This is a genomic window from Nitrospirillum karajorum (genome assembly GCF_036348415.1).
GTDB lineage: Bacteria > Pseudomonadota > Alphaproteobacteria > Azospirillales > Azospirillaceae > Nitrospirillum > Nitrospirillum amazonense_B.
This window is the reverse complement of the sequence record NZ_JAZBQB010000002.1, coordinates 646,777-762,119: the sequence shown is the minus strand read 5'-3', so window position 1 is coordinate 762,119 and position 115,343 is coordinate 646,777. Positions and strand designations below refer to the sequence as shown.

The window sequence follows — 115,343 nt, the reverse complement described above, 5'->3', positions numbered from 1 at the left end:
CCAAGGGGGTAAGGGTACGTCACGCTGCGTCGCTGCTACCGGGTTCGCTTACCCTGTCATTATCCGTCTGCCAAGACCGTGGATTATTTACTTTATGGGAACACCGCGCCGAAATATGAAAAAGTTTCGGCGACGGCATCAGAATTTATCACAATCTCACGGTCGCGTGCATGAGTAATTTCGGGGGCCGGCCCGCTAAGTCCCTGGCCGGCTGTTGTTTCCAGCGTTTGGTATTGGCCGGGCGCCGGGCGGTTGTCTTGGCCGGCAAAGGCCGCGCGGCCTATTAATTCGCGCTGTTCATCATTGGTTAATGGTATACTCGCGTAGGGAAGGGAAATGCTGTATTCGCATCTCGCTTAATACGCGCAAGTCCGCCAAATATTTACCATGCATTTCTCTATCGCGCGCGCCGCCCTGGACGATCGCGAGTTATACAGGCCGCGAACAGGCGGCGCCTGACTATTGCGACGGGGGACGGTGACGCGCGGTGTCCCGGCGGCCTTCCCTGTCAAGGGCGCGCGGCGGTGTTGGTGGGGTGTTGGCGCCGGGTAGGGCCGCCTAGAGCAAGATGCGATCAGTCGTGATCGCATCTTGCTCTTAACCTGTTCATGATAGAGCGGATTCACACGATCAGGTGACTCCACCTGATCGCGTTCCGCTCTAGGGGGAAGGCTCAGGGCCGGGCCAGGTGCGCCAGCCGTTCCTTCACCGCCGGCCACTCGGCGGCGATGACGGAGAAATAGACGCTGTCGCGCAGCCGGGCGGGGATGGCCTCGCCCTCCGGCCCCACGCGGGCCGGCACCACGACGTGGGACCGGAAGATGCCTTCCTGCGTGGCGCCGATGCGGGCGATGGCAGCGCGGGACTGCTGGTTCAGCGCGTCGGTCTTCAACTCCACCCGGTGGGCGCCCAAGACCTCGAAGGCGTGGGTCAGCAGCAGGCGCTTGGCATCGGTGTTGGCGCCGGTGCGCTGGTGCGACCGCGCCACCCACGTCCACCCGATCTCCACCCGCCGGTTGGCGCGGTCGATGTTGCCATAGCGCGTGCTGCCGATGACTTGGGCTGAGGCCCTGTGCACGATGGCGAAGGGCAGGCTGACATGCCGGTCCCGCTCCTCCAGCGCCGTGTGGACATAGGCCCGCATCTCATCGGGCGTCGTCACCTGCGTCGGCACCCAGCGCCACAGCACCGGGTCCAGCCCCACGGCTATCAGCCCCGGCAGATGATCCTGGCTCAACGGCTCCAACCGCACCACGGCCCCCGTCAGGGTGATGGGGCTGACGGTCATGGGGCGGGTGTCGATCTCGGCCATGGGCGCTCTCCGCAGGCAAGGGGCTCCTGGTTCGATACGAGCGGCGGGCGGGCAGGGCAAGGGCGGGATTGTCTGGGGGACAAGGTTTGGGGGTGGAAATGTAGTGCCGTAATCCTAAATTTCTGGTGCCGGGTCAGAAGGAGAGGCGAAGTTTGTATTTCCTCATAGCGCAGTAGATTTACTTGATGACATGCGGATTTTTTTTGAAATTCAATCCTAAAGCGTCATTCAAGGCCATCAGGATTGGAAACGAACCTTTTAAGTTCGCTTTTTTGTGTGGATGAAAGCGTTTTTCCGATTGCTGATCTATAAAGTTGCCAAGCGACGATTTCAGGGCTGACATCGAATTCCAGGGTCATTTCTCCAATGAACTGCGAAATAGATGCGTACTTAGGAAATCTTTCACAAATCTGGCGCGGGAAAAGGAATTCGGCGGCAAATGCTCTTGCTCGTTTTTCTGTCCATTCATCGCTGTCGCCAGAAATAACTTCAGCGAATGGTAGGGATTTTTCCAGGTCCAGAAGTAGATGGCATAGCTCATGAGCGAGGGCTGCTCTGTAACCGCTTGACCTCTGATTACGAATGCTCAGCGAATTCATGATAATAACAGGGCCATGTCTATCTCCCCAGCAGAGCATTGCATCTACCTCGCCGTGGGATAACCCAACTTTCTCAATCGGTACCTTCCATTGAGCGAACAGATTCTCCAGTTCAGGAAGTTTTGTTTCTTTGTGATGCCGCAGAATTTGCTCACGTGCCCATTCGCCCAACAAACGGCCTTCATCAGCGGGGGATAAGTTTCTGGATAGAATAGTTAGTCTATTTTGAGCTTCTTGCGATAGGGAGCGAAGTTCTAATGATCCACATTTTGAGGTTTTTGCGACAATTGACAGGATTGTGGTTGCGCTACGAGATGACAATGAGGCGCCATATGCCATTCGCGCAGCAGCCATAAACACCGTATCCTGAATCTCCGAGTAATTATCGTTTAGGCTAATGTATTCTCCTATGTTGCTCGAGATTTCATTAAGAAAAGTTACCGGTACTCCAGTTACTAAGCTAGCCAGTTCCAGCGAGAAAGGGCGCTTTTCTCTTTGCTCCCATTCCATCAACCGAAGGCGTGCGATATCATCGTCAATCTTTCGTAGGCGCTCAGCAATTTCTTGGCCAATACGGTTTAACAGCGACATTGCCAATGAATATTTCTCTCGCTTCAGAAATTGATCACAGGAAATTAGCATATGGTTTCCCTCACGGAGCATGAAAACCGATGGGACCCATTTGCCTTCCAGTGCGCAGGCGAGATCATGTCGATACTCAAAGCCGAAGACATCTTCTTCCTCAGCTTCTATTCGTTTGTCACTAATGATTTTGCTTCGTTTCTCCAAATTCCAGCGTTCCTCCGCTTCATGCCTCAATAGATGGGGCATCTTCGGTTTTAGGCCAATTGGATAGGTTTGTTCCATTTTCAGGAACAGCCAGTTCTCGGCGAAAAACGCCAGTAGATCAACCCAATGCCAGTGAACGTTGGTCCATATGTCTTTATCGCCAATCCTTAGGCTGGCAAGCCCTTCCGTTGCTTCGAAGGCGTTTCCCTCGGGGGTAGGGTTGCACCACTCGATGCGCAGGTCGAAGGTTATCGTATCCATTATGGATATTTCCCGAACCAAGCTTCGATATCAGCTAAACAGTCACGTTCCCGAGCCCGCTCAAAAAGCTTGTCTTTTATGAGCTTGGGCATATCGGGCTTCCGGGGATGTGTTCTGGGCCCTGGACAGGGGAAGCCATGGTACGATGCCCCAGGGACAGTTTCGACGGCTTTGTATACCGCGCCTTCATAAATGTTAAACACCCATTTGGGATGTGACTTTGACCAGCCTTGTGGTGAATAGGGAATTCCATCGCGTAGAATTTCTGCCGCCGTGTCCAGTTTAATCGTGCTGGGACACATCCCTTCAGGATGGTTGTCATTGCCGTAAAAGAATTCTGGTTTAGAATTGGCTCCTTTATGTTTTATGGGCTGGCCGCTACTGTTGGTTTTCGGCTGATAGGAATATTGTTTAAGGTCGCAAGTCATTTTGGTATGTACCCACATATCATAAATGTCATTCTGCAAGTAGCTCTCGCCTAAGAGCCTGGCCCATAAATCATCCCCCAGCTCCAGCAGGGTGCTTTCGAGGCCAAAATCGATACTAAAAAGCACCTCAAGAGTGGTGCCTAGATACCGTTCTGGATGGCGCTTCTGATTTATGGGCCGGGCTCTAACAGGGTGCGGAAGAATGGAGCGTTAAGGCCCCTTTCCCCATGAGCCAAGCCGATTGAAGGCTTGATCGAGGGGCTACGGGCCGCTTTTGCGGCCATCTTCCCCGGCTTCCGCCGTTTGCAGGCGGAATCCGGGCATGGTCAGGCCGCCACCATCAGCTTGGGCAGTCTGACGAGGTTGTAGGCGGCGGCGGTCAACATGAAGGCCCAGCCGACGCGATCGGTTCCCTTGTGGCGCGTCTTGCGCAAGGTGCCGGTGGTCTTGATCCAGCCGAAGACCTCCTCAATACGCTTGCGGATACGCAAGGACACGCCATAGCCGGGGTGGCGGGTGGTGCGTCCATCAATGGCGGACGTGCGCCGCGCCCCGGTCTTGGTCAGGTGATCATTCCGGGCGATATGCGGCGTCACCTTGCGGGCACGGAGTTCCCGGACGAACTCACGCGCATCAAAGGCCTTGTCGGCGCCCAAGGTGATCCGCCGCGTCGGCTTCAGCCCGTCGACCAATGCCAACGCCGCCTCGCGTTCGGCGGTGCCGGTCGCTTGGGTCAGCGTCGCACCAACCACCAGGCCGTTGCGGTTCTCCATCAGCACATGCCCCATGTAGGCTAGGCGCGATGGCTGGCCATTGCTCTTGCGGTACAGTTTGGCTTCAGGGTCGGTGGTGGACGCGTGGGTCTGGTTGGAGCGCTTCTCCCCGTGGAAGTCGCGCTCCCCGTTGCGACCGGGGCCCGGCGGGTCGCCACCGCCATCCTTGGGCCGGAAGCTCTTGATCGACGCCCAGGCCTCGATCAGCGTGCCATCCACCGAGAAGTGGTCGTCCGACAGCAAGTTCCGGCCTCGCGCCTGGGCCACCACCGCCCCCAGGAACTTCGCCGCGACGTCGCCTCCAAGAAGCCGCTCACGGTTCTTGGTGAACACCGTCACGTCCCACACCGGGGCGTCCATCGCCAACCCGACAAACCAGCGGAACAGCAGATTGTAGTCCATCTGCTCCATCAGTTGTCGCTCCGACCGGACCGAATAGAAGGCCTGGAGCAGCAGCGCCCGCAGCAGTTTCTCCGGCGGGATCGAAGGACGACCCACCTTCGCGTACATCGCCTCAAAGTCCGGCGACAAAACCTCCAGCGCCTCGTCACAGATCGCCCGGATCGCCCGAAGCGGATGCCTTGGCGGAACACGCGCTTCGCAACTCACGTACGAAAACAAGCCTTCCGTCCGAATGTCTCCGCCACGCATCCCATCCTCCTCAGCGTCATGAGGAAGCGAATCACGACAGGAACTCAGACGGAAGGGTTTTTCCGCATCCTGTTACGTCGACATGGGCCGTTACCCCACCAGCGACGAAGGGTTGGAGGCGCTGGTGACGGCCCCTGCCGGCGACGCCAACTGGCGTGGACCGTACTTGCGCAAGCGCCAGGCCCTGATCGACCCTTGGGGCAATCCCTACCGCTACAAGGTACCGGGACAGCATGGGACCTACGATTTGTATTCCTGGGGTAGCGACAACAAGGAAGGCGGCGAGGGCGATGCCCGCGACGTCACGAACTGGTAGGCATGCGCGACGCCGGCTTCACATTGGTGGAGATGTTGGTGGTCCTGGCGGTCATCGGCCTGATCGGAAGCGCGCTTTCGCTTGGCGTGCAACGACGGTTGCCCGCCCTGCGCCTGGACGCGGCGGCCTCCGCCTTGGAAGAGGAGTTGCGCAATCGCCAATCCGACGCTCTCGTCTCCCGCCGCGAAGTCACCTTCTCAATAAGGGATCTGGCCGAGGCCGGCGCTTTCTCCCCCGGGAGCATCCGCTTGCGTCGTATCGCGACCGTGGAGGTACGCATCGCGGGGGCGGACCCCGCTTTTCCGGACGCCATTCACTTCTTGCCGGGAGGATGGTCCAAGGGCGGGCGGCTGTCGCTGCGGTATGCTGAACGGGAGAAGGTCGTTCTCGTCGATTGGCCCTTGGGCACCGTGCATACGGAGGGTCAGCCATGAATGGAAGCCGGGGCTTCACCCTGCTGGAAATGCTGGTGGCCTTGACCGTCTTTGGCTTGGTCACGGCCATGCTGGCTCATAACACGTGGTCGGGTGTCTGGGCGGCCCGCCAGGCCTGGACGGAAGCCTCGGCGCTGAGCCTGGCCCAGTCCATGGCGGTGGTCGGCAGCGCCATGCCCTATACCCAAGCGGATCTCATGGCCACATCCGATCCCGTGATCAGCGGCTTGCCTTTCCGCCTGAAGGGCCGCCGTACCTACGGCACCAGTCCAACCTACGCGGCGGAGGTGTCCAGCCCCACCGGCCAAACGCTGGCCACGTCGGTGGCGCGCGTTCCGCCGGAGCGCGCGCCTTGAGTGGCGTCATCCCGGGGGTGGCCGGCCAGCGAGGCGTGACGTTGGTGGAGGCCTTGGTCGTGCTTGCCTTGCTTGGCCTGCTTGCCCTGGCCGGCGTGGAACTTCTTCCGCTGTTGAACCGCATGTCGGCGCGCAGCGGATCGTTACAGAAAGGGGCTGCGGCAATGGAACGTGTGCATGATTTCACGCGCGTCGCCGTGCGCAACGCCCTGCCCACCGTCACCTTGGGCAAGGTGGGGGAAGAAATCGCCCCCCTCGTGGTCAACGCCGATTGCCTGGATCTGCTGACCACATTGCCGCCCGGGCTGGGCGGGGGGGGCCTATACCGGACCACCATCACAGTCGATGGAACACCTGGCCATCGCCGTCTGCGTCTACGGGTGGCTGGCTTGCGGCCGGATGCGCCCCCCGCCATGGAAGGCACGTTGGTCGAGGACGCTGTCCAGATCGCATGGTCCTATTTCGACCGGCCGCGGAACCGCTGGTCGGATCATTGGACCCGGGTCGACAAATTGCCTGACCTCGTTCGGCTGGACGTGCAAATGCCTGGAACGGGCTGGTGGCCACCCATGATCCAGGGGCCCATGCTGGGCGGCGGCATCTTCTGCGAATTCGACACGGTCGCCAACGCTTGTCGGCGCGGTGGGGCATGAAATACCGCCGTCCGCTGGCCATGGTCGCCGCTATCGTGGACGGCGTGGCTGAAGCCCTTGCCGCGACCTTGCCCCCGCCGCTGGCGCGGCGCATGGGAGTGTCGATGTCGCGCCTGCATCTGGGACCGGGCGCCTCGGGGCCGGCTGGCCCTGGTCCGGCTTCGGCCCCGCCCGGCCCGGTGGTCCTGGTGCTGGACCCGCGGGATGTCTATACGGTTGACCTGCCCTTGCCGCCCGGTTTCGGCGTGGATCCTTGGCGTCAGGCGGCGATGCTGGCCCATCGCTACATGCCCCTGAAGCCGGAACTGCTGGCGTGGGATTTGGTCACGCTTCGCCAGGGGGGGCAGTCCATCGCCCGGGTTTCCATGGTGCGGCGAAGCGTGCTGGCGGCCGCGTTGCAAGTCAATGAGCGGGCTGTGGCGGTGACCGCCGAGGGGAGCGGCCCACAACCCCAGTTCCTGCGTCTGGACGGCCGGCGCCTGCGTCGGCGGCTCAGTCGTATGGCCGGGGTGCTCGCCGTGATGGCGTTGGTTTTGCCCGTACCGCCGCTGCTGGTGGCCTGGACCCTGGATCAGCAGACCGCGCATATGGAGCGAAAGCTCAAAGCCTTGTCGGACGATGTCAAAGCCGCGCGTTCGGCGCGGGATCGTCTTGTCGTTCTAACCGATGTGCTGCGGCGCAGCGGTGCCGCGCTGACGCAACCGTCACGGCGTCAGCTGTTGGATGAGGTGGCGTATGCGCTTCCAGATGACGCCTTGCTCAAGGACCTCATTCTGGGGCCGAATGGCCTGGATCTGCAGATCCAGGCCGCCGATCCGGACGCGATCCTGAAACGTTTCCAAGCCGCCCCTTTCTTCACCGATGTGCGCTACGTCGCCGCCCCCGAACCCGGGCGCGGGACTTTCAGGCTGGCATTGTCCATCGCGGCGGGCGGCGGCCCCGCATCGACATCCCCCGGAAAGGGGGACGGGGAAGGCCCATGATGGCGCCGACCCACCTGCGTCCCGGCTTCGTGTTGGCGCTGCTGTTCGGCATGGCGGCGGGCGCCCTGTACGTTTTGGCGCCCCCTTTGGCGGAGCGGGTTGGCGAGGCGATGGAGCGCCGGCAGGCCCGCTCCGCCCAGTTGGCTATGGCGCGCTCGATTGCGGCAGGGCGGGCCGAGCTGGCCGGCCGGGTCCCCGTGATGGAGCGGGTGGCGGATGAAGCGGCGCTTTTTCAGAAGGGGCTGGATGCCGATGCGTTGCGCCAGAGGATCGGCACGGCCATCCGGGAAGCCGGGGGCGCAATCCAAAGCATCGACGTCGTCACCGAGACGATCGCGAATGGCCGCCAGCGGTTGACCTGCCATGTCGCCCTGAATGGAACTGACGCGGCCATCCAGAACACCTTGACCGAGGTGGAGGCTGCCCGACCCCGGTGGCTGATTCAAACCCTGCGCCTGCACCCAGCCGCCGCACAACCGTCCGATGGTCCGGTGATGCTGACATTGGAGTTGGAAATCGACGCCTATGCCGACCCTACCCACCCTTGACCGCCTCGTCCTGGTGCCGGTGGTGGTCAGCGCGATGGCTGGTGCCGCCATTGCGCTGGCCGGTGCCCTTTCCATTGCCGAGGCGCCAGCGCTGGCCCTTCCACCGCCACTGCCGACGGTGACGCTTCCCATGCCGTCTGCGGCCCGGCCTGCGGCCGATGGGGGCGAGGCCCTTCGCCGGCCCCTGTTCTCGCAAAGCCGTCGACCGCCGCCGCCCAAGCCATCTCTTCCCCCGCCCACGCAGGTTCAGGCGCCGGACCTGCTGGTCGTTGGCATCATCGCCGGCGCCAGCAGCGGCATCGCCACGGGGACTGACAAACGCCTCCAGAAGCCGTTCCGTCTTCGGACCGGCGATACGCTGGGGGAATGGCAGGTCGACTCCATCACCAAGACCCGCTTGCGGCTGCGGCACGAGGACCAAGTGCAGGACTACCCTCTTGCCACCCCGCCCCCCATCCCCCCGTCGCCACCCCCCAGGTAAAGCATCGCCGTCATGACCCGTCCCTTCACCACCTTATCCATGCTTGCCACCTTGGCATTGGCCGCTTGCTCCGGGGCGCCTGACAGGACCGGCGGCGGCGTGCCCTTGCCGTCGGCGCCCGCCATGCCGAGCACTGGACCGGATGCGTCCTTGTTCACGCCCAAGGCGGCCGCGCCGCGGCAAGCGCCCCAGACCATCACCGGCAGCGGACAGTTCGTTCGGGCTGGCGGGACTGTGCGTGGTCCTGACGACGACGCAGGCGAACCCATCGATGTAAATTTCGTCAATGCGGACGTTCGTGCGGTTCTGGATGCGGTTCTGGGAGGCATGCTGAACCTCAACTATACGATAGACCCCAAGGTTCAGGGCCAGGTCACCATCCGCACCACGCGGCCCTTGCCGCGGGCGCAGGCGCTGGCGGCGATCGATGCGGCCCTGCGCGCCCAGGGGTTCGCCATCGTCTCCGGCAATGGATTTTACCAAGTCGTGCCGGTTTCCGAGGCGGCCGCCGAGGCGCCATTCCAGCGGCTGTCCAACGCTGAGCGGGCTGCGGGGTTCAGCACCGCCATCGTGCCGGTGCGTTTCATCTCCACGGCGGATATCGACAAGATCGTCCGCCCCCTGACCCGACCTGGCCTGATCCAAATGGTCGATGCCAACCGCAACATCTTCATCGTCAATGGCACCGGGCGGGAAATCAATTCCTTCACTCAGCTGGTTGCCAGTTTCGACGTTGACTGGTTGGCGGGTTTGTCTTTCTCGCTGTTCACCTTGCAGTCGGTCGAGCCCGCCAAGCTGGAGGAGGAATTGCGGCAGGTACTGCAGCTGAACACGGCGCCGCTTGAGGGCATGGTGGAGTTTGTGCCCCTGCCGCGCCTGAACGCCCTGTTGGTCGCCGCCAAACGACCGGAATTTCTGAAAACCATCGGCGGTTGGGTCGAGCGCTTGGATCGCGCCCCCTCGGAAGGGGGGCGAATGGTTCATTACTATGAGGTGCAGAACGGTGCCGCTTCCGAATTGTCGATGTCACTGAACCGCTTCATGGGGCGGGGAGGGGCGTCAAGCGATGGTCGTGGCGACAGCGCCCGCCTGGTTTCACGGGGTTCGATGATAAACGCGTCAATCGGTGCGGCCGGCGGGACGGGCTTGGGCGGGACTTCCGCCCTGACGCAAAACGGGTCCTTCCAGCGGGGCCTCTCCGGGGGCGTCGGCGCCAACGGCGCGTTGAGTAACGCGCCGGCCAGCCCCTTGGCGTCGCCGTCGCCGAGTGACGCCATTGAGGATGGGGAGGAGATTCCGGAATTGAAGGGGGTCAGGGTGGTTGCGGATGAGCGGCGCAACGCCCTGCTGATCTATGCCAACGCGGCGCAATATACGATGCTGGAACAGGCCCTGACCCGCCTGGACGTGGCGCGCGAACAGGTGCTGATCGAGGCGACCATCGCCGAAGTCACCCTGAACAACGATCTCAATTTCGGTGTCCAGTGGTTTCTGGACCGGGGCAGCAGCACCGCCGGCTATGGCACGGCCGCCAAGCTCAGCCCCAGCTATCCCAGCTTCAACTACACGTTCCTGACGCCCAGCACCCAGGTGGTGCTGAACGCCCTGTCCAGCGTCACGGATGTGCAGGTGCTGTCGGCGCCCCGGTTGCTGGTGCTGAACAATGAAACGGCGCGCCTGCAGGTGGGTGACGAGGTGCCGGTGGTGGTGCAGCAGGCGACCAGCACGCTGACCAGCAACAGCGCCGTGGTGAATTCCATCCAGTATCAAAGCACGGGCGTGATCCTGGAGGTGACGCCGCGCATCAACCACAGCGGCGCCGTCGTGCTGGACGTCAACCAGGAGGTCAGCAGCGTGGCCACCACCACGACCTCCGGCATTGACAGTCCCACCATCCAGCAGCGCAAGATCAGCAGCATCGTCAATGTCCAGGACGGGGAGACCGTGGCCCTCGGCGGCCTGATCAGTGACACGTCCAGCAAGTCGGGCAGCGGCATCCCCTATCTCAGCGATATCCCGGTGGTGGGGAAACTGTTCGGCAGCGATAAGAACAGCCATGGCCGGACGGAGCTGCTGGTTTTCCTGCGGCCGGTGATCGTGCGCAATGTGATCCAAGCGCGCGAAGTGACCGACGCGCTGAAAGCCCGCATGAACCAATTGGAAGCGTTGGCGGGATCGCATGCGCCAACCCCCTGACCTGGACGGGGCGCGGGCTGGGCAGCGTGGGTATGCCCTGCTGTTGACCCTGTTTCTCCTGGCCATCGCCACGGCGGTCGCGGTGACCGTCGTGGGGAATGGCTTGGCCGCGCGTAAGCTGGCCCGTTCCGCCTCGGTCGCGCTGGCCGTCGAGGAGCGCGCGGCCTTGGCGACGTGGCAGGTGCTGGATGGATTGGCTGAGTCGGGCAAGGTGCCCAGCGAGCCTCAATCTCCCCCGGTTTCCGTTGATGACCGAAAGGTCGATATGGCGATCCTGCCGGAAACGGGACGCATCGATCTGAACGGACTGTCCCGGAAGGCCCTGGCGGAGGCGATACACGACCTGGGGTTTTCGGAACGCCAAGCGATCGCGTCGGCCGACCTCATCGCGACATGGCGGGGGATGGACCCCCCGGGCTCCAACGGCAAGAACTTGAGAATGAATGGCCGGACGGCGCTTTGGTCGCTGGAGGACCTGGACTCCATTGCCGGGCTGGATGATGGGGTGCGGGCCTGTTTGCAGGTTTGGGGCACCGTCTATGTCCACGCTCAGGGATCGTTCCTGGGGCGTGGCGCCCTGCAACAGCGGGGTATCTTCAGCTTCGGTTCCGACGGTGGATTAACCGTCGGTTCCATGTTCCGTATCATCGCCGATGACCCGGCGACCGGGCACCGCTTCCGGACGGTCGCCTTGTTCCGCGGTAAAGTGCCACGTGCGGCACCGGAGGATGACCCCGTGTCGCCTTGGCTGGTCCTGGAGTGGCTGAGGCCCATACCCGATCACGACAGGTGCCCGGCATTCCAAGGGGAATAGATCGCATCGGGGCTCACGAAATCCACCCCCCGCCGTTCCGCACGCGAAGGCGAGCGGCCTTGTGGCGGCCAGCGCGGGGAGACAGGCAGAGATCATTAGGGCGATAGCCTGCAGGCGGCGAATATCGAGGCCAGCAGGCCGATTTTGCTCAGCATGACGGCAAGTCCGAATGCACGCGGGTGGTTGGTCGCGCGGCCCAGCCATGCCCAGGTCAGGATATTGATCCAGCCACTCGTCCAGCCGAAGCCAAACGCGGTGATCGGTCCCGGTAACGAGATCAACGCGATGACCGAAGCGATCAGGAACAGGGCGGCCCCGCACAGCTTTGTCCCAACGTTCCGCTCCCGCCAGGGGGTGGGCAGCGGGATCGACGCGACGATCCGCCCCGCCGAAAGCGCAGCCAACGCCATTCCCGGCGTGATGGCGGCCAGCGCGATCTTGCTGGTGGTGGCAACCAGCAGCGTGGCGCACAGATGGAGCGCCAGAACGGCGGTAAGCCCCCCGCCTGACCGGCCGTTGGTGGTGTCCAGGCCGGATGCCGCAGCCGCCTCCGGCATGTCCCATAGGCGGCGGACGAGGATGAAAATCGGCAGTGACGACATCCCCGCCACCAAGGCGATCACCACCAGGACAATCAACAATCCAGGTCTTGTCATCGCCGGTCCCAGCGCCGGAACCAGGCAGAGGCCAAGCGCCAGCGATGCCAACTGCCCCCATAAGTTGCGAAGGCCGACAATGCGCACCGCCGGCCATCCGCGCCGCGCCATCCGGCCGACCAGCGCGTGGTGCGGCACGTCGAACAGCGCATAGGCGCTGCGGCTCACCATCATGGCGCCCAGGGCTGCCCAGGGCTTGGCCGCCGCCACCATCAGGGCGGTGACGAACGCTGCGCAGGCGATTGGCACCGCGAGGCCGGCGATGGCGGCGACATCGCGGGCAATCGTCCTTGGGCGCTGCAGCCACAGGCCGACGGCCAGGTCGCTCAGCGCGTGCCAGCCCAGGCCACCCATCAGCACCAGCGCGATATCCTGTGGCGGCAGGTGCTGAACAGTCGCGAGCACGTAGAAAGCGATGAGATCCGCCGCGACCCACAGCATCGTCTTCCCGAACTGGACCGCATAGTAAAGGAACAGGACCCAGCCTGGCGACACCGGGGCGGAGACGAGCGTTTTGGCGAGGGCGTCATCGTCTGGAACAGGAGCGACGGCCCCCATGGAGATCAAGGGAGCCTTGCCATGTGTCTGGCGGCGCAAGGCCGGGATGGAGCGCGCGTCGTGCATCATGGCGTCGCTTGGTTTCCGGGTCGGGCGCCTTGTGCGGGCGCGAGGAACCTTACGCGATAGGTGTGCCGGAAGCCATTCACGTGCCCCATCCCAGAGGGCCTATTTTTTTCGATCCCGCAGATACTGGATCAATTCGCGCGGGGCGTTGGTCATGATCATGTTGGCGCCGGCATCGATCTGCTTACCCCACACCGACGCCGGGTCCATCACGGCTTTCCCGTCGTCAAGTTGGTCGGTATCGCTGCTGAACATCGTCGCGACCCAGAGCCGCACGCTGCCATCCTTCAGCACGGGCGCGGCCTGTTCGAGATAGCCGGATGTCTGCCATTTCACGTGCGCCATGTGGCCAGTGGGGGAGGGGCAGTGGGCGAGCGCGTCGGTCAGCGACCCATCTTCCTGGAAGATGATGGGGAAGATGATCGCTTTCGACCAGAACGGCGTCACGGAGGCGCGCAGCGCGCCTGAGGCGCATTCATAGAAGAAGATGCCCTGACCCGCCATTCCCTGCCGTTCCATCGCGGCGAAGGTCTGCGGGATGGTACCGTCCTTCACGTCCATGACCAGCCACAACCGGTCCTTGGCGGCCGTCATATAGTCGTCCAGGGTCGGTACATGTTCCGCGGTCAGCGGCGCGGCCGGGCCACCCGCCCCGGCACGCAGGCGCAGCCGCGAAACCTCGGCATAGGTCAAGTCCGCTATGGCGCCGTGGCCATCGGTCGTGCGGTCGACGGTATGGTCATGGAGTATGACCGCCACGCCATCATTGGTGTGACGCACGTCGAGTTCGACGCCGTCGGCGCCCAAGGCGATGCAGCGACGAACGGCGGCGACGGAATTTTCCGGCGCCTCATCATGACAGGCCCGATGCGCTATGACGATCACGTCGCCCTTGGGCGGATGGATCATCCTTTCCCGCTGGGCCGCCCAGTCGCCCGGGGCGGCCGCCCAGGCCGCGCCGATGGTCAACATCAGCGCGGCCCCCATCAACGTCCAGCGTGCCATGGGTCTCACCACCGCTTGGTCAGGGACAAGGTGAAGTTCCGACCGAAGATGGACCGCCCCACCGTCGCATCGGCCACGGGACCTGCGGCCAGCGCCGCCGCGCGCGCATTGCCTTCCGTCAACCCGATGACGTTGAAGATGTTGTTGATGACGCCGCGCACCTCGACGCCGTTCGCGGTCGTGACCGACGCGCCCAAATCGACGCTGGTGTAGCCGGGCAGGCGGCTGAGGTTGGAGAAATCCTGGTATCGGCGCCCGATCGTGAAGATGTCGGCGAAGACGCGCGTTTCAAGGCCGGCGGCCTGGAAATGGTAGGATGGCTGAACGGTGAACTGGAAGCGGGGGGTCCGCGGGATATCACCGCCGCGTGAGCTTTGCGCGTTGAGGCCGGTCAAGGTGTCGACCGTGATGATGGTCGGGTTCTGCACCATGCCGGTCACCAGGATTTCCACCCCCGTGATGGGCGCCACCATGGTTTCCAGTTCGATGCCATAGGTGCGCGTGTCGAAGATGATGTTCGAGTTGGTGATCAGGCCATTCGCATCGGCCACCTGCGTGCCCCCGTTCAGACGGTTGAACTTGGACCAGAAGCCGGTGGCGGTGACATGGAAGGAGGGCGTCGCGTATTTGAACCCGGCTTCGGCCTGATGCACGGTTGCGACCGGCAATGGCTGGCCGTTGCCCGGCAGCACCGCCCCGCCCAGGATGGTGTCGAAACGCGGATAGCTGAACGTCCGTGTGTACCGTGCGAAGATGTTCTCTGCCGGTGAAAACACGTAGCCGCTTCCCACGGTCCAGCTTGTGCCGTTCAGATCCTCCGATCGCGCGACGTTGCGAACCACGCCCAACACGGACCGCGCCGGGATGGGGCCGCTGGCGTTCGCCACGGCGGTGCCAAGGATGCCCTGCTCGCCATCCTGATCGCGTGAGACGGCGCGAACGCCGGCGTCGATCGACCAGTCGGACGTCACTTGCCAAGTATCGGCGAAGTAGTAGGCGGTTGCGCGGCCGTCGAGCGCCCCGCTTTGGCTGCCGCTGCCGTAGTTGATGAAGCCGTTTTCAGTGACGTTGCCGAGGACTTGCCCGCTGGCGTTCAAGGCCTGGATGTCGAGCGCTATGGGTTGCGTCTTCACGTTGGTGAGGATGGCGTTGAGCAACTGCTGCTGCTCGTAGCGATAGTCGCTGAAATAGAACCCCGCAGTCAGCGTGTGAAGACCGATGGGCGTGTCCAGCGCCTTGGTGACGTGCAGGTCGTTGGCGTCGTAGCGGAGTTTTGTCGTGGCGCTGCCCCAGGTGTTGGCCATCACGAGGTTGGCGGTGGTCGCCGGATCATAGACGGTATTCGTCCCCGCGACGACGTAGCGCAAGGATGTGGCGCCGGTGCCGAAGGCGCTTTGTGCCGCGCCCAGGCGGCTGGCGAGGTAAGCGGACGCTCCCGCCGGGGCGCCGTTGAAGAGGCCGTTGAAGACCGTCGTCCCCTCCATGTGGCGGTAAGTGTCATACACCGTAAACCCGCCCCCCAGGTCGTACTCGCCGCCGGCCGTCGTGGTGGTGATTTTGGGGTGGATGCCGTCCCGCAGATCGCGCTGGACGCTGATGGGCGCGCCATTGGCGTCCAGCGTCCGCAGGGTCACGGTGCGGAAGCTGTTCGAGGACAGGGTGCCGTCCCGGGGGTCGATCAGTGATTCCAGCGACCCGCCGGTTAGCGGGTTGGTCAGCGGGACCGCGGTGTAGAAGACCGAGCGGTCGTTCAGATACGTCACGTCCGCCCAGACCTTCCCCTGGTCGAGCTTATATGTCCCGCCGATCTTGATTTGTCCGCCCAGGTCGGCGTTGTGGTAGCCGGTGGCGCGCAAGCCGTCATCACGGCGGTAAAAGCCACTGACGGTCGCCATCAACCGATCGGTGATGGGCCCGGAAACACTGGCATCGCCACGAACACGGTTTCCGGTACCGGTTTCGATCCGCATGGCACCTTCCGGCGAGGGGGTGCCATGGCCGGTGATGAAGTTGACGACGCCCCCCGACGCATTGTTCGAATAGATCGGCGCCGTGCCGCCACGTACGATCTCCGCACGCTGGGTGTCCAGGTCGACGCGGTAAAGTTCATCGATGTTGAGATAGCGTTCGGTGTTGCTCTCGAACAGGGGCATGCCGTCCTTGTTGAGGTCGATCAAGCGCCATCCGCTCCATGGCAATCCGCGGATGACGATGTTTTCCCCGCCGCCTTCACCGCCGGACGCCTCCACCGTTATGCCGGGGGTCGCCTGCAGCAAGGCCGCGACGCTGTGGGGCGCTTGTTCATCAATCTGGGCCCGATCAACGGTCGACACAGAATAGGGCGCGTCGAATTTACGCTGCCGACCTGGCGTGCCGGTGACGATGATCTCGTCCAGGGTGTCGGCGACCGCCGCCGCGTCGGCCGGCATTTTAATGGCGGATGGCGTCTCCGCTTGAGCGTACGCCGCGTGTGCGGACATCGCGGTGCCGGCCAGCAACACCGCGAAGGCGCGAGACCCTTTGATCATTGGAAGCCCCATGAAATCGATTGGAATTGAATGATGGGTGCCTACATACCCCATGATTGTTACTAATTTAAGTCAACTTAACTTAATCTTAGTGTTGTCGCGTGAACTGAGACTGCTATTCTAAGGCGTGAATGAGAGGCGCTTTGAGAAAAAGATATGAAATTCAATCTTCTAACTCCGTCTGATCGACGCATCCTCTCGATATTGGTGGAGCGCGGGCCCCTATCCCGTGCGGAGTTGGCCGATTTGATTGGGGTCAGCCGTCCGGCCGTGACCCAAATGATCTCCAGCCTTGAGCGGTTCGGCCTGGTTGAGGAACTGGAAAGCCGAAAGGGCGCGAGAGGCCAGCCCGCCCGCCCAGTTGGCATTCGCACTGGCGCTGGCTACTCGGCGGGCGTCAGTTTCTCCCACAGCTATCTTGACCTGGCGATTATCGATCTTACCGGTGCCGTCCTGGACAGTTGCCGCCTGGCACTGGATGAACCGACCCCCAATGCTGTCGCCTGTACCGCGACAATGGCGCTGCTGGAAGTGCGGGGGCGGCTTGGTTCTTTCGACGGCACTTTTATCGGTGTGGGATTCGCTTTGCCGGGCGACTTTCAAGTTGGGACGTCAATGTTAATCGCGCACCGGTATTTCCCGGCGTTCGATCGGATCGATGCCCAGGCTTTCTTCCAACAGCATTTCGATCAACCTGTATTCACCGAGAATGACGGTCGGACCTGCGCGATGGGGGAGCGTCTGGCTGGTCTCGGTCGCGGGTGCCGGGATTTCATGCTGGTCCACCTGGGGCATGGCGTCGGTGGCGGATTGTTCCTGGACAACCGGCTTTACCGCGGCGCGCATCGGAATGCGGGACCGCTTGGCACCTTTTTTCCAATGGGGGCGCCGCGTCCGTCCGGGCAGGACCTGTTGGAGACGCTGCGCGGGCAGGGGATCGCCGCTGCGGATTTCGATATCCTTGAAACGCTGGATCCAAGTGCGATGCCCCCTCTCGCCGCATGGTGCGAACGGGCGGGGAAGCAATTGGCGCCAGCTTTGCAGCATGTGTCCGACATTATCGACCCCGAGATGATCATCATTGGGGGGCGCCTTCCCGCGTCGATCCTCAGCGCTGTGGTCGAGGCGACCGGATTGCCGGACCAGCCTTGTCCTGGGCGGGCAGCCGGTGCGCCGCCCGTTGTGCGAGCATCCTGGCTGGGAGCGCAGGCCGGTGCCGTTGGCGCGGCCTCGATACCCATCCTTGATCTCCTCCTGCCGTGACACCTGGACGAGGGGCGTCCCCAGGATGTCACATTAATTAAGTTAGATTGACTTAAATAATCTCCATTTTGATGGTATCGGTAATGCGTCCGCAGTCAGCGACTGGCGGGGTGCCGATGAACGACCGCGTGCGCCCTTCAAATTAATTAAACAAATTATTTAATTTTTCCCAGCGAGGTATCAGCTGCGAGGAGGCTTTCGCATGAAATTCTCAGTGGTGGCGCCCTTTGCGCTCGCGCTCTTTTTGGAATGTCCAGCTTTCGCCCAGACTGTTCTGCCCGTAACTCCCTCACCATATTTGGTCAGTTCAATAAATAAGGTGATGTTCCAACTTCCCGATGCGTCGTCCGATCTCGTTCTTCTTTCGGCGCATCGCGGTTCTTGGGAAGTGTACCCAGAGAACTCGGCCTATGCGCTGCAAGACGCCTGGAACTCAGGCTTTGAGACCGTCGAAATCGACGTGCGCTTCACGTCTGACAAGCAGGTAGTCCTTTCCCATGATTACAAGATCGATCGCGTCTCCACGGGAAGCGGCTTCCTGTACAGCCAATCGCTGGCCCAAGTGAAGGCTGTTGATTTGAGGGATCGGCATGGTCGCGTTTTCAAGGATGCGAACGGTAAAACCGCGAAATTCCTGACATTCTCCGAAGCATTGGATCTCCTGGCCCGTTATATCAGCACGGATGGGTATGGGTATTTGATGATCGTCGATGTGAAGGGCGCGGTGGATGATCAAGACCCCAGCGATCCGATCGAGCTGACCCAGAAATGCCTGGATATTCTCGCGGCCAAAAATAACGCGAATCTCAGTAAGGCGATCGTATTCAAATTAAAGTCCAAGGATGCGGTGGATCTCGGGACTTTCCTGAATAGGACAACCTACAATCCCGATGTCGTAGGCGGGCTTGTCGTTGTTGAAAATCCTGATGATGCCAACGTCAAGTCGTCAAATTATGATCCGCATCAAGATGTTGTTTACGACCAGTGGAATACCGCACCGTTTTCAGTCCAATTTGAAATGAACCAGTTTTACAAAGGAGATGGTCTGCAGAAATATTTCTTGTACAGCGATCAGAAGCAGGGGGCCGCAACGTACCACGAAAGTAATTATTATCCGGAAGGTGTGGCCAACAGTGCTGGTAAGTGCTGCTTCGGTCACAACACCGATCCGAAATCCACGGCCACGGGCGGAATCATCCCCGACTACCGGGGTGACCCCGAGATGGCGGTCATAAACCGCACCAATTTGATCACGACCGATTGGCCCGATGTGGTGGGTGACATGCTGCGCGCTCTTGGCCGTCGCAACATAGACCGACTGACCCACTGAAACTGAACCCCGATTTCCTGGAGGATTGTTCCTATGGGCGTCAAGTTGTCTTTGCTGTCGGGTGTCGCCGCAGTCTCATTATCGATCTCATTATCGATCGCCGTACCCGCTGCGGCGCAGAGTTGCACCGACCAGTCCGACTGCGCCAAGAAGGCCAGTGCGAAGATCGTTCAGACCCTCACCCCGAAGGTGGTGCCGATCTTCGGTGACTACCCCAAGCTCTACATCCACGACTCATACAGTAACCTGGATTATCCGGTGTCGTCCGATACCCGGCAGGCGTTTGACTTCTATACGAACAAGACGTCCTTCAATTTGCCTGCTGCTTCATCGATAACGTCGTCGGAGATCGCACCGGTAGATCCCGAAACCGGGTTCACGGTCCTGCTTGTCCAGAAGACACGCGATAATACCGCCTCTGCCGGAGGAAGTGCGCTTTCACTGCTGAGCACCACCGGTAATGATGCGTATCTTTCTATCAGCCTTGGTGCGAGGAATAATAATACCGGGCAAAAATGGTCTTTTGGAAAGGGACTTTTTCAGAGCGGAAGGACGCAAAATGCCTACTGGCAAAAGGCCTGGGACATGGATCTGCTCGGTCCTACCGGGTCCTTCTCAGGAACAGAGTGGGTGTATTACACTTTCACGCCCGACGGTAAGGTTCGTATAGATCGGTTCGCACCCTATACCTACTTCCTTGCCTTCACGGCTTATCAATGGGATCAGGCAGTGTTGGATGGCGGGTTTCCTCATGCGGCATACTCATTGGGAACCCCCACAGCCCGCCCGCAACCCGTCGTTTTCGGCTCCGTCGGATCATGGTTGATCGGCGCCGTCAATGTTCCGGGGCGCATATCACCCTTTGCAGACGCTGTCGGGGCTCTTCCCGGGATCGAGGGAATCACGATCTTCTCATCGCCCCTCTCTCAGCGGGAGGTGGTCGGCTATCAGGGGGCGCTGCGAGGCAGCTATTTCCTCGACGTGGACATGTTGCCGTGTAACAGCGGCCAATTTATCGAGGGCCAGATCAGAACCCCCTGCGGCACCGCTGGCCCCGGAAGCCCCCCATCCAATGTCGCCACGGTCGCCCAGGCCGGCTTGAACACCAATGTCGACATTAAAGGTGTGATCCTGAGCGCCAACGACGGTAGTGGTGGCAGCTTCACGACCATCAAAGCGGCGATCAGCGCGCTTCCGGCGAGTGGCGGGACCATCCGTATTCCGCCGGGAACCTACAATGAGACGTTGGATATCACCCAATCCAATGTCCGGTTGATTGGCACGGGCGAGGACGCGTCAGAGGTCGTTATCACCGGCAATCATGCCGCGGCCAAGACCAATCCCAATACGGGCCAGCCATATGGCACCTCGGGCAGCTACACTGTCGCCGTTGAGGGCGGCGACGTCTACATGAGTAACCTCACCATCCAAAACACCGCCGACTACGAAGGGCCAGACTACGGTGCCAACGGGCAGGCTGTCGCCCTCTATTCTAAAGGGGACAGGGCGGTATACCGGGCTATCCGCATTCTCGGCGGGCAGGACACGCTGTATGTCGGCAACTTGGGTCGGGCTTATTTCTCAAATTGCTATGTCGAAGGAAACATCGACTACATCTTCGGTAACGGCAAAGCTGTCTTCGACAACTGCACTATCAAAACGAAGATACACGATAGTTTAATAGGAGAAGCGACGGTTACCGCGCAGGAGCGGGAAAGCGCCAGCGAGAACAGTGGCTTTGTCTTCAGCAACGCGAAATTGATATTTGATAGTCCTTATATGTCGAATGTCTGGTTGGGGCGGCCTTGGGGGGCCTATTCAACCGTCTATTTTCTTAACTCGACGATGGGGCCGCAGGTCACGGATGGCGGTTGGATCGAGTTCATCCCGCCCTTAAATGGTCAATCCGGGACTAACAATCTGCCGACGTCGACATACAGGGAATACAATACGCGCTACGCCGACATGAATGGCCAGGGGGCAACGCCGTTCAATATCGCGCTGCGCGAGACCACATCCCCCCGGAGCAACATATCGCTGACGGCCGCCGAGGCTTCGGCGCTGGCGCCTGATATCTACCTGTCTGGTAACGACGGGTGGCAGCCAACGCATGTCACTGATAACGCAAAGACCACGACCCAGCAGGTTCCGGTTCCCGTGCCGGGGGCGGGCGTGCCGAAGGCGCCGATCATCACCGCTAAGGTTGGCGGCAACGGTGACGTCCAGGTGACTTGGGCTGGCCGGCCCGCCAATCCATCGGAACAGGGCTACACCATCACGGCGCGGCAACACGGCAGGAATTATGGACCGATCCAACTGCCCGCGTATGCCTATACAGGCTATATCGAGGTTGCGTTGAATGACGAGCCCGTGACGGTGCAGGTCAGCGAGGTCAATGCGACGGGCAGCAGTCCCGCGTCGGATCCGGTCAGCGTCACGCCGACCGCCCATGATCCCAGCATCCCGACGAATATCCAGATCACCCCGACAGCCACCGGCGCATCGTTGAGCTTCACCGTCAAAAGCCAGGGCGCGCAGCCCGTCTTCGGTGGCACGGTGCCACACGCTGGCGCCTATGCGGCCCTGTTTGCCAGCGAACTCGATGCCTATCAGGGCAAGGCCATCAATGGGACGAGCAGTGGTTTCACCACCAGCAACTGGTCTTTCTCCAACCTTGCCCCAAATACTACCTATTGGATGTCGCTCCGCGTTTTCAATGGTTCCTGGAGCCCGACCGTGATCACGTCCTTCCGGACTAAGATGAACTAACGCTGGACACATTGATAAAGAAATAGATGGCTTGTACTCGCTCTGTTTGCAAGCGGTTCGGTGCCAAATATTATTGAAAATTTGGGCGATATTGGAGTGGCCCCCTCGGGGTAGACAGCTTCAAGCCGCAGAATTGACCGATGATCGGGCGTGTTGTTCTTCGAATGCAATAGGGCTGAGATAGCCCAGCGCTGAATGACGGCGCCGGGCATTGTAAACCAGATCGATGAAACGCGGCAGATCGGCCACCACGTCGTCGAAGGTCTCGGCCATGGGATAAACGGCCTCGACCTTCAGGGTTTTCATGAAGCTTTCGGCCTTGGCGTTATCGTAGGGATTGTCGCGCCGGCTCATGGAGCCGACCAAGTCGTTGTCCGCCAAGATCTTTCGATAGGCGGCACTGGCGTATTGACTGCCACGGTCGGTGTGCTGAACACAGCCGGTGGATGGGCTTCGCGCGGCGATGGCGGCCTTCAAGGCCGCGATTGTCAGCCGGGTGTCGATGGAGCGGCTGATCGCATAGCCCACGACACGGCGAGACCAGGCGTCCAGGATCACGGCCACGTAGACGAAGCCGGCCGCCACGGCGACATATGTGATGTCGCCGACCCAGAGCTGGTCGGGCCCGGTAAGGGTCATGTCCGCCGCCCGGTTCGGGAAAATCGGCTCGTCATGGTCGCTGTCGGTCGTGGCGACGAACCGCCGCCGGCGCCGGGGTTGGAGGTCGTGCTCGCGCATGAGCCGGCGCACCTTCTTGCTGTTGACCACCAGCCCCTGCTGCCGCAGTTCCGCACCGACCCGCCGATAGCCGTAGCTTTCGAACTCGGCGCAGATGGCCTTCATCCGGTCCAGGATCATGGCGTCGCCATCGGTCTCGACGGGCACGTCATAGTAGGTGGAGCGCGCGATCCCCATCAGCCGGCAGCCTTCGGCGACGCTGAGACCGGCGGGCCGGCAATTACGGATGTAGTCCCGCTTTTGCTGGAGCGTCCGTGCTTCAGCGCCCCCTTTAGAAACTCGATCTCCAGCGCCTGCCGGCCGACCAGCCTTTCCAGGGCGGCGATCCGCCCTTCGTATTCCACGAGAAGGTTCGACGCCTCAACCTCCTCGTCGAATTCGCCGGCCTCCACCTTGGCGACCCAGATCCGGATCAGGTTGCGGCAGATGCCATGCCGTCTCGCCAAGCCGGACAAGGCTTCCCTGGCCGCGTACTCGGCAACTACCTGGCGTTTGAACGCGATGCTGTAAACTCGGTGCTTCGCCATGACCCCACTCCTGCAAGGCCCGACATCACCGTCAATCTTTTATACCCGCTGTGTCCACCCCAAGGGGCGCACTCCAGTTCTGGGACTATCTTGGCCACAGCTCGCCGTTCCGGAAGCAGCCGAGATCCCTGACCTCTCTGCGCTCGTCGCCAAACCAGTCTGACAATCAGCAGGCCGCCCGGGACTTTACCCCTGTTACAGGCCCGCCAGGGTCACGTCCCCCCGGATGGTGTAGCAGGCACCGGTGCCGGAACAGCCCTGTAGGACGGCGTAGCCGGCCGGAAGGGCTGCCCCGGCGGGCGGTCATCGTGGGTCTTCGGTAAAGTCTGGTCACCACAACTATCCCCAACCGAGGGTGACCACGATGACCGACGAGATGATGGCACTGCGCAGCATGCTGGAAAAGGGCGCAGACGCCGATGTGCTGAGGCAGATGATCGGCTTTGCCGCTGAGCGGCTGATGGAATTGGAAGTCCATGCCCTGACCGGGGCGGCGCCTGGGGAGCGGTCACCCGACCGCCTGGTCCAGCGCAACGGCTACCGCGACCGCGACTGGGAAACCAGGGCCGGCACGGTGGAACTGCGCATCCCCAAGCTGCGCAAGGGCAGCTACTTCCCGGGCTTCCTGGAGCCCCGGCGCATGGCGGAAAAGGCGCTGACCGCCGTCATCCAGGAAGCCTATATCCAGGGCATCTCCACCCGCTCGGTGGACGACCTGGTGCAAGCCATGGGCATGTCGGGAATATCCAAGAGCCAGGTCAGCCGGTTGTGCGCCGACATCGACGACCGGGTGAAGGCCTTCCTCGACCGGCAGATCGAGGGTGACTGGCCCTATCTCTGGATCGACGCCACCTATGTGAAGGTCCGCCAGGACAAGCGCACCGTCTCGGTCGCCGTCACCATCGCCATGGCGGTCAACAGCGACGGCCGCCGCGAGGTGCTGGGCATGGACATCGGCCCGTCGGAGGCGGAAACCTTCTGGACCGACTTCCTGCGCAAGCTCAAACGCCGGGGGCTGAAAGGCGTCAAGCTGGTCGTCTCTGACGCCCATGAGGGCATCAAGGCCGCCGTCGCCAAGGTGTTCTGCGCCACCTGGCAGCGCTGCCGGGTGCATTTTATGCGCAACGTCCTGGCCCACGCCGGCAAGAACGGCCGCCGCGTCGTCTCCGCCTTCATCGCCACCGCCTTTGCCCAGAACGATGCCGCCGCGGCCAGAGCCCAGTGGCGCCAGGTGGCCGATCAACTCCGCCCCAAGGTGCCCAAACTCGCCACCCTGCTGGACGAGGCCGAGAACGACGTGCTGGCCTACATGACCTTCCCGAAGGAACATCGGGCCAAGATCCACTCCACGAACCCCATCGAACGCCTCAATGGCGAGATCAAGCGCCGCACCGAGGTCGTCGGAATATTCCCAAACGAGGCCGCCATCACCCGCCTCGTCGGTGCCATCCTATTGGAACAGAACGATGAATGGGCCGTCCAACGCGCCCGTTACATGACCCTTGAGACCATCGCTCCGCTCAGCGATGATCCAACCATCATGCTGGCCACAATGGCCGCATGACACAGCCGGCCAGATATGCCGGAGAGCACGACGCCAAAGCGCGAGCTACACCACGTCAGGGGACACGATCCCCGCCAGCCCCGGCGAATTAGCCAGACTAGATGTGAGTTGCCAATAGGTTGTCCACTCGATCCTGCCGGAGGAAGCTGAGGTTGCGAAGCTTCAGCAATCCTCGGGAGGATCGAGTGAACGTGCACAAGAATGCCCGATTGACGCCAAGGGGTCGAGCCGAGTTGGTTCGGCGAGTGCTCGCCGGCGACGGCGTTCAGGCCGTGGCGACAGCCTTCGGCACGACGGCGAAGACCGTCAGGAAATGGGTTGAACGGTACCAGGCCATGGGCCTGCCCGGCCTGGAGGACCGGTCCTCCAGGCCGCACCGACTGCGCAAGCCCACACCGCCGGCCGTGGTGGAACAGATCATCGCTTCGCGCCGGCAGCGCTTGGTCGGGAAGCAAATCGCCCAGGAAGCTGGGGTCTCCTGCTCAACGGTCAGCCGTGTCCTCCGGGCTGCGAAACTCAGCCGCGCCAAAGACCTTCAACCGCAGGAACCGGTCATCCGCTATGAGCGCAAGGCACCAGGCGAACTGATCCATCTGGACATCAAGAAGCTGGGCCGCTTCGAGAAAGTCGGCCATCGCATCACCGGCGACCGTACTGGCCAGAGCAACAGCCGAGGCGTCGGCTGGGAGTTCGTCCACGTCTGCATCGATGACGCCTCACGCTTGGCGTTCAGCCAGATCATGAAAGACGAGACAACCCAAAGCTCCGTCCCGTTCCTCAAGGCCGCGGTCGCCTACTACGCCAGCCTGGGCATAAAGGTCACCCGCGTCATGACCGATAACGGTTCCTGCTACAGGGCCTTCGCCTTCCGCGACGCCTGTGCCGAGTTGGGCCTGAAACACATCAGGACAAAACCCTACACCCCGAAAACCAACGGCAAGGCCGAGCGCTTCATTCAAACCGCCCTGCGGGAGTGGGCCTACGCAAAGGCGTATCCCTCCTCAGACGGGCGCGCCGCCGAATTGCCCGCCTGGCTGCACCGATACAACTGGCATCGACCACACAGCAGCCTAAAATCATTGCCGCCCATCAGCCGCATCGGCCTCGATCGGGACAACCTGATGACACTCCACAACTAGAGCTCTGTATCGGAAGGCTTTCTGCTTATGGCGAGCTTCAAGAGGCTCAGATGCGTGGTCAGCATGCCGTTGGGGGCAGGTGCCTCTCCCTCATTCATGATCAGTCGCCAAATATTGGTCATCATGACGGGGGCAATCAGGATTTCCTCTATGAACGGCAGGTTGGTGACCTCTTGCCGGAACTCGCCGGACGCCACCCCGTTCTGAAGCACCCGCCGCAGGATGGCGGTGGCGGGAACCATAATTTCTTCGCGATAGAGTTGTGCCAGTTCTGGAAAGCGGTCCGCCTCCGTGATGATCATTTTCATTAGTTGATGGTGGGGGCCAGGCTTTCCGATCTGGTCATAACCCACTTCAAAGAGGGACCGCATAAGATCCAAAGCCGTTGCCGCGCCCTCTGTCATCGTGCGTTCGGCCACGGAATGGGCGGGCTGGATGTAAGAGCGCGCGGTTGCCCTGAAAAGATCTTCTTTAGAAGAAAAATAGTGATATATCAGGCTTTTAGTGACGCCTACCCGAGCTGCGACGGACGCCATGCTGGCGCCGCCATATCCTTGTTGGGCGAATTCCGCCAGCGCGGCCTCCAAAATCAGCGGCATCCGTTCTTGTGGTGGTAGACGGCGCTGCGGCGCTGCCCCGCGTGTCGCCCTTTTTACCCTGCCCGTGCCTGTGACTGGGTTCCCTCTGGCGGAATCTCGCATTCGTGTTCTCCGATTGGCTATTGACTGATCGGTCAGTTATAGCTTATCAAGCCCTTATTGACCAAACGGTCTATAAGGGTTGTTGGCGTAAAGCGCCAGTGGTTGGTTTCGCCTGGCAGCGTTTTGTGACGTTGGCGCGTTCGTTGGATGTGCCGGAACGCAGTGTATTCTCAACCTATAGCGCCCCAAAAAGATGAAAATGTAACCGAGTGTATTTTATGCCATTACCCATGGCGTGAATACTCATGCCAATTTTACAAATAACTTACGCCTATTATAAATAAAATGTGTATGCCTTCTGGCCAATTTATCTTCCTATCGGCCGACATTAAATGTCTCTTGTCTTGTGGCGCAGTAGCTTTTGGAAGCCTGATCGTGAATCTGATCATCTTCAAATCAAGGCGTCGAATAGAGCCCGTTTTTCAGTCCGAAGCCGCGGAGTGCGGGCTGGCGTGCCTGGCCATGGTGGCGCGGGACTGCGCGCATCCTAGTGGTGTGGACACGCCTGCTGCTGCCCAACATCGACTTGTCTCCCGGGCGAAGAAGGCTGCCGCGTTTTTTAACAGATCCCGTTCTTGGCGCAGAATCTTGTTCTCTTGCCGAAGCCGCGCCAGTTCTTTCTCAACATCCGGGTGTGGGCCCGAAAGTAATTCTGTCTCTGTCGCTTGCGTCTTCCAACGCTGCAACGTCGATTTCCCGATTCCAAGGTCCCCAGCCACTTCCGCGACCGTCCGCCCGCTTGTCGATAAAATCCGTAGCGCCTCCTGCTTGAACGCCGCCGTGACCTTCGCCTGCTTCACACGAACCATCATTAACCTCCATCAGACCCAAATTTTGGGGTGATGGCTCTCCACTTTTTCAGGGCAAGTCCACCGCCGGGGTAATGGAAAGTGTGCTGGCCGCGCGATCCGCCACGCGACCCAGCGCGAGGCTGAGTGCGGCCACGAGGGCTGCCGTGCTGCGACCGTCGGGTGCAATGACGACCTCCACCCGACATGATCGTAAAATCCTCATTCCAGCCAAGCGCAGGGTAAGCTGAGCAGACAGGACGGCGTGTCCAGCGGCATCCGCTTCGAACCGGTCAAGGACCACCCCCATGACGACGTCCGCCGCATCCATGATGGGCGCCATGTCCCGCCGTACGCTGCCGCCGGGTAACCGTTGCTCCAAATCCTGGGCCAGGATCTCCGCCACCATGTCACCCAAGGGGGCGGCCCAGCGCTGATTATTCGAGATCATCAGCCTTACATCGCTGGTGGCTTGCGCGATGCCGGGTTGGTCAAGGGCGCGCGCCACGACGACATCGCGCAGGTCAATGCGCAAGGTTACAGGTGTCCGCACCGGTCCCGGAACCACCGCCAAGCGGTACCAGTCTGGTTCGGGTGAGGCGCACCCCACCAGCGGCGATAAAGCCAGCAGCAGAAAGAGGCGGCGGTAGGGAGATATTCTGCGCCTTATCACGGTTTCCCCCGGACCAAGGCTTCGGGATGACGCTCCAGCGCGTCAGCCAATTGACGTATGGCGCGGGCGGCGTCTGACACGTCACGCAACGCGTGGCTGGCCTGGCGATTGAAAGGCGAATCCCCGCCGTATCCACGATCGGCCGCCGCCAGAAGGGCGTCAGCGCGTTGTAACGTTTGGTCAAGGGTGGCGGCGATGGCGGGCAATTGCCGTAGCGCGGGCGACAGGTTGCCGTCGGCCGTCCGCAACAAAGTCTGCGCTTGGGCCAAGGTGTCTGACAAGCGGACAAGGACGCCCTGCAACTCCGGACCGCCGATCACGCCATTCAGAGATACCAGGACGGCATTGAGGTTGCGGCCCATCTCGTCCAAGGGCAGGCGTTCCAGCCGGCCGGCCAGGGTGCCGATGGCTTGGGTCAGGTCGCCGTCCCCAATGACCGCCGGCAGGACCGGGACGCCCCGCTCCAGATACATGGTGGCCGGGGGCGTGTCAGGCATCGGATCGAGCGCCAGCGCCTTTTGGCCGGTCAGCAGGTTCGCGTTACGCAGACGCAGGCGGTAGCCCCGGGCAACGAGCCGGGCGAGCGCGGGGCCCAAATCTTCTGTTGAAAGCGAGGTGCCGGCCGTTATACGCCCAGGTTCCAAAGCCATTCGCACTGGCACGCTGAAGTGATCGGCGGCGGCGTCATAAGCCAGATCGACCGCGGTGACGCTTCCGATCCGAATGCCGTGGAGTTCCACCGGCGACCCGATGGACAATCCCGCCGCCGAGCCGCCGAGATACGTCAGGACTTCAAGCCGGCGCGTTTGCGCCGCCGAGGCCTCCTCTGGGCTGTCATAAAGACGAAAAGACGTTGCCGACGTTGCCGGGGGAGCGTTCAGCCGATCGGCCGGGGTTTCAAACGCGATGCCGCCGCCCAGCACGGCGCTGAGGCTTGCCAGCTCCAGCTTCAACCCACCAGGCCCGAAACTGGCACTGATGCCAGAACTGCTCCAGAAGCGGGAGCTTGTGCGGACGTAGGTGTCGAACGGCGCGCGGACGAAGATGTGCACGGTGATGTCGCCACTTGAACCCGGCGGATCGATGGACTGAACCTCACCCGCTGGCACATCCCGGAACAATAGAACCGACCCCGGTCGTAGGGCGCCCAACCGGGTGGCCAGCAAGGTGAAGGATCGCCCAGGTTCGCCTTCACGCACGGGCGGCGGCTCATCCAGGCCCGTGAAGGTCGGCACGGGCTTGCCGTCTCGCGGCCCAGGGTCAAACTCGACATAAGCACCGGCGACGATGGTCTCGATCCCCGATATCCCGCCTGGGCCCAGACGGGGGCGCACCACCCAGAAGTGGGCGCCCTCTTTCAACCGATCGGTCAGTTGGGGCGCGAGGCGCAGCGTCACCCGGACCTTGGAAAGATCGGGCGCCAGCCGCATGGCCACCACCGTACCGACTGGTATCGAGCGATGGCGCACCAGGCTCTGCCCAGGGACCAGACCCTCGGCATTGCTGAACTCCACGGTGGCCAAAGGGCCACGGTCCACCCAAGCGCGATAGCCGAGCACGGCCAGGATCACCACCGCGGCCAGGGGCGCCAGCCAGATCCAGCTTTTAGGCGGCAGGTGGCGGCGTGCCGCGGTGGCCGAAGGGATCGGCGCCGTCATCGCGCGCCTTCCAGCGGAGCGACGCCATCATCCAGGGCGTCCCACATAAGCCGGGGGTCGAAGGCCTCGGTTGCCAGCATGGTCAGGATAACGACCGCACCGAAAAAGGCGGCCCCCGCCCCCGCTGTGATCGATGCCAAAGCGCCGAAGCGCACCAAGGCCACCAGCACGGCGGCGACAAAGACGTCCACCATGGACCAGCGACCCGTGACCTTGATCAGGTGATAGAAGCGGGTGCGAAGAGGAAGGGCCCAGGTTGATCGACGATGGGTTAGCCAGGCCAGGATTGTCAGCCCAACCAGTTTCAGCAGGGGCACCACCACACTGGCCAGGAAGCCCAGCACCGCCAAGGGCCAGTATCCAGCTTGCACGAACTCCGCCAGGCCGCCCAAGATGGTGTGCGCGCCCCCCTGGCCCAGGCTCGTGACGATCATGACGGGCAGCAGATTGGCCGGAAGATAGAGTAGCGCCGCCGCGAGCAGAAGGGCGGTGGTGCAGGCCAGGCTCGCGGGCGTGCGGCGATGCAAGGGGGTGCCGCAGCGGGCACAGGGTGCGCCCTGCACGGTGGGGCTAAGCCGCCGACAGCAGGGGCAGGCAATGACGGCCGAGGGGCCAAGCGCCGATGGCGGGGTATGCCCAGGCATGGCGATCGCTCCGCATTCTTCCAAGGCGTCCCAGGCTGCTTGCGACTGGAAGGCGGCGTCGGCGACCAGCGTCGCCAGGACCGTGGCTCCTAGCGCATAGGCCGCCAGTCCGAAATGAACATCGGCGACAGCATCCAAGCGGATGCAGGAGACCAAGGCCCCCAGTAGGAAGATCTCCAGCATGCTCCATGCCGTCAGCGCCTCGTGCCAGCGTAATGGCAGGAATAGCCACCGGGGTGGCCGAGCCTGACGAAGGCCGCCCAGAACCACCACCCTCAGCCCCAGGCGGGCAAGTGGAACGAGCACCACCGTTACCAACAGCATGAGGGAGAGCATCCACAAGCCTTCGTCCAGGAAGGCCCAGGCGCCCGATCCCACATGGCTGGCCTGTGCGCCGCCCAAAAGCAGTACGCTGAGGAAAGGGGTGCTGACGGTGATGCCGCAAAGTAAAAGCCCCGCGGCAGCGAATGCCAAAGGAAAGTCGCCTAAACGTGATGAAGGCTGTGCCAATTCCATTCCGCACCGCGGGCAGCGGCAAGGCTGGTCCACCAAGGAGGGGGGCGTGTATGACAACTGCCCGCAATATCGGCACGCCCGCTTGCGGGGCGCGCCATATGGCGGGGGCGGAAGAGCCGATACCGCGCCAATGCTATCGGACTGATATCGATCTGCCATTGATGTCCAGGGCGCCATGTTGCTGTTCCCTTATTGGCCCATGCGCCGTCCTTCGGCTGTGAGGGGCCCCTGCTGAGGACGCTACCCTACGGCCTGATAAACAAAACATCTAGGCGGTTTGTTTGTCAGGCCTTGGCATACCATTCACGCTCAAAGGAATGTCAGGTTCAGTTGTCACCTTCGACAATCCGCCTTAAACCATCATCGACCCCAAGCAAGCTGAAAAGGCGGGCGCGCTCCCCTGGGGACAGCGGACAAAGCCCGAACAAGGCGGCGAGCGCCAAGCCCCGCGCGGTGTACCAGCGCAACAGGGCTAGGTCCGGGTGCACCGCTTCCCTTTTGATCGTTTCCAGCACACAGTGTGCCGCGTTCCGTACGTGTGTCACCAAGGCCGGGTCTTCCGCCATGGCTCCAACAACGGCATAGGCGATAGGGCTTGGGTTCGTCGCCACCTCATTCAAAATCTCGATCTCGGCGCGCAACGTTGGCTCAGGCTGGCAGGGAGGAAATTCGGCGAGACGCTTGTGGAGGCTGTTTGTGCCGTGTTCAATTTGACAATCCAACAGGGCCGCCAACACTGCGGCTTTGGTACGGAACTGGTGCATTATACCGCCTTTACTAATTCCACTTTCTTTGGCGATTGCATCCAAAGTCAGGCGCTTAGGCCCATCGCGCATTATTATCGCCAATGCGGTATCCATCACTGCGGTACGGGTGCGTTCGGAGCGGGTGGAATTTTCCACTTGATGCCTCCAAAATGGAAATATTCAACGCGTTGTATCAAATAGAACAAAAATAGCAATATAGAATATTATTTTTCAATTAAGGTGTTTATACTCTCATCCAGGCTCTTCTTTGAATCATTTTCATTGCTCCATGGTGTCCGCAGAGACTGTGGGCGCCATGGAGCGCTTCATTAAAGCAGATCGCCCAAAGGTGGAATCGCCTCTGGGCGTGAAGCTGCTCGCGGACAGGCTCAGCCATAGTTGGCTGTGGTTCCGATTAAACGCAGCCGGCTATAGCGCGTTGGTGTGACCTCTGCGCACGACCATCCACAGTAAATAGTAGGACGTGTTGAAATTGGTCTTGGCCGCCCGTCCGCGTTGGTGGGCCCTTGGATTGGGTCATGGAATATGAGCGTGCTGCCCTTCTAAAAGTGGTAATTCACACCAAACCGCACGGCGTGAAATCTGGCCTCCGTCTTGATTAGATTGTCATTTTTGAAGCTCTTGGAAAGATCAGTGTAGAGGTACCCCACCTTGGTGGAGAGGTGTGGCAAGACCATCCATTCTATGCCGCCTCCTGCAGTCCACCCGCCGCGCATGCGGGTGTTGATCCTATTGTCGACTTGTCCAAAAGCCAGGCCGGCCATTCCGTAGACCAGCATATCTAAGCCCGCCGGCGTGAAACCGGCCTTCAGCCGTCCGCTGCCGAACCAGGGCAGAGCAGTATCGGATGACGTGGTGCCGTTCTTTTTCGACTGCTTTCCCGCATAGTCGAAGTCGTTCTCGATGCCGAGGATGAACATAGGGGACAATTCGAAATTATAGCCGACCTGGGCTCCACCGAAGGCATTGTTGCTGTTGTACCTGCTGGTTCGTCCGCCGCTGCCCGCTGACGCAGCGCCGCCCGCACCGAACGTTCCGCCGGCATTGACGCCTGCATAAAGGCCAGGCCAGTCCGCGGCTGACGCGCCACTGGAAGCAGGCAGCGCCAACAGGGTGACGCCCAGCAAGGCGGCTGGCGCCAGTGTCTTGATGATCATGTGATTTCCCCTTGTGCAATTCGCTGCGCACCAATCGGTGCCGAGGTCCGGTGGGTTCGACACGTCGCACGACATATAAAACCGACCAGGCGGTTTGTAAAAGGGAATTTTCTAACTATGCGCCGCTCCAAGGGGGGCGAGGGTTACAAGGGCTGACGGTGATGCTCGCTGAGGTTCTGGCGCGCGGAAATTTCGATGTGAACCGGCATCGAAGTGGGCCCCCTGGGAAAAGCCAGGCAACGTACTAACCCGGATTATGCATCGGGGCCGTAATTTTGGTTGGCCGGTGTAGCACAAGTCATTGATTAGTTTTAGGATTCAGTCGCCAAAACACAAATCCGCCCGAACCAAGGACGCTGCACCCGCCATGCGGGAGAATACGCCGCTGCTGCCCGGCCTGTCACCCATTTCGGGCAAGTGCGTGGAGGCCTGTTTTGACGGGGGCAGCCTGTCGTCGGATGCCGGAGTGCTGGCGCTGCGGGAGATTGATATCCGGCTGAATGTGGCGGCGCGGCTGGCGGCCTGCATCGCCGATACCCGTCAGCCCGAGCGGGTCCGGCACAGTCTGGCCGACATCATCCGTTTCCGCCTGCTGATGATCGCCTGCGGCTATGAGGATGGCATCGACGCCGACAGTCTGCGCGGCGATCCAGCTTTCAAGATGGCGCTCGGCCGATTGCCCTCGGCGCCGGATCTCTGTTCGCAATCCACCATCTCGCGTCTGGAGAACCGACCGGACGCCCGCGCCCTGCTGCGCATGGGCCGGGCCATGGTCGAGCTTTACTGCACCAGTTTCCGCCAGGTGCCGCAGCGCATCGTGCTGGATATCGACGATACGTTCGACGCTACCCATGGCCACCAGAAGTTGCGGCTGTTCAACGCCCATTACGACGAATATGCGCGCCCCCGCAACCAAATCAAGCCGGTAACCTCGATAGGTTACGGGCTTTTTGCTGCTCAGCCCGCACAGGTTTGGCCGCACGAGAACGGAAGTTTCCGGCCGCCACGGCCTCTTGTGGCAGTATTGATGGGCGTGTCAGGCGGCCGCGGCGGAGCTGGCTGGTGCGCTCCCCGCCTTATTGGACAGCAACCCGCTGGCGTCAGTGTTTCCCCCGCCAACCTTGGCGGCGGTCAGCTCGATCTCCACCAGGGCGCCGGGCAGCACCAGGGCCGCAACCTTCACGGTGCTGCGCGCCGGCTTGTTGGGCTGGGCCGCCGTGCCGAAATACTGCGTCCAGGCCGCTTGCAGGCCGGCGAAGTCGATATCCCCGCCCTTGTTCGGGTCGCCGGCCAGGAAGACGTGGGCCTGGACCACATCGCCCAGGCCATAGCCCAGGCCCTCCAGCGTGGCCTTCAGTTTCGACAGGACGCTCAGCGTCTGCGCCTGCGTGTCGCCATAGGCCTGGACGCTGCCCTTGGGGGCGTTGGGATCGATCACGGCGGGCAGCGCGCCGCTGAGATAGACCGTCTCCGCCCCGGCGGGCACGGTGACGGCGGCGGCGATGGGGCTGTCGGCGTTGGGCCCCTGGGTGCGCACGATGCCGGTTTCGGCCCTGGCATCAGCGACGGCGGCCGGAAGGGCGGCCAACAGGGCCAGGGCGGACAGCAGGATGGATGGGCGCATCTTGTTTGGTCTCCTCATGAGGTGTCAGCCGTGTCGCGCGGTTTTGGGGGCCCGGCCGGCCAGGGCATCGGCGGCGACCCGGCGGGCCAGTTCCACCACCGTGCGCTGGGCCGCCAGGACACCACCCTCCTGCCAACTGGGCAACTGGCTGAGATGGGCGCCGCTGAAATAGACGCGGCCGGCAGGTTGATTTAACAGGGCGTAGGCGGCCGGATCGTTGCCGTCCTGGTCCCAGTGCAGCCAGGGACCCAGGTTGAAGGGCACCTTGCTCCAGTTCACCACCACCGGCTTGACGAGGTCGGCGCCATGGCCCGGATGCAGGCGGTCGACCGAGGCGCGGGCGAGGGCGACCTGCTCCACCAGCGGCCGCTTCTGGAAGGCGGCGGCCGTCGCGCCGGCATTGTAGGTGGCCACCAGCAGACCCCGGTCCTGGTCATAGCCGCCGCTGGGATACCACACCAGGGAGGTGTCCCCGCCGGTGTAGGAGATGCCGCCATAAATCTGCTCCCGCTCCCAAAAGCGCGGCGCCTCGAACGCCACCTTGTTGGCGGCGTCATAAACGGCGCTGGCGATGGCGGCTTTCACCGGGGCGGGGAAATCGCTGTCGATGCCGGCCAGGACGGGCAGGGGAATGGTGACCACGGCATAGTCGGCGGCCAGTTCATGCCCCTGTCCCGTCCGCCCGTCGCGGTAGCGGATGGTGACACCGGTGGGGGCGGAGCGGATGCGGTCCACCACCGCGTTCAGGCGGGGCGGGGCCTTCAGCGCCTTGGCCAGCGCCACCGGGATGCGGTCCATGCCGCCCACGGGCTGGAACATGGTCGCCTGCATCAGGATGTTTTCCTCGAACAGGATGGCGGGGGGCACCGTGTCCTCCCCCAGCAGGTCGCGCAGGGGCAGGGGCGCGCGCTTTGTGCCCACCTGGTCGGCCGCTCCTGGCGGCTGGACATAGCCCGCGCGGTCGGAGCCGTCATAGCGTCCCTCCGGCGACAGGTCGCCATAGGATTTCAGGAAGGCCAGCAGCCGTTCCTTGTCCTCCGCCGTCAGTTCCTGGTCCAGGGCGCCCCGCCGGGTGGCCTTGGCCAGCAGCTCCGACAGCTCGCCGCGCACGTCATTCACCGCCTGGCGCTGTTGGATGGGACGGCCGCCGTTGGCGGCCCTGGTCTGGATCAGGGCGCTACGGCTGCTGTTGACCTCCACCTCCAGCGGCACCTTGAGATCGCGGACATAGCCCAGCAGGCCCTGGTGATGGCTGGGGATGCGGGCCGGGCCGGCATTGAAGTAGAGCCCGGGCGACAGCCGCGCCGTCTGGTCGGCCTCCCCCGCCAGCGTGACGCGGTCGCCGTCGCGGATGGACCAGGTCCTGCCCCCCACGCGGCCGCGGGCCTCCAGCACCACGACATCGAAGCCGGCACGCTCCAGCTCATAGGCCGCCACCAGCCCGGCGATGCCGGCGCCCAGCACGACGACGCGCCGCCCCGTCCCGGTGGCGGCGGGCAAGGCCGGTGGGCCGGCGTAAGCCGTGGGCACGGGCGTCAGCCCCAGTGCCGTCATGGTGCCATAGGCGGCGGCATAGCCGCCCCATTGCGCCGCGCGCGCCAGCAGTCGCCGACGGGTTATGGCCATCTGTGAGTCCTCCACGCATCCTTTTGCTGGGGGAGACAGTGCCGATGAGGGGATAGGGGCGATATTGAATTAAAATTAACAGCCTTATCAGTTTATTCGATTGTTCAATATTTTAAAAATGCCACAGCCATTTCCGGAGTCGGCGCCCTCCATAAAGTGAAATCAAATGCAGGTGGCAGGTCCATGTGCACATCCCCGCTCATAATTTGACGGGCGCTTAACGAACACATTGAGCGATGCAATTTGTGCGGTGGGCACGGGGGCGGCAACCCTGGGGCATGGTCGCCGCGACCCGTCATGGCAGCGGCCAGCCATTCCAAAAATCCAATCAAGAAAATCCGAAGGGGTCCCCTCATGCCGTCATCCGTCTCGCGTCCATTACGCCCTCTGGTCCGTCTTCCGGCCCGTCTTCTGGCCGGCAGCGGCCTATTCGCGCTGGCGGCGGGCTTCCCCGTCGCTGGCTGGTCCGCCGCCAGCGACGCCAACCCGGCGCCCGCCGCCGCCGCTGATGACCTTAACGAAATCATCGTCACCGGCACCCGTGAGGCTGGAAAAAGGGTGCAGGACAGCCTGACCTCCATCGAGGTCCTGGGCGGCGAAACGCTGCAGGCCACCGGCCAGACCAACCTGCTGGACGCCTTGCGCGGCACCTTGCCGTCCTTCACCGCCGACCAGTTCGGCGGCGACGTCGGCAACCTGGTGCGCTCCGCGCGCCTGCGGGGCTTGAGCCCCGGGCAGACCCTGGTGCTGGTGAATGGCAAGCGGCGGCACAACTCCGCCAACATCTACGCCGACGGCGGGCCCAACGGCGGCTCCAACCCTGCCGACCTGGACTTCATCCCCCTGGATTCCATCGACCATATCGAGGTGCTGCGCGATGGCGCCGCCGCCCAGTACGGGTCCGACGCCATCGCCGGCGTCATCAACATCATCCTTAAGAAGGCGGACAGCGGCACCCATGTCTCCACCCTCGGCGGTATCACCGGGCGGGGCGATGGCGCCACGGCCCAGGGCTCCGTCTTCCACGGCTTCGACCTGGGTGACGGCGGCTTCATCAACGTGACGGCCGATTACCGCCACCACGACTTCACCAACCGCACGGGCGACGATCCCCGCGCCCCGTCGGGCACCGTGGTCAAGGGGCGCATCTATGGCGACCCGCTCAGCGACGTGGTCAACATCGGCTATAACGCCGAGGCGCCGCTGACCCCCAGCGTCACCTTTTACAGCTTCGGCACGGCCAGCCACCGGTCAGCCGAATCCTACGAGAACTGGCGGCCGGGTTCCCGCATCCCCGCCCTGTGGCCCAATGGCTTCTTCCCGGAGGAGACGGCCGACGAATACGACGTCGGTTTCACCTTGGGTGCCCGGGGCGACAACCTGGCCGGCTGGCGGTGGGACCTCAGCAGCACCTATGGCCATGACTGGCTGGCCATCGGCGTCATCAATTCCGGCAACCCCAACCTGGCCAATGCCGGCAGCGGATTCTACAACGCCGCCTATGCCAAGCAGACCAGCTTCAACGCCGGTAAGCTGGTGTCCACCCAGCAGACCACCAACCTGGACCTGGTGCGGGAGTTCGACGTCGGCCTGTTCGCCAAGCCGGTGAACGTCGCCTGGGGCCTGGAACACCGGCATGAGGTGTATGAGGTCGACGCCGGCGAATACGCCTCCTACGCCGCGGGCGGTTCCGCCTCCTACGCCGGCTTCACCCCCACGGACGCCCACACGGCGGATCGCAACAGCGCCGCGGGCTACATCGACCTGTCGACCCAGCTGGTGCGCAACTGGCAGTTCGAACTGGCCGGCCGCATCGAGCACTATGACGACTTCGGCGACAGCGAAAGCGGCCGGGTGATCAGCCGGTATGACATCACGCCCTGGCTGGCGGTGCGTGGCGCCGTCGGCAACGGCTTCCGGGCCCCGACCCTGGCGCAGCAATACTTCTCGGCCCTGAACGTCAGCCCCACCTCGGCCTCGCTGCAGTTGCCGGTGAACTCCCCAGGCGCCAAGCTGCTGGGGGTCCAGGCGCTGAAGCCGGAAACGTCCACCGAATACAGCGCCGGCTTGGTGCTGGAGCCGGTGCCGGGCCTGCACGCCACCCTGGATTTCTATCAGATCGAGATCCAGAACCGGATCATCAACTCCGGCGCCCTGTCGGGCTCCCTGGCCCAGGCGGCCATCCTGGCCAACGGCGCCAGCCTGCCGGCCGGCATATCGGCGGGCAACACCTCCGTCACCTTCTATCTCAACGGCGTCGACACCCGCACCCAGGGCGCCGACCTGAACCTGGATTACACCACCGACCTGGCGAGCCTGGGCGCCATCAAGTGGACGCTGGCCGGCAACTACAATGTCACCAGCATCCTGAAGCAGCAGCCGGCGCCCAAGGCCCTGGCCGGCGTGACCATCCTGGACGCCACCGCCATCACCTCGCTGACCTCCTACGATCCGCGCAGCAAGATTTCGCTGGCCGCCAACTGGACGCTGGGGTCTTGGGACGTGACACTGCGGGAAACGCGCTGGGGCCACAGCTATTACGTGGCGCATGATTACAGCAGCGTGGGCGACTATGTGGCGCGCGCCGTCAGCCCGGCCTTCCTGACGGACCTCAACATCGGGTATCGCGTCACGCAGGGTTTCCGGGTCGATCTGGGCGCGCAAAACCTGTTCGACCGCTATCCCGCCAAGACCAATCCGGCCACGCGCTGGTTCGGCATCAATGTCGACACCTACCCGCAGAACACGCCCTATGGCTTCAATGGCGGCTATTACTACGTGAAACTGTCGGCGGATTTCTGATCGCTGGGTTCGGCTGGCCCGCCTGTCGTATCGGCGGGCCATCCTCCCGCCCGGTTCATCCCGGGTTCCTAGGGCGGCGGTTTCCTTCGGGGCCCGCCGCCCTTTTTTCGTCAATCACCGACGCGCTGACGGGAAGGCTGTTGTCAGCGTGATCGCGCCCGGGCGAACAATTCGCCCATGCGCCAATGCAGGTTGGGGGATTGGCCCGCCCATTCGTGCCAACCGGAATCGCGGCGGAACTGGCCCAGCAGGCCGCTGGCGGCGATAGCCCCGGCATCAACCGCCACCGCTTCATCGCAATTGGGCGCGACATAAAGGGCGTCGGCCTCGCAATACAGTTCGCACAGGAAGCAGGTCTGGCAGTCCTCCTGCCGCGCGATGACGGGCGGGGCATTCTTCCCCGGTTCCAGCACATTGGTGGGGCAGATCCGGACGCAGGCGTTACAGCCGGTACAGCGATCGGCGAAGATGAGTTCGATCATGACAGCCTCACCGGGTCAGGCGACTTGAGTGGAAACGGCGGCGCTCTCCGGCGCCACCCATACGGCGTCCAGGCCGCCGCTCACCAGCCGGTGGGTCTGCGCCGGATCCAGTGCCGTCGCGTCCTCCCGCCGGTGCAGGCCCCGGCTTTCCGTGCGGGCCAGGGCGCTGGCGGTGACCCAGCGGGCGCAGGCCACCAGGGCCGCCGCCTCCCGTGCCCGCACACGGGCCGTGGCGTCCCGGCTGGGTGCCAGATGGTCGCGCGCGGCACGCCACAGATCCGCCAGCGTGTCCGACGATCGCCGCAGCACGGGTGCGCGGCGGAATAGGATCTTGTCGTAGGGCAGCATCTCCGACCGGACGCCGTCATACAGCTCCTGCGTCAGCTGGGCGGCTTGGGGCGCGTCGGTGCCCTTGCCCTGGGCGGGCCGCAGGCCCGCGCCCCCGGCGGCGTCCACCGCGTCCCCTGTCCGGCGCCCCCGGCCGTGCGCCAGCCGGGCGGCCGCCTGGCCGGCCCAGGTGCCGGAGGAGACGGCCCAGGCGGAGTTTTGCGCCCCGCCCCCGGAAATGGCGCCGGCGATCAGTTCCCGCGTGGCCGCGTCCCCGGCGGCATAGAGCCCCGGGACGTCGGTCTGGCAGTCCTCATCCGCCAGCCGCAGGCCGCCGGTGCCGCGCACCGTGCCCTCGCCCTGCAGGGTGATGGGGAAGCGCTGGGTGAACGGGTCGATGCCCTGGCGCTGGAAGGGCAGCAGGATGGCGGGTTGGATCTGGTGCAGGATGGCGCGCAGGTCCGCCGGCATGCGGGCCAGCGTCGCATAGACCGGGCCGGCCAGCAGGGCGCGGGCCAGCGGCAGCGTCACGTCCGGATCGGTGCCGGTGTCGATGGGCCGCCCCGCGGCGTCGAAATAATCGGCGAAGGCGTAAGAGGCGGACCGGGTCTGGGTGGAATGCCGCTCCGCCACCGTGTGGTAGGTTGAGAACTCCATGCCCGACAGCCGCGCGCCGGCCTCCGCCGCCATCAGGTGGCCGTCGCCCGTGTTGTTGCGGCTGCCCAGCAGCTTGGCCAGGAAGGCGCAGCCGCCGGTGGCCACCACCACCCCGGCCGCGCGCACGGTCCAGTCCCGGCCCGCCGGCGGCCCTTCCTGCCGTTGTAGGCCCCGCGCGCCGGCCACGGCGCCGTCGGCATGCAGCAGCAGTTCCAGGGCGGGGCTGTGGTCCAGGATGCGCACGCCGCGCACCTCGGCATAGCGGCGCAGGGCGCGGAGATACTCCGGCCCCCGCAGCGATTGGTAATGGGGCACGCCGCCGGCGGTGATGGAATGGTCGTAGTAATCCGCCAGGGTGGGCAGGGTGCGCCAGGTGGTGTCGATGATGCGCGCCATCCAGCGCGGATCGGCCAGGCCCAGGGCGCGGGCATTGCGCTCCCGCACCGCCTGGGCCCGGCGCTCCGGATCGGGCGGCACCCACCAATGATTGGGGCCGGCGGTGGCGGTGACGCCGCTGGTGCCGCAATAGCCCTTGTCGGCCAGGACGACCTCCGCCCCGGCCTCCGCCGCCGCGATGGCGGCCCAGCATCCGGCCAGACCGCCACCGATGATCAAGACGTCGGTTTCCAGTGTCAGGGACATCGTGCCGCCGCTCATAACAGGGGAAAGCCGAGGTCGATCAGGATCTGGCGCAGGCGGTGGCGGCCGGACAGGACGGCGGGGCCGCGCACCCGTGCCGACACCGTTTGGCTCCACGCCGGGGCGTCGATGCCCTGCTGGGCGTAGAAGTCGCGAACCTGGGCGTCATAAGCGGCGGTAGCGGTTTCCACACCGGTCGCCTGATAGCGTTCATGGTGCAGCACGACGCTTTGCGGCAGCCGGGGCTTCACCGCCGCCGGGCGTGCCGGATCGGCATAGCCGACGCACAGCCCGAACAGCGGCAGCACTTTGGGCGGCAGACGCAACTCCGCCGCCACCGCCTCCGTCTCATTGCGGATGGCGCCGATGTAGACGGTTCCCAGGCCTAGCGATTCCGCCGCGACCACGGCGTTCTGCGCCGCCATCGTCGCGTCGGTGATGGCCACGATCAGGGTTTCCAGATAGTCCAGCCCGGTCGCGTCGCCCACGGTGGCCTTGGCCAATCCGTCCAGGCGCGACAGGTCGGCCAGCCAAACCAGGAACAACGGAGCCTGCTCGATATGGGCCTGGTTCTGGGCCCAGGTGGCGAAGCGCGCCTTGCGGGCGGGATCGGTGACGGCCACCACGCTCCAGGCCTGCAGGTTGGAGGAGGTGGGCGCCGACTGCGCCGCCGCCACCAGCGTCTCCAGCGTGCCCTCCGGCAGGGGGGCGTCGCGGTACGCCCGCACCGACTTGTGCGACAGCAGGCCGGTCAACACCTCGTTCCACTGGTCGGGGCCCAGCGCTTCAGCGTCCAGCGGGCTGTCCGCGCCATAGCGGCGGGCCAGCAGGTCGGCCGCCGGATGCGGGCGACTGGTCACGCTTCGGTGGGCGAAGGCCGGGATGATGGCGGCGAGCGTCATGGACGGATCTCCTGGAACATGGAAGGGGTCAGGGATTCAGGGTGAAGCTGCGGTCATAGGTCGGGGCCACGTCCACCCGGGTGGGGATGACGCCGGCGTCGAAATAGAGGTCCGCGACGGCCTGATGCACGGCGATGGCGTCGTCGGTAACGGCCGGCAGCACCGTCACCTGTTGGCGGGAAAAGGTCAGCACAGCGACATCGAGGGGGGTGCCGGTGTCGCGGGCGTAGGCCTCCGCCTGCTCTTGCCGATGGGCCTCCGCCCACGCATAGGCGCGGCGGACGCGGGCGATGAAATCGATCAGTTGGGCGCGTTTGGTGGCGATGGCGCTGTCGCTGGCGACGCCGCATTCCACCTCGCGCACGGTTCCCTGGCTGCCCACCAGGATACGCATGTGGTCCTGGATCTGGGCGGCGGCGACATACGGGTCCCAAATGGCCCACGCATCAATGGAACCGCTGCCCAAGGCGGCCTTGGCATCGGCCGCCGACAGGTAGACCAGGGTGACGTCGGCCAGCGGCACGCCCGCTTGCTTCAAGGCCGCGACCACCAGCAGGTGGCCCGGGGAACCGCGCACCAGGCCCACGCGACGTCCGCGCAGGTCGGCCACGGCGTGGATGGGCGCCTTCTCGGGCACGACGATGGCCGCACCCCCCTGGCCGAAATCCCACACGTTGATGGTCTTCAGCCGGGCGCCGGCGGCCAGGGCGAAGGTGGTGGTGGCGTCGCCGACATAGCCGAAGTCGATGGCGTCGGCGTTCAGCGCCTCCACCAGCGGGGCGCCCACCGGGAACAGCGCCCATTCGATACGATAGGGCACATGCTCCAGCTCGCCCGCCGCCTTCAGCAGGACCTGGACGGCGCCGCGCTGATCGCCCACGCGCAAGGCGGCCAACTCGGCGGTGCTGCCGTGCCCGGCCAGAACCGCCAACACCAGCCCGAGCGCGACGGCCTTAAAGCGCCGCATAATCGGCCTGGTCCGCGATCAACACCCGCTCGACCACCCGGGGGAAGTCGCCATAGTTGCGCACGGCATAATGCACCGCGGCGCGGTTGTCCCAGAAGGCGAGGGAATGGGGCCGCCAGGAGAAGCGCACCTGATATTCCGGGCGCTTGTACTGGTTCAGGATCAGGGCCAGCAATTCCCGGCTCTCCGACAGTTCGAGGCCCAGGATCTGCGGCTTTTGGGAAAAGTTGACCCACAGGATGGTGGCGCCGGTCTCGGGATGGCGGCGGGCCACGGGGTGGGCGATGATGGGATAGTCCTTGCCCACGCGGTTCAGCGCCTCGCGGAAATCGTGGGTGACATGCAGGCCTTCCAGGCGGCGCTTCACGTCGTCCGACAAGCCGTTATAGGCGGCTTCCGCATCGACCCAAATGGTGTCGCCGCCCACATCGGGAATGGTGACGCCGCGCAGGACCGCGCCCCAAGCCGGCACCAGACGCCAGCTGGTGTCGGTATGGTACTTGTCCTCGTGCGCGGTGTCTGGCTTGCCCGCCTGGGCCGCCGCCTCTTTCCGTGCCTTCTCGTACTTGGCGAAGTCCGCCGCCGTGATGCCGTGGATTTGGGGGTGATTGTCCACGCCGGCGGTGGTGGGGTGGGCGTAGATCGGGCCGAACTGCTGGGCGAAGGCCACATGCTGGTCGCGGCTGATGTCCTGGTCGCGGAAGAACACGACTTTGTGGCGCAGCACAGCGGCCCTGATGGCATCCCGGGTGGCGTCATCCAGGGGCTGGCGCAAATCCACGCCGCTGATCTCCGCCCCGATGGTGGGTTGTAAGCGCCTGATGGTCAGGGGGCTAAGGTCATTGTTGTCAGCTTGCCTCAACGAAACCGCGCTCATGTCATGCCTCCGGCCTGCGGTGGCGAGGCGGTCGCCACACGGGTGTGTCCAAAATTGAAAATCACGCTTCTGGATCGGGAGTGTACGACCCGGGCGGCGGCAAGAAATTTTAGAAATGGTGTATGTAGACTTTTATTTTCCAAATATCAGTATTTCCACCGCGTCTGCTTGAGGTTCGGACGCCTCAAAGCGTTGCTCCCCGGCCTTATTCAGAACTATTTTGGCGGGGCTGAACCGCGGCTCATTTGTATCAGTGCCTAATTCTAGAGCAGATCGCGCAGAGGTGGAATCGCCTTTGGGCGTGAAGCTGCCGGTGGGGCAAACTCAGCGAGAGCTGGCTGCGTCTGGTTTTACGCAGCCAACTCTAGCGTCGGGCACTGGGCAGCATGATTGTTGCCACCGCGCCGCCGTTGGTCGCGTTGCCGAAGGTCACAAGACCGCTGTGCTTGTCGACGATGGTCTTCACGATGCTGAGGCCCAGACCGGTCCCTTGCACAGTTCTGGCGTTATCGGCGCGGAAGAAGCGCTGTCCGACCTGGGGGAGTTGATGGGACGGGAAACCGATCCCCCTGTCCTCGACGGTTATGGTGATGGAACTGCCCTGCTGAACGGTGATGTGGACCGGTTGACCAGCGGGGGAATATTTTAACGCGTTGTCGAGAAGATTGCCGATCGCGGTTGCCAGCATCTCGCGGTTGCCCCGGACTTGCGCTGGTGTTTCGGGGAGCACCGCGATGATCCGTCCATCTTCGTATTTTTGCGCCAGGAGGCGCATCAGATCGCGGACGACGCGGGCAAGGTCGACGAGATCCGCGTCGGACACCTCCAACTCGGCGCGCTCCGCCATCAGCAGGTTGTCCATCATGCCCCGCAGCCGGTCCACCGTGGCCCGGATGGTGTCCAGACGGCGCGTGACCAGCGGTTGCGTCGGGTCGAGCAATTCCAGGCTCATCTCCGCCGACCGATCGATAATGGCCAACGGTGTCCGCAATTCATGCCCCAGCATACCTAGGAACTGGCGCAGTTGGGCATGCATGCGGCGTTCCGCCGCCAGGCTCAGCGTTCGTTGTCTGAGCGTGGCGCTGAGTTGCGCACCCACCATGAACATGATGGAAAAAAAGGTCAGCATCATCACCACGGCCCCTTCCAACTGGAACCAGGGTAGGAAGCGGGTTGAAAAGACGAAGGAGGGGTCTGGATTGATCACCGCCACCATCACGCGTGCGAGCAGGACGGCCATATGGCCGATCAGGGTCAGGATCAGACATGTCCGCGCGCCACTGATTTGGTCACGGTTGCGGATGACCTCGACCAGGAGGCGACTGTAAAAGCCAACGTATATGACCGTCGCGACCACCACTCGAATGAGTGTGCTGTCCCCGTCGCCCCACTGCACCAGTTCCCAGAACAGTGCCGTGAAAACCGTCATGCCGAGGACCCAGCCGCGCCTGGATCGCCCCCCAAGCAGTTCCACCATGCCATCCGTCACCAGCGCGATGGCCAAGGTCATCGCGGTGTTGCCGGCGGTGATGAGGTGGGGGTCCCGGAACACCATCAAGGCGAAGGCGGCGGTGAGCGCCAGGCATCCCGCCGATACCGACGCCAGCCCATGGAGTTCCTTGTATGACCGCCACATCAGGAAGGCGGCGATGCAATTGCTTGCCGTCAGCACCCCGACAAAAACCATCGACGTCGCGATGTCCAGCATGGCGTTCCTTCCGTCAGCCGGCGGCGATCACGGTTGTCATCGCAGGCTGAGCGGCGCCGCGAACCCATAGCCCTTGCCATAGATGGCGCGAATGGGCGGCTCCTCTCCCGCCCGCTCGTCGACCTTCTGTCGCAGGCGACGGACCAGGGTGGTCAGGCTGCTGGAATTGAAGTCGCCACCGTCCCCCAGCCCCTTGGCCAACCGGTCATGGTCGCAAACGTCAACCCCCGCCAGCAGGGCCATGAAGGTGAGTTCCTTCGGTGTCAGCGCCACCTTCTGGCCGCAGGGGGTGATCAGCACCCGGCCGCGCTGATCCAGCGTCCACCCCGGTGTCGGCGGGGGGACGCGACGGGGAGCCTTTTGAGCACGTTCCGGATCGTGTACTCGATTTCCCGGAGGCTTGCATGCTTCACCAAATAGGCGTCGCTGCCCGCCTCCAGCGCGTGCAGCTTGTCCTCCACGTCTTGGTGGGAGGTCAGCACCACCACACCGCAGCGCAGGCCCCGCTGCGCGCGAATTTCGGTCAGCAGGCGCACGCCATGCCCATCGGGTAGGCCCAGATCGAGGACCACCAGGTCAAAGGCGGCTCTCGCCAAGTGCTGCCTGGCTTCGGCCAGGGTACCGGTGCCGGTGGCGGCATACCCTTTCGCCTCAAGGAAAGCGACCAAGTCGTCGCGCAGCGACGCTTCATCCTCAATGATCAACAGACGCGTCATGTCTCGTTTTTTCTTCCAGGCGATGACGAGCCGGGACTGGACGACCCCACAGACAGTGGCGACGGCAGGCGCCCCCCGGTCCTCACCGCGAGGGCGGGGGAACTACCGTTCCGTGGTCCATGACATCATCGCCTCCGACCCGAATCACTCCTACCACACCGGCCACCCGTGATCCAGTTCACGTGCCAATAGGAAAAGCCGTGGCCCATTTTAAGAGTTTTTTCCCCGAAGAGCGACCAGTATCTGCAGGAAAAGATCGCCAACATCACGAAAATAATCAATTAATCGCGTCATAATTTGTCACAATAGTCATTATTGACAGATTATACTGCGGTATATGGCGCCTCTATAGCTGGTGGATATTGACACTTAATTAAACCATGCCGCAAAACCGCTCCGCTATTATTGGTGTCCAAGGCGCGCCCGGGGCGGCGTCTTGGCCATTAGACGCAGGTCGGTTTGGACGAAGGGGGCGGACGGCATGCCCACCCACCCCGCATCCGAGCCGGCGCCGGTTCATATCTGGGGTGGGGAGTTCGGTGGCATGGCGTTGGAAAGGATGGGGCGCGACCAAGGGGTTGTGAAGACGCGGCGTGTTCTGCTGCTGGGCGCTTCCGCCCTGGCCATTGGCATGGGGCTGGCGGCACCGCGCCCGGCGGTGGCAGCCTCTTGCGGCTATATAAACACCCCCAACTCCACGTGGAGCCAGCATGCTGGTGCCCAATGTTCGGGCCTTAACTGGAGCACTTACGGCGGTACCGTCACCAATGCCGGCACAATTAATGGTGACCCTTTTTCGCATGGGGGGCTGAGCAACTACGGCGCCATCAATACTCTGTTCAACAGCGGCACCATTGACGGCCCTTGGTTCGGCGTCTCGAACGGAAACGGATCTAGCATCGGATCGCTCAACAATAGCGCTAGCGGCAGGATCAGTGGTGGCTTCGTTGGCATCAGTAACTATGGCACCATTGGCAGCATCGCCAACAGCGGCACCATCGCCAGTGACCAGAACGCCATCGGTAACTATGTCGTAGACGCCATCGGCACGATCGGCACGCTGGCCAACAGCGGCACGATTTCCGGCGGCAATGATGGCATCTTCAATGATGGCGCCGTCATCGGCAGCATCGCCAACAGCGGCACCATCGCCGGTGACCAGAACGCCATCTATAACAATGTCTCCAACGTCATCGGCACGATCGGCACGCTGGCCAACAGCGGCACGATTTCCGGCGGCAATGATGGCATCCTCAATAGTGGCGCCGTCATCGGCAGCATAACCAACAGCGGCGCGATCAGCGGCAGTATCGCCGCCATTTACAACTCTATATCCTCGGGCGGCACCTCCAGCAGCTTCCCCCGCAGAAGCACAATCGGCACGCTGGCCAATAGCGGCACGATTTCCGGCGGCAAGTATGGCGTCTACAATTATTTCGCCGACATTCGCACCATAACCAACAGCGGTCGGATCAGCGGCAGTATCACTGCGATCGTCAACGAGGGGCTGATAGGCACCTTGACGAACGACGGCACCATCGCCACTGGCAGCAGCGGTTATTACGCCATCAATAACGGCACTATTGGCGCCATCGCCGCCCTGGGCAACAGCGGCAACATTTCCGGCTGGTTTATTGGCGTCGTCAACGGCGGCAGGATAGGCAGCATCGGCAACAGCGGCGTGATCGTCGCTGTGAACGGTAATGGTTTTGTCAACCAAGCCGGCGGCAGTGTCGGCGTGTTGAACAACTCCGGCAGCCTTGGCGGTTGGCTGAACGCCCTCGTAAACAGCGGCACCCTGGGCACCCTGGCCAATAGTGGTACCATCAGCGGGAATGCCACTGGCGTCTATAACACCGGCACCATCGGCACGCTGGTCAACAGCGGGTCCATCGGTGGGGGGCAATACGCCCTCGGCAATTCAGGCGCCATCGGCACGCTGGTGAACAGCGGGGTGATCGCTGGTAACGTGACGATCGCCAGCGTCAACGCGCTGACCATCGTCGGCGGCGCCGGCGCCACGGTGGGCACGCTGACGGGGTTGAACGGCGGCATCGGCACGATCAACAGCTCCAACGCCAACATCGTCTTCGCCGGCGGCAACCTGCTGCTGAACGACCAGATCACGGTCGGCGGCAACACGGTGGTCAACAGCGGCGCCGCCCTGACGCTGGGCAGCCCCCTGACCATCACCGGCAACTACAGCCAATCGTCGGGCACGCTGGTGATCAACCCCGGCACCGGGCAACTGGTGGTTAGCGGGGTCGCCAGCATCGGCGGCGGCAAGATCAGCGCCAGCCTGTCCAGCACGGGCAACTATCTGGCGGGCGGCAATTACACCCTGGTGCAGGGCGGCGCCGGCTCCAACTACACCGGCGCGGCGCTCACCGTCACGGGCGGATTGGCGGGGCTCAGCGCCGGCACATCCATCGCCACCATCGGTGGCAATGTCGACCTGCTGCTGGCCGTCAACAACGACTACATCGGCGGCAGCGTTGCCAGCGTGGTCAACTCCCAAACCATCGCCGGGGTCAACACCGCCTTCTATGTCGCCGGCAGCGGCAGCGTGGGCACCCTGGTCAACAGCGGCGTGTTGAGCGGCCAGACTTTCGGTGTGAATAACAAGGGGGACATCGGCACCCTCGCCAATGGCCGCACCATAACCGGCGGTTCCTATGCGGTCAGGAACAGCGGCGGTATCGGGACGCTGACCAACACCGCTGTCTTGTCTGGTCTTTTTAACGGCGTCTTGAACGCCTCTGGTGGCTCCATCGGGACGTTCACCAACACCGGCACCGTTTTGGGCCAAACGGTGGGCCTTTATAACCGTGGTACCATCGGCGCCATCGCCAATGCGCTTTTGATATCGGCCAAAACCGCCCTCACCAATTGGGGGGCAGCATCGGCATCATCGACAACGGCGGCACGCTTAACGGCCGCGCCGGCACCGCGCTGTATAACTACGGCAGCATCGGCAGCTTTACGAATTCAGGTCTCATTTCCGGTGCCATCTACGATGTCCTTGGCATCGGGAGCATCGCGAACAGCGGGACGATCACCGGCGTCAGGGCGCTGTATGTCGCCGATACAGGCAGCGTCGGCACCATCGCCAACAGCGGTGTCATCGCCGGCAACGTGACCAACGACAGCGCCAACGCCCTGGTCTTCACCGGCGGCAGCGGCACGGTGGTGGGCACGCTGACCGGCCAGAGCGGCAGGGGCACGATCACCAGCACTGGCGCCAACGTCACGCTGGCCAGCGGCAATCTGTGGCTGAACGACCTGGTGAACGTCGGCAGCGGCACCCTGGTCAACAGCGGCGCCAGCGTGCGCCTGGGCACGCTGATCAGCGTCACCGGCGCCTATCAGCAGTCGGCGGGCACGCTGTCGCTGGCCTATGGCGCCGGGCAGTTGGCGGTCAGTGGCCCCGCCGTCCTGAGCGGCGGCACCATCGCCGCCACCGGCGTGCCGGGCACCCTCAACATGCTGGCGGGCGTGGGCGACACCGTGGCCCTGGTGGCGGGCGGCGCCGGCTCCAGCTACACCGGCCTGAGCTATACCAGCGACGTGACGGGTATGGAGGTCACGGGCAGCGTCGGGGGCAACAGCCTGTACCTGGCCGGGGTCAACGACTACATCGGCGGCAAGCTGGGGACGCTCGGCAACAGCGGCACCATCAACGCCGGCAACGCGGTCTACGTGGCGGCGACGGGCAGCCTGGGCAGCTTCACCAACAGCGGCGCGCTGCTGGGCGCCACCAGTGGCGTGAACAACGCCGGCGCTGTTGGCCTGTTCGTCAACAGCGGCCAGGTCTCCAGTGGCGGCATCGGTGTCCGCAACACCGGCACCATCACCCAGCTGGCCAACTCCGGCCTGCTGGCGGGGGCCACGGCCCTGTACAACGCCGCCGGCGCCACCCTGGGCAGCCTTGCCAACACCGGCACCATCAGCGGCAACATCGTCAACCTGTCGGCCACCGACCTGGTCATCGGCGGCGCGGGCGGTACCCTGACCGGCGGCACCATCACCAACACCGCCAGCAACGTCGTGTTCTCCGGCGGCGGTGCCCAGGTGCTGGCCGACGCCTTCAACGTGGGCAGCCACACGGTGGTCAACAACGGCGCCACGCTCAGCCTGGCCAACGCCCTGACCATCACCGGCAACTACAGCCAGGCCAGCGGCACGCTGGCCCTGGGCACCCTGTCGGCCTCGGTCAGCGGTGTGGCCAGCATCAGCGGCGGCCTGGTCAGCACCACACTGGACACCCAGACCAACTACGTCGTGGGCGCGTCCACTGGCGTCATCCTGGTCCAGGGCGGGGCGGGTTCCAGCTACACCGGCGTCACCGTGGCCTCCGGCATCACCGGCCTGACCATCGGCACCGGCGTCACCACCATCGGGTCCAACGTCGACCTGGTGCTGGCGGCGGTGAACGACTACATCGGCGGCACCCTGGGCACGCTGAACAACACCGGCACCATCAGCGGCGTCGTGACGGCGGCCTACATCGCCACCGGCGGCAGCCTGGGCACCCTGGCCAACAGCGGCCTGCTGGACGGCGCCCAGTACGGCATCCAGAACCTGGGCACGGTGGGCCTGGTCGGCAACAGCGGCACCGCCACCGGCCTCATCGGCCTGTACAACCAGGGCGTCATCGGCACGGTCGTCAACAGCGGCCTGCTGAAGGACGCGCCCTCGGCCCAGGCTGCCGGCCTGAACAACGCCGGTAGCATCGGCATGGTGGCCAACAGTGGCACCATCAGCGGTGCGGCCTATGGCCTGTTCAACAGCGGCACCATCGGGGCGATCAGCAACAGCGGCACCATTGCCGGTGTTGCCGCCCTGTACAACCAGGGCAGCATCGGCACCATCGCCAACAGCGGCGTCATCGCCGGCAACGTGGTCAACAGCGGCGCCAACGCCCTGGTCTTCACCGGCGGCACGGGCACGGTGGTGGGCACCCTGACCGGCCAGAGCGGCATCGGCACGATCACCAGCACGGGCGCCAACGTGGTGCTGGCCAGTGGCAACTTGGCTCTGAACGACCAGGTCAACGTCGGCACGGGCACGCTGGTGAACAGCGGCGCCAACGTGCTGGTGACCAACGCTATCAGCGTGACGGGCAACTACGCCCAAAGCGCCGGCACGCTGGCCATGGGCATCGGCAGCGGCACGGCGGGCGAACTGCTGGTCAGCGGCGATGCCGCCTTCACCGGCGGCACGGTGGCGGTCACGGCGCTGTCGGGCGGCAACCTGATCGCCGGCCAGAGCTACACCATCGCCGAGGTCGGCGGCGCCCTGACCACCAGCGGCCTGACCGCCGCCGCCAGCGGCTTCAGTGCCACCCTGGGCACGGGCGCCAACGGGGCCGCCACCGACCTGCTGCTGACCTTGCTCAGCGACTATGTCAGTGGCACGCTGGGAACGCTGACCAACACCGGCACCATCAACGCCGCCACGGCGGTGCTGATCACCAGCGCCGGCAGCCTGGGCACGCTGGCCAACAGCGGTGCGATCATCGGCAACGTGGTCAACGCCAGCGCCAACGACCTGGTCATCGTCGGGGGCTCTGGTGGTACCGTGGGTAGCTTCTCGGGCGGCACCATCCGCAACAGCCTGAGCAACCTGACCTTCGCGGCGGGTGCCGTCAGCCTGGCCGACGCCATCGACGTTACCGGCCACACGGTCAGCAACAGCGGCGCCAGCCTGACCCTGGCCAGCGATGTGGCGGTCACGGGCAACTACAGCCAGACGGCCGGCACCCTGGCCGTGGCCGGCCACGTGCTGAGCGTCAGCGACGCCGCCAACGTGACGGGCGGCGTGGTCAACGCCGGCCTGGCGGGGACCGCCAACTACCTGGTGGGCGACAGCGTGACGATGATCCAGGGTGGGGCGGGGTCGTCCTACACCGGCGCCACCGTCACCAGCGGCCTGACCGGCCTGGGCGCCACCGGGGCCACCAGCGGCGGCACCCTGCTGGCGGTCGCGGGCAACGACTACATCGGCGCCAGCCTGGCCACCCTGAACGTCACGGGCACCCTGGCCAACACGGCCGGCGGCGCCACGGCGCTGTACATCGCCTCGACCGGCACCCTGGGCAGCCTGGCCAACAGCGGGGCCATCGTCGGCAACGTGGTCAACACCAGCGCCCGCGACCTCACCATCAACGGCGGGGCCAACGGCACGGTGGGTCGCTTCAGCGGCGGCACCATCACCAACACCGCCAGCAACGTGGTGTTCGCCAGCGGCGCCATCAGCCTGGCCGACGCCCTCAACGTGGCGACGCACACGGTCAGCAACGCCGGCGCCAGCCTCACCCTGGCCAGCAATGTCGGCATCACGGGCAACTTCGCGCAGAGCGGCGGCACGCTGGCCACGGGCGGCCATGTGCTGGCCGTCAGCGGCGCGGCCAGCGTGACGGGCGGCGTGGTCAACGCCGGCCTGGCGGGCATCGCCAACTATCTGGTGGGCGACAGCGTCACCCTGATCCAGGGCGGCACCGGCTCCACCTACACCGGCGCCACCGTCACCAGCGGCGTCACCGGCCTGTCGGCCAATGCCGTAACCAGCGGCGGCACCCTGTTGGCGGCGGCGGGCAACGACTATATCGGCGCCAGCCTGGCCACGCTGAACGTCACGGGTACGCTTATTAACACGGCGGGGGCCAACACGGCGCTGTACATCGCCAGCACCGGCACGCTCGGCACCTTGGCCAACAGCGGCACCATCAGCGGCAATGTGGTCAACCTCAGCGCCAACGACCTGGTGGTCAGCGGTGGCGCCACGACCAGCGCGCCGGGCGTGTTCACCGGCGGCACCATCGACAACCGCCTGTCCAACCTGCGCTTCACCAGTGGTGCCGTGCGGCTGGCCGACGCGGTCAACGTGACCGGCCACAGCGTGGTCAACAGCGGGGCCACCCTGCTGGTGACCAGTGCCGTGAACATCACCGGCGGCTACAGCCAGACGGCGGGCGGCCTGGTGATCGGGGCCAGCAGCACCAGCAGCTACGGCAACCTGGTGATCAGCGGCGGCGCCAGCCTAACGGGCGGGTCGGTGACGCTGCAGGGGGCGGGCGGCAACGCCCTGCAGGCCGGCACCTACACCATCGCGGCGGCGGGCGGCGGGCTGAGCCTCAGCGGCGTCAGCTTCAGCGCCACGGGCTACACCGTGACCAGCGACGTGGTGACGGTGGGCGGCACCACCGACCTGGTGGTGAAGGTGGCGGGCACCGCCACCAACTACACGGCGGTGGGCAACGCCCAGGGTGGCGCGGCGGTGGGCACGGGCGCGGCCCTGGACCAGATCGCGGCGCTGGCCAGCAGTAGCATCACCACCAACGCCCAGGTGGCGGCGTTCACGCAGCAGGTGCTGGCGCCGCTGGCCACCCTGACGCCGGCGGCTCAGCGGGTGGCGGTGGCGCAGCTGTCGCCCAGCCAGCTGACGCCGCAGCTGACGGCGACCTCGGTCACGCCCACCACCACGGCCATCAGCCAGCACCAGGAGACGGTGGCCAGCCTGATGGACGGCGGGGAGAAGGGGCTGGCCGCGGGCTCGGCCGGGCGCCAAGGCGTGCTGTGGGGCGAGGTCGTGGGCGCCGGCGTGCTGCGCGGCACCACGACGGAGGCCGCGGGCTATCGCGCCAGCAGTACCGGCCTGGTGCTGGGCGCCGACTGGTTCGCCGATCCGGAAGTGATGGCCGGCATGGCCTTCAGCTGGATCAACAGCGCCTCGGTCGGCCAGGGCGTCATGGCTGGCAGCACCACCCGCGTGGGCAGCTACCAGCTCACCGCCTACAGCGTCTACCGCCCCGATTGGGCGGACCAGAAGCTGTCGGTCGAGGGCCAGTTGGGCTTCGGCTACAACCACTTCGACCAGCGCCGCGTCATCCAGTTCCTGGGCGCCCGCGCCAACGCCAACTACGGCGGCGAGCAGTACCTGGGCAAGGTCACCGTCGGCTATGAATTGCCCAAGCAGGGCGCCTTCACCCTGACGCCACAGTACAGCCTGCGGGCCGTGCGCCTGGTCAACCATGGCTATGAGGAGCGTGACGCCGGGGCGGCCAACCTGAAGGTGGACACGCTGGGCACCAGCGCCCTGACGCAGGAAGTGGGGGTGAAGGTGGACACGGCGTGGGAGACGGGCATCGGCACGCTGCTGCCCGACCTGCGGGTGGCCTGGGTGCACGACTTCAAGGACGCCCCCATCCCGACCACGGGCGTGCTGGCCGGCGTCGCCTTCGCCAGCACCACCGGCCGGGTCAACACCGACGGCCTGGCCGTCAACCTGGGCGCGACCCTGGAGAAGTCGGACGGCTTCAGCCTGCGCCTGGAATACAACGGCGAATACCGCCGCGACTACCAGAGCCACGGTGGCGTCTTGCGCGCCAGCTGGAACTTCTGAGCCCGGTCATCGTGATCGGAACCAAGCCCCGCCGGAGCGATCCGGCGGGGCTTTTTCTAGAGCAGATCGCCCAAAGGCGGAATCGCCTTTGGGCGTGAAGCTGCTCGTGGGACAGACTCAGCGAGAGCTGGCTGCGTCTGGTTTTACGCAGCCAGCTCTAGGTGGGCCAGGCATGGTGCGGGGTGCGTAAGCACCGAGAGCCAGGTTGGTAGCCGGCTCGTGACTTGGAGGTGGTGTGGGAGGTGGTGCGGGAGGGGAAGGGGCGAGCCTCCCTCCTACCCGATCCGCTTGCAGGTGGCCGGGCAGGGGGCCAGTCTGGCTCCCTGCTGGTCTTCGGCTGAAGGCGGTGTTGTAGTTCGATGCCGGCGACCGACAGCGGGTCATCGCCATAAGAATGATCAGCGACCGCTCAGGGAAGCGGCTCCCAAGGCTTATTCGACAAGAAGCAGTCCAGCAACTGGATCTGGCTGGGCGACAGGCTGCGCGTGATGGGCATGCACAGGGTCGTGTTGCGATAGGCCGGTGACAGGCGGGCCAGGAACTGCTCCGCCGTGGCGACCACCGTCCCCATGTCGTTGAGCGGCAAGCGCAGCGACATGGCCGGGAAGACGATGTAGTGGAAGCGCAGGGCGATGTCGTAGGCCTGCTGCCATGTGATCGTGGCCCCCTTGGAAATACCAAAATCCGACTTGGGATATTTGCGGAAATTGACGAAATAGGAACTGGTGCCGTTCTTGATGGTCAGGCATTCAAAGCCGAAATTCGCGCTGCCATAGTCGCCGACGGTGAAGCTGAGAAGGCTTTGCCCCTTCTGCACCACCACATTGGGCGGGAATGTCAGATAATACGGATCGGCGATGGTTCCGGGGGTTGAACTGATGATGGCGAACGTCATATCGACCGGCAGCGGCCCACCCAGATAGGCCACCGTGAAAGAGCACACAACCTCACGGTTGACCGTATCATCCAGATAGATATTGCGGGGGTCGCCGTAAATGCGCAACGGCTGTTCGGTGATCTTGACGCTGTTGCCGCCGTTGCTGCCCGAGAGGACCAAAGGCATCGACTGCGCCAGTTGAACCTGCTGCGGGCTCAGCGGCACATCGACGATGCCGCCGAACTTGTAATAGTCGGCTGGCCGCGCATCGAACGTGACACCGAGGGGAGTGTCATGGCTTCCCGCCCCCACGGCGATGGGGCCATAGTCGACATTGGGCGTGAGGGGGCTGGTGATGTCCGTGCGGTCGGCCCGGAAGGACGGCTTGGGGAACAGGTTCAGCGTGTCGATGCTCAGGCGCGCCGCCGCCGCATCCACCAAGGCGTAGCCCTCGGCGAACGTACCGGGGACCAGTGCCGGCAGCGCGGGGTTGGACAGCAGGCGGCCCGGCGGGCAGGTGTCCGGCTCGCCCTCATAATGGGGGCCCAGCGTGCCTACGACGCGCCCGGAACTGGGATTGGATGGATTGGTATTGGCGTTATATGCCGCCACCAGTTCATCCGTGGTCAGCGGTGGCGCCATCTCGAACATGGAAAAGCGCAATACGATGCCCGTGGCCTTCGCATCGTTCATGAGGGCCGCGATGATGGGGCTGCTGGCATCGTACTGAGTCACCGCCGACTTCGGGAAAGTCACCTGGAAGGTCCCGTTGAAGCCGGAGGAGCGGGGGGCGTCCGTCTCGAAGGTCAGAACGCGCCTGCTCAGGCTCTGGCTGGAACAGACCGTGTCATGGCGGATCAGCAGCTTGGGTGACGTGCTGTCACCGATCTGCAAGCCGCCCACGTAAATCTGGGTGGCCTGCGAACTGGTGGGGTCGAGATCGACCATGACGGGTCCGAAGAACGGCCCTTGACCGGTCACGGGGTCAATGGAGCCCAGCAGGTATACCGGCAGCCCGACCAGATCGCCGCTGTCGACCACGCCCCCCGCGGGACCCTGGCTGCTGACGGTAGCGCTGACGAAATTGACCTGGTGATCACCGTAGTAATTCCAGCCGCCATTGGTGTAATAGGGCACGCCGTTATTGGTGGTGGGGGTGCGCATCAGGTCGATCGCCTGCTCGTCGGTGTACCCCGGCCGGACCATGGAATTGGCCAGGTCCAACAGTTTGACGTCGCCCACCTGGTCGCTGTTATTGGCGGTGCACACGTTGGCGCGGATGCCGCCCCAGAAGTTGATCCGGGGGCCGTTCAAAATACCCATGTTGGTGCTCCCTTTACCCGCGTTGGTGCCGCCTCAGTGTCCGCTCTTGGGGGCCTGGGCATGGATGAACAGGAAGGAGAAGTCGGACTTGTAGCGACTGGGGCCGGATACGGCCGTGGAGTGGCACGCCATGCAGCTGCTGGTTGGCTGCAGGTAGCTTTCCATGGTCACGTTGGCCAACAGGTTGGGGGTCGGCGTGCCCAGCGGGTTACCGGGATCGCCAGGATCAGCGGGATGCTGGGTGCCAACCAGCTCATAATATTTCACGAACGTGGAGCCATACTGCGCCTGGATCTGCTGGTTGACGGCCGCCACGGCCGACGGGATGGCGGTCACGCGGGTCAGGGGGTCCGGCGTCTGAAAGGTCTTGCCCGGCTTGGGCGTGCAGGGCAGCACGCCGACCTGGCAGGGCGACTGGTTCACGTCACTGGGCTTCGCGTTGGGGTCGGAATAGGATGCCTTGCCGTTCGGGGCCGGCGTCACATTGTCCACCTGCTCAAAGGTGGACCAGATCCACTGCGGATACCCCTTGGCCTTGACGATGATGTGCAAGCCCACCAAGCCCAAGGTCGCCGCCTTGGTGCCATTGGGCTTGCCGTTGGCGTCGAAGGTCTCCACCGTCGTCGCCAGGGTCAGGTAGCGGGACATGTCGTCCTGGGCGGTCAGGATGCGCCAGCTGGCCTTTATCTCGGTCGCCCCCTCGGGAAAGGCGATATTGCGGGCCGCGTTCACGGTGTTGGCGTTATAGAAGCCGTTGGCGACGATGTAGTCGTAAGACACGCGGTTGGCCGCAATCTCGTAGTAGGTGGGGTTGCCCGCCTGATCGATCAGCCAGCCGCCCACCGGCTGCAGGACGGTGCCCATCGCGCTTTTCATAACGGCGGTGGAGGCCTTCGCCGTCTGCTTGAACAGCGTCGGCGTCAGGGAGGAGTTCCACGGCCCGGGGTTCTGGGCGTTGGGCAGGAAGATTTCGTCCACCGTCTTGTAGGTCTGCCAGACGGTGCCCGACGTGCTGCCTCCCAGGGGTTTGGTGCAGTCCGGCACGCCACGGTCGCCCACCTGCGGCGTCCAGTTCAGGGCGATGAACATCTGCCAGGCGTAGGTGGCGAATGTCCCGGCGTCGCCGCTGGGCGGCGGCGGCGTGGCGGGGAATTGGCAGGCGTTGCCGCCCGCCTGTTGCGCCTGGGCCGGAAGGGCGCCCAGACCCAATGCCAAGACCGCGGCTGCCGCGATTGCTGTCCGTTTCATGAAAGCCCCCTGTATACAGGATGTTGCGCCGCGATCGCCGGCGGGGTGGTCAGGACTGGGCCGCCACGGTCTCCGCCGTCACTATGGGCGCGGCCGCGAAATCGGCGGTTGCGCCGGCAGGCGCGAACTGGAAGGCTGGGGCCGCGTAGAGTGTGTCGCCGGTTGGCGCCGAACCATCCGCCGGTTGGTTGACCACCTTTTCCAGCACCACCAGGCGCAACTCGAACATCAAGCCCAGGGAGGCGCGCAGCTTGTTCGGCTCGCCATTGAAGGTGGTGTGCAGGGCGTTCAGCAGGCTTGTGTAGGTGTAATTGGCCTGGGCCACCCCGCTGTAGGCCAGCGTGTCCGGCGCGTAGTCGGACAGGTGGCTGTTTTCCACGAACTGGATAACGCCCTCAGGCTCGAAGGGCACTGGCGCGCCGGTGAAGGAATAACCCTGGGGCGCCATCGGATCCCGCACCAGGCGATGGCCGGCCACGATCTCCTCGAAGCGGTAGTAGTGGGCCGGCTGACCGTCGCCGTCGAAGGGATTGTGGGATGTTCCCTCGCCTTGGCGCTTGATCACTTCCAGCGCCCGCACCGCGGACGCCACGTCGGTCACGGGGAAAAGCTGATCAGGCGGGAACCAGGCGTTGTCCACCACCTGGCGCGCCGGATCGCCGGTGAAGATGCCTTGGCCCAGGGCCACGATGCGGGCGATGATGGCGTCGTAGAATTCGCCGATGGTGGCGTATCCGCGTTCGCCCGGCGCCTTCAGCAGGCGGGGGAAATGCTGCGGCGTTTCTGGCAACTCGATGCGCATGAAGACGTTCTGGACCAGATCCAGGCTCAGCGGCGCCAGCCCCACGATCAGGCCGTCATCCACGTTCATGGGCAGGGGCCCGGGATATGTGGGGATGAACTTGGGATGGTTGATCACCGGCCTGCCGCCGATGGCGTTCAGCACGTTGGCGGCGATGGTCATGTGCAGCATCTCCTCCACCACGATGGAGTGGATGATCTGCGCAGCCGCGACGTTGTGGCCCTTCTTGATGGAGTAGAGGGCCGAAAGGTAGGGCGGGATGGTGGAGTGCTCCAGCTCCACCGCCGACTGCAGGAAAGGCCAGAGGTCGGCGGCGCAGGCCGCCCCCTTCAGACGCTGGAGGATGTCGGGGCGGAGGCTGAGGTGGCGGGCGGCGTTGGTCGACATGGGCGGGCATCTCCGATCGGGGGGCGGGCGCGCCAAAGAGCGTGTTCTTGGCGCGCACCAGCGGGGTCTGGCCAGCGGGGAACAGGTGTCGGCGCCGGTCAGGCGCCGGCCTTCGAGCCCGCCTTGGATTTGGCATAGGCGCGGGCGAAGGTGGTCTTGCCACCGGCGGGCGCCACGCCCTCGACCGGGGCGGCTGCCGTTTTCAGGTCCGTCGCCGGAGCCGGGGCCGGGGTCGTCGGTGTCGTCGCGTGGGCCAGCGCGGCCTGGAAGTCCGCATCCTGGTCCAGGACGCCCAGCCACTTGACGATGGTTTGCCGCTTGCCCTCCGACAGGTCACGGGTGACCGGCATGTAGTTGGGGTCGGTGATATCCAGCGAGAACGCCAGCGACAGGATTTCCCGGTTGTGGAAAACCGACAGCGGGTTGTTCAGGTTGACCAGCCGCCGGCTCATGATGGGGTAAAGGTTGGCGTACTGCTGGAAGATGGGCTCGATGTTGGCGGCCCAGGTCGGGGTTTGCGGCACCGGATAGGCGTCGCGTAGATGGACGGCGATGACCTCGAAGGGGCCGAAATTCTGCCGGCTCTCACCAGCGATCTGATAGGTGATGTTGTAGAGCTGACCATCGATGTAGCCGCGCGGATTGTTCGGCGGCGACCCCTGGACGGTGATGGTCACCGTGCCGTCGGCGCCGGTCGCCACCGTGGTGGGAAAATTGAGGGCCGACATGGGAATGCCCGCCGCTGGGATGGGGGCGGCGGGCTGATCGATGCCGTAGCCACCGCCCAGGCCGTCCATCTCGCCGGTCTGGGCTAGCACCAGGCTGGTGAAGGGCGTGGGCTGGCCATAGCTGGCGGCGTAGAGGGTGGTGGTGACGCCGACCGGCCCATCCTCGCTGCTGTCGATGCGCAGCACGAAGGGTTCGGCGCCTACGAATTGGCCGCCGGCGGTTTCGCGGATGGCGACCAGGGGCACGGGCGCGTTCTGGGGCTGGGTGGCCAAGGCGAGGGGGGTATAGACGCCGGGTGACTGGTTGTTCAGCTGGGTCTTGTTCAGCGTGAACTCCGCGATGCCGCCCGCCCTCAGCAGCCAGTCGGGGTCCTGGTAGGGGACGGTGCCGATGGACTGGAAGTTGCCGACGCCGGCGGGCCCGCCTTCCGCCGTGTTGGGCCCCAGCAGCGACCCCACGGTCATGGTGCCGAGATCCAGCGGCTGATAGTTCTTGTCGATGGGCAGGGCGTTGCCCAGGTCGAGCAGCAGCCGGTGGTCGTTGCCCAGCGTGCCGGTGAAGAAGTTGATGTTGTTCCACGAGGTGGAACCGCTCTGCGGCGCGAAGCGGCGTCCCACCACGAAGGATTCTGGCTCCCCCACGAAATAGGGGCCGATGACGCCGGAAACGGTGCCGAAAGTGAAGCCGGGCTGGGTATGGTCATCACGGTAGGCGTAGGTGACCAGTCGGATCGATAGCTGATCCCCCTCGGTCTTGTCGCGCAGCTCCTTAAGGAAGGCGCTGTCGGGCAGATCGTCCGCCCATTCCACCCCCGTCAGCACCGACTGGAACAGAGCCGAGGCCGCGGCATCCCCCCCTAGGCCGGAAACCCGCGTGAACCATAGGTCGCGGAAGGGGTTGGGGGCGTATTTGCCGCCGACCAGCGTCGTGGCTCCTGTGGCGTCGACCTTGGCCAGGCGCACCACCAGGCCCCACAACTGCGAGGCGAGCTGCCATTGCGGGTCGATGTCGACGATCTTGCCACTAGTGCGGGTGTTGGAATCCAATACCGCCATGCCCACAATGGGGTCGACGCTGGGGTCGTCCGTGCTGCGCCCATCGGCGTAATGCACGCCGCGCACCACGCAGTCGATCAGCCGGAACGCCCCCGATCCCGAGGGATTCCACCAGCCATCCGCCTTGTCGCCGTGCCCGTATTCCTGATACTCGGGCAAGAAGCTGGCGCTGTCGTAGTGGCGGACGTCGTTGTTGACCGTCGACGGATCCGCCTGGAATCGGCCGGAAAACACCAATCGGGTCGCGTTCAAATAACTCATGGCGTTGGCCCCTGTCGTGAAGGTGCGCCAATGCGGATGAACCGCTACGGCAAGAAGATTGCGGCACGGAAGACGACCGGCGGCGGAGCCATCGGCGACCACCATCCCGGCGCTTCGGAAAATTCAATTAAAGCGTATGGGGTCGCGCTATGCGTCACATACGACTAGATCTGTGCGGAAACGGCATACGCCATTGATTGATTGTCTGTGTGGCTATACCATTTTATCGAGCACTATAAAAGGTATTTGCACGCATGAACCTTCAATCCAAAGGTGTGGCTGTGCCTGCGCACATCAGCGGCACCGGTGACATCGTTCGTCAGCGCTTTGCCGTGACCTACGATTACGCCGTCGCCTTCACCCGGGACTGCTTCCATCCGCGGAACGGGACCCTGGCCGCCGTGATGGCCGCCGGGGCGGGCTCGCGGGCGCGCTGTCTGGTCTTCCTGGACATGGGGGTGATGGAGGGACACCCCGGCCTGTCTGACGCCATCAGCGCCTATTTCCATACCCGCGCCGATGTGCCGGCCCTGACGCGGGCGCCCATCCCACTGCCGGGGGGAGGGGGTGAAGAATGAGGCGCACTATATCGGCCGCATGCACGACGCGATTTTCGACGCTGGCATCGATCGCCACTCCTATGTGTTGGCCGTGGGGGGCGGCGCCTTTCTGGACGCGGTCGGCCTGGCGGCGTCGACAGCCCATCGCGGTGTGCGTCTGATCCGGATACCCACCACCGTCCTGGCCCAAAACGACAGCGGCGTGGGCGTGAAGACAGCCATCAACCGCAATGGCGCCAAAAACCAGATCGGTACGTTCGCCCCACCCTGGGCGGTGGTGAACGACTCCGCGTTCCTCGACACCCTGCCGGCCCGCGACCGTGTTGCCGGCATGGCGGAGGCGGTGAAGGTCGCGCTGATCCGCGACGGCTCCTTCTTCCAGTGGTTGGAACGCAACGCCGACGCCCTGGCCCTGTTCGAACCGGCGGCCATGGACTGGATGATCCGGCGCTGTGCCGAGCTGCACATGGCCCAGATCGCCGGGGGCGGCGACCCGTTCGAGCAAGGCAGCGCCCGGCCCCTGGATTACGGACACTGGATCGCCCACAAGCTGGAAAGCCTGACCCGCCACCATCTGCGCCATGGCGAGGCGGTGGCCATCGGCCTGGCGCTGGACACCCGCTACTCCGTCCTGGCGGGCATGCTGCCCCCAGGAGCGGAGACCCGCGTCGCCGTTTTGCTGGAGCATCTGGGCTTTCGCCTGTGGCACCCCATCCTGGCGCGGCCGGCGGCGGAGGTACGGGCCCTTGCCCTGGCGGCGTTGGAGGAGTTCCGCGAACATCTGGGCGGGAAACTGACCATCACCTTGCTGGCCGGGATCGGCCACGGGGTGGAGGTGCACGAGATGGACACGGCGCTGATCACGCAGGCGCTGGACTGGCTGGCCGAACGGGAGACCCCTTGATGCGCCTGCCCGGAGGACAAGGCTGGCTGGGCTACTGCCTGAACGTCCACCCCACACAAACCATGGCCGACGTCAAAGCGGCGCTGCTGGGCCCGGTGCGCGAGATCAAGCGGCGGCTGTGTCCTGACGCGCCCTTCGCCGTGGGGCTGCGCCTGTCGGCGGAGGCGGCCGCCGATCCGGATGCGGCGGCGGCCGAACTGGCCGACCTGTTCGCTGCCGAGGGGTACGTCGCCTACACCATGAACGGTTTCCCCTACGGTCCCTTCCACGGCGTCAGCGTCAAGACCGACGTATATCAACCGGATTGGACCACGCCGGAGCGGCGGCACTACACGGCCAATCTGGCCCGCATCATGGCGGCCTTGATACCGGCCGGCGGCACCGCCACCATCAGCACCGTGCCCGGCGGCTTCGCCGGCAGCACCCGCGACCGGCAGGACCGCGTGGCCGATGGCCTGCTGCGCAGCGTCGCCGACCTCGTGGCCCTGTGGCGCCAGACCGGCCGCACGGTGGCGCTGGCCCTGGAGCCGGAGCCCTGGTGCCTGCTGGAAACCACGCAGGATGCCGTGAGATTCTTCAAGGACTGGTTGTTCACCCCGACGGCGGTGCTGCAATTGGCGGCGCTGGCGGGCCTCACGCCCGACGAAGCCGCCGCCGCCCTGCCCAGGCACCTGGGACTGTGCCTGGACGTGTGCCATATGGCGGTGGCGTTCGAGACACCGGAGGAAACCTTCGCGTCCCTGGCCCAGGCCGGCATTCCCATCCACAAGGTGCAATTGAGCGCCGCACTGCGGATTGACCGCATGGATGCGGAAGCGCGGCATCAGGTGGCCGCCTTCAGGGACGCCGTCTACCTGCACCAGGTGGTGACCCGGGCGCCGGACGGGGCCACCCGCCGTTTCCTGGACCTGCCTGAGGCGCTGGCCGCCGCTGGGGATGGCGAGGAATGGCGCATCCATTTCCATGTGCCCGTCTTCACGGAGCCGCGCCCGCCGCTGGGCTCCACCCGGCCGGTACTGGAGCGGGTGCTGGCGCTGCACCGGGCGCGACCGATCTCCGCTCATCTGGAGATAGAGACCTATACCTGGGACGTGCTGCCCGCCGGCACCGGCCTCATGGAGGATTTCGGCGGGGTTGCGGACGTCACCGGGGGCATTGAGAGGGAATTGGAATGGGTCCTGCGCCAGCTGTCCTGATCCGGCCGCGCGCCGTGTTGATCCTGGGCCGGGTCTCCAACCTGCCGACGGTGCTGTCCAACGCCCTGGCCGGCATCATCCTATCCGCGGGGGGCCCGGGAATTGGCGCCGCCGTCGCCGTCCTGCTGGCGCTGGTCCTGTTCTACACCGGCGGCATGTACCTGAACGACGCCATGGATGTGGAGATCGACGCGCGCGAACGGCCCGGCCGCCCCATTCCCAAGGGCGACGCCTCACGCGCGGCGGTGTTCACCGCCGGCTTCGCCCTGCTGGGCTTGGGCCTGGTCCTGGCGGCGGCGGCGGGCCCGCGCGCCGGTGTCGTGGCGGGCGCCCTGGTGGGCGCCATCCTGCTCTATGACTGGATACACAAGCGGACGGCGGCGGCCCCCCTGGTCATGGGGCTCTGCCGCCTGCTGTGCTATGGCACGGCGGCAGCCATGGCCGGTGGACGCCTGGACGCCCACGGTCTGTGGATCGGCGGCACGGGGCTGTTCTGCCTGGTCGTGGGCCTGACCTACGCCGCCCGGCAGGAGGCTTATGACCGCTTGGGCGCCGCCTGGCCGCTGGCCGTGCTGGCCATGCCGTTGATCATCGCCATCGGCGCCGCGCTGACGGGGCAGGGAGCCGTCCCGCTGGCCCTGGCCTTGAGCCTGGCGTTGGGGCTGGCCTGCGCCGCCGGCCTGCGCCGTTTTTTCCGCCGCGCGCCCGGCGATGTGCCCCGGGCGGTGGCGCTGCTGATCGCGGCCATCGCCCTGTATGACGCCGCGTTGATCGCCGCCGCCGGGGGCGACGTCGCGGCGGTGGCCGTGGCGGTCCTATGCTTCCCCCTAACCTTGATCCTGCAGCGTGTGATCCCAGGCACCTGACGGCGTGGCCGTCGGGCGGTCAGTCGAATACATGCGCCAGCACCAGCGCCTTGAAATCCGTGGCGGCCACGGCCCCCTCCGGCAGCAGATGGGGGGCCGAACTGATGACCAGCGGCCCCTGTGCCGGATCGTCGGTGAGGCGGCCATGGGACCCACGCACCAGCGCCTTGTCGCCGGCGGAGATGACATCCATGAGGCGGCGCTGGCCAAGCTTGCGCAAGGCCAGGCGCCAGGCCGAAGCCAGCTTCGGCCACCGCAGGGCAGGATCGAAGAACAACTCCATCGGATCGTAGCCCGGCTTGCGGTGAATATCGACGGTGCGGGCGTAATCGGGCGCGCGGGCGGGATCCGTCCAGTAATGGTAGGCGAACCAGCGATCAGCCCGGCTGATCGCCACCAGTTCGCCAGCGCGCGGATGATCCAGCCCCTGGGCGCGCTTTTCCGCCTGCCCCCACACCGCCTCGACCCCGTCGAGGCCGGAGACCAGATCCCTGACCCGGTCGATATCCTGGGGGGCGCGGACATAGATGTGCGCCACCTGGTGGTCGGCCAGGGCGAAAGCGGCGGACGCGCCGGCGTCGAAAACGTCACGGCCCAGTTCGGACCGGACGGCGATCAGCCCGGCCTCGCGCAGCGCGCGGTTGATGAAGATGGCCTCTGTGACGGGCGTGATGCCGTATTCCGACACGACGACCACCCGGGCGCCGGCGGCCTCGGCGTCGGCGATCAAATCACCGGCCAGGGCGTCGACATCGCGCAGGGCCTGGCGTACCGCCGGGTGGGAAGGGTCGGGCCCGAAGCGCTGCAGATCATAATCCAGGTGGGGCAAATAGGTCAGGGTCAGCGTCGGCTGGTGCGCCGTCATGACATGGCGGGTGGCCTCCGCGATCCAGCGGCTGGCGGTGATGTCGGCCATCGGCCCCCAAAAACGGAACAGGGGGAAGGTGCCCAGCCGTTCGGTCAGGGTGTCGCGCAATTCCGGTGGATGGCTGTAGCAGTCCGGTATCTTGCGGCCATCCGCCGGATACAGGGGCCGGGGTGTCACGCTCCAATCCGCCGACGCATACATGTTGTACCACCAGAACAGCTTGGCGCAGGTGAAGCCCGGATCGCGCGCCTTGCCGGCCTCCCACAGCTTTTCCCCCTGGACCAGACGGTTGGACTGACGCCACAGCATCACCTCCGCCTGGTCGCGGAAATACCAGCCGTTGGCCACGGCGCCATGCCCGGAAGGCGGCAGGCCGGTCACCAGCGTGGACTGGACCGTGCAGGTCACCGCCGGCGTCACCGTCGCCAGGGGCCGCAGCCCGCCACGCGACGCCAGAGCCGCGAGATGGGGGTGTCGGCCCCCACCAGATCGGGGGTGAGCCCCACCACAAGAAGAACAACGGTACGATGCATATTTTTGGGATACCCCGCCGCGTCGGATCGTTTTTCGCGTGCTATCATCCTGCAACATGTATCATTATGATATGCATAAGGAACAGATTAAAACCTTAAGTACGTGGTTGTGCGCATGAACGACGCTGCTCAGGAGTTGTTGCGGGACTGGACCGCCCGGCAGGCGCCGGCGGCGGGGCGGGAATGGCTGGACGCGCGGCTGGGCCAGATCGGCGCCATGCCCCCGGGCGATCCGGCCGCCGAAAGGGCCTTGGCCATCGCCTTTGGCCAGGTCCCGCGCCAACTGGGGCGCGGTCCCCTGGCCCTGACGGCCGACGACATCGCTGCGGCGGAAGCGGTGCGGCCCGGCTGGCGGCCCCAGTCATGGAGCCTGGAAGGGGCGGCCCGCATCCTGCTGCTGCTGCGCTGCCCGTCCGCCACGCCTGATACCTTCCACGCGCGCTTTCAACGGCTGCGGCGGGCGGCGGACCCGGCGGAACAGGTCGCCCTTTTCCAGGGGCTTCCGCTCTATCCCGATGCCCACGCGCTGGTGGATGAGGTGGGGGAGGGCCTGCGCACCAACATCCGCCCCGTCTTCGAGGCCATCGCCCATCACAGCCCCTATCCGCGCGAGCATATGGATGAGCATCGCTGGAACCACATGGTGCTGAAGGCGCTGTTCGTCGACAGCACGCTGGCCCCCATCCAGGGGCTGGACGCGCGGGCGAACCCTGATCTGGCCCGCATACTGCGCGATTACGCCCGGGAACGGCGGGCGGCGGGCCGACGCATATCGGTGGAGTTGTGGCGGTGTCTCGGCCCCTTCGCCGCCGAGATCGGGGCGGTTGACGACTTGGCCTTGGCGGCGCGTAGCGACGATCCGGAGGAGCGCGCCGCGGCCGGCGCGTGGATGGAAAGGGAACACTTCTGATGCAGTATATCGATCCGCATGCCCACATGATTTCGCGGACCACCGATGATTACCAGGCGATGGCGGCCGCCGGTGTGGTCGCGGTCATCGAACCCGCCTTCTGGCTGGGCCAGCCCCGCACCCATGTCGCCAGCTATGCCGACTATTTGTCCGCCATCCTGGGTTTCGAGCGGTTCCGCGCCAGCCAGTTCGGCGTCCACCATTACTGCACCATCGGCCTCAATTCCAAGGAGGCGAACGATGAGGCGTTGGCTGAGGCGGTGATGGAAATCCTGCCCCTGTTCGCGCAAAAGGACGGTGTCGTCGCCATTGGCGAGATCGGCTATGACGAACAGACGGCGCTGGAGGACCGTTATTTCCGCCTGCAACTGGATCTGGCGCGGGAGTTATCGCTGCCGGTCATGATCCACACCCCACACCGCGACAAGAAGCAGGGCACGCTGCGCTCCATGGCCGTTTGCCTGGAACACGGCCTGTCGCCGGCCCAGGTGGTGGTGGATCACAACAATGAAGAGACGGTGCGCGACGTCCTGGACCAGGGCTTCTGGGCCGCTTTCTCCATCTATCCCAGCACCAAGATGGGCGACGCCCGCATGGTGGAGATACTGAAGCGCTACGGTGCCGACCGGATCATTGTCAACTCAGCCTGCGACTGGGGCATTTCCGATCCCCTGGCGGTGCCCAAAACCGCGCGCCTGGCGCTGGAGCAGGGGGTTCCGGCCGAACAGGTGAGTCTGGCCTGCTATGCCAACGCCCTGACGGCCTTCGCCCCGAGTGGTCAAATTTCCGAAACCGACTGGGCAGGGCCGGCCGTCATTGATCAGCGGACCTCCTTCGCCGGCAACTCCATCCTGAGAGGGGGCCGTGATGCCGTGGTCACGGGACCTGACTCTGCCTTTTAAGCGATGGCCGGCGCCGCTCAGGAAGGGCCGAACCGGGCTGCGCTGATAGATCACCTGACGGTACCCGCCACACCGGCCGCCGCGAGTGCCGGTGTGGCCCTGCCGCCTCCGATGGGTTTTGAGGGAGTTGCCGGCAACATGTCGGCATCCCAATCTCGGCATTACCGTCCATCCCGCGTGCCCTCACCGTTTCATTTGCAAAACGCTTATGATGGGGGAACCACCCAAGCGTCCCGGGCGGAAAGGCAGATGGACGGAAAAATCTTTTGTAAACAATGAGATGCAGATTTCCGTGGGGTGACTTTATAAATGCCCCATAAAGATATTACGTTTCAATGATCCAAAAAAATAAATAATGCTGGGGAAATTTAAGATGCCTTGCAAAATAATAAATAATTAAATTCCGGCAAAATCACTAAAGTGTTCTTATAAACATAACGGGCCTATGCCATAGAAATTTTATCGTCCTTTGCGGTTATCTTCCCTCGCCGTCGCATTTGCGCGGCAGTTGCTGTCCTTTCACCTTCGTGCCGGGTGCTGTCATTCAGTATTCGGCATGGTGGAAGTGCTTAGCGGTCAGGCTCGCTCCTGATCGGGCAAGGCGGCAATTGACGAAGGGGGTAACTCAGCTATGGATTGGTGTGAAATGTTCAAAGGTGGTCCTGTCCGCCGCGCCCGGGGCGGGTCAGCGCGGACTCTGCTTCTTGCCACGGCCGTGCCCGCGTCGCTGCTGATGTCGTCGGCGGTCCTGGCCGATGAAGTCGCGGACCCGTCCACGCCCGGCGCTCCCGCGTCGGCGGGGGCGTCGTGCGATCCTTACACGACCTATTCATGCCTGGACGGATATTTAGGTACCGGTTTCTTTGAGCGGCTCGCTAATTACTACGCGCTGGAATGGGGACAGGCGGCCGCCCCGTCCGATCCCAATGCGCCAGCCAGCCGCCGTGATGACTGGCCCGCCACGCCGCAGTCCAATCCGCCCATGCCCTTCACCGAATGGCCTTATGGTGGCGCGACCGCGCTGGGCGTCACCCGCCCCAACTCGGTCGACTCCCCCCTTATGGTCGCCTTGGGCAACACCGCGCCCGGCGAATGGCTGCAGGATCACAATTTCCAGCTCTACGGCTGGGTCAACGCCGGCTTCAACGTCAGCAGCAACACCGTTCGTCCCGGTGGCAACGCGCCCATCGCCTATGCCTACACGCCCAACACCGTGCAGTTGGACCAGGTCGTCCTGTACCTCGACCGCTTCCCTGACACGGTGCAGACCGATCATATCGACTGGGGTATGCGCCTGTCGGCCATCTATGGCGAGAATTACCGCTACACGACGTCATACGGCATCGCCAGCTATCAGCTTCTGAAGAAAAACAACGTCAATGGCTATGATTTCCCCATGCTTTATGGGGAGCTGTACATTCCGCAAGTGGCGCAGGGACTGATGCTGCGCGCCGGGCGTTATATTTCGCTGCCCGATATCGAGGCGCAGCTCGCCCCGAACAACTACATGTATACGCATTCGATGACGTATACGTTTGATAACTACACGAATGAGGGCGTGCAGGCCACGCTGGCCGCGACGAAGAACCTGTTCCTGCAGTTGGGTGTCAGTATCGGCACCGAGGCGCCGTTCTGGCATTGGGGGGAAAGGGTCAAGAACCCGGCGCCCAATCCGCTCTACCCCGGCAACACTTTCCTGAAGGATCCGGGGGCCAAGCCGTCGCTGACGGGCTGCGTCCGCTATACCACGGACAGTGGTAATGACAACGTCTATGCCTGCGCCAACGGGATCAATAATGGCGTCTGGGGGTACAATAACCTCCAATGGTACGGCGTGACTTACTATCATAAGTTCAATGATAAGTGGCATCTGTCCTGGGAAATCTATGACCTGCACCAGAATGGCGTGCCCAATCTGAACAACCCCACGGCCATGGCCGCTTATAACGCCGGGGGCACACCCTTCTCGCCGCAATACATGCCTTACAACGCGCCTGGTTTGGCCAATTGCTCCAACCCCAACGCGCTGACCTGCCGTGCCACCGCCATCGGCACGGTGGCCTACCTGAATTACCAGATTACCCCGCGGGACAACATTTCGTTCCGGCCGGAGTTCTTTGATGACCAACAGGGGCAGCGCACTGGTACGAAGGCCCAATACTTCAACCTGGGTATTGGCTGGCAGCATTGGTGGTCTCCCCAGGTCGAAATTCGGCCCGAAATTGACTGGGATCGGTCGCTGGGCGTGAATGCCTTCAACGGCAACGCCAACGCCGGCATTGCTCCGGACCGCAAATACACGGTCATGGGGGCCATGGACGTGATCCTGCACTTCTAGAAATGGGAGGGGCGGGGGCGATCAAGATGTCGGCGCGAAAGAAACCGCGACGGATCGGCCCCCGCCATTTCCTGGCCGTGGTTGACCATGACACCCGACGATTCTCACTGGAAGGTCCCATGCGGGATAACACGGTGTGGATGGAGGAGTGCCTGCGGGCAAGCCGCGCCGGAAGAAGAATTTCAATATCCCGGGTGGAGAAGAGGCAGGACAAGGCCTTCGCCTTGTCGATCCAGGCCCGGGGATATGAGCAATGGCCGGCGCGAACCATCCTCGCTCCGTGCGCCGCCGACAAAAATGGAGACTGACATGAAAAAGGTGCTGCCCCTTGCTGGCGTAGCCATGGTGATCCTGTGCGCCGCTGGGACCCTGGCGTCGCCGGCCCAGCCCGACGCGGCTTGCGCCGCCCCCCTGGCCGCCGTGACACGGCAATGGGATGACGTGGGCTTCCAGGTACCCGCCAAGCCAGCCCAAATCTATGTCGTGGGTAAAGCGGGCCGCCAAGTTTCGGAAATCGATTACGCTTTTCTCAAGAACCAGTTGGTGCTTGCGTCCCACGAATGCGACGCAGGGGACACCAGCGATGCGCTGCGCCATATCGCGGCGATGCGGCACCGTCTGGCCCAGCTGGGTCTGTCCCCGGAGCAGTGACACGACACCTGGAATGATGCCGCGCCCGGTTTGGCCGTCGGTATCACCCAGTCGCTTTTCCGGGGCGGCGCCCCGGACATAAGTCCCGGCGCCCTTCAGGTGTCGGCCGTCAGCCGATAGCCGATACCCATCTCAGTGCGGATGAGCCGGCCGCGGCCCGGCTCATCCCCCAGCTTCAAGCGCAACTGTCGCACATAGACGCGCAGATACTGCGGGTCCACGGGCGCCTCCGCCTCGTCACGGATTTTCCGCAGGATGAAGTCGTGGGTCAGGATCTTGCCCCGGTGTTCCGTCAGCACCCTCAGGATCCTGAATTCCGTTGGTGACAGGCGGACCTCCGCCCCGTCGCGATAGACGCGCTGAGCCACCAGGTCGATCTCCAGCGGTCCCACCCGCAGGCGGGCCTCGGTTCCCTTCATCTGATAGCTGTGCTTCAGGGCGACACGCAGGCGCGCCGCCAGTTCACCCACGCTGAACGGCTTGGTCACATAGTCGTCGGCGCCCAGGTCCAGGGCCTTGATCTTGTCGGCCTCATGGTCGCGGACGGACAGCACCAGCACCGGCACGGGGGAGCTGCGGCGGATTTCCGCCAACACGTCAAAGCCGCTCATGTCCGGTAGGCCGAGGTCCAGGATGACTGCATCGAAGCCGCCCTTGCCCAACCTGTCCAGCGCGGCCCTGCCCAGGCGGGCCTCTGTGACCTTGAAGTTGTGGCCACTGAGGCCCAGTCGCAGCAGGCGCTGGATCTGGGGTTCATCATCAATGGCGAGGATGCTGGGGTTCAGGGACATCGTCAGGCTGGGAGTTTCCTGGGGCCGAGGGGAGGGGCTTCGCCCGTCCCCCGGCGCCGGGGGACGGGCCCAGGATCTTGTTGACAAGCGGGGCGGCGCGATCGCGTTCATGGGTGATGGCGAAGCGCGCCCATCATTGCAACGACAGGCGATTGTTTAGGGCGCGGCAAATTGTCTGGGGCCCGTTCAAGGCGGACGGCCCGCATGTGGGAATGACATGAACGATACCCAAGTAAAAGTGGAAACACTCATGGCGCCTGGTAACGGTCCGATATTTGCTGCGGCCCCTCGGAAATTGCTGACGCGGTTGCCGATTTTGCTCGGGCCCTATGTCATCAGTTTCGCTATGGTGCTGATGGCCACCGGTGTCGCGTACTTGGCGGACCGGCTGGTGGCGCCCGCCAGCCTTGCCACTATCTACTTGAGCGCCGTGGTTTTCAGCGCCCTGCGCTATGGCTGGGGGCCGTCCCTGGCGACCAGCATCCTCAGCATCACCGCCTGGGATTTCCTGTTCATCCCGCCGGTCTATCATTTTGAGGTCGGCAGCCCGGAAGACCTGTTGGCCATGGCGCTGTTCTGTATCGTGGCCGTGGTGGTCAGCGAGTTGGTGTCCCAGATCAGAAGCAAGACAGCGACCATCAAGTTGCAGGCGGACACCACGGCCGCCCTGTTCGCCTTTTATCGCGAGATCACCAGCGTCGACACGGAGGAGGCGTTGAGCCGAACCATCGCGCGGCAAGTGGCGGGCCTGCTCGGCGGCCAGGCCGCGCTACAATGGTCGGGGGCGGACGGCCTCATCACTGGCGGCGAACCGGTGTCCGGCGCGGCGTCGGACACCGAATTGCGGGACTTGATGGTGCAGTGGCGGGCGGAGCAGGCGGCCGGCCTGCGGTTGCGGCCGTTGTGCAGGCCGGGGGCGTGCCTGGTTCCGCTGTGGGCGTCGGGAGCGCTGTTGGGGGTATTGGCGGTCTTCCGGCCGGCCACGTCGCCCTTTCTGCCGGCGGAGTTCGACCTGTTGCACGCCCTGGCCGATCAGGCCGCCCACGCGGCGGAGCGGATGCGGCTGACGGCGCAGGTGCAGCAGGTGCAGGCCCAGGCGGAAACGGAGCGTTTGCGCAACGCCCTGCTGACCTCTATTTCCCATGACCTGCGCACGCCCCTGTCCACCATCATGGGGGTGCATTCCGTGTTGCTGGACCCTGAGGCGGGCAACAGCCCCGCGGAACGGCAGGAACTGTTGGCCGGCGCCCAGGAAGAGGCGGATCGGCTCGACCGCTTCATCGGCAACCTGTTGGACATGACACGGCTGGAGGCCGGCGGGCTGCGCTGCAGGCGTGAGGCGGTGGATGTGGCGGATGTGGTGGACGCCGCCCTGGAACGGGTCGCCGCCGCGCGCACGGGGCGGCCGCTGACCATCGCCGTGGCCCCGGACCTGCCCATGGTCATGGCCGATTACTTGCTGATGGAGCAGATCCTGTTCAACCTCCTCGACAATGCCCTGAAGCATACCCCGCCGGGCACCGCCATGACCGTTTCGGCGACATCCCAGGGTGGGCAAGTGCAAATCAGCATCGAGGATGAGGGGCCGGGCATTCCCCCGGATGCCCTGGAGGCGATTTTCGACAAATTCAGCCGCTTGCGGGCGGGCGACGCCAAGCGGACGGGCACCGGCCTGGGGTTGGCCATCTGCCGGGGGTTCGCCCAAGCCATGGGCGGGGACATTTCCGCCGGTAACAGACCCGGCGGCGGTGCGGTGTTCCGCCTGTGGTTGCCGGGCGCCCCTTCTTGATAACCCGTGGACGCCCTGGGCATCGCCCGGGCCGGCCGGCTCATCCGATCGATACCCGATTCGTCCGGGCGTCCCACCGGCGTCGACAGCGCGCAGGGCGGTTGCTTGGCCTCTGCCGCCTTAGATTTCCGGCTGCCATAAGGGCTTCAACCGCAGGGGAATGAGCGAATGGCATAGGGGGCGGCACCCGGAATATCAAAAGTTATACATTATGCAATGTTCACGGCCCCGCATCGAAACTGCAACGGAGACAACGGACAAGCCCCTTCGAACAACAGCTGGCGCACGTCGAACGCAGCCAGCGCCGATGATGAAGGAGCGAGGGGATGATCGGCTTTGGTGGGGTGGGCGCGGGGCGCCGCCAGGCGCTTCATTGGACGGTGAGCGGTACGGTGCTGTTGGCCCTGTTGGCGCCAGTGGGGTTGGCGGCGATGGCGCGGGCTGCGGATGGGGCCGCCCCGGCGGATCAGCCCATGAGCGATGTGCTGGTCACAGGCGAACGCGTAGACGGAACCCAGCGGGCGCTGGACGAAAAGCGGGAAAGCACCGCCGTCACCAGCGTCATGTCGGCCGAGGAGATCGCCCAGCATCCCGGTGGCAACATCGTCGACATCATCACCCATCTGCCTGGCCTGTCGGCGTTCAGCGACATGGGACTGGGCCAGGCGGCCACGGGTGAACAGGAATACGTCTCCATCCGGGGCATCGACTCATCCTACAACGCCTACACGCTGAACGGCGTGCGGGTGCCGGCGGCGGATGCCAACAGCCGCGCCCTGTCGCTGAAAATGGTCGCACCCTATGGCATCCAGGCGGTGACGGTGAACAAGACCCCCACCGTCGACATGGATGGCGACAGCATCGGCGGCACCATCGACATCCGTACCCCGTCCGCCTTCGATTTCGCCGGTCCCATGACCAAGGTGACGATGCAGGGCGACTATTCTGACCTGGCCAGCAAGACTGGCGCCGACTTCATGGGCGGCGGCGGCCAGATCGAAACGGCGCAACGCTTCGCCAACAACATCGGCCTGTACGCCACCGGCTATTTCACCCGCAAGAACACGGCGGGCGAAACGGTGGAGGCCACGGGCTATGGGCCGACGCTGGCGTCGGAGGCGACACAGACCGATTTCACCAAGGTCCACGGCCTGTCGGCGGCCGGCGTGCGCTACGACTATTACGAGGATGAGATCACCCGCTACGGCGGCAATTTCACCCTGGATAAGCAGGACCAGGACCAGCGCTATTACATCCTGGGCTCTTATTCGAAATACCAGGTCAAGGGGACCGACACCCAGCACAGCATCAACGGCGGCCAAGTCTGCTATTACTGTAACGGCACGACCTTCAGCGAGCAGGGCATCCTGCCCGGCACCTATTTCCAGCTGCGCGACCAGAATGAGGAACTGCTGACCACCAAGGTCGGTGGGCGGAACGTCTGGGACCGGCTGGCGGCCGACTATGATTTCTCCTACGGCTACAGCCGGATCGAGCGGCCCAACTATGTCGAGGGCAGCGCCTACGGCCCCGTCGACACGACGGGGACCACCTCCTTCGACCTCAGCGATCCAGCCGCGACCAAGGTCACCTACGGTACGCCGGCGGACAAGGCTTATGCCCTGAGCCAGACCTCGGACCGGCTGTGGAAATTCCAGGGATCGGACAGCTCCCAGGAAAACACCATGTACAGCGGCAAGGTGAACCTGAACTACAGCGTGCAGCAAGGGATTCTGGACACTATCCGGGGCGGGCTGAGCCTCAGCCGGTCCGACCGTTACCAGTATCAGCACCAGTTCTTCGGCAACAACGGTGACAACTTCGTCATCCTGGACTCCAGCGGCGCCGTGCGCCCCTACTACAATCCGGCGGGTCCGACGGTGCAGGCGCTGGCGGGACGCAACCTGTCGTCCTTCCTGGACGGCACCTACGCCGGCCGGTTCCGCGTCCTGGACCGCTCCACCTATGAGAACGGCGCCCTGCCGTACAAATACACCAGCCAGTACGGCCTGGACCCCAGCACTGGCCAGGTGACCGGCAATCCGGGCGCCTACACCTACAACGACTACATCCGCAACACGGTCTACGGCACCGAGGACATCTACGCCGCCTATGTCGAGGCGAATTTCCAATACCGCGATCTGCGCGCGACGGTGGGGATGCGCTATGAGGATACCGATTTCGCCAGCCGGCAGTGGCAGGTGGATGGTGACGGTGGCGCCTGGAAAACCAGCTCCAACCATTATGGCGAGGTCCTGCCCAGCCTGATCCTGACCTACCGCCCGGATGAGGCCTTCGTTTACCGCGCCGCCGTACGCCAGTCCTTCTCCCGCCCGGCGTTCGGCCTGATCGCCAGCCCGGTGACCATTTCCCGCAACGACGTCACCGGCCAGATCAACGGGATCAGCCAGGGCAACCCCAACCTGAAGCCGTCGGAGGCGACCAACTACGACCTGTCGGCCGAATACTACGGGCCGGACCAAATGGTGGTGGAGGTCAACGCCTATTATAAGTCCATCCGCGACTTCATTTACGCCGCCAGTTCCTCCGGTGCGGCGCCCAGCGCCAATGTCGCCACCGCCAACAATGGCGGCATCGTCGTCAGCGAGTATGAGAACGGCGGCAACGCCGACCTGATGGGCCTGACCTTGGATGCCCGGCGCAAGCTGACGGAACTGCCGGGCGTGTGGGGCGGCTTCGGCCTCGGCGGCTCGGTGACGGTGCAGCACAGCTCCGCCGACAGCCGGCGGCCCGACCATTTCGGCCGCGACTCCTGGCTGCCGCGCGCGCCGGAGCTAATGTACAACGTCGACCTGTTCTACGAGAAGGATGGCCTGAAGGCCGACCTGTCCTTCCAGTACACCGGGCTGCAACTGGTGGGCCTGACCAGCAACAACCTGGACACCTACCTGCAGCCGGTGAAAAGCCTGGACTTCAGCGTCAGCTATCCCTTTGCCGGCGTAACGGTGACCTTGGCCGCCAAGAACCTGACGGACAATGTCCAGTTCTACAAAACCCTGGGCAAGACCACGCAGTACCTGGGCACCCAAGATGGCGGCGGTAACGGTTCCTATGTGGAAACCGGGCGCTTCATCACGCTGACCGCCGCCTATCAGTTCTGAGGGGGCTTTTTCCAAGGCAAATGGGCTGGCCGTCCGCTGTCAGCGGGCGGCCAGCCAGGCCCGCACGCCGCCGATGGTGCGGAAATCGTCCACCGCCCGCACATCGGCGTTGGGTAGGACGGCCGCCGCCATGTCGGCCAGGGCGCGGCCGGGGCCCAATTCCACCACGGTGGTCACGCCCCGTTCGCCCAGGGCGTCCAGCACATCCGCCCACACGATGGTTTCCGCCACCTGGGCAGCCAGCCCCGCTAGGGCTTGGCCGGGGGTGATGACCCGCCGGGCTCCGCTGGCCGTCATCAGGCCCAGGGCGGGACGTGCCGCCGGCGTCGCTTCCAGGGCAGCGGCGAACGGTGCCACCGCCCCGGCCAGGCGGGGGGTGTGAGAGGCGACGCGCACGGCCATGGGTGCCGCCCGCGCCGCCCCTTGGGCCAGGGCAGCGGCGCAGAACGCCTCCGTCGCCGGCCGTGTCCCGCCGACAACGAACAACTGGTCGGGGTTCACGATGGCGATGGCGCAATCGAAGCGCCGGGCCAAGTCTTCGACGACGGCGCGGGGCAGCCCGCGCACATAGGCCAGTTGGTCGTCCGGTCCGCCCGCGGCGTCCATGGCGCGCGCCCGCTGATCGACCAGGGCCAAGGTGTCGGCGGCACTCCATACTCCGGCGACGCCCCAGGCCGCCATTTCGCCGACGCTGTAGCCTGCCACGATGGTTTCCGCCGGCGCTCTCTCGGGGAACAGGGCCGCGGCGGTGGCCAGGGCGCGGGTCACGCACAGGATCTGCCCCTCCCGATTGGCATGCAGGGCGGCGTCGGGCGCCGTTCGGCAGAACTCAACGGGATGGACGCCCAGCACGACGGTGGCGGCCGTCAGGACCGCCCCGGCCGCCGGCACCTCCGCCAGCACATCGAAGGTGGTGCGATCCTGCCGGCCCTGGCCGGAGCAGAGCAGCGCCAGGGTCACGCTTCCACCATTTCCGTGAACAGCGCCATGGCCAGCAGGTCGGCGCATCCGCCGGGGCTGAGATTGCGGGCGACGAAATCCTGATGCACCGCCTTGGCCTGCCAACGCCAGCGCGGGTGACCCACACCGCCCTCGCGCAAGAAGCCGCGCGCGGCGTCCCGGGCGAACGCCAGCCCCTCCGCCCCACCGCGATACAGCAGGTTGCTGTCGTCCACAGCGGCGATCAGGGCCATGCAGGCGTGGACGCGCGCCGCCTCCTCATCCAGCGGCGCCAGCCGGCGCCCCTCGGCCAAGGCGGGGCGGGCGATGTCATAGACGCAGGGCATGCCGGCGGCGGCCTCTTCCCGGGCGCCACCGACGCGATACCGTCGCGCCACCACGCCGCCATGGCTGTCCGTTTCCTGCGGCGTGGCGGTGATCTCGGTGCCCCAGCGTTGGGCGATCAGCGCGCCCAGCGACCCCTGCCAGGGGCGGGCCGTGGCCAGGCCCGCCGCCGCCGACAGCAGGCCCAGCCCGAAGATGGCGCCGCGGTGGGTGTTCACTCCACCCGTGGCCTGGCGCATGGCCCGTTCCGCCGCCAGCCCGATCTGGCGCAGCCGGTCCATGCCGGCATCAGCGGCGCCAGCCTCCGCCAAGGCCACGAAAAAGGGCTCAAGCGTCCAAGCACTGAGGCGCAGCAGGTCGGCGTTCATGTCGCGGTGGGCGCCGGTGTCGATGTGGCTGACCAGGCCGGGCTTGGGCCAGGTTTCCACTTCCAGGACCAGCGCCCGCGTCGCCTGACACCCGATCCAGCGGGGATCCGTTCCCCGAATGTAGGGCGTCCGTGTCTGGGGAAGGGATGTCATGGAAACACGCCCTCTCGCGGGACCAGGGTGGTGGCGTCCGCCGTCTTGACCAGCAGGTCCGGCGCGTCCGACAGCCACTCGCGCCACTGCACGCCGGCACCGGCGGGGGACAGCAGTTCGGCGTCCAGGCGCATCGGCGCATCCACCGCGATCTCCGCCAGCGCGGTCGTCAGCCGGGCGGCCTCCGCCCGTGTCGGACAGGGGATCAGTAGGTCCAGGTCCGACGTGGCCGTCAGGTAGGGCAGCCCGGTCAAATGCTGCCACGCCAGGCTGCCGAAACAGCGCCAGGCGGGTTCCCAGGAAAGCAAGGCGTCGATGACCGCCTGCCAGGCGTCCGGCGCCGCCGCGCGGGCGTCCCGCAAAAGCGGCGGCGGTGCCACCCACCGGATCGCGTCCGGGGGGCAGGACAGGGCCAGGCGCTTGCGGCCCATGCCCGGCGGCAGTGGCAGACCCAGGGGAACGGCCCCGGCCGGGTCGCCGCACAGCCGTCGGCGGAAGATGGCCGGCCGGCCGAAGTCCGCCCAATCCAGCACCGCGTCCTCCAGGCCGGCCACCTGGTTGCGCCAGGCGGCGGGGGTCAGGTAGGCCAGGTCGTGGCGTCGGGCGGCAGCGGGGTCAGCCATGGGCCAGCGCCAGCCGTTCCACTTCGCGCGCGATGGCAGCGGCCTTCTGCCGGCCGCCCCGGTCCAGTCCCCACTGCGCCCGGTCGTCCCCGGCAGCGGGCCGGGCGAGCACGGCCTTCAACTGGTCGCTCAGCGGCTGGGCCGGGTCCCAGATTTCCGCGATGGCGCCGGTGGCGAACAAATTGTCCAGGCCGGGGGCGAAGACCGGCGTGGTGGCCGCCTTCTCCTTCAGCATGTCGACCGACAGCTTGGTCACCCGCGCCATGGAGGGCAGGTCCATCACCTCGGGCCAGGCGCCGGGCAGGGCCGCCAGTTCCCCACAGGCCAGGGCGGTGGCGATGAAGGCGCCGGCGGCACTGCCGCCGTACAGCAGGCCGATGGTCCGGTGGCCGGCCCGCTCGGCCTGCCACAACGCCTTCGCCAGATGGGCCAGTGTCTCGCTGAGCCCCATCAATTCATCGCGGCGGCTCATCCTCTGGCTGCCGGAATCCACCAGGAACAGCAGCGGCGCCGGGTCCGGCCGCGCGGCGATGTCCAGGATGCGGCCGGCCAGGGTCAGGGCCTCGTCCACGCCGGGATAGGTCTTGCCGGTGATGCCGATGACATCCACCGTCGTCTGCCCGTCAAGCCGGCCAGTGCCCGCCAGAAGGCCGCCCTCCTCGGTCACCTGGTGGCCGGCAGGGAACAGCGAGGTGAGGATTTCAGCGGGCAGCATCGGCGCCCTCCCGTTGGCGGTTGGCGATGGTCAGGAAGGTGTCCAGGTCCATGTCGGGCACGTCGGTGGGCTGGTTGACACCCAGCCGCGCCCACACCTCGGTCCCATCGGCGGCATCGCCGAAGCGGGCCAGGCGGCGTTCCAGCCGCGCCTGTTCCGCCGCCAGAACGGTCTGGTCCAGCGTGGCGGGACGGTCCAGCGCCGCCAGGGCGCCGGCACGGAAGGCGGCGACGGTGTCGGCCACGAACAGGTCGACGCCGCCGATGAGGTAGCGGTGCTTGCCCCCCATGGTGCGCCATACCAGCGCCCGGTCCTTGGAGTCGAACTCCTCCACGCCCTTGTTGGTCTCGATGACCTCCGGCCCCGAGACGGACAGCCGCCCCTGTTCGGAAATGACCAGCGCGGAGCAGCAGCCGGCGATCAGGCTGCCGCCGCCGTAGCAACCGGCGCGCCCGCCCAGCAGCCCGACCACGCGCACGCCCGCCGCCCGCGCCTGCAACGTGGCGCGGATGATTTCGGAAATGGCCAGTTCGCCGGCGTTGGCTTCTTGCAGGCGTACCCCGCCGGTATCGAACAGGATGACCACGTCCCGCTTCATCTGCCGGGCGGCATGCAGCAGGCCGGTCAGCTTGGCGCCATGCACCTCGCCAATGGCGCCGCCCATGAAGCGCCCCTCCTGGGCCGCCACCAGGACGGGTTTGCCCGCCAGGGCGCCAGCGCCGACGACGATGCCGTCATCGAACTGGCGCGGCAGGTTGAACAGGGCCAAGTGTGGGCTCAGTTCCCGGCGCTGGGGCCCAAGAAATTCGGTGAAGCTGCCGGTGTCCAGCAGATGGGACAACCGGCCCCGGGCCGACTCCTCATACCAGCTGCGATGCGGATCGGCGTGCGGTGGGACGGGGGTGGGGCTGGTCATTCCGGTTTCTCCATCAGGCGCACACCTTGGGCCAGCCGTAGCGCCACCGTGTCCGGCCGGGCGCCACCGTCGTTGATGGTGATGCGCAAGCCGCCAGCGGCTGATCGCGCGGCGAAGTCGGCCGTCACCGCCTGCCACAGGTCGGCGAAACCATGGGCCGGGGTGGCGATGTCGATGACACAGCGGTCGGCCGCCTCCCCCGTTCCAGCAACACCTCGAGGTTGCCGGAGGCGACGACACCGACCAGGGCCATGGCGCGAGTTCCGCCGGCGGGCTTGGTCGTGCTCAGTTCATAGCGCAGGTTTTCCATGGGGGCGCGGCCTTACCAATTGCGGAAACGGCTGGGCGGCCGGTACAGCCCGCCCGAGGCGATCATCAGGTCCTTGATGGAATGGGCGACCAACAGGCCACGGTCGGCATCCAGCGGGTCGATGCCCAGGTCTTCGGGCCGTTGGATGACTTTGCGTTCGCGCAGCCGTTCCACCATCTTGCGGTCGCGGGCGCGCCCCACCTCGGTATAGCCGGCGACGCCCCGGATGGCCTGTTCCCGTTCGTCCTTGTCACGGCACAGCAGCAGGTTGGCGATGCCTTCCTCCGTGACGATGTGGGTGACGTCGTCGCCGTAAACCATGACCGGCGCCAGATCCAGGTGCAGCTTGTCGGCCAGCTCCAGCGCGCCCAGGCGCTCCACGAACATGGGGGCGTTGCCGTCGCCGAAGGTTTCCCCGATCTGCACCACCAGCTTGCGGCCACGCCGCAGGGCGGGCGTGCCGTCGGGGTCCGCTTCCCCACCAGCGCGTAGCCAGGGGGCGCTGGGGTGACGGCGGCCCCGCGCGTCCGATCCCATGTTGGGTGCCCCGCCGAAGCCGGCGACGCGGCCGCCGGTGACCGTGGAGCTGTTGCCCGCGAGGTCGATCTGCAGGGTGGAGCCGATGAACATATCGCAGGCGTACAGGCCGGCGGTCTGGCAGAAGGCGCGGTTGGAGCGCAGCGAGCCGTCGGGGCCGGTGAAGAAGATGTCCGGCCGGGCCCGCATGTAGTCCTCCATCCCGACCTCGGAGCCGAAGCAATGGATTTGCTCGACCCAGCCGCTTTCAATCGCGGGGATCAGGGTGGGGTGGGGGTTCAGCGCCCAATGGGTGCAGACCTTGCCCTTCAGGCCCAGCCGTTCGCCGAAGGTCGGCAACAGCAGTTCGATGGCGGCGGTGTTGAAGCCGATGCCGTGGTTCAGGCGGCGCACGCCGTAGGGGGCGTACAGGCCCTTGATGGCCAGCATAGCCGTCAGGATTTGGGTTTCGGTGATGGCCGCCGGGTCGCGGGTGAACAGCGGCTCCACATAAAACGGCCGCTGGGCGTTCACGACGAAGTGAACCTGGTCGGCGGGGATGTCTACCCGCGGCACCGTGTCCACGATCTCGCCCACCTGGGCGATGACCAGGCCCTTGCCGAAGCTGGTCGCCTCCACGACGGTGGGCGTGTCCTCGGTGTTTGGGCCGGTGTAGAGGTTGCCGTCCTTGTCGGCGCTGACGGCGGCGATCAGCGCCACCTGCGGCGTCAGGTCGATGAAATAGCGGGCGAACAGTTCCAGGTAGGTATGCACCGCCCCCAGCTCGATCTGGCCACCGAACATCATGCGGGCGATGCGCGCCGACTGCGGGCCCGAGTAGGAGAAGTCCAGCCGCCGGGCGATGCCGGTTTCGAAGATGTCCAGGTGCTCCGGCAGGACGACGCCCGATTGCACCATGTGCAGGTCATGGATTTTGGCGGGGTCCGCCTTGGCCAGCGCCTTGGCCAGCAGGTCGGCCTGCTTCTGGTTGTCGCCTTCCAGGCAGACCCGGTCGCCGGGGCGCAGCACCGCCTCCAGAAAGGCGACGAGGTCCTGCGCGGCGACGATCTTGCCGGTGGCGAAGTGCCGGCCCGCGTCCAGCCGCGCCTGCCTGTCCCGGCCCTTGGTGTTCCAGTCCCGCATGATCGACCTTCGTATGCGCAAGTGGGATTTTTCGCGGTCAGTGTATCCACAATTGCGGGAAACTCAATATGGTGTATTTTGAATCCTGCGGACCAGGAGAGTCTGCATGCACGGGAGGGATATGATGGCGACTTCGCGTTTTGGTGGGCCGGCGGGGTGGGGAGGGCGTCCATGACCATTTCGGGTGTGGCCCTGCTGGCCATTTGCACCTTGCTGGGCACCTTCCTGGGCGATCTGCTGGGGTCGCTGCTGGGCGTGAAGGCCAATGTCGGCGGTGTCGGCATCGCCATGTTGCTGCTGATCGCGGCCCGCCTCTGGATGGCCCGTCGCGGCCTGATGACCCCCGGCCTGAAGTTCGGGGTGGAGTTCTGGGGCGCCCTCTACATTCCCATCGTGGTGGCCATGGCCGCCCAGCAGAACGTCCTGGTCGCCGCTCGCAGCGGGCCGCTGGTGTTGATCGCCGGCATTGCCGCCGTGGTGCTGTGCTTCGCCACCGTCGCCGTGATCAGCCGCCTGGGCAAGAAGGGCGAGACGATGGACGAGATCGAGGCCCAGGCTCAGGCCCAGGGGGACGCGACGCCCCCCGGCAAGCGCGCCGTTTGAGGGGGGCCGCCATGGAAATGCTGACCCACGCCCTGTCCGCCAACGCCTTGTTGACCGCCTTCGCCATCGTCGGTCTGGTGATGTGGCTGTCGAACGCGATTTCGAAGCACCTGCTGTTCGGCCGGGTTCATGGCTCGGCCATCGCCATCGTCATCGGGCTGGGCGCCGCCTTCGCCGCCGGCTTGTGGACCGGCGGGACCAAGGGGGTGGTGGATATCCCGGTCTTCGCTGGCATCGGCCTCCTGGGCGGGGCCATGCTGCGCGACTTCGCCATCGTGGCCACCGCGTTCGAGGTCGATGTCGTCCAGGCGCGCAAGGCCGGGGCCATCGGCGCGCTGGCCTTGGCGCTCGGAACGATCCTGCCCTTCATCGTCGGCTCGCTGGCGGCGGTGGCCTTCGGCTACACGGACGCCGTGTCCATCACCACCATCGGTGCCGGCGCCGTCACCTACATCGTCGGCCCGGTGACCGGGGCCGCCCTGGGGGCCAGTTCGGCCGTCATGGCCCTGTCCATCGCCACCGGCGTCTTCAAGGCAGTGCTGGTCATGATCGGCACGCCGGTGGTCGCCAAACTGATCGGCCTGGACAATCCACGCAGCGCGATGGTCTTCGGCGGCCTGATGGGCACGGTCAGCGGCGTTTCCGGCGGGCTGGCCGCCACTGACCGCCGGTTGGTGCCCTATGGCGCCCTGACGGCCACCTTTCACACCGGTCTGGGTTGCCTTGTCGCCCCGTCCATCCTTTATCTTGTCGTACGGGCGATAGTGGGGGGCTGACACATCATGAGCGCGGTCGTGGATCTGGCGGAGGACATACCCGAGGAGCGGACGCTGCTCTCGGACCGGATCCGCGACGCGCTGACCGATGAGATCGCCCGGGGCGATCTGCCGGCCGGCATGCAGCTGGACGAACAGGATCTGGCGGACCGGTTCGGCGCCTCCCGCACGCCGGTGCGCGAGGCGCTCCGCCAGCTTGCCGTCAGCGGCCTGGTCGAGATGCGGCCCCGGCGCGGGGTGGTCGTCACCCGCCTGACACCCGAGCGCATCATGGACATGTTCGAGGCCATGGCGGAGATCGAGGCCATGTGCGTGCGCCTGGCCACGCACCGCATGACGCCGCTGGAGCGCAGCCGGCTCATGCGGCTGCACCGGGAATCGCGTGAGATGGTGGAGCGGGGCGACGTTGACGCCTACGACGCCTTCAACCGCGATTTCCATGAAACGCTCTATCGTGCGACCCACAACAGCTTCATGGCCGAACAGGCCATGGCGGTGCGCACGCGCCTGAACGCCTTCCGCCGCACCCAGCTGCGCCAGGGTAGCCGTATGGCGCACTCCCGCGAGGAACATGACAGCGTCATGTCCGCCATTGCCGAAGGGGACGGGGAGACCGCCGCCCGCCGCATGCGCGCCCACATGCTGAACGCCGCCACGGCGTTGGAGCAGTATATCGGGGAACATATCGGCCAAACGCCCTCCGACGCCGGCGGGCGCTGAACGACCCCGGTCACAAGCCGGTCAGGGCAACAGGTCGGCCTCCTGCGGCCCCAGGACCAGCGTGCCCTCATGCCGCCGGTGGCTGACCAGGCCGGTCTTGGTGCCCTGGATGGGGATGCGTTGCGTTTCGGGGGTCGTGTTGACGTACAAGGTTCGCCCGTCCACGACGCGGGCGTAGACGCCCTCCGGCGTTTGCGGCCCTGGTTGCACCCCGGCCAGGTCATAGGCGCGGCGCAGGATCGGCGCGATGGCGGAGGGGGCCGGCTCCGTCGCCAGGTATAGGGCCGTGCCCTTGCCGAACTTGTTGATGGTGATCGCCGGGGTATGATCCGGCGTGTTGTCGAAAGACGCCAGCACCGCCGCCGTCGTGGGTACCAGCACCTCGTAATAGTGGGTGGTGGTCATGGTCGATGCCGAGCCCAGGCTGTAGGCCAGTGGCGCCTCAGACCGGTAGAAGGCGTTGGTCTTCAGCCCGAACACGTCGGACAGCCGGCCCGGCAAGGGCGTGTCGAACCATTGCGCGTGTTCGTCCACCTTGGCCGAATAGCCGGTCATCAGCACGGTGCCGCCGTTCTGGACATAATCCCGGACGGCCTTGGCGCTGGCGGCATCCATCACATAATCGGCGGGGATGACCACCAGCTTGTAGGGCGCCAGCGTGTCGTGCCCGATGTTGATGATGGCGGTGTCGATATTGGCCCGGAACAGCGGCTCGAACGCCCCCTGCACCATGTCGCCATAGGCCCCCTGGAAATACTGTCGCGTGGTGCTGGACGGCCCGTTGGGGTGGGAGGCGATGGCGGACTCGAAGGAATAGGCGATGGCCACCTCGGGATGGGTGTAGCGGGGAAAGCCGTAGCGGGCGAGTTCCTTGAATTCCGTGGCGATGCGGCCGAACTCGTCCACTTTCCACGACGGCGTGCCGTCATGGTCGACCAGGCCGAACAGGGCCTGCTCCTCCCCGCCCAGGTGGCTGTTGAAAGTCCAGGCCAGGATGCCCTGCGCGCCCAGCAGCAGCCCAAGATAGGCGTACATCCGGCTGCGGCCCGGCGTGCCGTAATCGCCGCCGCCGCCAGCGGTGAACTCATTGAACCAGATGGGAGTGGGCAGGTCCCCCTTGGTCATCAGGGCCCCGAAGGCCCCGCTTATGGGGTCAGCCGGATAGAACCCCTCCGCGCCATAGGAGACATAGGATTTGTAGGTGGAAAGATAGTCGAAGCCGCGCCGGGGGGCGTTGTCCCAGAGGTTGGAGATGCTGGGCAGGTCCGGCATGGCGCGCCGGCGGATGGTGTCCAATTCCCGCAGGCGGTCGATGGCGACGTCGGACCAATAGCGGTGCAGGTCCAGGTATCGTTCCGCCGGGCCGGGGCCGTCGGCCAGGGGCAGGTCGACATCCTGGAAATCATTGAGCCGGCGTGACCAGCGCTGCGTCGCCCAAGCCTTGTTCAGGGCGTCGATGGTGCCGTACTTCCGCCGCAGCCAGGTGATGAAGCGCTGGCGGTCGGCCTCGGAATAGGACATGAAGCCGTTGCCGATCTCATTGTCGTATCCAATGGCGATGATGGCCGGATGGTGGGCGTAGCGTTTGCTCAGCGCCTCCGCCAGAAGGCCAGCCTCGCGCACATAGTCTGGATCGCTGATGTTGTCCATGTAGCGTTCCGCGGGCGGCAGGCGTGCCCCCGCCTGGTTGACGATGTCGACACCGGGGTAGGCTCGGTGCAGCCAGATGGGGGCGGGGGTGCCCGGAATATCCAAGATCACCCGGATGCCGGCCGCCTGCATCTTGTCCAGGACGGCGTCGAACCAGTCGAAGGTGAATTTCCCCTGCGCGGGCTCGAACGAATCCCACGACAGGTCGCCCATGCGCACCACGGTGAAGCCCGCATGCTTCATGATGGCGATGTCCTGGTCGATCTGCGCCGGGGTGCGGTCGATCGGCTGATAGCAGGCGCCGACGAATAACTGGCCAGGGCCTGGCCAGCCGGCAGGTGTCTTGGCCTCCCGCGCGTCGGCCATGCCCATTGATACTGTACACAGCAATGTGGCCAGCAGCGCGCGCAGCGCCCGGCGCCCGAAGCCGGCTGGAATACGCGATGTCATATCCGTCTCACACAATCTGTTGTGACGCCCGTACGGCCGGGGCGGCGCTTATCGGATGCGGAACGCGGGGGTGAAGGTCGGCCGCCGGTCCGGCAGGGTGACGGTGACGCCGTCATCGGCCTGCTTGAACTCCAGGGGGCCGCCGCCCAGCAGGTCCACCCGATGGACGGGGCGGGTGGCGGGCGTCAAGGTCCGGATGGTCAGGCTTTTCCCGGCCGGCCATTCCTGGGCGTAGGCGTAAAGGGTGTCGCCCTTCACCGTGAAGCGGATGTCCTCCGCCGTGAAGGGACGCAGCTTCGCTTCGTTGAACTGGCCGGCTGCCACCTCCGTCGGCCCCTCGCCATAGGTATTCCAGGGGCGGGAGTCGAAAATCCCCTCGCTGTTCGCGGCCATCCAGCCGACCAGCTCTTGCAGGATGCCGCGCTCCAGCTCGTCGATGGTGCCGTCGCTGCGCACCGGGACGTTCAGCAGCAGACAGCCGTTCTTGCTGACCACGTCCACTAGGCGCTGCACCACCTGCAGGGCGGTGAGGTAGCCCTTGCGTTCATAGAGGGGGCGGCTGTAGTGCCAGTCGCCCAGGCAGGTGTCGGTCTGCCAGGGTTCGGCGACGATGTGGTCGGCAAAGCCCCGCTCGATGTCCGCGACCACGGCGCGGCGTTGCAGGTCGGTCAGTTCCTTGCAATTCACGACCACGTCGACGGCGCCCTTCCGGGCCACGCTCTGATTGTAATAATGGGCGGTGGCCCGCAGGCCGTATTCGCCCAGAGGCAGGCCGGTGTCGTCGAAATAGACCAGGTCCGGCTGATAGCGGTCCATCAGGTCCTGGCACCGCTTCAGCCAGGTTTCGGCGAAGGCGCGGTTGTTGGCCGGCACGGACTCGTTCCAAATGCGGTCGTGCGCCTCATGCCAGGCGTTCATGGCGGCCAGGTCGGTGATGCCGTCCGGGATCACCATGTTGCGCCCGGTGTACAGATCCTGGGGATCCAGCCCCTGCCACCACTTCCCGGCGCCGTCGGCCTTGGTCAGCCGGAAAGCGTCATAGCGCTGGCCCGCGTGGGGGCCGGTGGCGTCATAGCCATAGGCCGTCTGGTACCAATGCCAGGCATGGCTCGCGTGGTTGCTGACACCGAAGCGCAGGCCGTGCTTGCGTGCGGCGGCCGCCCAGCCCCCCACGATATCCTTGCCCGGTCCCACCCGCGTGGCGTTCCACGCATGGTGATGGGAGTCGAAATTGTCGAAGTTGTCATGATGGCAGGCCATGGACACCAGGTACTTGGCGCCCGCCGCCTTGTAGAGCTTGGTCAACTCCTCGGGGTCCCACCGTTCCGCCTTCCAGCGGTTGATCAGTTCCATGAAGCCGAATTGCGTGGGATGGCCGTAGGTCTCGACATGGTGCTGGTAGACCGAATCTCCCTGGACATACATGCGGCGGGCATACCAGTCGCCATATTCCGGGGCGCACTGCGGTCCCCAATGGGCCCAGATCCCGAATTTGGCGTCACGGAACCAGGTGGGCGCCTGGTAACCGGCGGCCAGGGATTCCCAGGTTGGCTGAAACGGGCCGGCGGCAGCACCGCCCGATGCAGTCGCGGCCCTGGTGGGCAGCGCGCCGGTGGACAGGGACAGGGCGGAAACCGCCCCGCCGTAACGGACGAGATCGCGGCGCGTCAGGCTGACCATGGGCTGCTATTCCTCTGTGAAGCGAAGGGTTGAGGCGCGCGCCACCAAGCGCGGCGGTATGAAATCAATGTGGCGGGGGCCCGTCAGGTTTCGGCTGACGGCCAGGTCGGCCACGCGCCGGCCAATGGCCTCGGCGCCCTGGTCGACGGATGACAAGGGGATGCGCAGGAAGTCGGCGTAGGAAAGGTTGCCGCAGCCGATGATGGCGATGTCGCCGGGGATACTAAGCCCCATCTCCAGCACCGCGCGCATGGCGCCCAAGGCGGAGGGGTCGTTGTAGCAGAACAGGCCATCCGGCCGGGGGGACATCGCCAGCAAGCGCCGCGCGGCGGCATACCCCGCCTCTTCACCCCGGTGATCGCCCGATGGACCGAGATCGACCACATGGTCCGGCGTGGCGGACAGTCCATGCTTGGCCAGCGCATGGCGATACCCGGCAAGCCGCCCGGCCGCCGTGCTGACCGCAGGCCCGCGCAGATGCGCGATGCGGCGGCATCCTTGCGCGATCAGGTGCCGGGTGGCCAGCCCGCCCACCGCCTCATCATCGTTGCCGACAAAATGCGCGTCGGTATCCGCGAAACGCCGGTCCAGCAAGATGAGGGGCGTCCGCCCCCCTATGTCACGCAGGCCATCCGCCGTCGCCTGGGTGGAGGCCAGCACGATCGTATCCACCTGACGGGCCAGCAGGTGGCGGATCTGCTGCCGCTCCACCTCCGCGTCCTCATCGGAGGAAGAGATCAACAGGCCATATCCATGGGGCCGAATGTCGCTGGAGATGGCCTTGGCGATACCCGCGAAGAAGGGATGGAGCAGGTCGGGGACGATCAAGCCGACGGTCCACGTCTGTCCGGTGACCAGCGACCGGGCCGTCAGGTTCGGTTGGTAGCCCAATTCCGACGCCCGCTCCAAAACCCGGCGGCGCGTGGATTCGCCAATGTCGGGGTGGTCGCGGAGGGCCTTGGAGACGGTGACAACCGACAGCCCCAAATCCAGCGCGATATCCTTCATCCGGGCGGCCACGTTTCCCTCAAGCCCCTGTGCATTCGTTGTTTTCACGCGGCAACCTACCAGGGCCGTCGCAACAGTTAACGTTAACTTTAACGATAAAGCATATTAATGGCAAGCGAACGCGTCGCGGTGAAGCGAAATCATTTGCTGAGGGAGCTAGCGCGCTGTCGCCCGCGGCAAATGGAGCGAGACGCTGAGCCCGCCGTTCGGGGACGTGTCCAGGTTGAGGCTTCCGCCGTGAAGGTGTGCCAACTCCTCAGTGATCGTCAGGCCCAGGCCGGTACCCGGCACCGCCTCGTCCAGGCGGGCCCCCCGGGCCAGGACGTCGGACCGCCTGTCGGCCGGGATGCCGGGACCATCATCCTGGACGGTGATGACAATGCCACTGTCGGCCGCGACGGCCGTCACCCGCACCACCGCCGCACACCATTTGGCGGCGTTGTCGATCAGGTTGCCGGCCATCTCCTGCAGGTCCACCGGGTCGGCGCGGACGCGAGCCTGCGCATCGCCATCGACCTGGATATCGACACCGCGCTCGGTATGCAGGCGCGCCACGGTGCGGGCGATCTGCCGTAACACCGGCAGGACAACCGTTCCGCCTGGGGAATGAAGCAGTGCCGGTGCGGCCCGCGCCCTGGCCAGGTGGCGTTCGATCTGATGGCGCATGCGGTTCGCCTCGGTCGCCACGACGGCCGGGTCCATGCCGCCGGGCGCGGCAGCCGCGTTGGCGATGACCGCCAGTGGGGTCTTCAGCGCATGGGCCAAGTCGGCCGCCTGCGCTCGCGCCCGTTCCACCATGGCCCGATTTTCTTCTATCAAAAGATTAAGATCGTCCACGACAGGCTGGACTTCATTGGGAAAGGTGCCCTCCAGTCGGTTGGATCGGCCGGCGCGCAGATCAGCCAGGGCCGCCCGCATCCGCCGCAGCGGTCCCAGCCCCAGTCGCACCTGGATGGCCGCCGCTGCCAGCAGGCCGGCGGCGAGGACGGCCAGCGACAGGCTCAGCGCCCGGGAAAAGCCCGCCGTTGCGGCCTGGACGTCGCTGGCATCGGCGATCACGGCGGCGCGCACCGGCGCGGTCGCGCCCGGCAGGTGCAGGCTGCGCTCCCACGCCACCAGCGGGGTGTGGTTCGGCCCCCTCAGGGTGTGGCGATGAACCTCGCCATCCTTGAGGGGGTCCGCCGGCAGGTCCAGCGCCTGGTCCCAGAGCGACCGCGACCGTAAGACCCTATCCCCAGGGCCATCGACCCGCCAATACAACCCCGACAGCGGGCGGCGGAACCGGGGGTCACTCAAGTCCCGGGCCAGGGCCACGCCGCCGTCCGGTGTCACTTCCAGCACCGCGGCCAGTTCATCCAGGTGTTGGGCCATGCGCCGGCTCAACTCCGCCTCGGCATGGGTGCGGAACAGGTCGGTCAGGATGATGCCGGTGATGACCAGCGCCGGGGCGATCCACAGGACCGCCAACAGGAAAAGGCGCCGGGTCAGGGAGGAGGGCATCACTGGGCCGCCTCCAGACGGTACCCCAGGCCCCGTTCCGTCCGGATGAGGTCGCTGCCCAGCTTGCGGCGCAGCCGGCCGACGAACACCTCGATGGTGTTGCTGTCGCGGTCGAAATCCTGGGCGTAGACATGCTCCGTCAATTCGGTGCGGGAAACGACCTTGCCCGGATGATGCATCAGGTAGGACAGCACCTTGAACTCATGCGCCGTCAGGGCGATGGGCCGGCCATCCACCGTCACACGTCCGGTGCGGGTGTCCAGTGCCACCGGGCCGCAGCGCAGTTCCGCCGCCGCCAGACCGCCGGCCCGGCGGATCAGGGCGCGCACCCGGGCCAGCAACTCCTCCATCCGGAACGGCTTGGCCAGATAGTCATCGGCGCCGGCGTCGATGCCCTCCACCTTTTCCTGCCAGGTGCCCCGTGCGGTGAGGATCAGTACCGGCACCCTGATGCCCGCCGCCCGCCAAACGCGCAGGACGGACAGGCCGTCGCGCAGCGGCAATCCCAGATCCAGCACCACGGCGTCATAGGGCTCGCTCTCTCCCAGGAAGGCGGCCTCTTCGCCGTCAGGGGCCAGGTCGACGGCATAGCCGGCATACGCCAGCGCCTCGGCAAGCTGGCGGCGTAGCGCCGCATCATCCTCGGCAAGCAGTATCCTCATGGCCTGCGGTCCTTCTCCGCCCCCCGTTCCTTGACCGCGAGCAGGTCGCCGGTGCGGGCGTCGTAATGCAGCTTCACGACCCGCCCGCCATCCATCAGCAGTTTGATCTCATAGACCAATCGGCCGTGTTCCTCCTCCAATTCCGCCTCCAGAAGCTGTCCGGGGAAGCGCTCCGCCGCGCGGTCCAGGATGGTGCGCAGGGGCAGCGCGCGGCCCTGTTCCACGGCGGCGCGTGCGCGGTCCTGATCCTGGTCCGTGTCCGCCAGGGCAGCGGGCACGGCCAACAGGGGCAGCAAAAGGGCGGCGATCCATCTCATCGGCATAGTTGACCGTCCCTTTCCTGAACGCAGGCTGAACGCGCTGTTCAGGCTCCGTTCAACGGAACCCCGCCAGGATGATGCCACCATCCAATCCCAATACGGAGAACACCATGATGTATGGCAAAATCGTCGCCGCGGCACTGCTGACGGGCTCTCTCGCCATCGGCGGCTACGCGCTGGCCGTCGAGACCGTGCCGGCCAGCCAGGCTCAGCCGGGAAAGGCCGGGGATGCCAGCGCCCTGACCGTTTCTCAGGTGATCGAGCGACTGGCCGCCCAGGGATATTCCGATGTCACCGAAATCAAGCGGCACCGCGACAAGAACTACAAGGTCGAAGCCCGCGATCCCCAGGGTAAGCGCGTCGAGCTGGCCGTTGACGCCCACACCGGCGACATCCTGAAGACGGAGAAGGATGAGGACTGATGACCATGTCCATCCCCTCCAACGGCGCCCCAGAGGGCGCCGTCTCCCCCGATGCCACACCCCTCGCCGGCACGGTGAGAGTGTGGGATCCGGCCATACGCCTCCTTCATTGGACCATCGCCGCCTCCTTCGCCATCGCCTGGCTGTCGGCCGAGGAGATCATGCCGGTGCATGAGGCGGCGGGCTTCGTGATCCTGGTGGCGGTTGGGCTGCGGTCCCTATGGGGCCTCATCGGCACCCCGCATGCCCGGTTCGCCGACTTCGTACCCAGCCCAAGCGGCTTCCTCTCCTACATGGGGGCCCTGGTCAAGGGGCGGGCAGGCCGGTATGTGGGCCATAACCCGGCGGGCGGCGCCATGATTGTGGCACTGCTGGCCAGCCTGCTCCTGACCGTGGCCACCGGCGTCGTCCTGGATACGGGCGGCGGCCTCCTGGGCGAGGATGCGATGGAGGATATCCATGGCGCGATGGCCACGGTGACCCTCATCCTGGTGGTCCTGCACGTCGGCGGCGTGATCCTGTCCAGCGTGCTGCACCGGGAAAACCTGGTGAAGTCCATGCTCACCGGTCGCAAACGGGCCTGAGGCCGCTCGACCCGCGATGACGCCCCTTCCTTCTGTGGGAAGGGGCGTCATGGCCCATGGGATCAGTAGTGCAGCCGGACGGTTTGAAAGACCGGCTCGGTCCCGACATCGAAGGCGCTGGCGCCGAAGCGGGGCGGACCCAGCACGGTGGGGTCCAGCGACAGGCCCCACCCCTCGCTGGGAAACATGCCCAGCGTCAGGTCCAATTTCCCGTTCCCGTTGGCGTCATGATAGGCGATCACCGCGTACTGGCCGGGCGGGAGATCCAGGAACGCGGCGGTTACGCTGGCTTGGGTGGCGGGAACGCTCTGCACGGCCGTCGCCTTGTCCTCATGCCGGAAACCGTCAGCCTTGTCATAAAGCACCACGCGCACGGCGCCCGGGCCGGGCTCGATACCCTCTACGGTGACGGTCAGGTCGCCGGCCGCCGCTGCTGCATGGACGAAAAGAGCGCCGAGGAAGGCGGCGATGGCGTGCTTGGTCAGGGTCACCGCTGGGGCTCCATCACGAAAGAGGGGAAAGGGCGACCGGTGGCGGCAACGGCGATCAGGCCGGTCATGCCATGGCCCAGGGATAGGGGGCTGACGCTGATGCCATCGGCGGGAAAGCCGCCCTCCACCAGCATGTCCATCAGGTCGACCGCGGTGAACAGGCGGTGGGTGCCGGTCAGCGCGAAGGGCCAGCGCCGCATTGTGGTGGCGTCGGTGACATAGACCACCAGCCGCCCGCCGGGGCGCAGCACGCGTCGCGCCTCGCCCAGAACCCGCGCGGACTCCCGCCAGAAATAGGCCACGTTCACCGCCAGGATGCCATCGACCGACGCGGCGGCCAGCGGCAGCGCGTCAAAGCGGCCCAGATGCAGGTGTAGCCGCCCCACCGCCAATGCCTGGCGATTGAGGCGGCCCGCCTGCCGCAGCATGACCGCCGATTGGTCGACACCGTGAACCATGCCGGCGGTGCCGACCGCGTCCACCGCCAGGGCCAGCCCGTGACCGGGCCCGAAGCCCAATTCCAGGAGGGTATCGCCCGGCCGGGGTGCCAGGGCGCCGACGGCCGCGCGGTTGGGTGCCGCGTTCAGGTGGTTCATCAGCCGGCCGAGCAGGTGCCCTAACAGGCCGGTGGGGTGGCGCAACTGTCGGCCCAGGCTGTGCCACCAGGGATGGGGCCGGTGGATCATGTCGGGCGGGGCGGGCGCATCCATCAACCGGCCGCCAGCTTCTGCTGCACACGGGTCAGCAGCGCGCGGATCTCCACCCGGCGTCCGGCATCCCAGACGGGGCGGTCCGGCGTGGGCGCCGCCGCCAGCGCGTGGGTCAGCACCTCCGCCGCTTTGCGGTATTCCCCCTGTTCGGCCAGGAAGTCGCCGTAGAAATAGTTGGCGTCCAGGCCGTCGGGGTTGATGGCCAGCCCTTCCTCCAGATACCGCCGCGCCTTGTCATCGTCACCGAAGCCCAAGGGAAAGCCCGGCACCTTGTAGTAGAGGGAGCCCAGGCTGGTGGGCACGGCCCCCCCGACGGCGCGATAGTCCAGGCGCCCCGCCGTTTCCAGCAGGGTGCGGGCCTGTCGGGCCAGGGGCAGCGCCCCCAGTCCGCCTTGCAGGCCGGCCTGGCTGCTGATGGCCAGGGCCTGCCAGATCAGCGGCTCGGCATGCCCCGGATAATCGGCGGCCAACTGCACCGTCCGCGCCACCAGCGCGGTCATGGCCTGGGTGCGGGCGTCGCGGTCCGTCATCTCGAACGTGATGTGGGACCAGTCGCGTTCGACGGTGGCCAGGGCCGTCATCATGGCGGGGGCGGTGGCCTCGGTGGCACCACTTTGGGCGACGGGCAGGGTGTCGGCCGCCCAGGCGGCCGGGGCGGCCGGCAGCGACAGGGCGATGAGGAAGGCGAGCCGGCGTGGCAGGGCGGGAACGGACCGTGTCATGGGGTGGTACCTCAAAATTGGGGGTGTTGGTCGACAGCCGGACGGTCAAAGGCTTGGCCGCCATCAGCCGCTGGCGCGTCCAGCCGAATGCGCCGCAGTTGGTGGCGGACGGCGGCGTCGACCAGTTTCGGGAAAAGACGCTGCAGCAGGACGAAAAGCCGTTCCGCACCCGGTGGATAGGCGGTGTCGGCGCCGGCCTGGGCGGCGTCCCAAATCCGTCGCGCGATATCCACCGGCGGGTCCGCCGGCATATCCAGAAGCGCCAGCACCGGCTTCAGCGCTTCCGTCCCCGGCGTCTTGGCCCCCCGTGGGGCGGCATAGGTGACGCCGATGCCCTGTCCCCGCAATTCCCGGCGCAGGGCGTCGGACAAGCCGCGCAGGCCATGCTTGGTGGCGCAATAGGCGGCGAACAGGGGATAGGGGATGTCCCCCAGCAGGGAACCGATGTTCACCACCCGGCCGCCGGCGGCGGACAGCAGCGGCAGCAGGTCCCGGATCAACGCCATGGGTGCCGTCAGGTTGGTGGCCACCAGGGCCGACAGGACCTGGTCGTCCATGGTGGACAGCGGGCCCGCCCATACCGTGCCGGCGTTGTTCACCAGGAAATCCAATTGCCCCGCCCAATCCCGCACCGCTTGCGTCAGGGCTTGCCGGTCCTGGGCCACGGTCACGTCAGCCGTCTTGACCAAGCAGGGGCTGCCCGGCCGCAACAGCGCCTGGGTGGCCTCCAGGTTTGGGCGGCGCCGGCCCACCAGGATGACCCCCAGGCCCCGGTGCGACGCCTCGACGGCCAGGGCCTGCCCGATGCCGCCACCGGCGCCGGTGATCAGGGCGGTCTGGCCGTAGTGCACGGGATCACGCGGCATGGCCGACGCTCCCCTGGCCATGATCCAGGCCACGGCTCAGGTCCCGGAAGATGTCGCCATACAGGCGATAGACCATGTTGGCCGCATCGATGATGACCGGCAGCGCCTCCGGCGCGTCCAGGCTGTCCACCAGCCGCTGGAAAAAGACGACGTGCTCCTCATCCAGGGCGCCGTGGGAGGTGAGGTAGCGGAATCCGGACCCATTGGCGTCGGACTGGTAGGCCCGCCGCAGGGCATCCGCCGCCCGTGAGGCCAGCAGGGTGGACATGCCCTCCAGCACATGGACCATACCCAGCAGGGCATAGGGGCTGACGCGCTCGATCGCGTCATAGGCGAAGGCCAGCAGGGCGCGGCAGGCGGCACCGGGTGGCGAGGCGGCCACCCGCCCGGCATCGCCCCCTAAGGCGGCGATGTCGTCCAGGATCCACCGCTCGTGCCCTTGCTCCTCCTGGATGTAGGCGAACAGGGCATCCCGATAGAGGTCGTCGTCGGTGCGGGCCGCCGCCAGCGCCAGCAGCCGGCAGGTGTGGCGGACATGGTGATAAGCCTGACCCAGGAAATCACGGTACAGGGGCAGGGGCACGGCCCCGTCCATTGCCATGCTCAGGACGGGAATGGACAGAAACGCGCCGCGCGCCTGGGCGGTTTCAGCCAGAAGTTGCTGGTAGGCGGTCTGGTGGGGGCACGCGGTTTGGGCGGCGTCGGTCACGGGGCCTCCGTCAACAAAGGGGAAGGAACATCGATGGCGGGCGCTGGGATGGCGCCGGGGGGATGGAGATGCGGGCGATAGGCCGCCGCCGTCTCGCGGCGGCGCAGCCGGCCGTTGGCGGTGAACAGGCCCAGCGCCGCCATGTCGCGGGCGAAGGCCACATGGTGCCGGCGCGGCCGGGCGTAGCCGGGCACGCCGGCGGCGGCGGCCGTCACCAGGCTGTCGATTGCCGTCTCACTGGCGGCCTTGAACCAAGCCTCCGCCGCCGGGGCGGGAACGAGCAACAGCGCCAGGCCCTCTGGTCCGCCACCTGGCCCACCCTCTGGTCCGGCGTCGCTCAGCAGGCAGTGGGCCAGGCGGGGGTCGCCCAGGAAATGCGCCTCCACCCATTCCGGGCTGATGTTGCGCCCCCAAGGCGTCACGATCAGCGCGTCGCGGCGTCCGTGGATGACCAGGTGGCCGTCATCGTCGAAGCTGCCCAGGTCGCCGGTGCGCCATACCGCCGGTTGCTCCGGCCCGGACGGCAGAGGGGCTTGGCCCACATATCCCGACATGACGGGGGGACCGGCCACCACGATTTCCCCTTGGTCGATGGTCACCCGCAGGCCCGGCAGGGGGCGGCCCACGGTGCCCGGGCGCCGTTCCCCCGGCCGGTTCAGTGCGACCACGGAACAGCATTCCGATAACCCGTAGCCCTCATGCACCGGTATGCCCAGCGTCCAGGCCCGTTGCGCCAGCGCCGGCGGCACCGCGGCACCACCGACCGCCACGTAACGCAGTCGCGCGGGGACGGCACCGCCCCGCCGCTCCAGGTCCGCCACCCAGGCCGACAGCAATTGCGGCACCAGCATCAGGCAAGTGGGGGCCAGGTCGGCGATGGTGGCCGCCAACCCCGGCGCCACCGGGCCGCCGATGCGGGCGGCCAGATCGGGCACCAGGGTGACATGCGCCCCGGCGGACAGCGGGATGGTCACGGCGCACAGCGTCTCCAGCAGCAGGGCCAGCGGCAAGAGACTGACGTAATGGTCGTCCGAACGCGCGCCAATGGCCTGCGCCAGGGCCGTGGTGCTCCACCCCAGTTGCCGTGCTTCCAGCAGGACGCCCTTGGGCGTGCCGGTGCTGCCGGAGGTGTAGATGAACTGGCGTGCGCTGGCGGCGTGGTCCAGGGCGGCGGCGGACGCCGTTGCCCTGGGGACGGGGTGCAGTGGCAGGCCCAGCGTTGCGGCGGATGCGGCATCGGCGTCCGGTGTATGGACGATGTGGGTGATGCCGGCGTCGGTGGCGATGTGCCGCCGTTGCGCGGGTGAGAAGAAGGGGGGCAGGGGCACGGCGGTGTGGCCCGCCTGCCAGATCGCCAACTGGGTCACCACCCAGTCCACGCCGTTGCCGCCGAGGATGCCGATCACACAGGGGCCGCCCTGGCCGTCCAGCGTCCTCAGGGCCTGCGCCGCGCCGGCCACGCGGGCGGCCAGGCTGGCATAGTCCAATGTGGTGGTCCCATCCGTGATCGCGGGCCGGTGGGGTGTGACGGCGGCATGCCGCCGCATGGCGCGCAGAAGGTCAAGCATCGCGCCACTCCGGCTCCAGGACGGGCCAGTCATCGGCGGCGCACACGGTGGGGGCGCTGTCATAGTAACGGCCCCAGGCGGCGGCGTCGGCCTGGCGGCTGGGGTCGGCTTGGGCCAGGACCAGCAGGGGCGGATGCAGCCGCTGCAACAGCCGCCGCAGGCGTGCTGTTGCGGTGAAAAAGCACCAGTCATAGCCCTCCGCCGCGCCGCGCAGGGCCATGCTGTGAAAGAACCCCGCCGACAGGCTGGGGCGCCGGCTGACCAGGGTGGTGATCTCGAACACCCGGGCCCTGTGGACATGGCGGCCGGTGTGACGGCTCAGCACGCGATCCACCGGCTGGTCCAGGTAGGCCTCGGAGAAAAAGCCGTCGGCGGTGGTGCGGACGCCGGCGGCGCAGGCCGGCGCGCCGGTGCCGTCCAGGGCGGCCATCATCAGGCGGGGGAAACGGGTGATCCGGGCGCCGTAGGTCCGGGCGTAAATATCCCGGACCAAGGCCTCAACCGCGGGCCGCAGCGGATGGCCGGTCGGTAGGCTCACAACCTCCGGAAAGCCGGTCACCGCCGGTGGGGGTGGGCAGGGATCGTAAGGGGGGGCGGGCTGGGTTGCCGCGTTCGTTGCCGCGTTGATTGCCGCGTTCATGGGGGACACGCGCCTTCGCTGGGGGAACCGCGCCTCAACCGCCGCCAGGGCGGTGACGCGGGAATCATCCTAGGTCGGTGACGCGTGGAGTTGTGTGGACTTGCCCCCCAGTTTCCTTCAGTCCTGCGGCGTTGCCGCGTGCCAGTCCTGCGGCGTTGCCGCCTGCCAGTCCTGCGGCGTTTCCGGCAGGGCTGGCAGCGTGATGTCCACCACCAGGCCATGGGGGACGTTGTGGGCCGCCGTGACCGTGCCGCCGTGCACCTCCACCACCCGCTTGCAGATGGTGAGGCCGATGCCCGTGCCGCCGGTGTCGCGCGCCCGCGCCGGGTCCGCGCGATAGAAAGGATCGAACAATTGCCCGATGGCGTCCGCCGGCACGCCGGGCCCCTTGTCCGCGATCGCCAGGCGCAGCCCGGCCGGCGTGGCGTCCAGGGTCACGGCCACGGGCACGCCAGCCGTGGTGTAGAACAGGGCGTTGCGGATGACGTTCTCGATGGCGCGGCGCAACAGGTCGGCGTTGCCTGGGAAGACCCCACCCTGGGGCAGGTCGGTCGCCACGGTCAGCGTCATGTCCCCCTGCCGGTCGGGCCGTTCGTAGGCGGCATCGGCGATGATGGTGCGCAAGAGGTCCGGCAGGTCTACTGGTGCCCGTTGCAAGGCGCCGGCCGGGCCCTCCAGCCGCGCCAGGGTCAGAAGCTCCGAGGCCAGGGCGGCGATGGCCGTGATCTCCTGCTCCATCCGGTCGAAATGGCGCGGGGCCTGGGGCGCCACTTGGCGCCGGGCCAGGCCCAGGGCCATGCTCAACCGCGCCAGGGGCGATTTGATCTCATGGGAGATGTCGCTAAGCAGCCGGCGCTGGGCGGTGATGGCCGCCTCCAGCTCCGCCGTCCGGTCGGCCACCTTGCCTTCCAGCGTCAGGTTCAGGTGTTCCAGGTCGCGCATGCTGCGGTCGCGCTCCTCCCGCGCGTTGCGCAGGCCGGCGGTCATCTGGTTGAAGGAGCGGGCAAGGAACCCCAGCTCATCCCGGCTGGTCACGGGTACCTGGATGTCCAGCCTGTCGGTCTCGGAAATGGCGCGCACCGCCTGGGTCAGGTCCATGATGGGCGCCGTCAGCCGGCGGCCGGTCCAGCGCACGAACCCGATGATGGGTGCGGCCAGCAGCAGGCCCAGCAGGGCCAGTTCCAGCGCCACCTGGCGCAGTGAGCGTGTCACCGTCGATGCCGGCTGCGACACCACCACCTGCCAGGAGCGCAGCAGTCCGTCGCGGGGCAGGGACCGGCCGACGATGCGGTTCCCGGCATCGCCGGCGGGCTCCGCGGCGGTGGAGAGCAGAGCGGGATGGGGCGCCAGGCGCACCAGGGCCGTGCGCGATTCCACCCCGTTCAGCAAGGTTTCGATGGCGCTCCACGGTAGGGCGATGACCAGCGTGCCCACCCGATAGTCCGGGGCGAAGGTGCCGAACACCGGAATGGCCAGGGCGACGATGTCGCCGGCGCCTAGCGGGTTCCGGTGCTTGTCCAGGAGGGTGGCGCCGCGCGCCGTCACGCTCCAGCCCGCCGGCAACCGCGTGCCCGGCGGGGGAGAGCCGTCCACGCCATCGGCATCGGCGATCAGTGCCCCGGCCGCGTCGAAGGCATAGATGCCGCCGCTCAGCCCATAGAGACGCTGCAACGCCTCCAGCGTCGTGCCGATGCGGCGATCGACGTCCCCGGACACCAGGTCGTTCATCACCTCCAGCTGTGCCCAGGCCGTCAGGTCGGTCGCCAGTTCGTCCATGCGGTTGCACAGGCGCTGGTATTTCAGGTCCGCCACCTGAGCCAGGTTGTCCGCCGCCGTGTCCAGCAGCGACCGCCGCACGCCGGTATAAACCACCGCCGCCGTCAGGCCATAGGTCAGCAGATAGATGGCCAGCAGGGCGCTGACGATCTTGCGGCCGATGGAACTGCCGATGATGGCCTTCATGGGCGTGCCCTCATGGACCGCCCCCGCCGGTGCCCGCGACGGGCAGGCGGGCCAGCACCACCACGCCCTCCGGTACGCCCCCGCCGCTGACATAGCCGACGGAGCCGGGGACCCGGCGGATGAAGGCCAGCAGTGCCTGCTCGGATTCCTGCACCACCGGGGGCAGCTTGCCCTTGAAGTGCATCTCGTTCCAATAAACGATCAGGCTGGCGTTGTCCTGGTGCAGCACGCCGGCGGTGAAGCGGGCGCGGACGTCGCTGGCGATCTCACGGTTCACCGGAATGATGGCGCTGCCGTCGGGCCACAGGGTCATGCGCAGCAGGTAGATGGCGGCGACATCGGCGGTGCTCAATGATCGGCCCAGGGTGACCGAGGGGTTGGCCACCACCAGGATATCCTCCGCCCGCGCCAAGTCCGACAGCAACAGTCCCATCAGGAACGCCAGCAGGGAACGCCGCCGCCGCATCAGAACAGCACGGACCAAGAGGCGAACAGGCCGGTCGGGTTGATCGGCCGGCCCCCCACGTTCTGTAGATATTCCAGGCGGAAGACCATGGCGGGCTGCGGACGGAAGGCGAAGCCCGCCAGCACGTCCCGGGCGACACGGTCATTTCCAAGGGTCATCGCCGTGCTGGCGGTCAGCTCCTGCGTGGCGCCCAGGAGGGGCATGGAGCCCCGCCCGTCATAGACCTCGTACCAGCCGTAGACGGACCATCGGTCGTTGATGGCGTAGGAGGGTGCCACGTAGCCGCTCCACTCCAAATCCCGGGTCGAGTGCAGGCTGGCGGGCTGGGACAGGGTGGAAACCACCCACTCCCCCTGCAGGCTCCATTGGTCCATTGTATACCGGAAGTCGGTGCCGAACAGATGTTGTTCCACCCCCTGCCGGTCGATGGAGCGCTGGATTGAAAACCCCACCTTGTCCAGCAAGGCCAGGGGGAAACTGACATGCAGCCCCTCGACCAGGCGATAATGGTCGTCGACGATGCTGTCGGGCCGGGCTGAGAACTCATCCATCGGCTGCCAGTAGACCTGCACATCCGGCCACCGCGCCTGCGGGTCGCTGTACAGCACCGACAGACCGGTGGCGTATTGGCTGGAGCCCCGATATGTCGCGGCGGGACGGATGGTGGACATCACCAAGGGGGCGGCGTGGATCTGGTTCCAATCCCCCACCGGCGCCAGCATCTTGCCGAAGCGCACGGTGAAGCCGTCCGGCAACTGGATGTCATTATATAGCCGCTCCAGCACCAGATAGCCCTTGCCGCCCTCGCCTGCGCCTTCCTTGCCCCAGGGCACCAGGTTCAGCCCTGTCAGTTCCGCCTCCATGAAGGGGTTGAACAGGGCGCCGACATGGGCGCTGGCGTAAAGGCTGAGGTCCTCCAGGCTGAAGGTCTTGCGGCCCTGGTCGGGGGCGGCCAGGACCATGCTGGAATACCCGGCGAAATTGACCGGGCCGACGTTGAACCCCTGGCCCAGCACGTAGCTCTCCACCAATTCAATGTCTTGCGCCCGGGCCGCGCTGGTTGTCCCGGCGACGGCCAGAACCGCCGCGACCAGGGCGGCGGCGGAGCGGGGGCGGGGCGGTGAAGGGTGTTCAGGCATGGCGTATCGGTCCACGCCCGGTCACGACAGCGGCAGGGCGTAGAGATAGCCGACGTTGCGGATCGTCTTGATGGGCTGGTCGGCATCGTCGGTGACGGCGTCCAGCTTGCGCCGGACCTTGCTGACCAACGTGTCGACGTTGCGGTCGGCGCCGGCCGCCTGGTGCCGGCCGAAGGCGGCCGTGGAAAGCTCGTCGCGGGGAATGATGCGTCCCGCGTTGCGCAGCATATGCTCCAGCAGGCTGAATTCAGCGGAGGTCAGGTCCAGACGGATCTCTCCGCGCCAGGCGGTGCGGGCGGTCGGGTTCAGGCGCACGCCGCCCACCTGCAGGTCAGCGGTCGCCTTGGCCGTGCCGCCGTTCACGCGGCGCAGGACGGCGCGGATGCGGCCCACCAGTTCACGCGGGTTGACCGGCTTGGGCACATAATCGTCCGCGCCGATTTCAAAGCCGACGATGCGATCAACATCGTCATCCCGCGCGGTCAGCATGATGACCGGCACGTCGGAGCGCTGGCGCAGGCGTTTCAGGACATCGAAACCGGACAGCCGGGGCAGCATGACGTCCAGCACGATAAGATCCTGGCCCTCGGGCGCATGGTCGAAACACGCGGCGCCGTCATGGGCGAGGTCGACGGCGAAGCCGTCCTGTTCGAGATATTCGCGCAGCATCTCGGCCAGCGCGATATCGTCATCAACGATCAGTATTCGGTCCATACCCACTTATCGGCTAACGGGGGGCCGAAGTCGATGGCGGGCCGCCGCGCCTGGGGGCGCGGACGGCACCAGCCGTCGCCTGAACCGGATCAGGCCTTGATGTTCAGCAGCTTGCCGCGATCGTTGTCGACCGAACCGGTATCGACATCGCCGTCGCCATCCCGGTCCAGCGTGGCCGGCTGCTGGGGTGCGGTCTGGGTGGCCTGGGTGGACGCGCTGTCCGTCGCCGCGGCGGGGGCGGCGGGGCGGTACAGCGAGGAAACTGAACTGGCGTAACCGCCGATGGAGGAAATGCTCATGATGGGTACTCCGGGAAACGGGGATCGGTTCGGTCGCGTTTTTGCTTCGATCCCAGTATATCCCCGGGCTGCGGTTCCAATTGTGGAGTTTTGTCGAGTCCTGCGGAATTGCCCTGCCCCTGACGCCTCTTGTCACGCCGCCGGGGGCAGGGGGGCCGTCTGGTACAGCGTCACCTTGATGCCGCCGTGCAGCACCGGGGCGGTGGTCGGCAGGAAGGGCAGGTCGGTCACCTTGGCCAGCGCCGGCTCATTGGTGATGATGGCGGCGCGCCAGCCGGCGAACCGCTCCCGCAATACCTTACCCAGGGCGCCGTACAGGGCGTAGAGCTGCTTGGTGTCGCCGATGCGTCCGCCGTAGGGGGGATTGACGATCACCAATCCCGGCGGCCCCTCCGGTGCCGTCAGGTCGCTGATGGCGTGATGGCGGAACTGGACACGATCCTCCACCCCGGCCCGCGTCGCGTTTTCCAGGCTCATTTCCACGGCACCGGCATCGCGGTCGCTGCCGTGGAAGCGGACGGTGGGGGGCGTGCCGGCAACCGCCGGGGGGGATGCCTTGAGCGCGGACCAGGCGGCGGCATCGAAACCGGCCAGCTTCTCGAATGCGAAGGTGCGGCTGCGCCCCGGTTTCAGCCCGGCGGCGATCTCCGCCGCCTCGATCACGAAGGTGCCGGACCCGCACATGGGGTCCACCACCGGCTCCTGGCCGTCATAGCCGCACTGGCGCAGGAACAGGGCGGCCATGGTCTCCCGCATCGGGGCCTTGTTGACCGCCTCCTTATGGCCGCGCTTGTGCAGCGCTTCGCCAGAGGTGTCGATGCTCAGGGTGCAGAGGTCGTCATCGATGCGGGCCTTGATGACGATGTCGGCATCATCCGCGATGGCGGCGCCCAATTCCTCCGTGATGGCGCGGGTGATGCGCTCCGCCGCGGCGCCGGCGTGGTAGATGCGCGACTTGGTGCAGCTGGCCTCCACCCGCACCGGCACGTCGGCGCGCAGGAAGTCCGCCCAGGGGAAGCGGCGCGCGCGCTTGTCCAACTGCGCCAGGTGCAGGGCGCGGAAGGCGCCGATGCGCACCAGCACGCGTGTGGCGCCGCGCAGTTCCAGGTTGGCGCGCCAAACCTCCCGCCACCCACCGCGGGTGCTGACGCCGCCCTTGCCGGCCAGCAAGCCTGTGAAACCGGCCGCCTGCATCTCCGCGCACAGCGCGGATTCCAGGCCGGGGGTGGTCACCACATAGATGTCGAATTCAGTCGTATCGTCCATCGCGCCTTGATATCGCGCCGCCGGGAGCCCGGCGAGGGCTTTCTGGCCCATAGCTCCCATGTGGGGCCTCCTGTGAGGCGGCTCAGGCTCGCCCCGTTGCGGTGAGCGTGGTGACCAACCCGTCGGCGCCCGCGCGCCAGGCCCGGCACTCCGGGAACCGGGCCAGGACGCGGGCCCCCGCCGGCGTGACGCTGAGCGCGGTGGACAGCGCGTCAGCCAGGGTGGCCGTGGGCGCGCTGACGCTGACGCTGAACCTCGGGTCGCTGCACCGCCCGGTCGCCGGCGTGAACAGGTGGTTGAAGCGGCCGGTCGGCTCAAACGGCGTGCCATAGGCGCCAGAGGTGGACAGCGCCTGGTCCTGCAGCGGCAGGGTCAACAGCGTGCGGTCGCCCTCCCCCGGCGCCTTGATGCCGGCGGTCCAGGGGCGTCCCGCCGGATGCGTCCCCACCGCGCGTATCTCCCCCATGTCCACCAGCGTATGGGCCACACCGCGCGCCTTCAGCAGGGCCACCACCTGGTCGGTGACATAGCCCTGGGCGATGCCGTTCAGGGTCAGGGCCATGCCGGGGTGATGGAACGCCACCCGGTCGGGCTCCACCGTCACCTTGTGATACCCGACCCAGGCCAGCGCCTGGCGCACGGCGGCGTCCGGCGGGCCGGCGGGATCGGCGCCAGGCCTGCCGAAATGGCCGGCATAGAGGGCCCACAGCGGCTGCACCGTGGGGTCAAAAGCGCCATCCGTCCGGTGGGCGATGGATAGCGCCTGGGCCAGCAGCGCCACCAGCTCCGCCGGCGGGTCGACCAGCACGCCGTCGCGGTTCAGACGGCTCAGGGCGCTGTCCGGGCGGTACAGGCTGAAGATGGCCTCCAGCCGCGCCACCTCCGCCAGGCTGGCCTGGATCAGGGCGTCGGCCTCGGCCGGGTTCGGGTGGTTGATGACCAGGCGGGCGTCCGCCCCCAGCGCCACGCCCGACCAATGGCGCAACGTGGGCATCTCGACGGCGGCGGCCGGGCGCAAGCCCATCAGGGGCAGGTCCAGCAAGGGCAGGCCGGCGGCGGCGGCCAGCAGGGTCAGGGCGCGGCGGCGCGTGGGGGTGTTCATGACGCGCCGCCGGCCGTGCGCCCAGCCGTTTCCTGCCCGGCCGGGCCCCGATCGTCCTCTTCAAACACCTGGTCCTTGCGGATGTCGGTATACCGCACCACGGTGCCCTCATGCGCCTGGGCGAAGGCCCGCGCGCCCGCCTCGGTGCCGAAGGGGAACAGTTCGAGGCCGCCCATGGCCCCATGCTCCGCGCTGCCCACCACGTAGAAGGCGGCGCGCGCGTCGATCCAACTGCCGGCTGCCGGGTGGTGCTGGTCGTTCAGCTTGTCCATGTCTGTCACATAGATGGCGGCGATGTCCTTGGGCTCCTCCGGCAGCAGGGTATAGGCCACCGTGTCGCGGACGGAGGCGAACCACACCGGCATGGGATCGCCCTTCAGCAAGACCTGACCCTTAGGGCCGCCGTGCTCCGTCACCGCCATGTTACAGAAATGGGCGAGGTCTCCGTCGGTCAGGTTGTGCGGTGCCGGGATGGCCCCGACCTCCGCCTTGGGTTTGCAGCCGCCCATGGCCAGGACGGCCAGCACGGCGAACAGGTAAGGGGCGCGCATCAGATTTGCCTCCGGGAAAAGATGAGGGCCGCCGCCGCCAGGGGCAGGGCGGTCCAGCCGGCCAGAACGGCGAGAAGGGTGACGGGGCCCAGATGAATCTGACCCGCGATGCCGGCCATGCCGGCGAATTGGCTGACCTGGGCGGTACCGGTCAGGTTGAACAGGCGGAAGGCGTCGGCCGGGTTGGCCAGCATGAGCCAGTTCAGCAGGCCCACGGTGACGGTCTTGCCCTGGTCCGCCACCAGGATGCCCAGCAGGGCCATGTCGAACACCAGCACGAACACCAGCCACAGGCCGATGGCGATGCCGCCGGCGGCCCCCCGGTCGCGCACCACGGCGCTGACCAGATAGCCCAGGGCGATGAACACGGCGCCCAACAGGATGCTGGACCCGATCAGCCCGGCGAAGGCGCGCCAGCCTTCTGGTCCGGTGTCGGCGCAGGTCAGGGCCAGCGCCGCGCCCGCCGCGCCATAGCCCACCAGGGTGGCGAAGCCCAGCAGCGCCAGGTGCCCCAGGAACTTGCCCAGCACGACCTGCCCGCGCGAGACGGGATAGGACAGCAGCAGGCTCATGGTGCCGCGATCGACCTCACCCACGATGGCGTCGAAGGACAGCAGCAGGGCGATCAGCGGCACCAGGAAGATGGTCAGGCTGGACAGGCTGACCACCACCACGTCCAGAGCACCCGCCCCGACGGTGCCGGTGGGCACGCTGCCCAGGAAGGTGAGACTGAGTGCCAGGGTGGCCATCAGCAGGGTGGCGGCCACGACCCAGCGGTTGCGCAGGCCGTCGCGGATTTCCTTGCCAGCGAGAATGAGGGGAATGCTCATGCGGCCTGCTCCTGTCGCAGGAAATGGGCGTAAAGCTCGTCCAGGCTGGGCTCAACCACCGAAAGGTCGGCCAGGGGCAGGCCGGTCAGGCGGCGCAGCACCGCCACCTTGTCACCGCCGGCGCACCGGCACTCCACCGCGTGGCCGTCGGTTGAGACCTGGCCCAGCGTCCCCAGGGCGTCCGCCACCATGGCCGCCGGGGCCCCCGTGGCCCGGATGCGCACAGGCAGGTCGGCCAGGTGGCGCAGGCCGGCCAGCGTGCCGTCGGCGATCTTCACCCCCCGGTTCATGACGATGATGCGGTCGGTCTGGCCCTCCAGCTCCGTCAGCGCGTGGGAGGACAACAGGACGGTCACGCCCGCGCGGCGCAGGTCCTGCACGATCTCGTAGAACACTTGGCGCAGGGCCGGGTCCAGGCCGGTGGTCGGCTCATCCAGGAACAGCGCCTTGGGCTGCCCCAGCAGCGCCTGGGCCAGGCCCAGGCGTTGGCGCATGCCCTTGGAATAGGTGCCGACGCGGCGCCGCGCCGCCTCCGCCTCCAGCCCCACGCGGGCCAGCAGACCGGCGTTGCCGGCGCGGTCAACACCCTTCAGCCGGGCGTAGAAATCCAGCGTTTCCCGCCCGGTGAGGGAGGGGTGGAAGGCCAGGTTTTCCGGCAGATACCCCACTGCCCGGCGCAGGCGGGCGGCATGCGCCCCGGCTGGATCCTCCCCCAGCAGGCGGACGCCGCCCCGACTGGGCCGGATCAGCCCCAGCATCAGCTTGATCAGCGTGCTCTTGCCGGCGCCGTTGTGGCCCACCAGGGCCACGCATTGGCCGGGGTCCAGGTGCAGGCTGACCTCGGTCAGGGCGGCGCGGGCGCCGTACAGCTTGCTGACCTGGTCGATGGTGACGGAGGGGCTCATGGCTGGGAACTCGCCGTGGCTAGGGGGGCGTCGGAGTCCACTGGCGTGTCGCCGGTTATCGTCGGTGGCTTCATCAGGGGGGCGCTGTCGATGACCCCGCCGGGATGCAGGGCCGGGAATTGGGCCTGGGCCCAGCGGATCACCTGGATGGCCGGGCTGTTCAACAGCAGCTTGGCGGCCGGGAAGCGCCAGACCACGCGATCCACCAGGTCGTTGGGGCGATAGGCCTCATCGGCGATGCCGTCGCCGTTCAGGTCGAAGGCGGGGTTGTCGCTCCAGTAATTCCCGCGGCCGTGATCGGACCAGTCCAGCGACCGGGTGCCGACATACATGACCTGGGTGCGATTGCCGATGAAGGCGTTGCCGGTCAGGGTGTTGCGCTCCGCCCCGGCGGTGAAGTGGATGCCGATGTCACAGCCGTCGAAGCGGTTCTCGGCGATGCGGTTCTTGTTGGCGTTGTAGACGAAGACGCACTTGGCCGTGCCGGCGCGGAAGCCGCCTTCGGTCCCGGCCACACGGGGCATCATGGCGCCGTCGCCGCCATCCTCCCCGGTGGCTGGTCCCATTCGCGTTTGGCGGAAGCGGCCCTCCACCCGGTTGCCCGTGATGGTGGACGCGTTGGCGTAGTTCAGCAGCAGGCCATAATCGCGGTCGCCCGCCGACTGGTTGTCGCGCACCTCCAGGCGGTCGGAAAACATGAGGGCGAAGCCGATGTCGTTGCCTACCGACACGTTGTCCAGGACGCGGCTGTCGTTGGTGTACATGTAGTGGATGGCGAAGCGGACGCCTTCCATGCGGTTGCCCTGGAACAGGTCTTGCCGGCTGGCGTTGGCGAAGATGCCGTCGCGTCCGCCGGTGATGCGGTTGGCGATGATGCGGGCGCCGGGGGCGTTCCACACCGTGACGCCGTTGCCGCGTTGGCTCATGGGCAGGTCGGTGCGGCCGGCGATGTCGTTGTCCTCGACCGTGGCGTCGCGTGGGCCCTGGACGTAAACGCCGTAGAGGTTGCCCGTCAGGCGGTTGCCCACCACCCGCGCGCCGGTGGCCGTGGGCAGCAGCAGCAATCCGGAATCCATGGCGTGCTGCTCGGGGCCGGAGCCTTGCAGGGTCAGGCCCCGCACCGTGACGTCGGGCGCCGTCACTGTCAGGGCGCTGCCGGCGCCGCCGGCGTCGATGATGGCGACATGACCGGGCGCCCCCTCCAAGATCAGGGGCTTGCCGATGGTGATGCCGCCCCGGTGGATGCCCGGCGCCAGGTGTAGGACATCCCCGGGGGCGGCGGCCGCCACCGCGCGGGCCAGCCCGTCCCCGCCGGCGGGCACCTCCCGCACATCGGCGCGCGCGGGCAGGGCCCAGGGGCAAGCCCCCAGACAGGTCAGGGACAAGTACAGCAGAGCGGTGGCGGTCCTGCGCATGGGGTCAGGCCTTGGCCGGGTGGACCAGCATGCGGCCCACCATTTCCATGTGCAGGGCATGGCAGAACCACTGGCAATAATACCAGTGCACGCCCGGCCGGTCGGCGGTGAAGGTGACGGACGCCGTCGCCTGCGGCCCAATCTCCATGGCGATGCCGTGGCCGGACAGGGTGAAGCCGTGGGTCAGGTCGTCGACATCGTCCATATTGGTGATGAAGACGGTGACCTCGTCACCTTGGTTCACCTCGAACTTTTCCAGGCTGTAGGCCGGCGCCACGGAATACACGTAGACGCGGACCTTCTTGCCGTCGCGGATGACGTTGGCGGCGGATTCCAGCTCCACCCCATCCTTCTTGGCCCACTGCCGCGCCTCCTCCCACATCGGGTCGTCACGCTTGTAGACGCTGATGGGGTTCACCTTGGACCGGTGAACGATCATGGCGTCGTGCGGCTCGGCGAAGCTGGGGCCGTCATGCACCACAGCCATCTTGTCGCCGGAGATATCGATCAGCTGATCGTTCTCAGGCTTCAGCGGGCCGACGTTCAGGAAACGGTCCTTGGAAAACTTGTTCAGCGACATCAGCCACTTGCCGTCCGCCTCCTTGGTCTCACCCATGGAGGAGTGGTTGTGGCCCGGCTGGTACTGCACATCCAGCTTCTGGATGATGGGGTCGACCTTTTCCCCCTTGAAGGCGCGCTTGGCCTTTTCCAGGTCCCACTTCACCAACTGGCTGTCCAGGAACACGGTGGTGTAGGCGTTGCCCCGGCCGTCGAAGGCGGTGTGCAGAGGCCCCAGGCCCACCTGCGGCTCCGCCACCACCACGTCGCGCGGCTTGATCTTGTCGGCGAACAGATCGTCCAGCTTGCGCACGTCGATGACGGTGACGGTGGGCGACAGCTTGCCGTTGAAGACGACATGGATGCCGTCGGGCGCCACGTTGCAGCCGTGCGGGTTGTTGGGCACGGGAATGTAGCGGGTGTAGCGCGAGCCATGGCGGCCATCGACCACGGGCACGCCGTTGATGACCTTGCAGTCGCCCTTCTTCACCGCCTCTTCGATGCGCTTGATGTCGAAGACGACGGCCCAGTCCTCGGTGCTGGCGGTCATGTCGGCCAGCGTCGTGCCTTCCTCGGAGTTGTAGCAGGTGGAGAAGGCGTACTTGCCCTGATAGTCGGCGTCGCAATTGTCCAGGTTGCCGTCGACCATCACCTGCCAGGCCACCTTCATGGCGTCGCCGTCGATGGCGGTGAAGACGCAGCCGTACTTCTTGGGCTCATCCAGCACGCTGCCGTCGTTCACCAGCGGGGCGCGGTGTTCGCTGTTGGCGAAGACATAGCCGGTGCGCGGGTACTTTTGCGGCCGCAGGCCATGGATGTCGTGCGCGTTGGGGATCTCGATGATCTTGTCGCACTTCATGATGTCGCAACGGATGCGGGCGACGCGGGTGTTGGCCTTGTCGTTGATGAAGATGTAGCGGCCGTCGTAGGTGCCGTTGGTGAACGACATGTGCGGGTGGTGCGCGTCGCCGTTCTGGTACAGGCCGCCCCGGTTGGCCAGGAACTTCTTGGTTTCCGGCAGCAGGCCCTCGGTCAGTACCTTCTTGGACTCGTTGGTCAGACCCCAGCCGGTGGCGGAGCAGCGGTTGAACACCGGGATGCGCATCAGTTCGCGCATCGACGGCATGCCCAGGATTCGGATCTCGCCCGACTGACCGCCGGAGGCGAAGACGTAATACTCATCCAGGTCGCCGGGCTTCACCTCGACCTTGTTCTTGGCCGTTGCCGGGGCGGCCTGGCTGGTGCCGGCGCCCACCAGGGCGCCGCCGGTGCCCACGGCACCCACCGCCGCGGCGGCCAGCGCCGCCTTGGCCGATCCACCGATCAGCCCGCGGCGGCTGAGGCCCGGCGAAGCCTCGCCATTGCTGTTGGCGGCGACCGGGACTTTGTTCAGATCTTCGTTCGACATCTTGCGTCTTCTCTGTTGGGTGATCTGGAAATCGGGGGAAAGGTCACTCCGCCGGCGTGCCGTTTTGGGGCGGGGCTGTTTTAGGCGGGGTTGCGGGAAGGGGGCCGGGGGTGGCCATGCCGGCTTGGCGCTCGCGCTTTAGGCGCCGCTGGATCATCACCGGGCATTTCTGGTCGTGGTGGTACAGCAGCTGGCAGTGCAGGCACTGGATGCATTCATTGGGATTGATGTGCCCCTCGGGGTGGATGGCCTGCACCGGGCATTCATTGCTGCAGCGCTGGCAGGGGTTGCCGCATTCGCGGTAGCGGCGCAGCCAATCGAACATGCGCAGCCGTGCGGGGATGGCCAGCGCCGCCCCCAGCGGGCACAGGTAGCGGCAGAAGAAGCGCTCGATGAACAGGTTGGCCAGCAGCAGGGCCACGGCGAAGACCACGAAGGGCCAGGACCGCCAGAAGATCAGGACGATGGCCGTCTTGAACGGCTCCACCTCCGCCGCCTTTTCCGCCATGGCCAGTTCGTTCAGCGACAGGCCGAACAGGACCAGGAAGATCACGTACTTGATGGGCCACAGGCGCTGGTGGACGCTGAACGGCACCTTGATTTGGCGGACCTTGAAGCGCTTGGCCAGGCGGTTGGTCAGCTCCTGCAGCGCGCCGAAGGGACACAGCCAACCGCAGAAGGCGCCCCGCCCCCAGAACAGCAAGGAGGCGGCCACGGCGAACCACAGCACGAACAGCAGCGGCTCCATCAGGAAGTAATCCCAGCTGAAGTCGGTGCGCAGGGCGTTGAAGAAGGTCAGGACGTTGACCACGGACAGCTGCGCATGCTTCCACCAGCCCAGCCACAGTAGCGTGGTGGCCAGCACGCCCAGGCGAACCCGGTCGTACAGGACTGGCCGGCGGACCAGTTCATGCTGGAAGAAGAAGATGCCGGTGACGGCGGCCAGCAGCACGGCCAGCAGCGCCACCCCCGGCCGGTCAGCGGCCCACATGCGGCGCCACAATTGGCCGCCGGCGGGGGCGTCCGCTGGGGTGGTCGCGGCCGTCGCGGGAACGGGCGCGGCCTTGGGCGCCGGCAGGCTCAGGTATTTCTGCGGCGGGGTATAGTCCAGGTCGAAGGTGATGAAGGCCTTGTCCAGGGTGGCCACCTGGCGCTGCACCAGCAGACGCAGGCGCCAGGGCTGGGCGACGTCGAAGGTGCTGCCGTCGGGGATGGTGAACAGGGCGATGTCGGGGAAGTCAGGGGCGTCGCCGGCCAGAGAGCCCAGGCGGGTGTGGTTGCGGTCGTGGAAGCGGATGGTGTTCTCGCCCTGGATCAGCTCGATCCGGTCGAAGATGCCGCCACGCACATAGCCCGAACCCTTGAAGGAATAGCGGCCAACCCCGGCGACGATGATGGCCTGCTGTCCCGGCTTCAGGCCGGATGTCAGGCGCTGGTAGCCGTCTTCGCCCAGCAGGCTGCGGCCCACCATCGGCAGGGTGGCCACGGTGGCGTAGAGATCGATGAAGGTGTCGTCGTCGGGGCCGGCTTCCGGCCGGGCGGCGGCGGCGGGCCCGCCCGCCTCGCGGAAGGCGGCGTTGACTTGGCCCACCGGCAACAGCAGGCGGCGGATGGAGCCATCGCCCAGCAGGGTGCTCCAGTCGGCGGCGCCGATCAGGCCCATGTTGACCACCGGGCGCGCCGCGTCGGCGGTGGCCTCGTCGTGGCTTAGCCCGCCTAAGCCCAGCGTATGAGCCACCTTGATGGCGGAGCGGACGATGGTGTCGCCGATCACCATGACGGTCACGGTGGCGCCGGACACGATGTCGACCGGCGGCTTGCCGCCCGTGTCGGCCATCATTTCCGGCACGCTGCGGCCGACATAGCCCTGGATGAAATGGTCGATCTTGGCCACGGGAATGCCGACCAGCACGATGGGTTCGTGATGGTCCACCAGCTTGGCGCCGGTGATGCGGGCGTTGGTGTCGATGCCGATGAGGATGGAGATGGGGCGGCCGGAATACCCGGCGGCGTTGACCACGTCGCTGTTCAGGTAGACATAGCCGATGACCTTGTCGCCAGTCAGAGCCGGCACCACCGCCGGCGTCCCCTGAGCGGGCCCGTAATGGTCGGCGCCGGGCACCAAGGCTTCGGGGGTCGCTTGGCCCAAGTAGTCCGTTACGTGGTTGACAGTCGGCACGGCCCAGGCGGGCCCTTGCCATGCCAGGAGGACGCAGGCCAGCGCCAAGGCCATCAAGCGCGACAGCATCGCCCCTCGCCGGGACGGGGCCGGCGTCTTGCCGGGCGCCACGCGGGCAAGCGGGGGCGCTATCGGCCGAGGCCGATGGGATAGGGCGGGTGACGGCATTGTCGAATGCGGCTTTGGCTGGTTCTGGAACCGGCGTCGGTTCCGATGGGGGCAGGCTTACCTGGGTAGTGGGGGTTCAGCTTTGCGCTGGGTCAAAAGATACAAAAAATATGAATGTTATTTCGCCTGCGTCGCTGAATGGCCGTGCAGGCGAACCAGGCGTTCGATGGCGGCCTTCAATAAGGCTTGCGCCAATGTAACGCCCTCAGTATCGGCCATGCGGTCCAGGGCCAGGGAATAGATGTCGACGGCCCGTTCCGCCAAGGCCAGCGCGCGGACGTCGGCGGCGGCGACGGCGGCGTCTACCTCATCCTCCACCGTGATGGCCAGGTCACGCAGGTCCCGTGCGTCCTCCACGCTGGGCAAGGGGCTCAGCGTGTCGCGTTCCTGGTGGTAGGCCTGCCGGCGGGCCCGCCGCAGATGCGCCGCATGGGCCAGTTCCTCCTGTGCCAGCGCCTCGGCCTGCCGCGCGACGGCTGGTGCCGCGGCATGGGCCGCCACATAGCTGTAGAAGGCGAAGGCGCGATCCTCGTTCAGCACGGCGATGGACAGCGCCTTGTAAGGGCTGAGGGTCGCGCTGGCCTCCACCTCTTCCCAGGATCGGGCGATGTCCGGGGGCAGCAGCCACCGCACCGGCGCGGCCGGCGGCACATGTCCCAGCAGGGCCCCGGCGCAGTTGCCGACCGCTGTGACATGGTGGCTTTCCTCCGCCGCCAAACGGCGGAACAGGGTTGCCAGGGGCGGCGTGTTCCACTGACGCTCCGCCAACATCGTATAGCGGCGCACCGCCTCCTCCTCCATGGCCAGCGCGATGGCCAGCAACTCTTCCATGGAGGCGACGGGCACGCTTGGCTCCTGGGACAGCAGGGGCATGGCGCTTGTTCCTCGGGCGATGGGGGCGGCCGTCAGCCGCAATGGCCGCCGCAGCATGAGCCGCGGTGCCGGGCCAGCAGTTTTTCAAACGGTACGCTGGACCGATGGTCGGGCAGGCGGCAGTCACGGGCCAAGGCCAGCACATCCTCCGCGCCCCAGGTGGACGGGCAGTCCGTGATGGTCATCACCAGGCCGCCGGGCGGTGGGGCTGCGGTGCCAGCGGTGGGGGAGGACAGCGAAATCGTGCCGTCGGCGGCGATGATCAGGGGGTGGTCGGTCATGGAATCTCCAGGCCTTCAAGGTTCTTATGGCAAGGTTCTTATGGCAAGGTTCTTATGGAAGGTGCCAGGGGGCGGTACGCCGTGATGGCGCTCAGTCGCGGGCCAGGGGCCGGGATGGCGGCGTGTCCTGGTCCGCCAGGCCGGATTTGAAGTTCCGGATACCGGCGCCCAAGTCGCCCAATAGCCGGGGCAGGCGGTTGCCAAAGAGCAACAAGGCGATCGCGGCGACGATCAACCAATGCCAGATACTGAAGGAACCCATGGGCGTTCTCCTGCCGTGGGGGGATGGCCCCAGGGGAACAGAGAACGAGCGCGGAAAGATTGCGCTGGCGCAAACCGGCGGCGTATTTGATGTATCGCAAATGCAACATTATTCGCGGCACGGAATTGCGAATTCTGGCAACGGGACCCAATATCACTGACCTTCTCCCGAATCGGCCCCGCGGTAAATGCGAAATCGCCTCAGTCACGGCGTGTATTCGACCGTCAGGCCGGGGCTGCCGGAATAGTCAGTTTTCGTCAGGATTTCCCGGAATCGACCCATGATTTTCCGCTGGGGAATTTTTTAGCCGAAAAGGGGCGAACCTAACCATGTGGATAGGGTGTTCTCCTCCGCTTGCGTCACCCGCATGCGC

At 65.7% G+C, this 115,343-nt stretch carries 97 protein-coding genes and 3 pseudogenes; 32 read left to right on the top strand and 68 right to left on the bottom strand.

All coding sequences use genetic code 11. The features are described from left to right. Positions 1-673 precede the first annotated feature (673 nt). The 4 genes from UCD39_RS10975 to UCD39_RS10960 all read right to left on the bottom strand — a co-directional run bounded on the left by UCD39_RS10975 (position 674) and on the right by UCD39_RS10960 (position 4,813). Positions 674-1,312 carry a GNAT family N-acetyltransferase gene (locus UCD39_RS10975; protein ID WP_330496064.1) on the bottom strand — a complete coding sequence of 213 codons (639 nt, stop codon included), beginning with the start codon at positions 1,310-1,312 and terminating at the stop codon, positions 674-676. Positions 1,313-1,536: 224 nt separating this feature from the next. Next, positions 1,537-2,961 carry an ImmA/IrrE family metallo-endopeptidase gene (locus UCD39_RS10970; RefSeq protein ID WP_330496063.1) on the bottom strand — a complete coding sequence of 475 codons (1,425 nt, stop codon included), beginning with the start codon at positions 2,959-2,961 and terminating at the stop codon, positions 1,537-1,539. Then, positions 2,961-3,515, bottom strand: coding sequence for a hypothetical protein (locus UCD39_RS10965; RefSeq protein WP_330496062.1), 555 nt, complete (start codon positions 3,513-3,515; stop codon positions 2,961-2,963). Before UCD39_RS10965 ends, UCD39_RS10970 begins: the two co-directional genes overlap by 1 nt. Before the next feature lie 200 nt (positions 3,516-3,715). Beyond that, positions 3,716-4,813 (bottom strand): IS5 family transposase, encoded by a 1,098-nt coding sequence (locus UCD39_RS10960; RefSeq protein WP_330495033.1) that lies wholly within the window; start codon positions 4,811-4,813, stop codon positions 3,716-3,718. Between the two features lie 82 nt (positions 4,814-4,895). On the opposite strand from UCD39_RS10960, the gene UCD39_RS10955 reads away from it, so the two are divergent. The 9 genes from UCD39_RS10955 to UCD39_RS10915 are packed head-to-tail and all read left to right on the top strand — an operon-like array spanning position 4,896 to position 11,594. Then, positions 4,896-5,129, top strand: a complete 234-nt coding sequence (locus UCD39_RS10955) for a type II secretion system protein GspG (protein ID WP_330496061.1) — start codon at positions 4,896-4,898, stop codon at positions 5,127-5,129. A gap of 2 nt (positions 5,130-5,131) precedes the next feature. Next, complete coding sequence (locus UCD39_RS10950) at positions 5,132-5,563, top strand: prepilin-type N-terminal cleavage/methylation domain-containing protein (RefSeq protein WP_330496060.1); 432 nt, start codon at positions 5,132-5,134, stop codon at positions 5,561-5,563. Continuing rightward, positions 5,560-5,919, top strand: coding sequence for a type II secretion system protein (locus UCD39_RS10945; RefSeq protein ID WP_330496059.1), 360 nt, complete (start codon positions 5,560-5,562; stop codon positions 5,917-5,919). Before UCD39_RS10950 ends, UCD39_RS10945 begins: the two co-directional genes overlap by 4 nt. Further along, the gene (locus tag UCD39_RS10940; protein ID WP_330496058.1) at positions 5,916-6,572 is read left to right on the top strand and encodes a prepilin-type N-terminal cleavage/methylation domain-containing protein; all 657 of its coding nucleotides are present in this window, start codon (positions 5,916-5,918) and stop codon (positions 6,570-6,572) included. Before UCD39_RS10945 ends, UCD39_RS10940 begins: the two co-directional genes overlap by 4 nt. Then, a complete protein-coding gene (locus UCD39_RS10935; protein ID WP_330496057.1) occupies positions 6,569-7,555 on the top strand; it encodes a PilN family protein in 987 nt (328 codons plus the stop codon). The genes UCD39_RS10940 and UCD39_RS10935 overlap by 4 nt, the downstream gene beginning before the upstream one ends. Next, positions 7,552-8,103, top strand: coding sequence for a GspMb/PilO family protein (locus tag UCD39_RS10930; protein ID WP_330496056.1), 552 nt, complete (start codon positions 7,552-7,554; stop codon positions 8,101-8,103). The genes UCD39_RS10935 and UCD39_RS10930 overlap by 4 nt, the downstream gene beginning before the upstream one ends. Continuing rightward, positions 8,081-8,584 (top strand): hypothetical protein, encoded by a 504-nt coding sequence (locus UCD39_RS10925; RefSeq protein WP_330496055.1) that lies wholly within the window; start codon positions 8,081-8,083, stop codon positions 8,582-8,584. The genes UCD39_RS10930 and UCD39_RS10925 overlap by 23 nt, the downstream gene beginning before the upstream one ends. 12 nt (positions 8,585-8,596) lie before the next feature. Then, entirely contained in the window at positions 8,597-10,780 is a 2,184-nt protein-coding gene (gspD, locus tag UCD39_RS10920) for a type II secretion system secretin GspD (protein WP_330496054.1), read from the top strand. After that, on the top strand, positions 10,764-11,594 hold the full coding sequence (locus tag UCD39_RS10915; protein WP_330496053.1) for a hypothetical protein: 831 nt from the start codon (positions 10,764-10,766) through the stop codon (positions 11,592-11,594). Before gspD ends, UCD39_RS10915 begins: the two co-directional genes overlap by 17 nt. 95 nt (positions 11,595-11,689) lie before the next feature. On the opposite strand, the gene UCD39_RS10910 is transcribed toward UCD39_RS10915, so the two are convergent. The 3 genes from UCD39_RS10910 to UCD39_RS10900 all read right to left on the bottom strand — a co-directional run bounded on the left by UCD39_RS10910 (position 11,690) and on the right by UCD39_RS10900 (position 16,380). Continuing rightward, positions 11,690-12,877 (bottom strand): MFS transporter, encoded by a 1,188-nt coding sequence (locus UCD39_RS10910; RefSeq protein WP_330496052.1) that lies wholly within the window; start codon positions 12,875-12,877, stop codon positions 11,690-11,692. 99 nt (positions 12,878-12,976) lie between these two features. Beyond that, complete coding sequence (locus UCD39_RS10905; protein ID WP_330496051.1) at positions 12,977-13,879, bottom strand: glycerophosphodiester phosphodiesterase family protein; 903 nt, start codon at positions 13,877-13,879, stop codon at positions 12,977-12,979. Positions 13,880-13,884: 5 nt separating this feature from the next. Then, positions 13,885-16,380 (bottom strand): TonB-dependent receptor, encoded by a 2,496-nt coding sequence (locus UCD39_RS10900; RefSeq protein ID WP_330496050.1) that lies wholly within the window; start codon positions 16,378-16,380, stop codon positions 13,885-13,887. 183 nt (positions 16,381-16,563) lie between these two features. Between UCD39_RS10900 and UCD39_RS10895 the strand changes: the two genes are divergently transcribed. The 3 genes from UCD39_RS10895 to UCD39_RS10885 all read left to right on the top strand — a co-directional run bounded on the left by UCD39_RS10895 (position 16,564) and on the right by UCD39_RS10885 (position 21,769). Then, entirely contained in the window at positions 16,564-17,670 is a 1,107-nt protein-coding gene (locus UCD39_RS10895) for an ROK family transcriptional regulator (RefSeq protein WP_330496049.1), read from the top strand. Positions 17,671-17,872: 202 nt separating this feature from the next. After that, a complete protein-coding gene (locus UCD39_RS10890) occupies positions 17,873-19,000 on the top strand; it encodes a glycerophosphodiester phosphodiesterase family protein (RefSeq protein ID WP_330496048.1) in 1,128 nt (375 codons plus the stop codon). 33 nt (positions 19,001-19,033) lie between these two features. Next, positions 19,034-21,769 (top strand): pectinesterase family protein, encoded by a 2,736-nt coding sequence (locus tag UCD39_RS10885; RefSeq protein WP_330496047.1) that lies wholly within the window; start codon positions 19,034-19,036, stop codon positions 21,767-21,769. Between the two features lie 120 nt (positions 21,770-21,889). On the opposite strand, the gene UCD39_RS10880 is transcribed toward UCD39_RS10885, so the two are convergent. After that, positions 21,890-22,735, bottom strand: a complete 846-nt coding sequence (locus UCD39_RS10880) for an IS3 family transposase (protein ID WP_330496541.1) — start codon at positions 22,733-22,735, stop codon at positions 21,890-21,892. Further along, positions 22,684-23,034 (bottom strand): transposase, encoded by a 351-nt coding sequence (locus UCD39_RS10875; protein WP_330496046.1) that lies wholly within the window; start codon positions 23,032-23,034, stop codon positions 22,684-22,686. The genes UCD39_RS10880 and UCD39_RS10875 overlap by 52 nt, the downstream gene beginning before the upstream one ends. Before the next feature lie 364 nt (positions 23,035-23,398). On the opposite strand from UCD39_RS10875, the gene UCD39_RS10870 reads away from it, so the two are divergent. Then, a complete protein-coding gene (locus UCD39_RS10870) occupies positions 23,399-24,598 on the top strand; it encodes an IS256 family transposase (RefSeq protein ID WP_330496045.1) in 1,200 nt (399 codons plus the stop codon). A gap of 185 nt (positions 24,599-24,783) precedes the next feature. Continuing rightward, entirely contained in the window at positions 24,784-25,737 is a 954-nt protein-coding gene (locus tag UCD39_RS10865) for an IS481 family transposase (protein WP_330496044.1), read from the top strand. Here the strand turns inward: UCD39_RS10865 and UCD39_RS10860 are convergent. The 7 genes and pseudogenes from UCD39_RS10860 to UCD39_RS10830 form a co-directional block, all read right to left on the bottom strand. Then, positions 25,734-26,336 (bottom strand): TetR/AcrR family transcriptional regulator, encoded by a 603-nt coding sequence (locus UCD39_RS10860; protein ID WP_330496043.1) that lies wholly within the window; start codon positions 26,334-26,336, stop codon positions 25,734-25,736. The genes UCD39_RS10865 and UCD39_RS10860 overlap by 4 nt on opposite strands. Positions 26,337-26,957: 621 nt before the next feature. Next, positions 26,958-27,250 (bottom strand): annotated as a pseudogene (locus UCD39_RS10855) (transposase); the annotation flags it as partial. Between the two features lie 46 nt (positions 27,251-27,296). Then, positions 27,297-27,779, bottom strand: coding sequence for a PqiC family protein (locus tag UCD39_RS10850; protein ID WP_330496540.1), 483 nt, complete (start codon positions 27,777-27,779; stop codon positions 27,297-27,299). Positions 27,780-27,895: 116 nt separating this feature from the next. After that, positions 27,896-29,557 carry a PqiB family protein gene (locus UCD39_RS10845; protein ID WP_330496042.1) on the bottom strand — a complete coding sequence of 554 codons (1,662 nt, stop codon included), beginning with the start codon at positions 29,555-29,557 and terminating at the stop codon, positions 27,896-27,898. After that, positions 29,554-30,675, bottom strand: a complete 1,122-nt coding sequence (locus UCD39_RS10840) for a paraquat-inducible protein A (protein WP_330496040.1) — start codon at positions 30,673-30,675, stop codon at positions 29,554-29,556. The genes UCD39_RS10845 and UCD39_RS10840 overlap by 4 nt, the downstream gene beginning before the upstream one ends. 368 nt (positions 30,676-31,043) lie before the next feature. Next, positions 31,044-31,619, bottom strand: coding sequence for a TetR/AcrR family transcriptional regulator (locus UCD39_RS10835; protein WP_330496039.1), 576 nt, complete (start codon positions 31,617-31,619; stop codon positions 31,044-31,046). Between the two features lie 407 nt (positions 31,620-32,026). After that, positions 32,027-32,641, bottom strand: a complete 615-nt coding sequence (locus UCD39_RS10830) for an outer membrane protein (protein ID WP_330496038.1) — start codon at positions 32,639-32,641, stop codon at positions 32,027-32,029. Positions 32,642-33,008: 367 nt separating this feature from the next. On the opposite strand from UCD39_RS10830, the pseudogene UCD39_RS10825 reads away from it, so the two are divergent. After that, positions 33,009-33,539, top strand: a pseudogene (locus UCD39_RS10825) (transposase); the annotation flags it as partial. Positions 33,540-33,677: 138 nt separating this feature from the next. On the opposite strand, the gene UCD39_RS10820 reads toward UCD39_RS10825, so the two are convergent. Together UCD39_RS10820 and UCD39_RS10815 are read right to left on the bottom strand one after the other, a co-directional pair. Then, positions 33,678-34,265, bottom strand: a complete 588-nt coding sequence (locus UCD39_RS10820) for a RidA family protein (protein ID WP_330496037.1) — start codon at positions 34,263-34,265, stop codon at positions 33,678-33,680. A gap of 24 nt (positions 34,266-34,289) precedes the next feature. Continuing rightward, entirely contained in the window at positions 34,290-35,891 is a 1,602-nt protein-coding gene (locus UCD39_RS10815; RefSeq protein WP_330496036.1) for a flavin monoamine oxidase family protein, read from the bottom strand. A gap of 354 nt (positions 35,892-36,245) precedes the next feature. On the opposite strand from UCD39_RS10815, the gene UCD39_RS10810 reads away from it, so the two are divergent. Continuing rightward, positions 36,246-38,693 (top strand): TonB-dependent receptor plug domain-containing protein, encoded by a 2,448-nt coding sequence (locus UCD39_RS10810; RefSeq protein ID WP_330496035.1) that lies wholly within the window; start codon positions 36,246-36,248, stop codon positions 38,691-38,693. Between the two features lie 143 nt (positions 38,694-38,836). On the opposite strand, the gene UCD39_RS10805 is transcribed toward UCD39_RS10810, so the two are convergent. The 8 genes from UCD39_RS10805 to UCD39_RS10770 all read right to left on the bottom strand — a co-directional run bounded on the left by UCD39_RS10805 (position 38,837) and on the right by UCD39_RS10770 (position 45,968). Next, the gene (locus UCD39_RS10805; protein WP_330496034.1) at positions 38,837-39,175 is read right to left on the bottom strand and encodes a 4Fe-4S binding protein; all 339 of its coding nucleotides are present in this window, start codon (positions 39,173-39,175) and stop codon (positions 38,837-38,839) included. Between the two features lie 15 nt (positions 39,176-39,190). Then, complete coding sequence (locus UCD39_RS10800) at positions 39,191-40,801, bottom strand: FAD-binding protein (protein ID WP_330496033.1); 1,611 nt, start codon at positions 40,799-40,801, stop codon at positions 39,191-39,193. An 11-nt stretch (positions 40,802-40,812) separates the two neighbouring features. After that, a complete protein-coding gene (locus UCD39_RS10795; protein ID WP_330496032.1) occupies positions 40,813-41,700 on the bottom strand; it encodes an NADPH-dependent oxidoreductase in 888 nt (295 codons plus the stop codon). A 28-nt stretch (positions 41,701-41,728) separates the two neighbouring features. Further along, positions 41,729-42,667 (bottom strand): ABC transporter substrate-binding protein, encoded by a 939-nt coding sequence (locus UCD39_RS10790; protein ID WP_330496031.1) that lies wholly within the window; start codon positions 42,665-42,667, stop codon positions 41,729-41,731. Then, complete coding sequence (locus UCD39_RS10785; RefSeq protein WP_330496030.1) at positions 42,654-43,544, bottom strand: TauD/TfdA dioxygenase family protein; 891 nt, start codon at positions 43,542-43,544, stop codon at positions 42,654-42,656. Before UCD39_RS10785 ends, UCD39_RS10790 begins: the two co-directional genes overlap by 14 nt. Positions 43,545-43,908: 364 nt before the next feature. After that, positions 43,909-45,252 (bottom strand): sensor histidine kinase, encoded by a 1,344-nt coding sequence (locus tag UCD39_RS10780; protein WP_330496029.1) that lies wholly within the window; start codon positions 45,250-45,252, stop codon positions 43,909-43,911. Between the two features lie 36 nt (positions 45,253-45,288). Further along, positions 45,289-45,552: a helix-turn-helix domain-containing protein gene (locus UCD39_RS10775; protein ID WP_330496028.1), complete on the bottom strand. Its 264-nt coding sequence runs from the start codon at positions 45,550-45,552 to the stop codon at positions 45,289-45,291. Continuing rightward, entirely contained in the window at positions 45,546-45,968 is a 423-nt protein-coding gene (locus UCD39_RS10770) for a response regulator transcription factor (RefSeq protein WP_330496027.1), read from the bottom strand. Before UCD39_RS10770 ends, UCD39_RS10775 begins: the two co-directional genes overlap by 7 nt. Before the next feature lie 2,889 nt (positions 45,969-48,857). On the opposite strand from UCD39_RS10770, the gene UCD39_RS10765 reads away from it, so the two are divergent. Then, the gene (locus UCD39_RS10765) at positions 48,858-54,371 is read left to right on the top strand and encodes a hypothetical protein (protein ID WP_330496026.1); all 5,514 of its coding nucleotides are present in this window, start codon (positions 48,858-48,860) and stop codon (positions 54,369-54,371) included. 409 nt (positions 54,372-54,780) lie between these two features. On the opposite strand, the gene UCD39_RS10760 is transcribed toward UCD39_RS10765, so the two are convergent. From UCD39_RS10760 to UCD39_RS10745, 4 genes are all read right to left on the bottom strand, one after another. Beyond that, positions 54,781-56,571, bottom strand: coding sequence for a hypothetical protein (locus UCD39_RS10760; protein ID WP_330496025.1), 1,791 nt, complete (start codon positions 56,569-56,571; stop codon positions 54,781-54,783). A gap of 33 nt (positions 56,572-56,604) precedes the next feature. After that, on the bottom strand, positions 56,605-57,819 hold the full coding sequence (locus tag UCD39_RS10755; RefSeq protein ID WP_330496024.1) for a hypothetical protein: 1,215 nt from the start codon (positions 57,817-57,819) through the stop codon (positions 56,605-56,607). A 49-nt stretch (positions 57,820-57,868) separates the two neighbouring features. Further along, on the bottom strand, positions 57,869-59,008 hold the full coding sequence (locus UCD39_RS10750; RefSeq protein ID WP_330496023.1) for a ferritin-like domain-containing protein: 1,140 nt from the start codon (positions 59,006-59,008) through the stop codon (positions 57,869-57,871). Between the two features lie 98 nt (positions 59,009-59,106). Beyond that, positions 59,107-61,053, bottom strand: coding sequence for a hypothetical protein (locus UCD39_RS10745; protein WP_330496022.1), 1,947 nt, complete (start codon positions 61,051-61,053; stop codon positions 59,107-59,109). Positions 61,054-61,334: 281 nt separating this feature from the next. On the opposite strand from UCD39_RS10745, the gene UCD39_RS10740 reads away from it, so the two are divergent. From UCD39_RS10740 to UCD39_RS10725, 4 genes are read left to right on the top strand one after another with little or no spacing between them, the layout of a single operon-like run. Further along, on the top strand, positions 61,335-61,631 hold the full coding sequence (locus UCD39_RS10740; RefSeq protein ID WP_330496021.1) for a dehydroquinate synthase/iron-containing alcohol dehydrogenase family protein: 297 nt from the start codon (positions 61,335-61,337) through the stop codon (positions 61,629-61,631). After that, a complete protein-coding gene (locus UCD39_RS10735; protein ID WP_330496020.1) occupies positions 61,621-62,517 on the top strand; it encodes a 3-dehydroquinate synthase in 897 nt (298 codons plus the stop codon). Before UCD39_RS10740 ends, UCD39_RS10735 begins: the two co-directional genes overlap by 11 nt. Continuing rightward, positions 62,517-63,713 carry a metabolite traffic protein EboE gene (gene eboE / locus UCD39_RS10730; RefSeq protein WP_330496019.1) on the top strand — a complete coding sequence of 399 codons (1,197 nt, stop codon included), beginning with the start codon at positions 62,517-62,519 and terminating at the stop codon, positions 63,711-63,713. Before UCD39_RS10735 ends, eboE begins: the two co-directional genes overlap by 1 nt. Beyond that, positions 63,689-64,579, top strand: coding sequence for a UbiA family prenyltransferase (locus UCD39_RS10725; RefSeq protein WP_330496018.1), 891 nt, complete (start codon positions 63,689-63,691; stop codon positions 64,577-64,579). Before eboE ends, UCD39_RS10725 begins: the two co-directional genes overlap by 25 nt. 19 nt (positions 64,580-64,598) lie before the next feature. Here UCD39_RS10725 and UCD39_RS10720 read toward each other — a convergent pair whose 3' ends face one another. After that, on the bottom strand, positions 64,599-66,038 hold the full coding sequence (locus tag UCD39_RS10720; protein WP_330496017.1) for an alkaline phosphatase family protein: 1,440 nt from the start codon (positions 66,036-66,038) through the stop codon (positions 64,599-64,601). Between the two features lie 57 nt (positions 66,039-66,095). On the opposite strand from UCD39_RS10720, the gene UCD39_RS10715 reads away from it, so the two are divergent. From UCD39_RS10715 to UCD39_RS10700, 4 genes are all read left to right on the top strand, one after another. Next, complete coding sequence (locus UCD39_RS10715) at positions 66,096-66,890, top strand: EboA domain-containing protein (RefSeq protein ID WP_330496016.1); 795 nt, start codon at positions 66,096-66,098, stop codon at positions 66,888-66,890. Beyond that, positions 66,890-67,792 carry a TatD family hydrolase gene (locus tag UCD39_RS10710; RefSeq protein ID WP_330496015.1) on the top strand — a complete coding sequence of 301 codons (903 nt, stop codon included), beginning with the start codon at positions 66,890-66,892 and terminating at the stop codon, positions 67,790-67,792. Before UCD39_RS10715 ends, UCD39_RS10710 begins: the two co-directional genes overlap by 1 nt. Before the next feature lie 646 nt (positions 67,793-68,438). After that, the gene (locus UCD39_RS10705; protein ID WP_330496014.1) at positions 68,439-70,130 is read left to right on the top strand and encodes an outer membrane beta-barrel protein; all 1,692 of its coding nucleotides are present in this window, start codon (positions 68,439-68,441) and stop codon (positions 70,128-70,130) included. Positions 70,131-70,439: 309 nt separating this feature from the next. Continuing rightward, positions 70,440-70,781, top strand: coding sequence for a hypothetical protein (locus UCD39_RS10700; RefSeq protein ID WP_330496013.1), 342 nt, complete (start codon positions 70,440-70,442; stop codon positions 70,779-70,781). A 95-nt stretch (positions 70,782-70,876) separates the two neighbouring features. Here the strand turns inward: UCD39_RS10700 and UCD39_RS10695 are convergent, their stop codons facing one another. Next, positions 70,877-71,572: a response regulator transcription factor gene (locus tag UCD39_RS10695; protein WP_330496012.1), complete on the bottom strand. Its 696-nt coding sequence runs from the start codon at positions 71,570-71,572 to the stop codon at positions 70,877-70,879. A 217-nt stretch (positions 71,573-71,789) separates the two neighbouring features. Here UCD39_RS10695 and UCD39_RS10690 point away from each other — a divergent pair, with 217 nt between their 5' ends. Then, complete coding sequence (locus UCD39_RS10690) at positions 71,790-73,361, top strand: ATP-binding protein (RefSeq protein ID WP_330496011.1); 1,572 nt, start codon at positions 71,790-71,792, stop codon at positions 73,359-73,361. A 326-nt stretch (positions 73,362-73,687) separates the two neighbouring features. Next, positions 73,688-76,483 carry a TonB-dependent receptor gene (locus tag UCD39_RS10685; RefSeq protein WP_330496010.1) on the top strand — a complete coding sequence of 932 codons (2,796 nt, stop codon included), beginning with the start codon at positions 73,688-73,690 and terminating at the stop codon, positions 76,481-76,483. A gap of 39 nt (positions 76,484-76,522) precedes the next feature. On the opposite strand, the gene UCD39_RS10680 is transcribed toward UCD39_RS10685, so the two are convergent. The 7 genes and pseudogenes from UCD39_RS10680 to mdcA form a co-directional block, all read right to left on the bottom strand. Next, the gene (locus tag UCD39_RS10680) at positions 76,523-77,443 is read right to left on the bottom strand and encodes an acyltransferase domain-containing protein (RefSeq protein WP_330496009.1); all 921 of its coding nucleotides are present in this window, start codon (positions 77,441-77,443) and stop codon (positions 76,523-76,525) included. Then, the gene (gene mdcB / locus UCD39_RS10675) at positions 77,440-78,288 is read right to left on the bottom strand and encodes a triphosphoribosyl-dephospho-CoA synthase MdcB (RefSeq protein ID WP_330496008.1); all 849 of its coding nucleotides are present in this window, start codon (positions 78,286-78,288) and stop codon (positions 77,440-77,442) included. Before mdcB ends, UCD39_RS10680 begins: the two co-directional genes overlap by 4 nt. Then, positions 78,285-78,911 (bottom strand): malonate decarboxylase holo-[acyl-carrier-protein] synthase, encoded by a 627-nt coding sequence (gene mdcG / locus UCD39_RS10670; RefSeq protein ID WP_330496007.1) that lies wholly within the window; start codon positions 78,909-78,911, stop codon positions 78,285-78,287. Before mdcG ends, mdcB begins: the two co-directional genes overlap by 4 nt. Next, positions 78,904-79,626: a biotin-independent malonate decarboxylase subunit gamma gene (locus UCD39_RS10665; protein WP_330496006.1), complete on the bottom strand. Its 723-nt coding sequence runs from the start codon at positions 79,624-79,626 to the stop codon at positions 78,904-78,906. The genes mdcG and UCD39_RS10665 overlap by 8 nt, the downstream gene beginning before the upstream one ends. Next, a complete protein-coding gene (locus UCD39_RS10660; RefSeq protein WP_330496005.1) occupies positions 79,613-80,542 on the bottom strand; it encodes a biotin-independent malonate decarboxylase subunit beta in 930 nt (309 codons plus the stop codon). Before UCD39_RS10660 ends, UCD39_RS10665 begins: the two co-directional genes overlap by 14 nt. Beyond that, positions 80,539-80,724 (bottom strand): annotated as a pseudogene (locus tag UCD39_RS10655) (hypothetical protein); the annotation flags it as partial. The pseudogene UCD39_RS10655 and the gene UCD39_RS10660, both read right to left, overlap by 4 nt. Positions 80,725-80,864: 140 nt before the next feature. Continuing rightward, positions 80,865-82,511 carry a malonate decarboxylase subunit alpha gene (gene mdcA / locus UCD39_RS10650; protein ID WP_330496004.1) on the bottom strand — a complete coding sequence of 549 codons (1,647 nt, stop codon included), beginning with the start codon at positions 82,509-82,511 and terminating at the stop codon, positions 80,865-80,867. Between the two features lie 171 nt (positions 82,512-82,682). On the opposite strand from mdcA, the gene madL reads away from it, so the two are divergent. From madL to UCD39_RS10635, 3 genes are read left to right on the top strand one after another with little or no spacing between them, the layout of a single operon-like run. After that, complete coding sequence (gene madL, locus UCD39_RS10645; protein ID WP_330496003.1) at positions 82,683-83,114, top strand: malonate transporter subunit MadL; 432 nt, start codon at positions 82,683-82,685, stop codon at positions 83,112-83,114. 11 nt (positions 83,115-83,125) lie between these two features. Next, positions 83,126-83,890, top strand: a complete 765-nt coding sequence (madM, locus tag UCD39_RS10640) for a malonate transporter subunit MadM (protein WP_330496002.1) — start codon at positions 83,126-83,128, stop codon at positions 83,888-83,890. Between the two features lie 6 nt (positions 83,891-83,896). Beyond that, complete coding sequence (locus UCD39_RS10635; RefSeq protein ID WP_330496001.1) at positions 83,897-84,610, top strand: GntR family transcriptional regulator; 714 nt, start codon at positions 83,897-83,899, stop codon at positions 84,608-84,610. A gap of 21 nt (positions 84,611-84,631) precedes the next feature. Here the strand turns inward: UCD39_RS10635 and UCD39_RS10630 are convergent, their stop codons facing one another. The 6 genes from UCD39_RS10630 to UCD39_RS10605 all read right to left on the bottom strand — a co-directional run bounded on the left by UCD39_RS10630 (position 84,632) and on the right by UCD39_RS10605 (position 91,883). Further along, entirely contained in the window at positions 84,632-86,710 is a 2,079-nt protein-coding gene (locus tag UCD39_RS10630; RefSeq protein ID WP_330496000.1) for a beta-galactosidase, read from the bottom strand. A gap of 48 nt (positions 86,711-86,758) precedes the next feature. Next, the gene (locus tag UCD39_RS10625; protein ID WP_330495999.1) at positions 86,759-88,390 is read right to left on the bottom strand and encodes an alpha-L-fucosidase; all 1,632 of its coding nucleotides are present in this window, start codon (positions 88,388-88,390) and stop codon (positions 86,759-86,761) included. A gap of 6 nt (positions 88,391-88,396) precedes the next feature. Further along, complete coding sequence (locus UCD39_RS10620) at positions 88,397-89,398, bottom strand: LacI family DNA-binding transcriptional regulator (RefSeq protein ID WP_330495998.1); 1,002 nt, start codon at positions 89,396-89,398, stop codon at positions 88,397-88,399. Positions 89,399-89,554: 156 nt separating this feature from the next. Next, entirely contained in the window at positions 89,555-90,898 is a 1,344-nt protein-coding gene (locus tag UCD39_RS10615; protein WP_330495997.1) for a sensor histidine kinase, read from the bottom strand. Continuing rightward, positions 90,898-91,560: a winged helix-turn-helix domain-containing protein gene (locus tag UCD39_RS10610; RefSeq protein ID WP_330495996.1), complete on the bottom strand. Its 663-nt coding sequence runs from the start codon at positions 91,558-91,560 to the stop codon at positions 90,898-90,900. The genes UCD39_RS10615 and UCD39_RS10610 overlap by 1 nt, the downstream gene beginning before the upstream one ends. Continuing rightward, positions 91,557-91,883, bottom strand: a complete 327-nt coding sequence (locus tag UCD39_RS10605; RefSeq protein ID WP_330495995.1) for a PepSY domain-containing protein — start codon at positions 91,881-91,883, stop codon at positions 91,557-91,559. Before UCD39_RS10605 ends, UCD39_RS10610 begins: the two co-directional genes overlap by 4 nt. Before the next feature lie 107 nt (positions 91,884-91,990). On the opposite strand from UCD39_RS10605, the gene UCD39_RS10600 reads away from it, so the two are divergent. After that, positions 91,991-92,302 carry a PepSY domain-containing protein gene (locus UCD39_RS10600; RefSeq protein WP_330495994.1) on the top strand — a complete coding sequence of 104 codons (312 nt, stop codon included), beginning with the start codon at positions 91,991-91,993 and terminating at the stop codon, positions 92,300-92,302. Further along, a complete protein-coding gene (locus UCD39_RS10595) occupies positions 92,302-92,886 on the top strand; it encodes a cytochrome b/b6 domain-containing protein (protein WP_330495993.1) in 585 nt (194 codons plus the stop codon). Before UCD39_RS10600 ends, UCD39_RS10595 begins: the two co-directional genes overlap by 1 nt. A gap of 62 nt (positions 92,887-92,948) precedes the next feature. Here UCD39_RS10595 and UCD39_RS10590 read toward each other — a convergent pair whose 3' ends face one another. From UCD39_RS10590 to tatA, 23 genes are all read right to left on the bottom strand, one after another. Beyond that, a complete protein-coding gene (locus UCD39_RS10590; protein WP_330495992.1) occupies positions 92,949-93,377 on the bottom strand; it encodes a DUF2141 domain-containing protein in 429 nt (142 codons plus the stop codon). Then, complete coding sequence (locus UCD39_RS10585) at positions 93,374-94,087, bottom strand: class I SAM-dependent methyltransferase (protein WP_330495991.1); 714 nt, start codon at positions 94,085-94,087, stop codon at positions 93,374-93,376. The genes UCD39_RS10590 and UCD39_RS10585 overlap by 4 nt, the downstream gene beginning before the upstream one ends. Beyond that, a complete protein-coding gene (locus UCD39_RS10580) occupies positions 94,087-94,809 on the bottom strand; it encodes a tetratricopeptide repeat protein (protein WP_330495990.1) in 723 nt (240 codons plus the stop codon). Before UCD39_RS10580 ends, UCD39_RS10585 begins: the two co-directional genes overlap by 1 nt. Before the next feature lie 11 nt (positions 94,810-94,820). Beyond that, complete coding sequence (locus tag UCD39_RS10575; RefSeq protein ID WP_330495989.1) at positions 94,821-95,675, bottom strand: SDR family NAD(P)-dependent oxidoreductase; 855 nt, start codon at positions 95,673-95,675, stop codon at positions 94,821-94,823. Further along, the gene (locus UCD39_RS10570) at positions 95,665-96,384 is read right to left on the bottom strand and encodes an iron-containing redox enzyme family protein (protein WP_330495988.1); all 720 of its coding nucleotides are present in this window, start codon (positions 96,382-96,384) and stop codon (positions 95,665-95,667) included. Before UCD39_RS10570 ends, UCD39_RS10575 begins: the two co-directional genes overlap by 11 nt. Further along, positions 96,381-97,952 (bottom strand): AMP-binding protein, encoded by a 1,572-nt coding sequence (locus UCD39_RS10565; protein WP_330495987.1) that lies wholly within the window; start codon positions 97,950-97,952, stop codon positions 96,381-96,383. Before UCD39_RS10565 ends, UCD39_RS10570 begins: the two co-directional genes overlap by 4 nt. Further along, on the bottom strand, positions 97,945-98,490 hold the full coding sequence (locus UCD39_RS10560) for a thermostable hemolysin (RefSeq protein ID WP_330495986.1): 546 nt from the start codon (positions 98,488-98,490) through the stop codon (positions 97,945-97,947). Before UCD39_RS10560 ends, UCD39_RS10565 begins: the two co-directional genes overlap by 8 nt. A 219-nt stretch (positions 98,491-98,709) precedes the next feature. Beyond that, positions 98,710-100,554 (bottom strand): sensor histidine kinase, encoded by a 1,845-nt coding sequence (locus tag UCD39_RS10555; protein WP_330495985.1) that lies wholly within the window; start codon positions 100,552-100,554, stop codon positions 98,710-98,712. Between the two features lie 10 nt (positions 100,555-100,564). Beyond that, positions 100,565-101,020 (bottom strand): hypothetical protein, encoded by a 456-nt coding sequence (locus UCD39_RS10550; RefSeq protein ID WP_330495984.1) that lies wholly within the window; start codon positions 101,018-101,020, stop codon positions 100,565-100,567. Next, positions 101,020-102,159 (bottom strand): hypothetical protein, encoded by a 1,140-nt coding sequence (locus tag UCD39_RS10545; RefSeq protein ID WP_330495983.1) that lies wholly within the window; start codon positions 102,157-102,159, stop codon positions 101,020-101,022. The genes UCD39_RS10550 and UCD39_RS10545 overlap by 1 nt, the downstream gene beginning before the upstream one ends. A 21-nt stretch (positions 102,160-102,180) precedes the next feature. Next, a complete protein-coding gene (locus UCD39_RS10540; RefSeq protein WP_330495982.1) occupies positions 102,181-102,873 on the bottom strand; it encodes a response regulator transcription factor in 693 nt (230 codons plus the stop codon). An 89-nt stretch (positions 102,874-102,962) separates the two neighbouring features. Then, complete coding sequence (locus UCD39_RS10535; protein WP_330495981.1) at positions 102,963-103,172, bottom strand: hypothetical protein; 210 nt, start codon at positions 103,170-103,172, stop codon at positions 102,963-102,965. A gap of 132 nt (positions 103,173-103,304) precedes the next feature. Further along, the gene (locus UCD39_RS10530; RefSeq protein WP_330495980.1) at positions 103,305-104,438 is read right to left on the bottom strand and encodes a THUMP domain-containing class I SAM-dependent RNA methyltransferase; all 1,134 of its coding nucleotides are present in this window, start codon (positions 104,436-104,438) and stop codon (positions 103,305-103,307) included. Positions 104,439-104,520: 82 nt separating this feature from the next. After that, positions 104,521-105,540 carry an FAD:protein FMN transferase gene (locus UCD39_RS10525; protein WP_330495979.1) on the bottom strand — a complete coding sequence of 340 codons (1,020 nt, stop codon included), beginning with the start codon at positions 105,538-105,540 and terminating at the stop codon, positions 104,521-104,523. After that, positions 105,537-106,091 carry a nitrous oxide reductase accessory protein NosL gene (locus UCD39_RS10520; RefSeq protein ID WP_330495978.1) on the bottom strand — a complete coding sequence of 185 codons (555 nt, stop codon included), beginning with the start codon at positions 106,089-106,091 and terminating at the stop codon, positions 105,537-105,539. The genes UCD39_RS10525 and UCD39_RS10520 overlap by 4 nt, the downstream gene beginning before the upstream one ends. Continuing rightward, positions 106,091-106,921, bottom strand: coding sequence for a DUF2705 family protein (locus tag UCD39_RS10515; protein ID WP_330495977.1), 831 nt, complete (start codon positions 106,919-106,921; stop codon positions 106,091-106,093). Before UCD39_RS10515 ends, UCD39_RS10520 begins: the two co-directional genes overlap by 1 nt. Continuing rightward, positions 106,918-107,826, bottom strand: coding sequence for an ABC transporter ATP-binding protein (locus tag UCD39_RS10510; RefSeq protein WP_330495976.1), 909 nt, complete (start codon positions 107,824-107,826; stop codon positions 106,918-106,920). Before UCD39_RS10510 ends, UCD39_RS10515 begins: the two co-directional genes overlap by 4 nt. Then, the gene (locus tag UCD39_RS10505; protein WP_330495975.1) at positions 107,823-109,241 is read right to left on the bottom strand and encodes a nitrous oxide reductase family maturation protein NosD; all 1,419 of its coding nucleotides are present in this window, start codon (positions 109,239-109,241) and stop codon (positions 107,823-107,825) included. The genes UCD39_RS10510 and UCD39_RS10505 overlap by 4 nt, the downstream gene beginning before the upstream one ends. Before the next feature lie 4 nt (positions 109,242-109,245). Then, on the bottom strand, positions 109,246-111,207 hold the full coding sequence (gene nosZ / locus UCD39_RS10500; RefSeq protein ID WP_330495974.1) for a TAT-dependent nitrous-oxide reductase: 1,962 nt from the start codon (positions 111,205-111,207) through the stop codon (positions 109,246-109,248). A 43-nt stretch (positions 111,208-111,250) separates the two neighbouring features. Next, the gene (locus UCD39_RS10495) at positions 111,251-113,455 is read right to left on the bottom strand and encodes a 4Fe-4S binding protein (RefSeq protein ID WP_330495973.1); all 2,205 of its coding nucleotides are present in this window, start codon (positions 113,453-113,455) and stop codon (positions 111,251-111,253) included. Between the two features lie 216 nt (positions 113,456-113,671). Continuing rightward, positions 113,672-114,427 carry a ferritin-like domain-containing protein gene (locus tag UCD39_RS10490; RefSeq protein ID WP_330495972.1) on the bottom strand — a complete coding sequence of 252 codons (756 nt, stop codon included), beginning with the start codon at positions 114,425-114,427 and terminating at the stop codon, positions 113,672-113,674. A 32-nt stretch (positions 114,428-114,459) separates the two neighbouring features. Continuing rightward, positions 114,460-114,708, bottom strand: coding sequence for a hypothetical protein (locus UCD39_RS10485; protein WP_330495971.1), 249 nt, complete (start codon positions 114,706-114,708; stop codon positions 114,460-114,462). A gap of 91 nt (positions 114,709-114,799) precedes the next feature. After that, complete coding sequence (tatA, locus tag UCD39_RS10480) at positions 114,800-114,970, bottom strand: twin-arginine translocase TatA/TatE family subunit (protein WP_330495970.1); 171 nt, start codon at positions 114,968-114,970, stop codon at positions 114,800-114,802. Positions 114,971-115,343 lie beyond the last annotated feature (373 nt).

What these genes read in the sequence shown, in the direction of transcription:
- UCD39_RS10975 (WP_330496064.1), bottom strand. Translation starts at nt 1,312, where the DNA reads ATGGCCGAGATCGACACCCGCCCCATGACCGTCAGCCCCATCACCCTG.
- UCD39_RS10970 (WP_330496063.1), bottom strand. Translation starts at nt 2,961, where the DNA reads ATGGATACGATAACCTTCGACCTGCGCATCGAGTGGTGCAACCCTACC.
- UCD39_RS10960 (WP_330495033.1), bottom strand. Translation starts at nt 4,813, where the DNA reads ATGCGTGGCGGAGACATTCGGACGGAAGGCTTGTTTTCGTACGTGAGT.
- UCD39_RS10955 (WP_330496061.1), top strand. Translation starts at nt 4,896, where the DNA reads ATGGGCCGTTACCCCACCAGCGACGAAGGGTTGGAGGCGCTGGTGACG.
- UCD39_RS10950 (WP_330496060.1), top strand. Translation starts at nt 5,132, where the DNA reads ATGCGCGACGCCGGCTTCACATTGGTGGAGATGTTGGTGGTCCTGGCG.
- UCD39_RS10945 (WP_330496059.1), top strand. Translation starts at nt 5,560, where the DNA reads ATGAATGGAAGCCGGGGCTTCACCCTGCTGGAAATGCTGGTGGCCTTG.
- UCD39_RS10935 (WP_330496057.1), top strand. Translation starts at nt 6,569, where the DNA reads ATGAAATACCGCCGTCCGCTGGCCATGGTCGCCGCTATCGTGGACGGC.
- UCD39_RS10930 (WP_330496056.1), top strand. Translation starts at nt 7,552, where the DNA reads ATGATGGCGCCGACCCACCTGCGTCCCGGCTTCGTGTTGGCGCTGCTG.
- UCD39_RS10925 (WP_330496055.1), top strand. Translation starts at nt 8,081, where the DNA reads ATGCCGACCCTACCCACCCTTGACCGCCTCGTCCTGGTGCCGGTGGTG.
- gspD (WP_330496054.1), top strand. Translation starts at nt 8,597, where the DNA reads ATGACCCGTCCCTTCACCACCTTATCCATGCTTGCCACCTTGGCATTG.
- UCD39_RS10915 (WP_330496053.1), top strand. Translation starts at nt 10,764, where the DNA reads ATGCGCCAACCCCCTGACCTGGACGGGGCGCGGGCTGGGCAGCGTGGG.
- UCD39_RS10910 (WP_330496052.1), bottom strand. Translation starts at nt 12,877, where the DNA reads ATGATGCACGACGCGCGCTCCATCCCGGCCTTGCGCCGCCAGACACAT.
- UCD39_RS10905 (WP_330496051.1), bottom strand. Translation starts at nt 13,879, where the DNA reads ATGGCACGCTGGACGTTGATGGGGGCCGCGCTGATGTTGACCATCGGC.
- UCD39_RS10895 (WP_330496049.1), top strand. Translation starts at nt 16,564, where the DNA reads ATGAAATTCAATCTTCTAACTCCGTCTGATCGACGCATCCTCTCGATA.
- UCD39_RS10890 (WP_330496048.1), top strand. Translation starts at nt 17,873, where the DNA reads ATGAAATTCTCAGTGGTGGCGCCCTTTGCGCTCGCGCTCTTTTTGGAA.
- UCD39_RS10885 (WP_330496047.1), top strand. Translation starts at nt 19,034, where the DNA reads ATGGGCGTCAAGTTGTCTTTGCTGTCGGGTGTCGCCGCAGTCTCATTA.
- UCD39_RS10875 (WP_330496046.1), bottom strand. Translation starts at nt 23,034, where the DNA reads ATGGCGAAGCACCGAGTTTACAGCATCGCGTTCAAACGCCAGGTAGTT.
- UCD39_RS10870 (WP_330496045.1), top strand. Translation starts at nt 23,399, where the DNA reads ATGACCGACGAGATGATGGCACTGCGCAGCATGCTGGAAAAGGGCGCA.
- UCD39_RS10860 (WP_330496043.1), bottom strand. Translation starts at nt 26,336, where the DNA reads ATGCCGCTGATTTTGGAGGCCGCGCTGGCGGAATTCGCCCAACAAGGA.
- UCD39_RS10845 (WP_330496042.1), bottom strand. Translation starts at nt 29,557, where the DNA reads ATGACGGCGCCGATCCCTTCGGCCACCGCGGCACGCCGCCACCTGCCG.
- UCD39_RS10830 (WP_330496038.1), bottom strand. Translation starts at nt 32,641, where the DNA reads ATGATCATCAAGACACTGGCGCCAGCCGCCTTGCTGGGCGTCACCCTG.
- UCD39_RS10820 (WP_330496037.1), bottom strand. Translation starts at nt 34,265, where the DNA reads ATGCGCCCATCCATCCTGCTGTCCGCCCTGGCCCTGTTGGCCGCCCTT.
- UCD39_RS10815 (WP_330496036.1), bottom strand. Translation starts at nt 35,891, where the DNA reads ATGGCCATAACCCGTCGGCGACTGCTGGCGCGCGCGGCGCAATGGGGC.
- UCD39_RS10810 (WP_330496035.1), top strand. Translation starts at nt 36,246, where the DNA reads ATGCCGTCATCCGTCTCGCGTCCATTACGCCCTCTGGTCCGTCTTCCG.
- UCD39_RS10805 (WP_330496034.1), bottom strand. Translation starts at nt 39,175, where the DNA reads ATGATCGAACTCATCTTCGCCGATCGCTGTACCGGCTGTAACGCCTGC.
- UCD39_RS10800 (WP_330496033.1), bottom strand. Translation starts at nt 40,801, where the DNA reads ATGTCCCTGACACTGGAAACCGACGTCTTGATCATCGGTGGCGGTCTG.
- UCD39_RS10795 (WP_330496032.1), bottom strand. Translation starts at nt 41,700, where the DNA reads ATGACGCTCGCCGCCATCATCCCGGCCTTCGCCCACCGAAGCGTGACC.
- UCD39_RS10790 (WP_330496031.1), bottom strand. Translation starts at nt 42,667, where the DNA reads ATGCGGCGCTTTAAGGCCGTCGCGCTCGGGCTGGTGTTGGCGGTTCTG.
- UCD39_RS10785 (WP_330496030.1), bottom strand. Translation starts at nt 43,544, where the DNA reads ATGAGCGCGGTTTCGTTGAGGCAAGCTGACAACAATGACCTTAGCCCC.
- UCD39_RS10780 (WP_330496029.1), bottom strand. Translation starts at nt 45,252, where the DNA reads ATGCTGGACATCGCGACGTCGATGGTTTTTGTCGGGGTGCTGACGGCA.
- UCD39_RS10770 (WP_330496027.1), bottom strand. Translation starts at nt 45,968, where the DNA reads ATGACGCGTCTGTTGATCATTGAGGATGAAGCGTCGCTGCGCGACGAC.
- UCD39_RS10760 (WP_330496025.1), bottom strand. Translation starts at nt 56,571, where the DNA reads ATGGGTATTTTGAACGGCCCCCGGATCAACTTCTGGGGCGGCATCCGC.
- UCD39_RS10755 (WP_330496024.1), bottom strand. Translation starts at nt 57,819, where the DNA reads ATGAAACGGACAGCAATCGCGGCAGCCGCGGTCTTGGCATTGGGTCTG.
- UCD39_RS10750 (WP_330496023.1), bottom strand. Translation starts at nt 59,008, where the DNA reads ATGTCGACCAACGCCGCCCGCCACCTCAGCCTCCGCCCCGACATCCTC.
- UCD39_RS10745 (WP_330496022.1), bottom strand. Translation starts at nt 61,053, where the DNA reads ATGAGTTATTTGAACGCGACCCGATTGGTGTTTTCCGGCCGATTCCAG.
- eboE (WP_330496019.1), top strand. Translation starts at nt 62,517, where the DNA reads ATGCGCCTGCCCGGAGGACAAGGCTGGCTGGGCTACTGCCTGAACGTC.
- UCD39_RS10725 (WP_330496018.1), top strand. Translation starts at nt 63,689, where the DNA reads ATGGGTCCTGCGCCAGCTGTCCTGATCCGGCCGCGCGCCGTGTTGATC.
- UCD39_RS10720 (WP_330496017.1), bottom strand. Translation starts at nt 66,038, where the DNA reads ATGTTGCAGGATGATAGCACGCGAAAAACGATCCGACGCGGCGGGGTA.
- UCD39_RS10715 (WP_330496016.1), top strand. Translation starts at nt 66,096, where the DNA reads ATGAACGACGCTGCTCAGGAGTTGTTGCGGGACTGGACCGCCCGGCAG.
- UCD39_RS10710 (WP_330496015.1), top strand. Translation starts at nt 66,890, where the DNA reads ATGCAGTATATCGATCCGCATGCCCACATGATTTCGCGGACCACCGAT.
- UCD39_RS10705 (WP_330496014.1), top strand. Translation starts at nt 68,439, where the DNA reads ATGTTCAAAGGTGGTCCTGTCCGCCGCGCCCGGGGCGGGTCAGCGCGG.
- UCD39_RS10700 (WP_330496013.1), top strand. Translation starts at nt 70,440, where the DNA reads ATGAAAAAGGTGCTGCCCCTTGCTGGCGTAGCCATGGTGATCCTGTGC.
- UCD39_RS10695 (WP_330496012.1), bottom strand. Translation starts at nt 71,572, where the DNA reads ATGTCCCTGAACCCCAGCATCCTCGCCATTGATGATGAACCCCAGATC.
- UCD39_RS10690 (WP_330496011.1), top strand. Translation starts at nt 71,790, where the DNA reads ATGAACGATACCCAAGTAAAAGTGGAAACACTCATGGCGCCTGGTAAC.
- UCD39_RS10685 (WP_330496010.1), top strand. Translation starts at nt 73,688, where the DNA reads ATGATCGGCTTTGGTGGGGTGGGCGCGGGGCGCCGCCAGGCGCTTCAT.
- mdcB (WP_330496008.1), bottom strand. Translation starts at nt 78,288, where the DNA reads ATGACATCCCTTCCCCAGACACGGACGCCCTACATTCGGGGAACGGAT.
- mdcG (WP_330496007.1), bottom strand. Translation starts at nt 78,911, where the DNA reads ATGGCTGACCCCGCTGCCGCCCGACGCCACGACCTGGCCTACCTGACC.
- UCD39_RS10665 (WP_330496006.1), bottom strand. Translation starts at nt 79,626, where the DNA reads ATGCTGCCCGCTGAAATCCTCACCTCGCTGTTCCCTGCCGGCCACCAG.
- UCD39_RS10660 (WP_330496005.1), bottom strand. Translation starts at nt 80,542, where the DNA reads ATGACCAGCCCCACCCCCGTCCCACCGCACGCCGATCCGCATCGCAGC.
- mdcA (WP_330496004.1), bottom strand. Translation starts at nt 82,511, where the DNA reads ATGCGGGACTGGAACACCAAGGGCCGGGACAGGCAGGCGCGGCTGGAC.
- madL (WP_330496003.1), top strand. Translation starts at nt 82,683, where the DNA reads ATGACCATTTCGGGTGTGGCCCTGCTGGCCATTTGCACCTTGCTGGGC.
- madM (WP_330496002.1), top strand. Translation starts at nt 83,126, where the DNA reads ATGGAAATGCTGACCCACGCCCTGTCCGCCAACGCCTTGTTGACCGCC.
- UCD39_RS10635 (WP_330496001.1), top strand. Translation starts at nt 83,897, where the DNA reads ATGAGCGCGGTCGTGGATCTGGCGGAGGACATACCCGAGGAGCGGACG.
- UCD39_RS10630 (WP_330496000.1), bottom strand. Translation starts at nt 86,710, where the DNA reads ATGACATCGCGTATTCCAGCCGGCTTCGGGCGCCGGGCGCTGCGCGCG.
- UCD39_RS10625 (WP_330495999.1), bottom strand. Translation starts at nt 88,390, where the DNA reads ATGGTCAGCCTGACGCGCCGCGATCTCGTCCGTTACGGCGGGGCGGTT.
- UCD39_RS10620 (WP_330495998.1), bottom strand. Translation starts at nt 89,398, where the DNA reads ATGAAGGATATCGCGCTGGATTTGGGGCTGTCGGTTGTCACCGTCTCC.
- UCD39_RS10615 (WP_330495997.1), bottom strand. Translation starts at nt 90,898, where the DNA reads ATGCCCTCCTCCCTGACCCGGCGCCTTTTCCTGTTGGCGGTCCTGTGG.
- UCD39_RS10610 (WP_330495996.1), bottom strand. Translation starts at nt 91,560, where the DNA reads ATGAGGATACTGCTTGCCGAGGATGATGCGGCGCTACGCCGCCAGCTT.
- UCD39_RS10605 (WP_330495995.1), bottom strand. Translation starts at nt 91,883, where the DNA reads ATGCCGATGAGATGGATCGCCGCCCTTTTGCTGCCCCTGTTGGCCGTG.
- UCD39_RS10600 (WP_330495994.1), top strand. Translation starts at nt 91,991, where the DNA reads ATGATGTATGGCAAAATCGTCGCCGCGGCACTGCTGACGGGCTCTCTC.
- UCD39_RS10595 (WP_330495993.1), top strand. Translation starts at nt 92,302, where the DNA reads ATGACCATGTCCATCCCCTCCAACGGCGCCCCAGAGGGCGCCGTCTCC.
- UCD39_RS10585 (WP_330495991.1), bottom strand. Translation starts at nt 94,087, where the DNA reads ATGGATGCGCCCGCCCCGCCCGACATGATCCACCGGCCCCATCCCTGG.
- UCD39_RS10580 (WP_330495990.1), bottom strand. Translation starts at nt 94,809, where the DNA reads ATGACACGGTCCGTTCCCGCCCTGCCACGCCGGCTCGCCTTCCTCATC.
- UCD39_RS10575 (WP_330495989.1), bottom strand. Translation starts at nt 95,675, where the DNA reads ATGCCGCGTGATCCCGTGCACTACGGCCAGACCGCCCTGATCACCGGC.
- UCD39_RS10565 (WP_330495987.1), bottom strand. Translation starts at nt 97,952, where the DNA reads ATGCTTGACCTTCTGCGCGCCATGCGGCGGCATGCCGCCGTCACACCC.
- UCD39_RS10555 (WP_330495985.1), bottom strand. Translation starts at nt 100,554, where the DNA reads ATGAAGGCCATCATCGGCAGTTCCATCGGCCGCAAGATCGTCAGCGCC.
- UCD39_RS10550 (WP_330495984.1), bottom strand. Translation starts at nt 101,020, where the DNA reads ATGCGGCGGCGGCGTTCCCTGCTGGCGTTCCTGATGGGACTGTTGCTG.
- UCD39_RS10545 (WP_330495983.1), bottom strand. Translation starts at nt 102,159, where the DNA reads ATGCCTGAACACCCTTCACCGCCCCGCCCCCGCTCCGCCGCCGCCCTG.
- UCD39_RS10540 (WP_330495982.1), bottom strand. Translation starts at nt 102,873, where the DNA reads ATGGACCGAATACTGATCGTTGATGACGATATCGCGCTGGCCGAGATG.
- UCD39_RS10535 (WP_330495981.1), bottom strand. Translation starts at nt 103,172, where the DNA reads ATGAGCATTTCCTCCATCGGCGGTTACGCCAGTTCAGTTTCCTCGCTG.
- UCD39_RS10530 (WP_330495980.1), bottom strand. Translation starts at nt 104,438, where the DNA reads ATGGACGATACGACTGAATTCGACATCTATGTGGTGACCACCCCCGGC.
- UCD39_RS10525 (WP_330495979.1), bottom strand. Translation starts at nt 105,540, where the DNA reads ATGAACACCCCCACGCGCCGCCGCGCCCTGACCCTGCTGGCCGCCGCC.
- UCD39_RS10520 (WP_330495978.1), bottom strand. Translation starts at nt 106,091, where the DNA reads ATGCGCGCCCCTTACCTGTTCGCCGTGCTGGCCGTCCTGGCCATGGGC.
- UCD39_RS10515 (WP_330495977.1), bottom strand. Translation starts at nt 106,921, where the DNA reads ATGAGCATTCCCCTCATTCTCGCTGGCAAGGAAATCCGCGACGGCCTG.
- UCD39_RS10510 (WP_330495976.1), bottom strand. Translation starts at nt 107,826, where the DNA reads ATGAGCCCCTCCGTCACCATCGACCAGGTCAGCAAGCTGTACGGCGCC.
- UCD39_RS10505 (WP_330495975.1), bottom strand. Translation starts at nt 109,241, where the DNA reads ATGCGCAGGACCGCCACCGCTCTGCTGTACTTGTCCCTGACCTGTCTG.
- nosZ (WP_330495974.1), bottom strand. Translation starts at nt 111,207, where the DNA reads ATGTCGAACGAAGATCTGAACAAAGTCCCGGTCGCCGCCAACAGCAAT.
- UCD39_RS10495 (WP_330495973.1), bottom strand. Translation starts at nt 113,455, where the DNA reads ATGCTGTCGCGCTTGATGGCCTTGGCGCTGGCCTGCGTCCTCCTGGCA.
- UCD39_RS10490 (WP_330495972.1), bottom strand. Translation starts at nt 114,427, where the DNA reads ATGCCCCTGCTGTCCCAGGAGCCAAGCGTGCCCGTCGCCTCCATGGAA.
- UCD39_RS10485 (WP_330495971.1), bottom strand. Translation starts at nt 114,708, where the DNA reads ATGACCGACCACCCCCTGATCATCGCCGCCGACGGCACGATTTCGCTG.
- tatA (WP_330495970.1), bottom strand. Translation starts at nt 114,970, where the DNA reads ATGGGTTCCTTCAGTATCTGGCATTGGTTGATCGTCGCCGCGATCGCC.